A 111,608-nucleotide genomic window follows, 5' to 3' on the forward strand; every position below is an offset into this window, starting at 1 on the left:
TTGTTTTGACCATTTCTCCGCGTCCTTAAGACCCCTGAGCCGTCTTCCAGAGACGCACTCTGTCCGCAACAGCTATGGGTTGACTCGTTTCAAAAATACATCCTCATTGAGGGTGTTTTGGCAGCCGCGACCGCGACCTTGACTCCGATTTTGAGCTGGATCGCCGCCAGTCGAAGTAGCGACGGACGAACGTCCGAGAAAGTTTGAGGAGGGTGGACTCGTATGGACAACATGACGGCCCAGGAAAACACGTCTGCGTTTGAGCCCTATGAATATGGTAGCCTCGCGCTGCCGGTGCACCCACTGCCTGGGGAAGGTTTGGCGGATCTTCTGTTCAGGGCGGTGGAATATAACGGCTTCCACGCGGTTAACATCGTCGACAAACTTATGCGACGGACTGGAAATTCGATCTGGTCTCACTTTTCATTCGCGAAGCATGAGTTTGACGCAGGTCAGGTTGCACACGCACTCGGGATTAACGAGAGTTATATCAGTCCTCTCATCTATCGGAAAAATAACGGCGCGATCAATTTCTTTGGCGCGAATATTTCACCTTCAAACCTGAGCAGCCGCAGGCGTGTATCGCCGCTATATCTCCGCGAACACTGCTATCAAAAGGCTATATGGTCGCTACGCTGTTTCCCCTGTGATCCGGTTAACCGCGAGACGTTGCTCGAAGAGTGCCCAGAATGCCGCTCCCCGTTGATTTTCAAATACACCGCCGGGGTCTCAACCTGCTCACGCTGTGGTGCCAATCTCTGCGATTTCCCACAGACCAAGATCGAGCTACCCGACGAGTTTTCTTTTCAGTTCGTGCAATCCCTGGTCGATCCGGACCAAACAGCTCGCGAAGCACGGGGTTGGCGGCTACACGAGGATTTGCGATCGTTCTCGCGTGGGGCGCTATTCACTCTTATTATTGAGCTCGCAAAATTACTCGACTTTGAACAGAGACCAGAGTGGCAAGGGGCAGACTTTCTGGCGAGCAGGCACTACAGCGTCTCCCTTGAAGCGCTCGTCGAAGCTTCGGGAGCGCTTCTAAATTGGCCGGGTCGGTTTTTCGAGTTGTCCGCAATTACCGAGCACACAAAGAAGTATACGAATAAGCAGTGGGTCCACCCCTTAACGCGTGGGATTCCCAAGTACCACAAAGATCTCAAAGTGTTTCTTCAAAGAGAGCTAACCGAGCACTTTTGCTCCGGCATTCGGAGACATTACAGGTTCTCTTCCGAGAAAGAATTCCAATCCGTGACCTACTTTTTTCCTCCTGCTGTTAGGGCGCAAGCTAACGCAATCGGACTACCGGTGGGTGAAGTACTCGGTTTGTACAAATTAGGTACAATCTGGTGTCCTGATGACAAGTTGCGCCGAGGTTTGGGTGCAACAGGAGTCGCGCCTGTTGTTGACCCGAAGGAGTTCCAAAGCAGTCTGGAGGAATGGGCTGTAGGGAGACCCGTTGTTGAGATCGTTCAAGCATCCAGAACCTCACGTCATCCGTGGGCTATTGTCTTTGATGCAGTTTTCAGAGGAGACGTTCAGGTAACAATTAAGCGCTCAGATCGTAAGCCATTCGCAAAGTGCTTATACACCACTGATGAAACCGCGGTCACTGCCTTGTGTCAGGCACAGACAAATGAAATCGATCCAGAAACGGAAGTGACATGGCGAGACGTATTATTTTATCTGCGCATCACAAATGGCTCAATCCCACCACTGCAAAATGCGGGTCTTCTCCCAGCAGGCAAGTTTCGAATGAGAAATGTTTGGGAGTTACAGGAGCGCTTTATCTCGATTGCTGAAATTAGATCGCGCTTGTTGGTATCCGACCGCCGCTTGGCGACCGCTTCGATTATGAAATCCATTGGCCGCCTGGGGTTGAAACCGATCGTTCCGGGAGTGGGTATCTTCGATCGAAAAGGAGGAGAGGCCTTCGTAAGCGACATGCTTATTTGATGAGATGGAGCCTATCGAATCGGAAAAAATTCCTTACCAGAATCAGCAATATCTTCCGCCCATACCGAAAGCATACGATCCGGGGGCAGGCCGCGGGCGTTGACATCGTCGATCAAATGCGCCGGAAAGCGCGTCGCAATGTCATCGAGCGTGTGCTGCGCCGTGCGCTGAATTTCGCGGGCGCGCAGGAGATTGAACAACCGAGATGCCTCGCGAAGTGTTGTGCCAGCCATGGTAGTTGCTCCTTTTCGGCTGCCGGTATCAATTTCGTTAGGACTAATATGGTGCTTCGTTGACATTCAGACAAATGAAATGATATGGTACTTAGGATCAGAAAAATTGAAGGAAGCCGATATGACCGTACCGTTCCGCCGGCCCATACCGCTGCTCGACAATGAGGTTCTGCGCACCTTTGTCGCCATCGCCGAAACCGGCAATTTTTCAACTGCGGCCGATGCTGTCTTTCGTACGCCGTCTGCCGTCTCGATGCAGATCAAGAAGCTGGAAGAGCAGTTGGGTGTGACACTGTTCCTGCGCGACGCGCGTTCTGTGAGCCTGACGCAGCATGGTGAGATGCTGCTCTCCTATGCCCGCAACATCCTGGCGCTGTCCAACGAGGCCGTGTCGCGTTTCATCATGCCCGAGCTCAGCGGCGTCGTGCGGCTTGGCGCTCCGGACGATATCGGCGAGCGCTTGCTGCCGAGCATTCTCAAGAGCTTTTCGGAGAGCTATCCGGGCATCATGGTCGACGTGACTGTCGATATGAGTCTTCAATTGAAGAAGCGTATCGAGGAGCAGCGGCTGGATCTGGCGCTGATCAACTGTGCGACACGGCCTTTCCCGACCGAGGGCGAGGTCATCTATACCGAACGCCTCGTGTGGGCAGGGGCAAAGTGCGGTACGGCCTATCGCCGTGATCCCTTGCCAATCTCGATCTGGGAAGATGGTTGCATCTGGCGGTCGGAAGCATTGGCCCAGCTGGAACGGCAGAAGCGGCCTTACCGCGTCTCCTATCTCAGCGCCCACACCATGGCGCAGCGCGCGGCTATTGTCTCTGATCTTGCGGTCGCGCCGTTTCCACGTTCCTACATTGGTGAGGATATGGAGATTCTCGGGCCGAATGAGGGGCTGCCGGAACTTACCTCCTTCGACATTCGCCTACTGACGGCATCGCAGATGACGGGACCTATGAAAGCGGTGGCCGACAGCATCCGGCAGGCGTTCATAGAGATCGGGCGGAAAATGGCCGCGTGAGCCGCGTGTGAAGATGTGGACTACTAAGGACGTTGACCCGCACGGTCTCTGGCGAATTTGAAACGGGCCACGTCGCGTACATTGGAAGCACGTTTCATCCAGGTCGCGCGATGCGATACAGCACATGGGGACGTAATACGTGTCCCGGAGGTACGGTCGTGTCGTCGAAATCCGCTCCGATCACTTGAACCATGCCAATCTTCTCCATCACGCGGCGTGACGGCAAGTTGATGCTGGACGTATACCCGATCAGTTGATCAATCTGCAGCTCGTCCCAAGCGAAATCGAAGCAGCGATAGCTTGCCTCGGTCGCGTAGCCCTGACGCCAGTAAGAACGACCCAGAATCCAACCGATCTCAAGGGGAAAGTTGCCGGGAACTTCCGGTCCTGGTCGCGACAGCCCAGCTCCGCCGATCAATGCGCCGTCGGACTTGCGCTCGACGGCAAGAAAGCCAATTCCCTCGCTTATCAATTCCTTCCGGGCTTCATCGATCAAGGCATCCGTTTCTGCGGACGTGAGCAGGCTTGGATAGTAATACTGACGCGTCTCAGGGTCTGCGTTGATAGCGGCGAATGGCACGCGATCCTTATCCCGCCAAGCCCGGAGAAGGAGTCGTGGGGTCTCCAAGCTGAGCATCATCAGCACCCATTGTTCAAAGATTCGTCATCAGATTTCTTCTCGCAGTCAGGCTTGATGACTACGGGCCGATAGTCACTCGCGGCTGCGGCGTCTTCTTCGGCCTCCGCCTTCATCGTCCGCGAGCTGTTTGCGTTCCGGCAACGTGACGACCTTCGACAGTTCCGGGAAAGCATCCACCTTGTTCGGCAGTGCCATGGCATAGACGAAATGCTCCTGAAACTTTGATTCAAGCGCCGTCTCTATCTTCTCGATTTTGCTGACGGTTTCCTCGATCTCGCGGCGATGGCCGCGATTGAGGAGTGCCATGCGTGCGCCGGTGCCGGCGGCATTGCCGACCGCCTTCACCTTGTCGAGGGCGCAGTCCGGTATCAGGCCTAGCACCATTGCGTATTTCGGGTCGATGAAGGTGCCGAAGGCGCCGGCAAGGCCGATGCGGTCGACATGAGTAATGCCCTGTTTGTCCATCAGCAGCTTGACGCCGGCATAAAGGGCGGCCTTGGCGAGCTGGATGGCGCGCACGTCGTTTTGCGTCACCGTAATGCGTGGCTCACCGTCGCGCAGCAAATAGGAGTAGGTGCGGCCGTTCTGGAGGATGCGGGGCGAGCGCGCCATCATGCTGCCATCGACGACGCCGTCTTCGGAGATGATGCCGGTCAGGAACATCTCGGCGACCACTTCAATGATGGCCGAGCCGCAAATACCGGTGACGCCGACGGTGGCTGCTGCCTCGGCAAAACCGGGTTCATTCGACCATGGCTCGATGCCGATGACACGGTAGCGCGGCTCTAGCGTGACGGGATCGATGCGTACGCGCTCGATGGCGCCGGGAGCGGCGCGTTGGCCGCTGGAAATCTCCGCGCCTTCGAAAGCGGGGCCGGTCGGCGAGGAGGCTGCCACAACGCGGTTGCGATTGCCGAGCACGATTTCGGCATTGGTGCCGATATCGACCAGTAGCATCATTTCATCCTGGCGGTGCGGGCCTTCAGCCAGCGTCGCGGCGGCAGCGTCGGCGCCGACATGGCCGGCGATGCAGGGCAACATGTAGATGCGTGTGCCGGCATTCATCGGGAGGCCGACTTCAGCCGATGTCAAATGCACGGCGCCGGAGACAGCGAGCGCGAACGGCGCCCCGCCGAGCTCTGTTGGGTCGATGCCGAGGAAGAGATGATGCATGATCGGATTGCCGACGAAGACTGCGTCGAGAATGTCCTGGCGCGACACGCCGCCGTCGGCGCAGACCTTGTCGATCAGCCCGTTCAGCGCCTCGCGCACGGCGTTGGTCATGGCGCCGCGGCCATCCGGGTTCATCATCACATAGGAGACGCGGCTCATCAGATCTTCGCCGAAGCGGATCTGCGGATTGGATGCACCCGCGGATGCCACCGTGCGGCCCGACAGCAACGAAGAGAGATGCATGGCGATCGTCGTCGAACCGATATCGCAGGCGATACCATAGGCTTCGTTTTTCAGGCCCGGGTAAAGCGCGATCAGGCGCGGACGGTCCTCTTCGTGATCCCGGTGGATTGCGGCGGTGACCTTCCACTCGCCTTTGCGCAGGATCGATTGCACCTGCGGGATCAGATGGAAGTCGACTTCGAGATTGTCATATTTCCAATCGGCTGCGATCGCCGCCTTCAGCCGGTCGAGATCTCCGAGCGGCTTGTGCATGTCCGGCTCGTCGACTTCGACGTAGCACATGTGCACGGCCGTATCGCGGGCGATGACGCGCTCATCGGCAGCTTTGCGCACCACCTGCGCGTTGATCACCGTATCCTGCGGCACGTCGATGACGAGATCGCCTTGGATCAGCGCCGAGCAGGAGAGGCGTCGCCCCTCAGGAAGATCGCGCACCTCGGCATAGCGCCTTTCCTTCGGACCGATGGGCGAAAGATGATCGTTGGCGGAGACGATCTTGTGTTTGGCGAAATTGCCTTCCTGAACGGAGACTTGGCAGCGTCCACATGTCGCGCGGCCGCCGCAGACACTTTCGACATAGACGCCTAGCTGCCGCGCGGCCTCCAGCACCGGTGTGCCGACTGCAAAACGGCCGCGCTTGCCGGAGGGCATGAAAAGGACGAGGGGATTCGTGCTGTCGCTGGCTTGGGCCACGGATCAGCCTTTCTGTCTGGTGAGGCGGCGCACGTTCGAACGAACGCGCTTGCTGTAAGGCTTGACGGTGGCCCTGACGACCGCGTCGGCAGCGCGGTGCGATGAGGTGGTGGTGCCCGTTGCCATCGCCGTTATTGCCTTGATGCTCTGTTGGGTCATGGCAATATTGGCCGCGACGGCACTTTCCGCCGCAGCCATCATCTTTTCCGAGACCATCCGGTTGAGTTCCGCGGCGTTCATGGTTCCGCCGGTCATCGCCGCCATCCACATTTGTTGCGTACGCATCGCGATCACCATCGGCGCCTGAAACCAGAGCGTCGCGAGATCGTTGGAAAGCCGGCTGCTCGGATACATCGCTATTCCCTCGCAGCGCCTGCGCCAGCACGAGCCGCGCGTCCACCACGGCGACCGCCACCAGCGCCGGGAGCGGCAGAAGCGGGTGCTGCTGCGCCGCCTTCGGCCGGCTTGTAGTCGCGATAGGTCATGATCCAGTTGGTGCAATTCGCATCCGTGCCGTTCAGCACGTTGGCGGCGCGCACGGCTTCCATTTCCTGCGGACGGCAGGGATTCATGATCGCCGAGGTCATGCCGGCGCCGATCACCATCGGGATGAAGCCGGCATTGATGCCGTGACGGTGCGGCAAGCCGAAGGAGATGTTGGAAAGGCCGCAGGTGGTATTGACCTTCAGCTCGTTGCGCAGGCGGTGCAGCAGCGCGAAGACCTGGCGGCCGGCATCGCCAAGCGCACCGATCGGCATGACGAGCGGATCAACGACGATATCTTGCGGCTTGATACCGTGATCCATGGCGCGTTCGACGATCTTCTTGGCGACGGCGAAGCGAACGTCGGGGTCCATGGAAATGCCGGTCTCGTCGTTGGAGATGGCGACCACGGGCACATCGTATTTCTTCACCAGAGGCAGGATGGCTTCGAGCTTTTCCTCCTCGCCGGTCACGGAGTTGACCAGCGGCCGGCCCTTGGCGACCTTCAGCGCCGCCTCGATGGCGGCCGTCACCGAGCTGTCGATCGACAGCGGCACGTCGACAAGGCCCTGAACGATTTCCAGCGTCTGCACCAGCAGGCCCGGCTCGGTCTCGTTTGGATTGACCGAGGTGACGCCGGCATTGACGTCCAGCATGGTCGCACCGGCGGCCACCTGTTCCAACGCATCCTTGATGACGGTATCGAAATTGCCCTCGATCATCTCGGCGGCCAGCTTCTTGCGCCCCGTCGGATTGATGCGTTCGCCAATCACGCAAAAGGGCTGGTCGAAACCGATGATGATTTCGCGAGTGGCTGAAGCAACGATGGTGCGCGTCATGTCTGTCTGATCCTCTGGTCTCTAGACTCTGGTCGGCGGGCTCGATGGAGGTGGTCTATCGTGCCGCGATGGGGGTTACAAGCGGTAGGCTCCTCCGCCTATCGCTCTCGATATCAATGCGTCTGATGCGGTGGATGGTGGGCGGCGGCTTCGGCCATTTCCTGCTGGTTCTCTTCTTTGCCTTCGCGAAGATGTTCCAAGCGTTCGGCAATCGCCGCATCGCCCGGGTTGGCTTCGCGCTTCCAAGGCTGGCGGCCGGTCAGAACGCCGGAATCGTGCACCATCTCAGCAACATATTCTTCCTGGCGATAGGCCATGACGTGAATGCCGGACACGCCCTCGATTTCCTTCACCTCGTTGATGATATCGATGCAGAGCTGCTTGCCTTCCTTTTTCTGATCCTCGGCACCTTCGATGCGCTTGATGATCGCATCCGGAATATGGACGCCCGGAACATTCGAGCGCATCCAGCGTGCGGTCCTAGCAGACGCCAAGGGACCGACACCGACGAGGATGAAGCACTTCTCGTGAAAGCCGAGATCGCGGACCTTCTTCATGTATTCGCGAAACATCGGCACGTCATAGCAATATTGGCTCTGCACGAACTGCGCGCCGGCTTCGATCTTCTTGCCCAGGCGATAGGGACGGAAGTCATAAGGCGGTGCAAAGGGATTAATGGCGGCGCCAAGGAAAACCTTCGGCGGGGACGTCAGCTTGCGACCGGAGAGAAATTTGGCGTTGTCGCGCATGATACGCACGGTTTCGAGCAGCGACATGCAGTCGAGATCGAAAACCGGCTTGGCGCCCGGCTGGTCGCCGGCCTGCACGCCGTCGCCGGTCAGGCAGAGGATGTTGCACACGCCCATGGCGGCAGCGCCCAGCACGTCGCCCTGGATGGCGATGCGGTTCTTGTCGCGGCAGGCGATCTGCATGATCGGCGCATAGCCCATGCGCGTCAGCAGCGCGCAAATGCCGACCGAGGACATATGACAATTGGCACCGGAGGCATCGACCGCGTTGATGCCGTCCACCCAGCCGTCGAAGATCGAGGCACGTTCGTAGACATCTTCCGGGTTGGCGCTATCGGGCGGGTTCAGTTCCGCGGTGACGGCGAACTCGCCGCGACGCAGCACGCGCTCCAGCCGCCCGAGTGAGGAATGCCCGGGCAGGGGATCGAGAGGCAGATGCGCACCAAGCGGATTTTCATCGATATGCGCCATCAATCAGGCTTCCTTCTTCGCCGCTTCACGCGCCGCTGCAGCTTCCGCGGTCACACGCAGCCAGGAGGATGTTTCGCGTAGCGACTGGTTCACCGGCTTCTGCACCTTCAAGATCGCGTCGCCATTGACCATATTGCGCGAGCCGTTCCAGGCCTGCACCCAGACGCAGGGCATATCGGGTTCGACTTCGCAATTGCCATTGGCGCGCACGCCGCCGCAGGGGCCGTTGCGCAGTTGCTTCGGACAGTTCATCGGACAGGACATGCCGGTCGACGACAACGCACACTGGCCGCACATGCGGCAATCGAAGAGAAAGCCTTTCACATTGCGCTCGACGAAGGTGATCGGTCGTTCGACGCGCTCGTAGCCGATCGATTTCCAAAGCGGATGCAAAAGCAGGAAGGCATCGGCGAAGCGGCGATAGAACCACTCGAGGAAACGCGAATGGCGCACGGCCCAGAGACGGACAGTGTATTTGCGGCGGGCGCGGCGGTTCGGCGAAACGCCTGATGGCGTGTAGGCGCCGCTGGCTGCCTTCGCACCCGCGGCGGCATTGCCCGGTTTCTGGATGGCGTCAGCCATTGTCGCGGCCCCCGGCCTTTACCAGCGCCACCAGGCGCTCTCGGTCATAGGTGGCTTCGAGCTCGCTTGCGGCCTTGTCCGCCTCTGCCTCGAGATCGTCGGAGACCGGGACAGGATCGGCCTTGCGCCATTCAGCCAGATAGTCGTCCGTCTCGGCGGCACCCGTGCGCATGGCGCACATATCAATCGCTTCGGTGAAGCGGAGCGACAGTTCGCGCTTGGCTGTCTGCCGTCCCTTCTTGATGATGACCTGGGCGGGGATGTCCCGCCAATAGACGACAATGCGATCCGCCATGCAAAAATTCTCCTCTTTGATCAAGAATGCACGTCCGCCGATGCAGAGACTGCGCTCGCCACGACGCGGCCCATGCCGAAAAACGACGCGGCAAAGAAAGCATCTCCGCAACCACCGGCAAACTTCGCCGCTGTGCAAAAAGGATCGGATTTTCCGCCGTGATTCAACACCTTCGAGGCGTATCAACATGGCGACGTCCGACGGGCGCTGCAAGCGGGGATAGGTGTTGGAATGTCGTAATCAGACAGCCAGCAATTCGCGGCCGAGATCGCCATAGCCGGTGAAGCGATATTCGTAGTCAAGGCCAAGATAGGCTGCGGCTGCTTTTGCTTTTTCCTGCAGTGCCGGATCCTCTTCCTGCGAGAGGTAGACGACCTTGCGGTAATTGCCGAAATACATGTCCTTCAGCTCCGGATGCCGGTCGAGGCCGAGCGGCACAATGACGAAGGATTCGAACTGGCGGGCCAGGAAATCGGTGAGAAAGAACGAGGTGACGTCATCCTCGCGAGCGGCAAAGGCGTCGTTGCCGCTGAAGAAGGAATAACAGTGCGGGCCAGAGAGGCGCTCGATGCCTTCGCGCTCACAGATCTTATCGATATCGCCGCCGGTGCCGCAGTCGGCATAGCCGATGAAAATCTTCTCGAAGCCACGCGAACGCGCGTCCGCAATTGCCTCATTGAGGGCAGGTGCGATCTTCTGTGGATAGGAGTGGTAGATGGCGGGAAGACAGTGCAGGTCGACATGATCGAGGCTATTGATTCTGGTGATCGCCAGTATTTCGCGCGCGATTGCGCCGCACGCGATCACATGAACTTTTTGGGCGATTGTGCGTTTATTGGGCGGAATATTTGTCTCTGCCTTTTGTCGATCAATATCCATTCCGAGAGGGCTCCCGATCATGACTGCACCGACACTCACCAAAATCGCCGCCGCCTGCGCAGTTCTTATGGTACTTGCTTCATGCGCCAACACAATTCGCGGCATGGGCAGGGATACAGCCAATGCCGTCAACGCGACCGAGGCTGCAGGTCACTCGGTAAAGAAGGCGGCCAGCAACTGATTTGGGACGCCGCTCCGCCGGCTGCAACCCTTAGAGTTGCCGCCGGCCTGGTGTCCGTCACGATCAGGCGCCAGCAGCCAGGCTATTGTGCTTGCGCTTCATGAAGTCCTTGGCGGTTTCGACCGCCACGGCCGCGTCGCGGCAATAAGCATCGGCACCGACTGCCTTGCCGAACTCCTCGTTGAGCGGCGCACCCCCGACGAGAACGACATAATCGTCCCGCATACCCTTTTCCTTGAGCGTGTCGATGACGACCTTCATGTAAGGCATGGTCGTTGTCAGAAGCGCCGACATGCCGAGAATATCGGGCTGTTCGCGTTCGATGGCGTCGAGATAGTTTTCGACCGGGTTGTTGATGCCGAGATCGATGACGTCGAAGCCGGCGCCCTCCATCATCATGCCGACAAGGTTCTTGCCGATGTCGTGGATATCGCCCTTGACGGTGCCGATGACCATCTTGCCCAGCTTCGGCGCTCCGGTTTCGACCAGCAGCGGCCGCAGGATACTCATGCCGGCCTTCATCGCATTGGCGGAAAGCAGCACTTCGGGAACGAAGAGAATGCCGTCGCGAAAGTCGATGCCGACGATGCGCATGCCTTCGACGAGCGCTTGGGTCAGGACATCATAGGGCGTCCAGCCGCGTTCGAGGAGGATATTGGTCGCTTCCTCGATTTCCTCTTTCAGTCCGTCATAGAGGTCGTCATGCATCTGCTGCACGAGTTCCTCGTCCGAAAGTTCCGCGAGAATGATTTCGTCGTCAGACATGCGCTCCATCCCGTTTTCGTGCGATGCATCAGGGGCTTGTATAAAACACTGCCGCTATTACCGATAGACCCGAAGCATGACAAAACTCTTTTCGAAAGCGACGTCGTGCGGATAATTCGCGACGGATGGAAATGAAGCAATTTCGCGTCCTTCATGTCTGTCCTATGCTAGTCGCTGGCGCATAAAGGAACGTCCGTGCGACGGAATCGGGTAGCATGGGGCAATGATAGACGCATTCATGCGCAGGAGTGAGGAAGCATCATGGACGATATGATTGAGCAACCGGCCGCGGGCGGTGATGGTGGCGGGCGGCGTTCGCGCGGCGAGGGCAGGGGTGCGGCAGCGCGGCGCGCATCGCGCAGCGGCGGCGGACCAGGCCCGTCGCTTCCCTATATCGTCCGAAAGATCGGCGTTTATGAGGTTCTGGACGAGGAAGGCCTGCAGCTCATCGAGCGTAACGCCGACACTGTGCTCGAGGAAATCGGCATCGAGTTTCGCGACGACGCGGAAGCGCTGGCGCTGTGGAAGGAGGCCGGCGCCGACGTTCGGGGGCAGCGGGTGCATTTCCCGAAGGGGCTCTGCCGCGAACTCTTGAAAACCGCGCCGAAGGAATTCACCTGGCATGCGCGCAACAGCGCCCGTAACGCCCATGTCGGCGGCAAGGCGACGATCTTTGCCCCTGTCTACGGCCCGCCCTTCGTCCGCGATCTCGAAGGCAACCGCCGTTATGCGACGATCGAGGATTTTCGCAATTTCGTGAAGCTCGCCTATATGGCGCCGTCGATCCATTCCTCCGGCGGCACCGTCTGCGAGCCGGTCGACATCCCCGTCAACAAGCGACATCTCGATATGGTCTACAGCCATATTAAATATTCCGACAAACCGTTCATGGGCTCGGTCACCGCGCCGGAACGCGCTGAAGACACGATCGCAATGGCGAAGATCGTCTTCGGCGACGATTTCGTCGAAAACAATTGCGTCACGTTGAACCTGATCAACGCCAACTCGCCGATGGTGTTCGACGAGACCATGCTCGGTGCGCTGAAGGTTTATGCACGCCATAATCAAGCCTCCGTCGTCTCCCCCTTCATCCTCGCTGGTGCGATGAGCCCAGTGACCGTCGCCGGCACGCTGGCGCAGATTCTGGCGGAAGTGCTGGCCGGCGCCTCTTTCACGCAGTTGATCCGCAAGGGGTCGCCTGTGCTCTACGGCACATTTGCTGCCTCGATTTCCATGCAGTCGGGTGCGCCGACCTTCGGTACGCCGGAGCCGTCGTTGGTGTCCTACGGTTCAGCCCAGCTTGCCCGGCGTCTCGGCCTGCCGTTCCGTACCGGCGGCTCGCTCTGCGCCTCCAAGGTGCCCGATGCGCAGGCGGCGCACGAATCGGCCAATACGCTGAACATGACGCTGCTTGCCGGCACGAATTTCGTGCTGCATGCGGCCGGCTGGCTCGAAGGCGGTCTCGTCAGCTCCTACGAGAAGTTCATGATCGACCAGGATCAGCTCGGCATGATGCAGAAGATGGCCGAGGGCGTCGATCTTTCGGAAAATGGCCAGGCGCTGGACGCGATTCGCGAAGTCGGCCCCGGTAGCCACTATCTCGGTTGCGGTCATACTCAGGCCAATTTCCAGACGGCTTTCTACCGCTCGGCCCTGGCAGATAACAATTCCTTCGAGCAATGGGAGATCGAAGGCCAGAAGCGCATCGAGGAACGTGCCAATGCGCTTTGCCGCTCCTGGCTCGATCACTACGAAGCGCCGCCGCTCGACCCCGCGATCGATGAGGCGCTGCTGGCCTACATCCAGAAGCGCAAGGATTCGATGCCGGACGCTTTCACCTGAAGAGAGCCCGATGCCGCCAGGGAGCAAGGCGGTGCGGTACGCGTTGCCGATCTGATCCAGAAGGAGGTCTGGCGACCGCACTATCAATATAAGGGGCCGCGATGAGCATCGGCTCCGTCATTGTTGGGGAACTCCGTGCGGCGCTTGCTCCGCACGGAGTTTTTGTTCGCGGGATCGTATCCTTCGGTGAAGGCGAAGGACCGGCACTGGCAGATGGGACACCGGCGCGGAGCGTGATTCTGCTCGGCAATATCGGCGGCTCGATCTGGCAGCCGTTTTCCCGGTGGCGGCAATCGTCCGAAAATGCAGGTCGCAACGATCCGCTTGACGACTGGTCGAAGGCGATCATCCGGCCTGTCGCTGCCGCATTCGACGCGACGGCCTATTTCCCTTCCGATCCGCTGTGGCAGCCGTTTCAGCGATGGGCTATGCAGGCGGAAGGTTTGAAAACATCGCCGCTCGGTATCCTGATCCATCCGGACTATGGCTTATGGCACGGCTATCGCGGTGCGCTCGGGTTTGCTGACGTGATCGAAGACGATGAGCGGGGGATGGTGGTTGCGCATGCCTGCGATCACTGCGCCGAAAAGCCTTGCCTCACCGCCTGTCCGGTCGACGCCATCACGCTCACCGGTTTCGATGTTGCCGGCTGTCGGTCGCATCTCCGCACGGATGCGGGGAAAGCCGGCTGCATGACCGGAGGCTGCCTGGCACGCAATGCCTGTCCGGTGGGAACAGGCTATCGCTATTCGCAGGCGCAGCTCGCTTTTCACATGGCGGCGCTTCGATCCTAAAAAGGTGCGGGATTTCCTTCTTTTGCCGTATTTCCGTTGCGCTCTGACGCTGCGAAATTCGCTCCGGAGTTGTGCGCTTGATTCGATTGCTGACCTTGCTCGCCATCCTTGCCTGCGCCACCACGGCTTTTGCCGACGAGGCCTGCCGCAAAGTCCTGCATCTCGGCGACAGCTATACGGTCTGCACCTTCGATCCCGCCACCGACGGTATCCGGCTCTATGAGAAGGACCGCAGCGGCAAGCCCTACGGTTCGTTCCGGGCGCTGGAAAACGATCTCCGCCAGGATCGCATCTATGTGCGGTTCGCGATGAATGGCGGCATGTACCGGGATGATCAGTCGCCGGTTGGCCTCTATATCGAAGAAGGCAGGCAACAGAGAGCGATCAACACCAACAAAGGATGGGGCAATTTTCATTTGCTGCCGAACGGCGTCTTCTATATTCAGCCCGGCCATGCCGGCATTTTGGAGAGCAAAGCCTTCTTGGCTTCGGGCATCAAGCCGTTCTACGCGACGCAATCCGGGCCGATGCTGGTGATCGACGGCAAGCTGCACCCGTCGTTCCTTGCCGACAGCACCAGTTTCAAGACGCGCAATGGCGTTGGCGTCTCCGCGGACGGCAAGGTGATCTTCGCCCTATCCGATGGTGCCGTTCGCTTCCACGATTTTGCGACCCTGTTTCGCGACGATCTCGGTTGCACCAACGCGCTCTTCCTCGATGGCAGCATCTCCAGCCTCGATATACCGGAATGGCAGAGGCGGGATGGGCTATTCCCGCTCGGCCCGATTATCGCCGTGACCGAGTTGCTGCCGGGCTGAATAGAGCCTCAAACGAACTGTTCGATATAGGTGAGAATATCGAACAACCCGTCCTTCGGACCGGGATTGGCCGGAAAGTTCTGAGTGAAGCGAAGGAAGGCTCTCGGCTTGTCTGACCTGTCGAATTGCGGAATTTCCCGGCTCAAACGCTCCCGAATCGATGGCGACAGAAGATTGATCGTTGCGTCGTCGACGATCGGCTCGACAATGACGGGTTCGCCGTTGAATGCGATCGCTTCCGTTGCGGCGGTCGCGATCCCGGCGAGCTTGCGGATCTGATCGTAGGATTCCGGCGGCAGCGGCGATGGGTGGTAGGCTGCCATGCGATGATACATGATGTAGGCCTCGACCCAATTCTGCGCATTCACATGCAGGCGCATCGCCACGGCCTGGCGCTGCAGCATGAATTGCGTGATGCGGTGCATGAGAGATGCTCTGTAATCGGCGGGAAGCCGGCCGTCGCGAAGTGCTTGCGAGGCGAGATATTCCAGGCCGCCTCTGTAGGTGTCCCACTGGAACATGCACTCCTTGTTGCCCTGCTGCAGGCGCGGGTCATCGGAAACCGCGGTCACACGCGCGAAGGGTTCCGGCATGAAGAGAATATCGGCCTTGTCGAGCGCGCGCGTCGTATAGAGAAATGCCCAGAAGATGAAGGGCGTCGGGCTGGAGATGGCCTTGGCCAGGACATCGCGCCTGATGATCATGAACTCTGGAAAGATGTGCCGTTCCAGAATGAATTCCAGCATCGAATGGAAATCGCCCTTCGCATGACGCGTGGGATAGGACAGGTGATAAAAAGGCTGCATGTCTCCGCCGCCCGGCCGCCCGTCAACCAGCATCCACGGCGCTTGCACCATGCCGATCTGTTTGTCGTTCACCATCAGGCGGATGTATTCGATGACCTTTTCCGGAATGAGCAAATCATCGTCGCCCAGGAAGACCGCGTATTGACCACGGGCGCGCTGCATGGCGAAGGCGTAGTTGCTGAGAAAACCGGCATTGCTTGCGCGGCGGTAGGCGTTGATTTCGGGGTGATGCGAGATGGACTGGATATAAGCGGCGGTATTGTCCGTCGAGCAGTCATCGACGATCACGATCTCAAAGGGAATGCCCAGCCGGCGAAAGGCATCCAGGTGAAAGCTTACATTGCGCTCGAGCATGTACTGGCGATTGTACGTCGGAACGCAGATCGAAAGGACGGGGGGATCAATAGAGGACATCGACTTCTCCAGAGGCATCGGCACGATTCTGAGCGCAAGCTTTGTCGCTAGATAGGAGAGGTTGCTTTCGCGGGGCTGGAGAATTCACGCCCATTCCAGGCGGCCGCGATGCGGCATCCAGGCTCCAGCCCGGTGCAAGCTTTGGTTTCTATCCCTCTGTCAAAGCGGTTCGCCGAACTTGATACGACATGATCGGCAGCGCGGAGCGGTCAATCGAGGCGCGGTTTCATCTATGTCGTCGCCGGTGACTGCTTGTGCCTGGAGATGTCATATGAACTCAATTGTTATCGCCCGCTACGACGAGTCTCTCGATTGGGTCCTGAATATTCCCAGTGATTTCGAGATCTTCATCTACAACAAGGGCAAGCCGGTCAACGATCCGCTTATTGTTGACCGAGCCGAGCACATTGTTGACAGGCCGAATGTCGGCCGGGAATCGGAAACATATATCCACCACATGCTGACGAAGCCGCGGGACGACGATTCGTTCACGGTCTTCACGCGGGGCGACCCTTTCGCCCATAGTCCAGATTTTCTGCCGCTGCTGCAAAACTGGCGGCAATGGGACAGCCTGCAGCCGCTATCCTGGCAATGGAGCTCCGATCAGAATATTCCTCCGGCGCCCTTGCTCGCCGAATATGAACAGCGTCTGCGTGGGCGCCTGCGCGTTCGTCCGGAGCGCTTCTCGCTATCTAGCTGGAGTCCGCCGGATTTCGTCGACGAAGGTGCCCTCGGCACAAGCCGCGATTATTGCGCACTCCACGGCAGCCCGCCGGAAGGAGAAAACGTTGCCAGCGATTTCCTTCGCAAATGCGGGCTCGATGAACTGGCGAATAAAGCTAAGGCGAATTCTTTTGGCGTCTTCTCCTACGGTGCGATCTTTGCCGTTCGCAACGATCTGATCGCCAAATGGCCGCGGAAGAGCCTGGAAATCGCATATCAGGCAACCTTAGGCCGGCCGGTCTACGGATATGTGCTCGAGCGCTTGTGGCTGCATCTCTTCGGCGCGGAATTCGATACGCCAGCAGCTTCGAGAATGACGCCAGAGCAGCCTTTGCCGCAGCAGGCTACCCCAGAGCTTGAATACCCAAAGGCGGAGCCGTCGACGAATGTCGAAGCGGATGACGATCTCGTATCGGTTCAGGTCGAAGAGCTTCGCGACACGGCGGAGAAGCTGCGGATGGAAATTTCGCAGCTCAGAGAAGCTCTCAAAACGCAGGCGGCATTGGACCAGCGCGCCATTCACGACGTTGCCTCAGTGATAAAGAATATTGGCGGCGTTGGTCGCCCCAAACGCCTGTTTATTTCGACCGGCTACTTTGCGACGGCGATTGCTGCAACATTGGCATCGCAACAGGGGTCGGCAACTGACGATTACCTTCTTATCACGATAGATAGGCAAGGTGCCGAAGGTAACACCAGATGGGCCTATCAGATGTACGACAGATGGGCATCTGTCCGCACTGTCGGTCATGATGAGTATTACGAGAATAACGCCGGATTCTCCAATCCATTCAATTGCCACTTCGACGAGGTCTATTCCTCTCATTTCCACATGGCTGGCTTCGTGGGCCAGAAATTTCCTGCCTCGCGATATTCGTTCTACGAGGAAGGCTTAACAACCTACTCTCAGGCATTGAACGTGCGCGTTCAGGACAACAACACGCGATTCTACGCGCTTTCGCCAAAGATATTGCGCACAGCATCAATCGTTTCGCAGCCAATCGACGTCAAACTGCTGACCCAACTGCTTGAGAAGACTATAAATTGTTATAGTATCCCGATCTTCGAAAATCCTCGTAACATTGTCATGTTGGCGATGGGCTTTCCACCGCACATTTCGGGCAGCCGCTCCCATTCTTTCGAAGCCTGCGAGCCTGCTGCGAAGATGCTTCGCGCGGCTGGCTTCGATGTCTGGCTAAAGCCGCATCCGCGCGCGCCCATTGATGATCTGTTTGGCAATTCGAGCCTGGCTGCGGCCGGCGTTCGTTTGCTGGAGACCGATGCTCCGCTGATCGAGCCCGTCATCTTGGCCAATCGTCAGACGATTTCAGCCGTTGTGTCTGTATATTCGAGCTTCCTGGTTCATTCCTATCCATTGTTCGGCATACCGGCTTTTACAATTCGCAGCCCCGTCATCGATCGAATGCAGGCTGCCTGGAAATCCCTACAGGATTCCACCGTGCCCGATGTCGACATGTTGTTGGGCGCCACACCCGACAGCATTCCGTCGATCGCCAGGTCATTTCATAACGCGTCGGTAAATGATGCCGGCAAACTCAGCCGTCGAATGTAAGCGTGCGTTTGTGTGGTGGGGGTATTCCGGAAACCGGTATAATTTAGGGATCGACGATGCAGCATCAAAATGAATTCATACCGGTTTCTGCCGTGGAAGACGCATCCAATGAGCGTCTGCCGCTGGGGCACAAGGGGCAGGCGTTGTTCATGAACAATACCGCCACCGGCTACCACTGGGGGTGCTATGGAACATCCATGGCGATCTATGAAACGGTCATTCACTCCGGCTATTCGATTGCATCTGTCGATGTGGATACGACGCATGAGGGGTTGGGTTATCCGCCGACGAGCGCCAGTCATCAAGCCATGGTGGAATTCGCCGAGCAGCTTCAAGTCGTCAACAGTACTGTCTTTCGGGCTATCCGCGATTCCGACCTGTTGGTCGTCAACGGGGAGGGCACCCTTCACAGGTTTCATCGGGCGCCGCGGACGCTCCTGTCGGTGCTCAAGCTCGCGAAAATGATGGGAAAGCGGGTCCATCTGATCAACCACGCTTGTTTTCCTTCGGGGGGACCTGAACCGGCGAGCCCGGATGTGGAGCGGTTCTATTCCGAATGTCTTCGAGATTTAGACAGGATCGTCGTTCGAGACGAGTGGTCCGCCAAGACCTATGAGCGCATGGGGATCAAGCATTCGGTCGGCTTCGATTGCCTGCCGCTTTATATCAGGATGTACGCGAAACCGGTGCAGATGCCGAGTTCGATCCTTATTGGCGGCGCCTCTCACTGGACGCCGGATATTGCAATGAATTTGGGCCGGATGCTTGCGGCTATCCTTGGTCCGACGAGCGTTCCCGTGGTCTTCCTGGCTGGCGGTTTCAAGCGGGAACCTCGGGAAGATGCTGTTCACTACGAGACATTGAAGAAGGTTATCCCGAATATTCAATTGGCACGTCCAACTTCGTTCTCGGATTGGATCGGCTGGATCCGGTCGGCGGAATTGATGATCACCGGGCGTTTTCACCATTTCGTTGCGGCCGCGACGCTGTCGACACCGATTGTGACGATGCCGGGCAACACCGCCAAGACCAACGCCGTGGCCGCCATGTTGGGTGCTCCGTCTCCATTGGCGCCGACCTCGGGGAACGCTCAGGATGCTTTGAGGGAAAGAATATCCAAGCCGTTTCGGACCTCGCCGGCCCAGGTGCAGTCGATACTGGAAGGCGCCCTGGTCAATTTCGATTTCTGACGGCGATTTCGAGTGGCAACCGCAAACGTGAGGCCTCTGCAAGTTTCGCAAAAGGAATGACTGACAAGGTGCTTATCAATCTAGTTCGATTGTGAGTTGGGAGTCTGATGGCGCTTTGCGGCGTCATTTCTCGCAAACTCGAACGGTCGCTCCAAGGCCAGGAATAGGGGGCAGTCTATGACGTCATTTGCAGCGACAAATCTGCAAACTCTTACGCATGCGGAGCGTGTGGCAATTGCAGAACAATGGTCCGATGCTCCGCCCTTGCAGGCAGAGATGCTTTCGGGAACATCTTGGCAGTTGAGCGATCTGGACGGGCGGCAGTTGTTGCCGTTCCTTGTGCTTGCTCCCGGAGGCCTGGTCGGCAATGTCTTCCACGGATCGCTCGATCACTGGTACGTGGTCAATGGCAAACTTTGCATCCTCGATAGCGAAGGGGTGCCAACGATTGTATTCACCGCGGCTCGTATCGTGAATTCGGTGGTCGTGGCGCTTGCTGGCCACGCCGTCTTGGCTGGCGTTGAGGCTATCTATATTCTGAACCTTGTCGACCATCCGCCTCATCCGGTATCGCCGACGCCATCTCACATGGAGCGTCGAGCCAGATTTATCAAACAGCCGCCAGCGGGCGAGCGCCGGGCAAATCTCGTCGTGGTGCGCGCCAATAGTGCATCGTTGCATCCGCGCTGGTTCGACGGTCTCGATGACAATACGCGCACCTGGGATCTCTGTGTAAGCTGGTACGGAAACGAAATTCCTGACGCATCGGTGTCGCCGGAATATCTCACCCACGCGCCGAACCAACGGAAATTCAAGCCGATCTTCGATCTGTTTTATGAAGATAGCCCGCTTTGGAATTACGATCGCATCTGGTTGCCCGACGACGACCTGCTATGCAGCGGATCGGATTTGAACAAGATGTTCCATCTGTCGCGCAAATACGGGCTCGATCTAGCGCAGCCAGCGCTTCGTCAGGAATCTGGTTGTCACATCAATCATCCGATAACCGCTCAGCGCCAGGGCGGCGACGTGCGCTTCGAACCCTTCGTCGAGATCATGTGCCCGCTCTTTTCGCGCCGCGCTCTCCGCATTTGCGTCGGCAGCATCAAGGATGCGGTTTCGGGGTACGGCCTGGATCATTTGTGGCCCTCATTCCTTGGACGACCCGCAACGCGCATGGGCATCATTGACGCGGTTGGTATAGTTCATACGAGGCCAATTGGCGCGAGCTATGACGTGCGGTCTGCAATTGCCGAGCAAGCCGCGCTCTGGAAGTCCTATGGGTTCAATTACACAAGGATTCCAGGTGTGAACTGATGCGTCGTCTTGCAGATGGCGATGCGTCGCGGTGACTACCCAGCTGGCAAGCTGATTTCTTTTCCAATCCCGGGGACCTGAAAGTTTCATGATCGATTTTTCCAACGTTGACCTGCTTATCGTCGGCGCAGGTTTCTATGGTGCGACGATTGCCGAACGGGTCGCCAACGAACTGCAAAAGAATGTTCTTCTGATCGATCGCCGGAGTCACATCGGTGGCAATGCCTATAGCGAGTTCGATGGCGAAACCGGGATTGAGGTTCACCGCTACGGCGCGCATCTTTTCCACACGCCGAACGAAGTCGTTTGGACCTATCTGAACAGGTTCACGGGATTTACCGATTACAAGCACCGAGTTTATTCGACCTATCGGGATCAGGTCTATTCGATGCCGATCAATCTCGGCACCATCTCCCAGTTTTTCAACCGGCGTCTTTCTCCGGACGAGGCGCGGGCGCTGATCGCGGACCAGGCGGCAGAGATGGCGGGACGCAATCCCGCGAACCTGGAAGAGAAGGCGATTTCGCTGATCGGCCGGCCTTTGTACGAGGCTTTCATCCGTGGCTATACCGCCAAGCAGTGGCAGACCGACCCCCGCGATCTACCGGAGCATATCATCACGCGGCTGCCCGTCCGCTACACGTTCGACAACAGATATTTCAACGACAAATACGAGGGCTTGCCGATCGACGGATACACGGCGATCTTCGAGAGAATGCTGAAGCATCCCAAGATCAATATCGCCCTGGGTGTCGATTTCTTTTCGCTGAAATCGGCTCTGCCGCCAGGGCTGCCCATTGTCTATACAGGTCCGATCGATCGGTATTTCGACTATTCGGAAGGGGAATTAGGCTGGCGTACGATCGATTTTGAAAAAGAGACCCTCAACACCGGCGACTTCCAGGGCATGGCGGTCATGAACTATGCCGATGAGACCATCCCCTATACGCGCATCCTGGAGTTTCGCCACTTCAATCCCGAAAGAAGCTATCAGACCGAAAAGACCATCATCGTAAGGGAATATTCGCGTTCGGCGCAGCGAAAGGACGAGCCTTACTATCCGATCGACACGCGGCAGGACAAGGATGTCTTCCTGCGGTATCGAGCGCGCGCCGAAGCTGAAATGAACGTCCATTTCGGAGGACGGCTCGGTACCTATCGATATCTCGACATGCACCAGGCAATCGGTGCGGCCCTGAAGGCATTCGAGAGCCGCGTCGTGCCGCATTTCACCGAGGGTCGCGTCCTCGGCGGCGAGAAATAGCCTTCTGGGCTGAACTCGGAGAGTCGACCTCCGGCGCCGTTTTGTCGTGGATCGGCCATCAGGATGCAGAACATCTTTAAACGATACCGCGATCCAAAGTATCGGCGGGATGACCGTTCAAGGGCATCCCGCTCGATTGTTTCTAGCTCCGCCGACGGCGCTCACGTACAGGTGCGGTTCCACCTTCGTTGGCGGTCTTGTTGCGCAGCGGGCCGATCCGCTCGATGATCGTTTCCAGCGTCGGGCGCGGGCCGGGCGTGTAGCTGTCGAGCGCCTGGCGCATGGCGGCAAGGTGGCCACAGGAGGTGCCGCAGCAGCCACCGATGATCTTGGCGCCGGCGTCGCGGGCAAGGCGCGCATAGTCTGCCATCAGTGGCGGCGTGCCGGAATAATGGATCTCGGCGCCGCGATATTCAGGAATCCCGCAATTTCCCTTGACGATCACGATGGCGGCCGGATCGGCAGTGGTCATGTCGAGCAGGCTCGAGAGGATATCCGAAGCCCCGACACCGCAATTGGCACCGACGGCGAGTGGACCTTCGCCGACATCCTTGGCAACGCCGTGAATGTCCTTCGGATGCAGACCCATCATCGTCTTGCCGGCGGTGTCGAAGGAGCCCGTATAGGTATAGGGCAGGCCGACTTTGATGGCGGCTTCCGCGGCGGCGCGGATCTCCTCGGACGACGACATGGTCTCGATCCAGGCAACATCGGCGCCGCCGGCTTTCAGACCTTCGATCTGCTCGGCGAAAGCGGAAACTGCGTCTTCATAGGTCAGCGCACCAAGCGGTATCAACAATTCGCCGGTCGGGCCGACAGAGCCGGCGACGATGACCTTGCGGCCAGCCTTGTCGGCGACAGCGCGGGCAATCTCTGCGGCCGTCTTGTTCAAGCTGTGAACTCGGTCCTGCGCATGATGCAGCTTCAACCGGTGGCGAGTACCGCCGAAAGTGTTGGTAAGGATGATGTCGGCGCCGGCATCGACGAAATCCTGGTGCAGCTTGGTGATCCGTTCGGGATGCTGTTCGTTCCAGAGCTCCGGCGCTTCGCCGGCCTCCAGACCCATGGCGAAAAGATTGGTGCCCGTCGCGCCATCAGCGAGCAGCACGCCCCTTTCGGCAAGAAGATCGGTCAAGGGATTGGCTGTGACGGTCATGGCGTCTCCTCGATTGCGTCGGATAATCTCAAGCGAAATGCAGATATAAACATTTCTTTATATGAGAACAATGCCAGGATAAAGGCAGAGGTTGCTCGATAATGTGATGTACAAGAAAAAAGCGCCCGGGGCAGGGCGCTTTCCGCTTTTACGATGGAGATGTGTTTCAGGCCGCCGCCATCTGCGTCGTTTCATGCGTTGTCGGCGTCACCATGGCAGCGATGATGCCTTGCAGATCGATCGTGCCGATCGGGCGGCCACCGGCATCGGTGACGACGGCAGCGGCGTGTCCGCCGTCGGTCATCTGTTTAGCGGCCATTTCCAGCGTCATGTCGCCGGATACGCGGACCCCATGCGCTTCGCCGGCAATCGGTTTCATGATCGTCTGGGTCTGGATAACGCGGCCGCGGTTCACTTCCTTGACGAAGGCGGTGATATAGTCGTCCGCAGGTTTCAGCACGATTTCCTGGCCACTGCCCTGCTGCACGACCTTGCCATCGCGCAGGATGGCGATCTTGTCGCCGAGACGCAACGCTTCGTCGAGATCGTGGGTGATGAAGACGACGGTTTTCTTCAACTCCTTTTGCAGATCGAGAAGAACGCTCTGCATGTCGACACGGATAAGCGGGTCGAGTGCGGAGAAGGCCTCATCCATCAGCAGTATGTCGGCGTCGTTGGTGAGTGCACGAGCGAGGCCGACGCGCTGCTGCATGCCGCCGGAAAGCTGGTTCGGATAGTGATTCTCGAATCCCTTCAGGCCGACGCGTTCGATCCAGTAATGGCCCTTCTTCTCGCTTTCGGCCCGGGCCACGCCTTGGATGTGCAGGCCGTAGATGGTGTTTTCAATCACCGTGCGGTGCGGCAGGAGGGCAAATTTCTGGAACACCATTGCCGTCTTGTGGCGACGGAACTCACGAAGAGCATTCTCGCCCATCTTGCAGACGTCGACGCCATTGTAGAGCACCTCGCCGGTAGTCGGTTCGATAAGCCTGTTGATGTGGCGGATCAACGTCGACTTGCCGGAGCCCGAGAGACCCATGACGACGGTGATTGCGCCAGCCGGCATGTCGATGTTGATGTCCTGCAGCCCGAGGACATGGCCATGCGTTTCGTTGAGTTCGGCCTTGCCGATCCCGTTTTTCACCGCATCCACATAGTCGCGCCCGCGAGGGCCGAAGATTTTGTAAAGGCCTTTGATCTGGATCGCGTGACTAGCCATGGATGACCTCCGAGTGCTTCTGGAGCCGTCTGCCATAGGCCTGGCTCGTTCGGTCGAAGATAATGGCAATCGCCACCAGGGCGAAGCCGTTGAGGAAGCCGACGGTGAAGAACTGGTTGTTGATGGCCTGCAGCGTGTTCTTGCCAAGTCCGCCGACGCCGACCATCGAGGCGACAACGACCATGGCGAGCGACATCATGATGGTCTGGTTGATGCCGGCCATGATGGTAGGCAAGGCGAGCGGAATCTGCACGTTGAACAGTTTCTGCCGGTGCGACGAGCCGAAGGCGTCGGCTGCCTCCAGCACTTCCTTGTCGACGAGGCGGATGCCGAGATTGGTCAGTCGGATCATCGGCGGAACGGCGTAGATGACCACGGCGATCAGGCCGGGGACTTTACCGATGCCGAAAATCACGACGACGGGGATAAGATAGACGAAGCTCGGCATCGTCTGCATCACGTCGAGGGTTGGGTTTATGATCGATTGCAGCCGGTCGGAACGGGCCATCAATATGCCGATTGGCAGGCCGATGACGATGGCGATGAGCGTGCAGACGGTTACCATGGCAAGCGTCACCATCGTGTCGCCCCACAGGCCGCAGACGCCGATTAGGATCATGGAAATGGCGGTGCCGGCGACGATCTTGAGATTGCGGCTGGCGGCATAGACGACGGCCATCATGACGAGGAGTACGACGAACCAGGGCGTATTGGTGAAAAGCCATTCCAGGTAGTTGAGGAACCATTGCAGCGGCTGAACGACTGCGTCGATGACGTTTCCATAGGCGCGTACCATGCCCCTGAAGCCGTCGTCGATGTTCTTGCGCGCGGCGCGAATGAGAGTGTCGTCGATCGCCGGGAAATTACATAGAACATCCGGCAAAAAACTGCATTGAATAGCCATGAACTTCCCCTTCTTGTCCGGTTCTTGCCCAGCCCATGCGTGTGGCTTTCACGCGCGGACGGTATGGCAGCGCTGCGACCGGTTCTTCAGGCTGCTTCTTCCTTATTACACCATTCGCAGGCACCATTCTGCACTTGTTGCGACCTGTGGCCGCGCCGGTCTGTCGGTATGAGCGTCACCGCAGCCGCTGCGAATGTGGAACTGGCGACCGGCAGAATGCCAGCCGCCAGTCCTGACGTCTCATGTCAAAGCGAAGCCTTGACCTTGGTAGCTACGTCCGGAGAAACCCACTTGGTCCACATGTCGGGATAGGTCTTCAGGAAGTATTTTGCACCGTCTTCGTTCGTGCCCTGATTGTCCGTCATCCAGGCCAGAACCTTGCCGACTGTGCCGTTGTCCCATTTGCGGGTCTTGACGTAATCCATGGCAATGCCAGCCTTGGAGGCAAAGGCCTTGGTCACGACAGTGTAGACGTCGGAAACCGGATAGGAATTGACCTTCGGATTGGCGCAATCCTGGATGGCCGTGCAAGCGTCCCATTCCTTCTTGTCGTGCGGGACGTTGAAGCTCAGACGTACCATGTCGTATTTGCCGAGGATCGCGGTCGGAGCCCAGTAGTAGCCGAGCCAGCCGGTCTTCTTTTCGAAGGCGTTAGCGATCGAGCCGTCAAGGCCGGCGGCCGAACCGGTGTCCACTAGCGTGAAGCCGAGCTTTTCGGCGCCAAGCGCCTTATAGAGATTGGCCGTAGAAATCTGGCAGTTCCAGCCCGACGGGCAATTGTAGACGGCGGCCTTCGAGGAATCTTCCGGGGCGGGGAAGAGCTCCGGATGCTTCAACGCGTCCTGGACGGTCTTGATGTCCGGATGAGCATCGGCGAGGAACTTCGGAATCCACCAGCCTTCGACACCACCGTCGCTGAGAAGCGGCGCGGCCTCGATCAGGCGGCCTTCGGAAACGGCCTTGTCGAGCGCGGTGCGCACGGCATTGACCCAGAGTTCGGGCGCGACGTCAGGCTCGCCCTTTTCGTCCATAGAGGTGAAGGTCGGCTGCGTGTCGCCGGTAACGAGCGTGACGTTGCAGCCATAACCGTTCTGCAGGATGATCTTGTCGACCTGCGCGGCGACGCCAGCCGAGGCCCAGTTCATTTCGGCGATCGACACGTCACCGCATTCTGCAGCCTGTGCCGAGCCAGCCAAGGCATAGGCACCGAGTGCGAAGATGGCGGAAGCGATGAGCTTCTTCATTGGATAATGTCTCCCAGTTTCTCGTTAAGTTATGGGAATCGACTCCAGGCAGACATGATGCCCGCCGATCCCCCCGTCAGCGTGGTCAAACCACAACCGTTCACCCGCCGCTGACGACGTCTGCCCGGTCCTCTGTCCTGCTGTCGTGCGTTTGCTCTTTGTGCGGCTACGGAACCCTGTCACAGCCGTGCTCTTTTTACATCGACGGCATGCAGCCTAAGGATTTGAGTGAAGAAATCAACCTGTTGTCGGCTGAACGGACTTACCACGCCTTGTCGAAAAGCTTATATAAGCGCTTGAATTAGCCTATTTTCTGCTATTCGTGGCTGTAAAATGGGCATGGAAGCTGCGGGTCATGCTCTCCGAGTGAGTGGAGATTAATGATTGCTAAAATATCGCGTCCGGCAAAGACTTTTTTTATTCCATTCGCGTCGTTTTCATCCTCGTGAGAAAAACCAGAAAATTTTCGAAAAATTTTCGGATTCATCCTTATTTAAGCTCTTAATAACCCTCCGGTAACGATGTCCGGCTATCAATCAGGGCGTGGCGGGCATACCGCTGCCTCTCCGGGTCAGGTTGTGCGTACCGGAGAAAGCGAGCCTTGCAGTGTGAGATGCAAGCGAGCCGGCGTTTTTTTGGCAAACCGCGTTGATCCTCGGATCGCGCGGTTTTCGCGTTTTAGGGCTTGCTCTAACGGTCTCATGGAGAATCGATATAAGATATCGCTAAAATTCACGCGAGGCGCGCTGTTTGCCTGCATCTGAATGACGGGAAACAGCAAAGCCGCCGATGCGGTCGCATTGGCGGCTGGTTGTGCGATGGGCTGAAGGCTTGACGGCCAATCAACCGGCGCTATAGGTGCGGATCAAGCCGATCAGGCCGAAGCGGGTATCGAGCTGCTGCAGGCGGTTGTCGGGGCGACGCGACGGCAGTTTCGAATTCCAGGCGATCTGGATGGAATTCTTGTTGTTGAAGATGAAGAGCATCGGGGTATCCTCTGGGCCGGATCGACCGGCTTTCGTTGTTTGATTTGGCAGTGGAGATAATCCTCTTCAGCACGGTGAACAATGGATGAAATCGTCATCCGATGTCGCAAACAGAGCGTATATCGAAGTGGTGCGTTTTTGCCTCGGATATCCGGTTTTTTGCCGTTAATTGTCGCGGCGAAATCAAGGCAAAATCCAGTATTTCCAGCGGTAGTGCCATATCGGAGCGATGAGGGATGACGAAGGCGATCATGCTGCAGGGGACCGGCTCTGATGTCGGAAAAACGGTATTGGTGGCTGGGCTTTGCCGCCTGTTCGCCAATAGGGGCGTTCGAGTGCGCCCATTCAAGCCGCAGAACATGTCTAACAATGCAGCGGTCGCCGAGGACGGTGGCGAGATCGGCCGGGCGCAGTGGCTGCAATCGCTTGCCGCGCGCGTGCCGTCATCGGTGCACATGAACCCGGTGCTGCTGAAGCCGCAGTCGGAGACCGGCAGCCAGATTATCGTGCACGGCAAGGTCTGGGGGCAGGCAAAGGGCAGGGACTATCAGGCGCTGAAGCCGCAACTGCTCGGCGCCGTCCTGCAAAGCTTTGCGACCATGCGCGCCGGAACCGATCTGGTGATCGTCGAGGGCGCCGGTTCGCCGGCCGAGATCAACCTCAGACAGGGCGATATCGCCAATATGGGGTTTGCGACCCGTGCCAATGTCCCGGTGGTGCTGGTCGGCGATATCGACCGCGGCGGCGTGATCGCTTCGCTGGTCGGCACGCATCATATCCTGCCGGATCAAGACCGGCGGATGATCCGTGGCTACCTGATCAACAAGTTCCGCGGTGATATCTCGCTATTCGGCGAAGGCGTCGATGCCATCGGGGGTTTCACTGGCTGGCCATGCTATGGCGTCGTACCCTGGTTGAAGGCGGCAAGCCGCTTGCCGGCCGAGGATTCGGTGGTGCTGGAGCGGCTGGCGCGGGGCTCGGACGGCGCGTTGAAGATCGCCGTGCCCGTCCTGCCGCGCATCGCCAATTTCGACGATTTCGATCCGCTTCGCGCCGAGCCGGATGTCGATCTCGTCTTCGTTCGTGCCGGCGAGCGGTTGCCCGCGGATGCGGGGCTCGTGGTCCTGCCGGGCTCGAAGTCGACCATCGGCGATCTCCTGGATCTGCGGGCGCAAGGATGGGATCAGGATATAGTGGCTCACGCCCGCCGCGGCGGGCGTGTCATCGGTATTTGTGGTGGCTACCAGATGCTCGGCCGCATGGTGCATGATCCGCACGGTATCGAGGGATCAGTAACAGAGACGCCAGGGCTCGGCTTGCTCGATGTCGAAACCGAGATGGCGCCGGAAAAGACTCTACGCAACAGCGTGGCTTTTTCCAGGGAGTACGATGCGCCGCTTTCGGGCTATGAAATCCATCTCGGTGTGACGCAAGGCGTCGACTGCGATCGGCCCTCGACCATGATCGACGGCCGGCCGGATGGCGCGCGCTCCGGCGATGGCCTGATCATGGGCACCTACCTGCACGGGCTTTTCACCAGCGATGCCTACCGGGCAAAGCTGCTGGCTAGTTTCGGTTTGACCGGCGAGCGTGTGGATTATCGTGCCGGTGTCGAGGTCGCTCTGGACGAGATTGCGGCGGAGCTGGAAGCGGTGCTCGATCCGGCCTGGCTCGACAGCCTGGTGCACTAGATCGGTTCAGCTTTTCATGGAATCGCAGAACCGCTCTTTTTGTTCTTTCGAAATTCCGGACGGAAAACCGCTTCGCACTTTTCCTGGAATTACACTAAATCTCGCCCGAAACCTCGCGGCGTCGGCGGTCGAGTTCTTCGCTGTAGCGACGCAGCGTATAGCTTTCAGTGAGCAGGCCGATCACCTTGCGCTCGATCAGGTCGTTGATCACCACCAAAGCTTCGCTTTCGGTCTGGTCGAACAGGGCTGCCGCCTGCTTGGCATTCATTTGCGGCTGCAGAAAGTCGTTGCGATGACGGATGAAATCGGCAAGGCCGTGTTCTTGGTCGTCCTTCTCGACCGGGCTCGCATAAATGTCCGGCATCAGTACCATGCCGGCATATTTCTCGTCCTTGTCGATAAGAATGACGCGCTGGGCCGAGCCGATCGGAAAACGGTGGCGAAACTCCTCGATGCTCATGTCGACATCAGCCGTGTGCACATCCGGACGCATCATGCGGGCGACCGTCAGGTTGCGGATCCAGCCGACGTCGTGGGCGCTGCGGATGCTTTCCCCGCGCAGATGGAAGCGCCAGGTGGCGAACGAATAGCCGAAGGTGGTGCGTACCACCAGCGATGAGGTGATCACGGCGGCGAGCACCAGCGCGGTGATCGGAAAATCGCCGGTGATTTCGAGCGCGAGGAAGGTCATGGTCAGCGGCCCGCCGATGATGGCGACGGCAAGCGAGCTCATGCCGACGACGGCATAGACAGCCGGCGTCAGCGTGGCATGATCGAAATAGGGGCCGCAATAAGCGAAGATCTTGCCGAGCAGTGCGCCCATGAACAACGACGCAAAAAACAATCCACCCCTGAAGCCGGAACCGATCGATACGGCAGATGCCAGCGATTTCAGAATGAAGATTCCGGCCAGTGCGCCCAGGGTCACATTTGTCGACAGGTTGAGATGCAGTGCGCCGTGGCCCGCCGACAGAACCTGCGGCGAGATTAGCGCCAACAGGCCGACAACGAGGCCGCCGAGAGCGGGGCGAAGGGGCGGCGCGATGGAGCTCTTGCGCGCGAACTCTTCGACCCAGGCGACGCCTTGCATGATCAGGATGCCTATACCGGCGCAGAAAGCACCAAGCAGGACAGCCGGAAGATAGTCAGCGGGGACGATCTCGCCGAAATGATCGATGTCGATGGCGAAGTCGTCACCGGCGAGCAATCTTGCGATCATAGTCGATATCAGCGCCGAGACGACGACAGGTGTCAGCGTGAGGATGGAATAACTGCCGATGATCAGCTCGAAGGCATAGAAGGCGCCGGTCAGCGGCGCATTGAACGCCGCGGCAATGGCGCCGGCAGCGCCGCAGCCGACGAGCATGCGCAAGTCCGCGCGGCGCATCTGCATCTTATGGCCGAATTTCGACGCAATGCCGGCGGCAAGCTGTGTGTAACCCGCTTCAAGCCCGACCGAGGCGCCGAAACCGTTCGAGATCAGGTTCTGCACCGCGACGAGGATACTGTCGGTGAGCGACATACGGCCGCCGTGCAGCGCATTGGCTTCAATCGGGTCGACCATCGGCTTCTTGCGCGTGCGCGACAATACATAGAGCAGGATGCCAAGGATGATGCCGCCGGCTACGGGCGCGATCAGCAGTACCGACTTGTCGGGTATCGCCACCGCTGCCGAACTAAGGCGCTCGTAGTCGGTTATGCCATAGATGACGCTGTGAAGCTTGCGTGAAATGAAGCTCATCGCTGTTACGGCGCAACCGGAGGCTATGCCCACCAGAGCGCCGGCGAAAACAAGTCCCAATTCGCCACGACGCAGCAATGCCCTGAACCGACCGAGATCGAATAGGGCGGAGAAGACGCCGAGGCGGCGCGGTTGGAATTTCTGCAACATGGGGAACAGACGATAGTTTTGTGCTCAGAGGGATACGCTTAGCTTCTATAAACTCCTAACATCAAAGAAATGCGGCAAAAAGACCGGCGGACGCCGTGACTTTTATGCCTATTTCGCCGTTGGGACAGCCAATGTCGTATCCGCTGCCTTGATTGACTTGCAGGGGCCGAAAGCCTAATCATTGCGGCATAACGAATGGTTCCCGAGCGGCGATCTGCCGCATGGGATGAAAAGGGAATGTGAAGGAGCGGACCCAACTCGGGCGTTCTCATCACAGCCGACCCCGCGACTGTAGAGCGGTCAGGGTCTTCCATCCGGTCTGAGGGTATTTCGCTGATGGTCCGCGTGGTGCGGGCGGGCGAAAGCAACTTCGGGACGGAAAAGCCACTGGCGTGGCATCGTGATCAACCAAGGCTGGACGCCTCTAGTTCTACGAATCGTCCGCTTTTTCATGATGCTAGCCGGGAAGGCGAGGGAGATCCGCTGGTGCAGGATCGGGGGTGACCGATTTCGGTCCGCCCCCGCTTGCTGCGCCTCATCCGCGAGCCAGGAGACCTGCCATGCGTGCCGGGTACAAGGCCCACCCCAGGGACGGATGTCCCGCTGCCAGCACGGAGGTTGTCATGGCGCGAAATGAGTTTTTGGCGTGCAAGCGCCTGCTTTTCGGTTTCAGCACGCGTCGTGCCGACCTTCGCCCTCGTGTGGGGCGGAGATAGCTGATGCCGTCCTCACTGTCCCGTGCCGTCCTTGTTCTCGGCGGCGCACGCTCCGGCAAATCCCGATTCGCCGAATCGCTGATCTCGGACACGGGTCTCGACCGTCACTATGTGGCGACAGGGCAAGCCTGGGACGAGGAAATGCGCGATCGTATTGCCCAGCATCGCGCCGAGCGGGGTGATTTCCTCTGGACGACGCATGAGGAGCCGTTCGATCTGACGGCCCGGCTGGCGGCGATCGACGGAGAGGGCCGCGCTGTTCTCGTTGATTGCCTGACGCTTTGGGTCACCAATCTGATGATGGCGGAGCGCAACATCGCGGCGGAATTTTCCGCTCTCACCGAATTTCTACCACAGGCAAAGTCGCGTCTTGTCCTCGTTTCCAACGAGGTCGGGCTTGGCATCGTGCCTGAAAACCGTATGGCGCGCGAGTTCCGCGATCATGCCGGCCGGTTGCACCAGATGATCGCGGCGGCGAGCGCCGAAGTCTATTTTATCGCGGCGGGGCTGCCGCTGAAAATGAAGGGTTGATCCGCATGAACCAGGAAAAGATTCCCGCCACCGTCATTACCGGCTTCCTTGGTGCCGGCAAGACGACGATGATCCGCAATCTCTTGCAGAACGCGGGTGGCAAGAAGATCGCCCTCATCATCAACGAATTCGGCGATCTCGGCGTCGACGGCGACGTGCTGAAGGGCTGCGGCGCGGAAAACTGCACCGAAGACGATATCATCGAGCTGACCAATGGCTGCATTTGCTGCACCGTGGCCGACGATTTCATCCCGACCATGACTAAGCTTCTGGAGCGCGAAGCACGCCCGGATCACATCGTTATCGAGACCTCCGGCTTGGCTCTGCCACAGCCGCTGGTCGCCGCCTTCAACTGGCCGGATATTCGCACCCAGGTCACCGTCGACGGCGTCATTACCGTGGTCGATAGCGCCGCTGTAGCCGCCGGCCGTTTCGCCGATGATCACGATGCTGTCGAAGCCCGTCGCGTCGAGGACGAATCGCTCGATCACGAAAGCCCGATCGAGGAGCTGTTCGAGGATCAGCTGACCTGCGCGGATCTCATCGTCCTCAACAAGACCGACCTGATCGACGTTGCCGGCCTTAGCCGCGTCCGCACCGAAGTTGCTTCCCGCACCGCCCGTAAGCCTGTCATCATCGAAGCGAAAAATGGTGACGTTCCGGCTGCCATCCTGCTCGGCCTGGGCATTGGCACCGAAGGCGACATTGCCAACCGCAAATCGCATCACCAGCTGGAGCACGAGGACGGCACCCCCCACGATCACGATGAATTCGACAGCTTCGTCGTCGATCTCGGTCCGATTGCCGACCCGGCTGTCTTTGTCGAGAAGTTGAAGGGCGTGATTGCCGAACACGATGTCCTGCGCCTCAAGGGTTTCGTCGATGTGCCCGGCAAGCCTATGCGCCTGCAAATCCAGGCTGTCGGCAGCCGTATCGACCACTATTTCGATCGCGCCTGGACGCCCGGCGAAGCGCGCGCGACGCGGCTGGTGGTGATTGGACTGCATGAGATGGATGAAGGGATCGTACGCAAGGCCATGGAAGCGTTGGTCTAAGGCGAAGCCATGCATCTCCTCCTAGCCCAAAGGGGAACGATCAGCGATGGCGAGGAGGCGATTGATCTCGGCCAGTCGCCGGGCGATATCCTGTTCCTGTCGGCCGCGGATACCGAGCTTGCGGCGATTGCCTCTGCTTATGGGCGGGGGGAGACCGCTCGTTCGTTGCGGCTCGCGAGCCTGATGAGCCTCAAGCATCCTATGTCCGTCGACACCTACATCGAGCGGACGGCGCGGCATGCGAAGCTGATCGTCGTGCGGGCACTTGGTGGCGCCAGCTATTTTCACTATGCGCTCGAGGCACTGCATGCTTGCGCTGTTCGCAACGGCACGTTCATCGCAGTGCTGCCGGGGGATTCGAAGCCTGATCCGGGGCTCACGCCGTTTTCCAACGTTGCGCTCGAGGACCTCAATGCACTTTGGTCCTATCTGATCGAAGGCGGTGACGCCAATTCACGGGCATTTCTCGGCTATGCCGAGGCGATGCTGTCAGGAGCGGAGAAACCGGCTCCGGCGGCGCCGTTGATGAAAGCGGGAATCTGGTGGCCGGGTAGGGGCGTCATCGGCGTTGATGAGTGGAGAAGCATCTCTCTGTCGTCAACAGCAGCGGAGGAGGGATTTGTCCCCCCGACTGCCGCAATCTCTTTCTACCGCGCTCTCGTCCAAAGCGGCGAAACCAAGCCTATTGAAGCCATGATCGAGGCTCTTATTGCCGAAGGCATGCGACCTTTACCGGTGTTTGCCTATAGCCTCAAAGATTCAGTGTCAGTCGGTATTCTCGAAAGTGTTTTCGCTGAGCTGATGCCGGACGTGGTGATCAACACAACCGGCTTTGCCGTTTCGGCGCCAGGGGCTGATCGCCAGCCGACCGTATTGGAGGCGAGTGACGCCGTCGTACTGCAGGCAATCTTCTCGGCGTCCTCCAGGGAGGCTTGGGAAGCCTCATCGCAGGGGCTATCGGCGCGCGATCTCGGCATGAACGTGGCGCTGCCGGAGGTGGACGGGCGTGTGCTGGCCCGCGCTGTCTCGTTCAAGGCAGCGGCACGTTATGATGATCGCGTCGAGGCCAATATCGTTGCGAGCGAGCCGGCCGAGGACCGTATGCGTTATACCGCTCGATTGGCAGCCAATTGGACACGGTTGCGCAGAATATCGCCGCAGGACCGGCGTGTGGCGCTGGTCATGGCCAACTATCCAAACCGAGACGGACGACTCGGCAATGGCGTCGGGCTCGATACGCCGGCGGGTACGATAGAAGTACTAAAGGCGATGCAGGCGGCGGGTTATCCGGTTGCCGATATTCCCGCCGACGGCGATGCATTGATGCGTCATTTGATGGATGGGCCGACCAATTCCGGCCACGATGGCAGGATCGTTCGCGAGACGCTTTCTTTAAGCAAATACAGATATTTCTTCTCGTCTCTTCCCATCCAGATTCAGGATGAGATCACCGCCCGTTGGGGCAATGCGGAGAGCGATCCTTATGTTCGCGACGGCGCCTTTGCCCTGCCTTTTACCCGTTTCGGCGACGTGCTGGTCGGCATCCAGCCTGCGCGCGGCTACAATATCGATCCAAAGGAAAGCTATCATTCTCCGGACCTCGTGCCGCCGCACGGCTACCTCGCTTTCTATGCGTTCCTGCGTCAATCCTTCGGCGCGCATGCCGTCGTCCACATGGGCAAGCATGGAAATCTCGAATGGCTGCCCGGCAAGGCCCTGGCTCTTTCGGAAGCCTGTTATCCCGAAGCGATCCTTGGGCCAATGCCGCATCTCTATCCCTTTATCGTCAATGATCCCGGCGAGGGTACGCAGGCCAAGCGGCGCACGAGCGCCGTCATCATCGATCACCTGACTCCGCCTTTGACCCGCGCTGAAAGCTATGGGCCGCTCAAGGATCTCGAAGCGCTGGTAGACGAATATTACGAGGCCTCCGGCGGCGACCCTCGCCGTATCCGGCTGTTGCGCAAGCAGATCCTCGATCTGGTTGCCGACATCGGGCTCGATCAGGATGCCGGCATTGCCAAAGGCGAAGGCGAGGATGAGGCGTTGAAGAAACTCGACGCCTATCTTTGCGACCTCAAGGAAATGCAGATCCGCGACGGATTGCATGTTTTCGGCGTATCCCCATCCGGAAGGCTGCTGACAGATTTGACGGTGGCTTTGGCGCGTGTGCCGCGGGGGTTGGGTGAGGACGGCGACCAGAGCCTGCAGCGGGCGATTGCTAGGGATGCGTTCGGACCAGAGAGAGCGGAGGGTGCGATACCCCCCTCGGTCGCTCTCGCGACATCTCCCCCACAAGGGGGGAGATCGTTAGCCCGCGGAGCCTCTTCGTATCAAGTAGAGATTGAACCCGTTGACGCTATGCGCAGCGATTTGGGAGAGCGGAGCGGCATACTCCAACCGATCTCCCCCCTTGTGGGGGAGATGTCAGCGAAGCTGACAGAGGGGGGTATTCCTCCGCAGAAGCCATTCGATCCATTGGATTGCGATATGGCGGCGGAATGGATTGGATCGCGTCCCGATATTCTCGCCGACAGGTCCGACACTCCGTGGCGCACACAAGGCGATACCGTCGAGCGTATCGAACTTCTGGCCGCGAGGTTCGTTGCCGGCGAAATTGCCTGTCCCGAAAACTGGCCGCAAACCCTTACCGTCCTTGCCGGAATCGAATCTCGCCTCAAACCTTCGATACTCGCCTGTGGTGACGCCGAAATTGCTGCGCTTATGAAAGGCCTTGACGGCCGGTTTGTGCCGCCCGGCCCCTCCGGTGCGCCGACGCGCGGCAGGCCGGATGTTTTGCCGACGGGTCGGAATTTCTATTCCGTCGACAGCCGCGCCGTCCCGACGCCTGCGGCCTATGAGCTTGGCAAGAAGTCGGCCGAGCTTTTGATCCGCCGCTATGTGCAGGATCACGGAGAGTGGCCGGTTTCCTTCGGGCTGACGGCCTGGGGCACGTCGAATATGCGCACCGGCGGTGACGATATTGCCCAGGCGCTGGCCTTGATCGGCGTCAGGCCAGTTTGGGACATGACCTCGCGGCGGGTTACCGGCTATGAGATCATCCCACCGGCTCTCCTGAACCGGCCACGGGTCGATGTTACCCTTCGCATTTCCGGCTTCTTTCGAGATGCCTTTCCGGAGCAGATCGCGCTGTTCGATAAAGCGATCCGCGCGGTCGGTGCGCTGGATGAGGATCCCGCCGATAATCCGATTGCAGCGCGTATGCGCGGCGAGGTCGAACGATTAAAGGCTGCCGGATTGGATGAGGCTTCGGCTAACCGACGAGCCGGTTACCGCATCTTCGGTTCCAAACCCGGCGCTTACGGAGCCGGCCTGCAGGCGCTGATCGACGAAAAGGGTTGGGAGCGGCGCGCCGATTTGGCAGAAGCCTATCTCGTCTGGGGCAGCTATGCCTATGGCGCCGGCGACGAAGGTCGGGCCGAGCGTGGCGTGTTCGAGGAGCGGCTGCGTTCGATCCAGGCGGTGGTGCAGAACCAGGACAATCGGGAGCATGACCTGCTCGACAGCGACGATTACTACCAGTTCGAAGGCGGCATGGCGGCTGCGGCGGAACAGCTCGCAGGCGCGCGTCCTTCGATCTATCACAACGACCACTCCCGGCCAGAAAAACCGGTCATCCGCTCGCTGGAAGAGGAGATCGGCCGTGTGGTGCGCGGTCGCGTCGTCAATCCGAAGTGGATTGATGGTGTCATGCGCCACGGCTACAAGGGCGCCTTCGAGATATCAGCCACGGTCGACTATCTCTTCGCCTTCGCCGCGACGACGGGTGCTGTACGCAATCACCATTTCGAGGCGGTCTATCAGGCTTTTGTCGCCAATCCGCGGGTGCGTGATTTCATGGCGGAGAAGAATCCGGCGGCTTTGCGGGAGATGAAGGAGCGTCTGTTGGAAGCGATCGATCGTCAGCTCTGGACGCCACGCAGCAATTCGGCACAATTCGATCTGAAGACGCTGGTGAGGGACAAGGAGGTCGTGGCGTGAGCGTGGTCGATGCTCTTCTTCAGGTTTTTCACGGCTACGTCGCTTCGCGAAGCGATCCCGTATTGAGACGTTTCGTCGAAGGTTTCGATTGGCGGATGGCTGAGCGGCCACTTGAGCCTCATAGTCTGCCGGTCTTGGACTATCTAAATGTGCTCCATCCACCAGTCGATGGCGCAGAGGGCGAACTGTTTTCCGGTCTCGCGGCGGCGGCGAGCGCATTGCACTGGGCGCAAACCTATAACATCGCCGATTTTGGCGCTGATTTTCTGCAGAGATACGGTTGGGTCGAGCTTTTTGGTACGCGTGGCCACTTCGTCAGCGACGAAATGGCCGGTGGCTTCCTGATGCTCGGACCGGATGTGCACTATCCGGATCACCATCATATCGCCGAGGAAATCTATATCCCGCTGACCGATGGCTCACAGTGGAGCAAGGACAGCCAAGCCTTCCTGCCACGCTGGACGGGCGAGATCATTCATCACCCCTCGGATATTCGCCACGCGATGCGAACCGAGAGGACACCGTTGGTGGCGCTTTACCTTTGGCGAGGCGGACCGCTGGCGCAGAAATCGATAATTCCAGGGAGAGCAGTATGAGCGAAGAGATGGCCGAAACGGGCGCAGAAGCGCCACGGAACGATGACGCGCGCCATGCCGACAAGATGGCCAAGAAGAAGGCCGCACGCGACAAGATCATGGCGACGAAGACGGATGAGAAGGGGCTGATCATCGTCCACACCGGCAAGGGCAAGGGCAAGTCGTCGGCCGCTTTCGGCATGATCTTTCGTCATATCGCCCACAGGAAGCCGTGCGCGGTGGTTCAGTTCATAAAGGGCGCGATGTGGACCGGCGAGCGGGATCTGATCGAAAAGCATTTCTCCGATATCTGCCAGTTCCACACCATGGGCGAGGGGTTCACCTGGGAGACGCAGGATCGTGCCCGCGACGTGGCAGCCGCTGCTGCGGCCTGGGAGAAGGCCAAGGAGTTGATCCGCGACGAGCGAAATTCGATGGTGCTGCTCGACGAAATCAACATCGCACTTCGCTACGATTATCTTGATATCAATGACGTTCTGACCTTCTTGCGGGAAGGGAAGCCTGTCATGACCCATGTTGTGCTGACCGGCCGCAACGCGAAGGAAGAGCTGATCGAGATCGCCGATCTCGTCACCGAAATGGAGCTGATCAAGCATCCGTTCCGCTCCGGTATCAAGGGGCAGCCGGGCGTCGAATTCTGACTAGAGCATCCCGCTTTCAGGTGGAATCACCGGAAAGCGGATAGGATGCTCTAGATTCCAAAAAACTAGAGCGACCTTTGCGCTTTCGAGTGAACGCACGGCACTCTAGAGAAGCGAGGCGCTTTGATCGGCAGCGGCGATGTAGATCTTCGGATCGCCGACGCGAAAAGTAGTCGATTGCAGTTCGGCCGAGCGGATGCGATCGACACGGAAGGTGCGGATATCGTCGCGCAGGTGATCCCAGGTGATGAGATACCAGACGGGCGCATTCAAATAGAGGAATTGCGGCTCGATCCGGCGGCTTGTCACAACGCCGTCGCGTGCCTCGTAATCGATGATCACTTGCCGCTGCTCGAAGAAGGCTTGTGACACAAGTGCAAGATTGGCCCGGCTCGGCGGGACGTAGCTATTGACGACGTTGAGCGTTGCTGGCCCGCCGACGATGATGCGGCGACGCAAGTCGCGGATGCGGCCTTGGTAGCCTTCGGCAAAGGCAGCGGACACCTTGCGCTTGATCGAAGTCAGATACTGCAACAGCAAAGGCGAGCCGACTTTTTCGGCAATGGTGATGCTGAGCAGCAGGTCGATCGTTTCGAGATGATCGAGATGAAGCCGGCCGAGCGACCAGCTACGATGCAGTTGCATCCCGCCGCCACGGCCACGGTCGGCGTCGATCGGCAGGCCGCTTTGGCGTAGCAGTGCAATGTCGCGGTTGAGGGTGCGCAGGCTGACGCCCATCTCGGCCGCGAGCTCGGCGGCGGTCGCGTGCTCACGTTCGCGAAGCAGCCCTTTCAGCTCTTCCAGCCTGTTCAGCCTTGTTCCATCTGCTTTGCGTGCCATGGCTGAAATATGTCGTTATCTGTCCTATTAAGCAATAAGGAAGGGCGATCTGACTCAACCCGAGGATAAGACGATGACGGGAAAAGTTATGGAATGGGCGCCATTCAGGCTTCGCCGCGACGTATCCGAAGGCGCGCTTCTGGCAGCGGCTGCAAAAATGCAGGATCGCTTTTTGAAGCAACAGCCCGGTTATCTCAATCGCGAATTGGTGCGCGCCAGTGATGGCACCTATGTCGATGTCATTTGGTGGCGCTCTCATGCTGACGCGGCCGCCGCGATGCCGAAGGTACATGCGAGCAAGGACTGTCTCGACTATTTCGATCACATGCAGATCGATGCTGCCAATGCCGGCACCAGCGTGCTGCACTTCGAACAACTGCGGAGCTTTTGAGGGATAGCATGGCGGAACGGCTGAAGGATCGCTTCGGTGCTGAGGTGCCGACCCGTATCGCCGAAATGATCGGCGCGGTGCATCCGGCATTCGACAGGAACAGGTTCGTTGCCGCGACGCTCGACGGGTATGAGCCGCTGGAGCTGATGGATCGCGGGCGGGCGATTGCGCGTAGCCTCAAGGCGTTCTTGCCTGGAGATTATCCCAAGGCGGTCGATATTCTCATTCGCTCGCTGGGTCCGGAAATGGATGGCAGCGACAATTTCGGCATGACGCCGTTTCTTTATCTGCCGCATACGATTTTTGTAGCGGACAACGGCATCGAACACTTCGAACCGTCCATGCGGGCGCAATATGAGCTGACCAAGCGTTTTACCGCCGAATTCTCTATCCGCACCTTTCTCGACAAACGTCAGCACGAGACATTGGAGCGGCTGCGCCTCTGGGCCGGCGACGCCAATGTGCATGTCCGACGGCTGGTCTCGGAAGGCACTCGCCCGCGCCTTCCGTGGGCTCAGCGGCTCCGCGGCTTCCAGGCCGATCCGGCGCCCGTGCTGGAGCTGCTGGAGCTGCTGAAGGACGATCCGGAGCTTTATGTCCGGCGTTCCGTCGCCAACAATCTCAACGATATCGGCAAGGATCATCCCGGCATTCTCATCGACACGGTGCGCCGCTGGGGCGTGGATGCGCCGGAGGAGCGTCGACGGCTGATCCGCCACGCGCTCCGCTCCGCGGTCAAGCGCGGCGAGGCCGATGCGATCGGTGCGATGGGTTATTCCGGCGCGGAAGGCATTCGCGTCGGCAGCGCCGAGATAATGCCGGCGAGGGCGCAGATGGGCGATATCGTCCGCATCGGCTTTTCCCTCGTTAACGACGGAGAAGCCGCGCAATCCCTGCTGGTCGATTTTGCCGTGCACTTCGTCAAGGCCAACGGCTTGGCAAGGCCAAAGGTTTTCAAGCTGACCTCAGTTTCATTGGCGTCCGGCGAAACGGCGCAGTTCTCCAAGGCATTGCGCCTGGATGACCTGACCACGCGCAAACATTATCCGGGGCTGCACCGGGTCGAGGCCATGGTCAACGGCGTGGCGTTGGAAGTGGGAGAGTTTGTGTTGGGTTAGCGACTGAAAAACTTGCCCGAACGTCGGGCCATCGAGATAGAAAGCGCTTGGTCGAGCGGTTTCATCAACTCTCCTGCACGAGTGCGGCCATCTCTTTCAACGCCTCGGCCGTCGCCTGATCCGCAGGAAAAAGGGATTCGATCGCCAGTTCCGCCAGGGTAATATCGACGGGCGTGCCGAAGATAGTGGTTGTCGAAATGAACGAGAGGCGTCCGGCGTCGGTAACGAGTTCGAGCGGTACGGCGATGCCGGCATAATCGCGGCTGGGCGCGCTTGGCTTATGTGTTGCCGACATAGGGTAGGCCGTGAGTTCCTTCAATAAATCGGAAAGCAGCGGGTCGCCAGTCGCTACGATCTGCTGGCGCAGCCTTTCCAGCAGATGCGCGCGCCATTCCTGAAGATTGAAGATGCGCGGCGCAAGGCCGTTCGGATGCAGGCTGAGTCTCAGGACATTCACCGGCGGCTTGATCAGCGTGGCATCGACGACGCCGGAGAGCAGGGGCGCAACAGCGGCGTTTGCGGCGATCAGCGTCCAATGCCGGTCGATCGCCAGTGCCGGAAATGGTTCGTGGCCCTTCAGAATGACGTCGATGGCCCGGCGTGCGGGAGCTAGCGCCGGATCGTCCAGAGAACGCTCCGGGAAGACCGGGGCAAAACCAGCGGCCAGCAGCATCGGATTGCGCTCTCTAAGCGGCACGTCCAGGCGCTCAGCGAGATGCATCAGCATGTCGCGGCTTGGAAGTGAGCGCCCGCTCTCGATGAAGCTGAGATGCCGTTGCGATATCTCGGCTTCGAGGGCGAATTCGAGCTGGCTCAAATGGCGGCGTTGCCGCCATTCGCGCAAGTAGTCGCCGAGAGGGCGGGCGGGCATCATCATATGGCCGCCGGGGCTTGGTCGAGAAAGCCGTGAACCGTTTTCAGCCTTTCGCCGTCGAGAATGGCAAAATCCGTGCCCTTGATCAGAGGCTCATCGCCTTCGGCGCCGAGGCTCCAGGAGAAACGGATGTTCTCGCCGTAGCGATCGGCCGGGCCGGCGAGCTTGAAGCGGAAGCCGGGGAGACGGGTATGCACGGCGGCGACCAGTGCGTCGATCTGCTCATGGCCTTCGCCGCGCATCAGCGGATCGACGTAGGTGCAGGATTCAGTCCAGGCTTCAGTGATGAGGGCGCGTCGGCGCTCCGCATCGGTCTCGTTCCAGACTGCCAGATAGCGTTCGGCAATTGTTGTCGCATCGGTCATAGGGTCAACTCCTTTGGATCACCTGAACCATTCAGGCAAGGCGATCATGGGTGAGCCCTTCAGCACTATCAATTACGTGGCAGGTAATCAAAGCCGCCTGGTATCAAAACCCCAGCCAGCTGCGTACAGGATTGGTCGGGTCGGCAAGCAGCTTGATGGCGAAGGCGATGCAGACGATGACCAGCAGCGGCTTGATCAGCCTCGCGCCGATGCGCATGGCAAGCCGTGAACCGGCTTGAGCGCCGAGGAACTGACCAAGCCCCATGGTGAGGCCGACCTTCCAGAGGATGACGCCTGAGAAGATGAAGACGATCAAACCGCCGAGGTTGGAGCCGAAATTCAATAGCTTCGTATGCGCAGTCGCCTTCAGCATGCCGAAGCCGACGAGTGTGACGAAAGCGAGCATGAAGAACGAGCCCGTTCCGGGACCGAAGGCGCCATCGTAAAAGCCGATCAGCGGCACGAAGGTGAAGCCAAAGAGGGTTGCGCTCATGCGGCCGTGTTTTTCGATATCGTTGAGATTGGGCTTGAAGGCGAAATAAAGCGCTATGGCGATCAAGAGGAATGGCAGGACGATCCGCAGGACGTCACCGGGCATGATCGTCGCCAGCGTCGCGCCCAACATGCCGCCGCCGACGGCCATCAACGCCATCGGTAACTGCGTACGAAGCTGCACATGGCCCTGGCGGGCATAGGCAATGGTCGCGGAAGCCGCGCCGCAGATCGATTGCAGCTTGTTGGTGCCGAGCGTCTGCAACGGCGGGATGCCGACAAGCAGCATGGCAGGCACGGTGATCAACCCGCCGCCACCGGCAATCGAATCAACAAAACCGGCGAAGAAGGCGGCGGCGAAGAGCAGAAGCAGCAGATGAAGGGTGATGTCTTGCAAGGCGAGAAACTCGGAGGCATGGGGTTTCGTGCGCCTTCTTGCATTCGACCGGCGCAACCGCAATTGCAGTTGAGACACAGTCGGTGAAATTGACGGGCAGGAGGATGGTTCTGTAGATGGTCGCGTGAGTGTGCTTTTGACGCGCCCTAGCATGGTGCGCGGCAACGGCAGATTCTCCTGACTTTCCCTGCGAGGCTCTTTTCCCATGACGCCGTCCGATCACTCCCTTGTTTCCACCCGCCGCTATGTTCTCGGCCTGGGTTGCGAGCGCGATACAGACTGGAACGATGTGCGTCTGCTTGCTGAACGGGCTTTGCGGGAGATCGGGATAGAGGTCGATCAGGTCCTTGCGATTGCTTCGATCGATACGCGGAATAACGAACCGGCGATACTGGAGGTGGCGGCCCATCTTCGCCTGCCGCTGCTTTTTTTTGATGCTGCAACACTGGAACGTGAGACGCCGCGCTTGAAGAATCCGTCGGAACTCGTCTTCGCTCACGTCGGCTGCCACGGCGTCGCCGAAGCCGCCGCCCTGGCTGCTGCTGGACCCATCGCGGAGCTTGTTCTTCCAAAAATAAAATCCGGCTTTGCCACTGCTGCGATTGCGAAAATCGGCTGAATTGTCGGCTCGCCGGCATTGTTTTGTCGCACCCTGCGATGAAATTGCATCCGATATTGCAGAAATGGCGGCCGTGGCTATGGTGAGGCATTTCGCCGTTCGCGGTTCGCGCGGGTCCCGGCGACTTCGGAGCTTGATCCCTAAAACTGCGGCGCGGTTTTTGGATAAGGTCAGGCTCATCAAAAGGATAACAAGGAAAAATCATGCACAAGGTCATTTACGACACGGACCCTGGCGTCGACGACGCTATGGCGCTTCTCTTCCTGCACCGTCATCCGGATATCGATCTTCTCGGCGTCACCACGGTGTTCGGCAATGCTTCCGTCGACACGACCACGCGCAATGCGCTGTTTCTGAAGCGCGAGTGGAGCATTCCGTGCCCGGTTGCCCGTGGCGCCAGCGTCACGTTCGATCCGTCGCGGCAGGAGCGGGCTTGGCCCACCTCCGTGCACGGCCACAACGGCCTTGGCGATATTGCGGTTCCGGCAACGATCGAGCTGCCGACCGATCCGCGTCCGGCCTATCAGTTCATCATCGATACTGTCCGTGCCAATCCGGGCGAGGTAACGCTGGTCGCCGTCGGCCGCATGACCAATCTGGCGCTGGCGCTAAAGCACGATCCTGAGATCGCCAGGCTGGTAAAGGATGTCGTCATTATGGGCGGCAATTTCTATGTTCCGGGCAACGTAACGCCGGTGGCGGAAGCCAATATCCATGGCGATCCGGAAGCCGCCGATGCCGTCATGACCGCATCCTGGAAAGTCGTGGTCGTCGGCCTCGACGTGACCGCGATTACCACGATGAGCCGCAGCTATCTTGCCGAGATGGCGAAGGCCGGCGGTCCGTCCGTGCAATTGTTGTCGGACCTGTCGCAATCCTATATCGACTTCTATAGCCATGCAGTGGACGACGGCATGATGGTGCATGATAGCTGCGCCTGCGTCTATGTCGTGGCGCCGGAACTGTTCGATACCATCGAAGGTGCGGTCCGTGTCGTCTGCGGCGGCATTGCCGACGGCCAGACCATCGTCAAACCGAACGGCCGACGTTTTCCGCCGAGCGAATGGGACAATCTGCCGAGCCAGATCGTCTGCACAGGCATCCGCTCCCAAACGGTTATCGATCTGATCCGCGATGTGATTCTCGACAAGGCGAACCACTGAGATCAGATTTGGAGAGGGCGGTTACGCCGTCCTCTCCAAAAGATACTTGTTCGCGCGACTGTCTATTTTCTAATATTATCAAATTGTTGTGCCGGCCCTCTGACAATTCGAATCAAAGAATTTGAGCGATGAAATCGTCTTTTTCCTTGCGGTCTTCGTCGCTTGGGGAAAAGCGAATAGCGCAGCGCCGCTGCCACTGAGATCCGGTCTGTCCTATCATCCCGGGATGGAGATGGGAGTCGAGCCTGGAGCCGCCTTATCCCATTCTCAAGATTGCAATTTTGGCCATCCGAGCATAGGACAGGTGGGATGAACGATACCGCATTTTCCAATCTGCCGGCCCTGGAGCCGGGCTCCGTCTGGCTCGTTGGCGCCGGGCCGGGTGATCCCGGGCTGTTGACCTTGCTCGCGGCCAAAGGATTGGCGGAGGCGGATATCATCGTGCACGATGCGCTCGTCAACGAGGATTGCCTGAAACTCGCCCATCCCGGTGCAATGCTGGAATATGCGGGCAAGCGCGGCGGTAAGCCGTCCGCCAAGCAGCGGGACATTTCGCTGCGCCTTGTCGAGCTGGCGCGTGCGGGCAAGCGTGTGTTGCGGTTGAAGGGCGGCGATCCCTTTGTCTTCGGGCGCGGCGGCGAAGAGGCGTTGATGCTGGTCGAACACGGCATTCCGTTCCGCATCGTGCCGGGCATTACCGCCGGTATCGGCGGTCTTGCTTATGCCGGCATTCCTGTCACCCATCGCGACGTCAATCATGCCGTCACCTTCCTGACGGGCCACGATTCCTCCGGCGTTGTGCCGGACGCGATCAATTGGGAAGCGATCGGCAGGGGCTCGCCCGTCATCGTCATGTACATGGCGATGAAGCATATTGCGCAGATTAGCGCCAATCTCATCGCCGCCGGCCGTTCGGCCGACGAGCCGGTCGCTTTCGTCTGCAATGCGGCCACGCAGGCGCAGCAGGTGTTGGAGACGACGCTGGGGCAGGCTGAGACCGATGTCGCTGCGTCCGGCCTGGAACCGCCGGCGATCGTCGTGGTCGGCGATGTCGTACGGCTGCGGCCCTCCCTCGATTGGCTGGGGGCTCTATCCGGCCGCAAGCTCCTGCCGGAGACGGAAGTGCGGGCGGGTGCCGCTCACAAGGTATCGGCATGAGCGGCCTGCTGATCGCCGCGCCCGCCTCGGGCTCGGGCAAGACCACGGTTACGCTCGGCCTCTTGCGGGCTTTGCGGAAAAGGGGGATCGCAGTGGCGCCGGGCAAAGCCGGCCCTGACTATATCGACCCCGCCTTCCTCGCGGCTGCCAGCGGTTCGCCCTGCCTCAATTTCGATCCCTGGGGCATGCGGCGCGAATTGATCTCCGCCAATTCGGCGCTGCATCGTGCCGGCGGAAGAATGCTGGTCATCGAAGCCATGATGGGGCTGTTCGATGGCGCGGCGGATGGTTCCGGCACGCCGGCTGATCTCGCTGCTTTTCTTGGGCTTTCTGTCGTGCTGGTGGTCGATGCCTCGCGCATGTCCCAATCGGTTGCCGCCCTGGTCAGCGGCTTTGCTAATTTCCGCGCCGATGTCCGCATCGCCGGCGTCGTCCTTAACCGCGTCGGCAGCGACCGGCACGAGGCAATGCTGCGCCGGGCATTGGTGGCCGTGCGTATTCCCGTGGCCGCCGTCATTCGCGGCGACAAGGGGCTCACGCTGCCGGAGCGGCATCTCGGGCTGGTGCAGGCGGGGGAACATGCGGGGCTTGAGGAATTCATCGAACATGCGGCGGAGACGCTGTCCAAGGCATGTGATTTCGGATTGCTGCTGCGCGCTGCCCACCAGAATATCGTCCGGCCATCGGCCGCCAACATTGCCCGGCTGATGCCGTTTGGACAACGCATCGCTGTCGCGCGCGATATCGCTTTCGCCTTCTGTTACGAGCATATGCTGCTTGGCTGGCGCCGGCGCGGGGCGGAGATTTCGTTTTTCTCGCCGCTTGCCAATGAGGCTCCGATGACGGATGCAGACGCTATCTACCTGCCGGGCGGCTACCCGGAACTGCATGCGGGCAAGCTTGCCACCGCGACCCATTTTCATGGGGCGATACAGGCTGCAGCCGCGCGCGGTGTGCGAATCTATGGCGAGTGCGGCGGCTATATGGTGCTTGGCGACGGATTGGTGGATGCGACCGGCGTGCGCCATGAGATGCTCGGCCTGCTACCGGTCGTCACCAGCTATGAGAAGCGCCAGCGGCATCTCGGTTACCGGCGCGTGACACCACTTGCCGGTTCTTTCTTCGAGCGGCCGATGACGGCACATGAATTTCACTATTCGACTATCGTCTCCGAAGGCGCGGCTGATCGGCTGTTTGAAGTCAAGGACGCGCTTGGGGCAGATCTTGGCACGGCCGGCCTGCAACGCGGCAATGTCGCTGGGTCCTACATGCACCTGATCGACCTTGGTGGTGACGCCGCATGACGAACAGGATCGTGCATGGCGGTGGCATCACGGCAGCGGCTCGTCTTTACGGCGGACGACCGGAGGACTGGCTCGATCTGTCGACCGGCATCAATCCCAATCCCGTCGCTTTGCCGGAGATTCCCGTTTCAGCCTGGCACCGGCTGCCGGACCAGCATCTGGTGGAACGGACGAGGGAGGCGGCGAGGATCTATTATCGCAGCGGCGATATCCTGCCGTTGCCGGTCCCGGGTACGCAATCGGTGATCCAGCTTCTGCCGCGGCTTGGATCGGTGAGCGGTGCCGCCATCCTGTCGCCGACCTACGGGGAATATGCCCGCGCCTTTGCGCTGGCCAATCTGCCTGCCCTTAAGATTGCCGAGATCGGTGATCTCAGTCTCGGGCGCAATCTGGTCATCGCCGTCAATCCCAACAATCCGGATGGCCGAACGCTGTCCGTCGACCGGTTGCGGGAATTGCATGATCGGCTGCAGGATCGAGACGGCATGCTCGTAGTCGACGAAGCGTTCGGGGATATGGAGCCGGAAAGCAGCCTTGCGCCGTATGCTTCCTCGATGCCGAACCTCATCATCTTTCGTTCCTTCGGCAAATTTTTTGGGTTAGCCGGTCTGCGCCTCGGTTTCGCCATCGCGGAAGCCTCGATCTCAGAGCGTTTCGAAGACTGGCTCGGCCCTTGGGCCGTTTCCGGACCGGCGCTTTCACTGGCCGCCTCCCTGATGGCGGGTGACACGACCACCATTCGCAACCGCATTCTCGATCGGCGGGCGGCGCTGGACATTGTTCTGAGCGGGGCCAAACTCAAGACGGTCGGAGGCACCGGCCTATTCGCGCTTGTTGCCGACGACCATGCAAGCGACATATATTCGCATCTTTGCCGCCATCATATTCTCGTCCGCAAGTTCGACTATGCGCCGAATTGGCTGCGTATTGGTCTTGCTCCGGACGAGGAGGCCGATCGCAGGCTTGCCGGGGCGCTCGAGGATTATTCGATATGATGACCGACGAACACTTGCTTATCCTCATTCTGGCATTGCTATTGGACCGAATCATCGGCGATCCCGATTGGCTGTGGCAGCGCGTGCCGCATCCCGTCGTACTGTTCGGCAGGGCGATTTCCTTCTTCGACCGCCATTTCAACGCAAAAGAACTGCCGGGTTTGACGCGCCGCCGCAACGGCGTGATGTCGATCGTCGCGCTGCTGTTCGGCGCGGTCATTGCCGGCTGGGCCGTGCATGGACTGCTCGCCTTTTTCGGCTGGCTCGGCATCTTGGTCGAGGCAGGGCTGGTGGCGATCTTCCTGGCGCAGAAGAGCCTGGCCGACCATGTCGGCGAGGTATCAAAGGCGTTGCGCAGCGAGGGATTGGACGGTGGACGCCGCGCCGTATCGCGTATCGTCGGCCGTGATCCAGAAACGTTGGATGAGCCCGGCGTTTGCCGCGCCGCGATCGAGAGCCTTGCCGAGAATTTCTCGGATGGCGTCGTGGCGCCGGCGCTCTGGTATGCCGTTTTCGGCCTGCCGGGCCTGTTTGTCTACAAGATGCTGAATACCGCCGATTCGATGATCGGCCATAAATCCGAGACCTATATCGACTTCGGCTGGGCTGCCGCCCGGCTGGACGACATCGCCAACTGGCCGGCCGCGCGGCTGTCGATTCTGTTGATTGCCGCCGGCGCACTCGCCAAGAAGGGGATTTCGGCGCTCGGCAATACCATTCGCGTTGCGGTCCGTGACGGCGGGCTGCATCGGTCGCCGAATTCGGGCCGGCCGGAAGCGGCGATGGCGGGGGCCCTGGATATCCAGCTTGCCGGGCCGCGCGTCTATGGCGGCCAGGTCGTGCGCGAACCGATGATCAACGGTTCCGGCCGCGATATCGCCACCGTCAGCGATGTCGAGGCCGGCATCTCGATCTTCTATTCGGCATGCACAATGCTGACGCTCGTTGCCTTTATCGCCTTCCTGTTGCTGTTGTAATTGGCCGGTCCGCATTAACGAATTGTTCATTATCTGTATTAATCTAGTATAATTAGAGAGGTGATAGTTTTTCCGTCCGTCGGAATTGTTTCAAAAAGAAGCAAACGATGGAAGGGGACAAGATGAAACGAATACTGGCAGCCGCTGCCGCATGTCTATGCCTGCAGTTTCATGTCGCTTCAGCACAGGCTGCGACTGTTCTTGCCAATATTGATCTCCGATCGCAGACGATGACCGTTTCCGAGGACGGCGTTCTCAAGTATCGCTGGAAGGTATCGACGGCACGCAGGGGCTATGTGACCCCAACCGGTTCCTATACGGCGAAATGGCTGTCGCGCGATCATCGCTCGAAGAAATACGACAATGCGCCTATGCCTTATGCGGTGTTTTTCAATGGCGGCTATGCAGTGCACGGCACCTATGAGCTGAAGCATCTCGGCCGGCCCGCCTCGCATGGCTGCGTCCGTCTCGAGCCGCGAAACGCCGCGACTTTCTTCTCGTTGACATCGGAGGTGGGCCTGAGCAACACGCGTATCGTCATCAACCAATGATCGTCGCTTGCTCTTTGCTCGGGCGATATGGGTGGGATTGCAACTAATTTGCTTTGCTTTGTCGCTAAGCCGCAATACTGCCGCATCTTGCCCGCATGTCGGCCGTTATTCCGGCAATTGTGCATCGGAAGTATCTTTGCTGTTTAGGCAACAGTGCTTCGCCAAATTACGGGGGTCTCGGGTGGAAACCATTGGCTTTTGGAATGGATTTCCCTATGAGGAGGGTTGAATTATCATTTCAAGAGGTATGGGCGTGACTGCTACATTCGACAAAGTTGCCGACATCATCGCTGAGACAAGCGAAATCGACCGTGAAACGATCACCCCAGAGAGCCACACGATCGACGACCTCGGCATCGATAGCCTCGATTTCCTGGACATCGTCTTTGCCATCGACAAGGAATTCGGCATCAAGATTCCGCTGGAACAATGGACGCAGGAAGTCAACGAGGGCAAGGTTTCGACCGAGGAATACTTCGTCCTCAAGAATCTCTGCGCCAAGATCGACGAACTGCGCGCCGCCAAGGGCTGAGCAACGTCTTTGCTTTTTTTGACGCCCAGCCGCTCCTGAATATGGCGGCCGGGCGGTTTCATTCTTAACTATCGTATCCTGCCCGGGCCATAACGTGTCACCGGGTCGGATCGGAGGCGTTGATGCTGCTGGAATATTTCCAGATGATTGACCGGGTCGAATCGGTCGATCTGTCCAAGGGCCTTTTGAAGGCGCATTCGGTTGTCCCGGCGAAGAGCCCTGTTTTCGAAGGCCATTTTCCCGGCATGCCGCTTGTTCCCGGCGTCCTCCTGATCGAAACCATGGCACAGGCGTCGGGCATGCTCGTGCTCGCGGCGACGAAATTTGCCTATATGCCGTTCCTGATGTCAGTCGACGGCGCCAAGATGCGCACCTTCGTCGAGCCGGAAGCCGAACTCGACATCGTTGCGGAACTGGAGCATGACGGTTCGGGCTTTGCGGTGACCAAGGCGCGGATCACCATAGCCGGCAAGAAGATCTGCGATGCGCAGTTGAAGCTGCGCACCATGCCGTTTAATGAGGTGCCGCTCGCCGATATCGTGCGCAAGCGGGCAGGCGAGGTTGGGCTTCTCGATGCCATCGCCGCCAATGGCTGAGGTTTCCGGCTTGCATGGCGCCGCATTCTAAGAGGATTGATGAATGAGCAAGGCTCAGAATGATGTGGTGATCACGGGTATCGGTATCGTTACCTGTCAGGGCGTCGGCAAGGATGCGCATGTCGCCGTGCTGACATCGGACAAGGTGCCGCCGACCATCGTCGAAACCGAGAAATTCAAGCCCTATCCCGTGCATCCGTTGCCGGAGATCGACTGGTCGCAGCAGATCCCGAAGCGCGGCGATCAACGGCAGATGGAAAACTGGCAGCGTATTGGCGTCTTCACTGCTGGCCTGGCGCTGGATGATGCAGGATTCAAGGACGATCTCGAGGCTTGCGGCAGCATGGACATGATCGTTGCGGCCGGTGGTGGCGAGCGCGATCTCAATGTCGATACGCTGATTGTCGACGAGGGCCTGAAGCGCAACGACCGCGAGCTGCTTCTGAACGAGAAGCTGACGACCGAGCTCCGTCCAACGCTGTTCCTGGCACAGCTTTCCAATCTGCTCGCCGGCAATATTTCCATCGTTCACAAAGTCACTGGTTCGTCGCGGACCTTCATGGGCGAGGAGGCTTCGGGCATCTCCGCCGTCGAAACCGCTTTCCATCGTATCAAGTCGGGCGAATCGAGCCATGCATTGGTGGGCGGCGCGTTTTCGGCTGAGCGTCTGGACATGATCCTGTTGATCGAGTCGGTCAATGCACATGCCCTCGGCGATTGGCATCCCATCTGGTCGCGCAAGTCGGAAGACGGCGGCGGCATGATCATGGGATCACTGAGCGCCTTCCTCGTGCTGGAATCGCGTGCCCATGCGGAAGGCCGGGGGGCGCTCATCTATGCGACCATCGATGCAGTCGAGGGCGATCGCGGTCGCCGTGACGACGGCAAGTTCGAGGCGCGGCTGGAGCGCATGCTTACGCCCGCCAAGCAGGGCCAGGAAGAGTCGACCGTTGTCTTTTCAGGCACCACAGCGATCCCCGATCTTGCCAAGCGCGAAAAAGCCGTGCTCGAAGCACAGCTTCCGGCCGCCGCTATTCGCGCCTATTCCGGCATTTCTGGTCATGGGCTGGAGAGCCAGTTTCCGCTCGGAATCGCTTTCGCAGCGCTTGCCGTCGCCAACAAGGCCAAGGTGCCGCCCTTCGATACGACGCACGAAAAGCCGATGGCAGCCGGCGCGCGTAAGGCTGTCGTGACTACCATTGGTCATGCGCGCGGAGAAGGCGTCGCTGTACTTTCAGCCGAAGCGTGAGGAGTTAAGATCATGACCGCATCCGCCTATAAGGATCATCTTGGCCGCCCGATCGTCGCCGTTACCGGCATGGGCATCATCACCTCGCTCGGCCAGGGATTGCAGGATAATTGGAACGCGCTTTCTTCAGGTACGTCTGGCATCCACGGCATCACCCGCTTCCCGACCGACGGGCTTTCGACGCGCATTGCCGGCACGGTGGATTTCATCGACATCCCGGTGCCGAACGCCGTCGAGCGCTCCTATGCCTTCGCCCGCGAGACCACGATCGAGGCGTTGGCCCAAGCCGGCATTTCCGGCGATTTCAATGCGCCGCTTTTCCTTGCCGCACCACCGATCGAACCGGAATGGAGCGCGCGCTTCGATCTGGCCGACCGTTCGCCGCCGGCGGATCATCCCGGCGATGTTTATGAGCGCTTCCTTGCCGCAATGCGTGAGCGCCCCGATCCGGCATTCCACGAGGCAGCCCTGTTCGGTGCCATTTCCGAGCGTCTTGCCGACCGTTTCGGCACGCGCGGCCTGCCTGTAACCCTATCCACCGCCTGTGCATCGGGCGTTACCGCGATCCAGCTCGGCATCGAGGCAATCCGGCAGGGCCGCACGACGCGAGCGCTGACGGTCGCGACTGATGGCTCGCTCAGTGCCGAAGCGCTGATCCGCTTTTCGCTGCTTTCGGCGCTGTCGACGCAAAACGACCCGCCGACCAAGGCATCCAAGCCGTTCAGCAAGGATCGCGACGGCTTTGTCATCGCAGAAGGTGCCGCAACGCTGGTGTTGGAATCACTGGAATCAGCACTGGCCCGCGGTGCGAAGATCCTCGGCATCATGAAGGGTGCCGGCGACAAGGCCGATTCCTTCCACCGTACGCGCTCGTCGCCGGACGGCGGCCCCGCGATCGCAACGATCCGGGCTGCTCTTACCGATGCGGGAATGGCGGAGACCGATATCGGTTATATCAACGCGCACGGCACCTCGACGCCGGAAAACGACAAGATGGAATACGGTTCGATGTCCGCCGTCTTTGGTGAACGGTTGCCGACTATCCCCGTATCGTCCAACAAGTCGATGATCGGCCACACGCTTACGGCAGCCGGCGCGGTCGAAGCCGTGTTCTCGCTGCAGACGATGCTCACTGGTACGCTGCCGCCGACCATCAACTACAACAATCCCGATCCGTCGATCATTCTCGACGTCGTGCCGAACAAGAAGCGCGAAAAGCAGGTAGGCGCCATCCTTTCGAACTCCTTCGGGTTCGGCGGACAGAACGCCAGCCTTGTCATGGCGCTCGAACCGGCTTAATCGGGCCTTCGAAGAAAAAGACATTACTGCGCCCGAGGGGCGGGGGATTTTGCCATGCGCGCTTTGCAATTGATCGACGACCGCAAACTTGAGATCACCGATCTACCAGAGCCCGAGGCTCCTGGTGCGGGTGAGGTGACCCTGCGCGTCAAAGCGGTCGCGCTCAATCATATCGATGTCTGGGGTTGGCGCGGGATGGCGTTCGCCAAGCGCAAGATGCCGCTCGTCATCGGTGCGGAAGCCGCCGGCGTCGTCGAAGCGATCGGACCGGGGGTCGCCAATGTGCTGCCGGGCCAGCTCGTGTCGATCTATGGTGCGCGCACCTGCGGGCTCTGCCGCCATTGCCGTGAAGGCCGCGACAACCTCTGCGAACATGTCGGCGGCGTACATGGTTTCCATCTCGATGGTTTCGCACAGGAGAAGGTCAATCTGCCGGCACGCCTGCTGGTCCCGGCTCCTCCCGGTGTCGATGCGATCGGTGCGGCACTGGCGCCGGTCACCTTCGGCACTGTCGAGCATATGCTGTTCGATAACGCCAAGCTGGAGCCGGGTGAAACTATTCTCGTCCATGCCGGCGGTTCCGGCATCGGCACGGCTGCAATCCAGCTTGCCAAGAAGATCGGCTGCACCGTCATTACGACGGTCGGCTCCGACGACAAGATCGAGAAGGCCAAGGCGCTCGGCGCCGATCACGTCATAAACTATCGCACCGACCGCTTCGAAGGCGTCGTGCGCAAACTGACCAAGAAGAAGGGCGTCGACGTCGTCTTCGAACATGTCGGGAAAGATACGTGGGCCGGTTCGATGCTGTGCATGAAGCGCGGCGGACGTCTCGTTACCTGCGGCTCGACCTCGGGCGTCTCCACCGAGATGAACCTGATGATGTTGTTCCAGCAGCAGTTGAAGCTGCTCGGCTCCTTCGGCTGTCGGATGGAAAACATGGCGAATGCCATGCAAAAGATGGCGCGCGGACTGGTGCATCCGGTGATCGACACCGAAGTGAGCTTTGGCGATATCGACCGGGCGCTGGAGCGGATGGAATCGCGCCAGATTTTCGGCAAGATCATTCTCAAGATGGATTAACCGGCGTGAAGCTCGTCCTTACCCGGATCGTGCTTGCCGTCAGGCATTTCCGTCAATGGCTGATCGCCCAGATCATCTTCGGCTTTCTGAATTTCCTGAAGCTGTTTCCGGCAGACGGCGGCATCAACTTCGCTGATTGGCTGACCCGCAAGATCGGGCCGCGCATGCGCCGGCACAAGCTGATGATGACCAATCTGCGCAACGCTTTTCCTGAGAAGAGCGAGGCAGAAATCGGCCAGATTGCGCTGGCGAGTTGGGGCAATATGGGGCGACTGGCGGCGGAATATGTCTTCCTTGACCGGCTGTTCGATTTCGATCCATTCAGCGAGGAGCCGGGCCGTATCGAGGTATCCGGCATTCCGATCTTTCTCGATCTCAGGGAAAATCCGCGGCCGTTTATCGTCTTTACCGGGCATACCGGCAATTTCGAGCTGCTGCCGGTCGCGGGAGCGTCCTTCGGACTGAAGGTCACCGTGCTTTTTCGCCCCCCGAACAATCCCTACGTGGCACAGAAGGTTTTCGATTTTCGCGCCAAGCGCATGGGTAACCTCGTGCCCTCGCATGCGGGATCGTCTTTCACCCTGGCGCGGCAATTGGAGGCCGGCGGCGGCGTCGGCGTGCTGGTCGACCAGAAATTTCGCAAGGGGTTGAAGACGCTGTTCTTCGGTCGCGACGTCAAGACCAATCCGCTGCTGCCGAAACTGGTCCGTCAGTTCGATTGCGAGGTTTACCCAGCTCGCTGCATCCGGTTGCCCGGCAATCGCTATCGGCTGGAGATCGAACCGAGACTGGAGATGCCCCGCGACGAGCGCGGCAATCTCAATTTGCCCGCGACGGCGCAGTTGCTGAACGACAAGGTAGAAAGCTGGGTGAGGGAGTATCCTGAGCAGTGGCTGTGGTATCACGACCGCTGGAATATCAAAAAGTCTGTTTTTAAGAAATTACTTAAATAAAACCATTCGTAGCAGAATGAACCAATGTAAGGCCGATGAGGTCCCATATTTGACCTTGGGTAAGTCTTGCCTTTCGAAAAATTCGCCTTCCCCGAGAACTTCAATTCACCAGGATTGAATGTGAGGGTAAGTCATGTTATTTCAATCGCAAGAAAGTTTGGCGAGATAGCGGACGCCAGGCTGAAGATTCTTGGTCATGGTCGTGTCGGGATGAGGCCCGATGCTGAACTATGGGCAAGGACAGGAGGGCAACTTTGCTGGCACTCTTTCATGCCTTCTCCATGAAATGCACCCAGATTCAACGGGCGATCAAACTGGGTGATGATGAACTTGTAGGTTCACTTGATCGCGAATTGGAGCCGCTCGTCACAGCGATCCTAGCCTATAAAGCCACCAGTCTTCTCGAAATGTACATGCAGTTGCAATTTATGAGCAATCTCATCCGCGAGGAATCGGATGACCGCTCACGGGTGGTGCGCAATTCTGCGTCTTTGTCTTCGTTGATCGATCGCTATTTCGGCGGCGCCAGCGAGGCTGCGGCCGAAGTGCTGATGGCGTTTTCCACAGAGAAAAACGAGCACGTCGGCGAGGTTGCGGGTTTCGACGAAGACAACGTTTTGAACGATGTCATTCTCGACAGCCTGCCGGACCGTGTCGCCGTCATCACTCGCGATTATCGCTATCTCTACAGCAATGCGGCCAACTCCGAATTCCTGGAGTCGAAACCGATCGAGCTGGTCGGCCGGCACCTCTCAGAGTTCATCGGTCCCGAACGGTTTGAAAACAGCGTCAAGATCAAGCTCGACGCGTGCTTTGCTGGCGAGACGGTTGATTGCCTCTATCCGGCCTATCGCCCGGCAGAGGCAAACAAGACCTTGCATTGCCGGATGACGCCGCTGCGTGCGACCAAGTCGAGAGGCGAAGTGATCGGCGCTCTGTTGGTCGTGCATGAAGTCGGCGTTGTTCCGGCGAACATGCTGGTGGCTTGACCGGTCCATTCAGGCTCCGAACAATAGACGTTCGATCACGCCCGCAAATGTGCGGGCGCTTATGTAGTTGTCCTCTTCCTCTTCGTCATCGAAAGCCGAGGAACCGACCTTCGAGTCTCTTGCTACGAATTCGTTTTCGCTCCCATCCACCTCGCATTCGAAGCAAAGGCAGCGGAAGTCTATGGCGTGGGGTTCGCTCATGCGGCCGACCTGTTCCAGCTCGCAAAGGGGTCTGGCAGATTTCTCCAGCGCTCGGGCGTGAATTCGTTGGCCTCGATCAGGCAGGCGTCCAACTCGGCAGTTATCTTTTGCTGATCCATGGGATCGGCGCCGATGAAAACCAGTTCCTGGCGGCGATCTCCCCAGATTGGATCGAGGTAGGGGCCAATCGCCCGCTTGAAGGCGGGATCGCGTGGCCATTGCTCTTGCGGTACAGAGGCCCACCAGAGGCCCATCTTGCCGGTGCGAACCAGCGCGCCAGCCTGGCTCATCTCGCCGACATAGTGCGGCCGAGTGGCGAGCCAGAAGAAGCCTTTGGCGCGCACGACGCCCGGCCATGAGCGATTGAGGAATGCTTGAAATTTTGTGGGGTCCAAGGGTCTCTTCGCGCGATAGACGAAGGAGCGTATGCCGTATTCCTCCGTTTCGGGAATGTGATCCCTGAAGCCATGCAGCTCCTTGTACCAGAGCGGATGCGTCTCGGCGCGGTCGATATCGAAGCGGCCTGTACCAAGAACGTCGGACAGTTGCACAACGCTGAAATCGGTCTCGATAAGCTGTGCATCCGGATTGAGGCCGACGATGATCTTGCGCGCAGCATCGCGCTGGTCTGCAGTCGCCGTGCCGACCTTGTTGAGGACGACGACATCGGCGAACTCGATCTGTTCGACGAGGAGATCCACCAGGGTCCTGTTGTCGCCGTCGCCGGCGGTCTCGCCACGATCGGCGAGGAAATCGGTCGAACCATAGTCGGCAAGCAGGTTGGCGGCATCGACCACCGTCACCATCGTATCGAGTTTGGCAACGTCCGACAGGCTTGCGCCGTTGTCGTCGCGGAATTCGAAGGTGGTGGCGACCGGTAGGGGCTCGGATATGCCGCTGGATTCGATCAGCAGATAGTCGAAGCGATCCTGCTCGGCGAGCTGGCGCACCTCTTTCAGGAGATCGTCACGCAGCGTGCAGCAGATGCAGCCATTGGTCATTTCAACCAATTGCTCCTCCGTACGCGAGAGATCGGCGCCGCCGTCGCGCACCAGCGCGGCATCGATGTTGACCTCGCTCATGTCGTTGACGATGACCGCCACGCGCAGGCCTTGTCGGTTGTTGAGGATATGGTTGAGCAGCGTCGTCTTGCCGGCGCCGAGAAAACCGGAGAGGACGGTGACCGGGAGTTTCCTGTTCATGGCAACCTCATTTGTAATGTAATATCATTACGTTTCCAATTGTGAAAAAAGCGAGCAAATGGCCCGCTGCTTTCGTCGATATATTGTCTCTCTCAGGAGAGGCAGGTCTTCAGGGAATTGGCGATGTTGCGCATCAGGTCGAAATAGAGATCCGGCCCTTGCGGCAGTGTCGCCGCTTCCGGATCGAGCACCCCGGATTTTGCGGATGTGCCCTCGATGACGACATTGACCAATTTCGGCTCAAATTGCGGCTCGGCAAAGACGCAGGTGGCGCCGAGATCGGCGACCTTGCCGTGGATTTCCGCCACCCGTTCCGCGCCGGGGATGCTTTCCGGGCTTACCGTGATTGAGCCTGCGACATGCACCCCGTAGCGGCGCTCGAAGTACTGATAGGCATCGTGGAAGACGATGAAGGGCTTATTCTTTACGGGCGCGACGGTCGAAGCGATTTCCGTATCGAGCGCGTCCAACTTGTCGTCCAGCGCTTTCTGGTTCGCTTCATAGGTCAGGGCGTTGGCGGGATCGGCTGCGACCAATGTGGTGGTGATTTCAGCCGTCATCGCCTTGGCATTGTGCGGATCGAGCCAAAGATGCGTGTCGAACTGTCCATGACCGTCGTCGTGATCTTGCGAATCGCCCGCGTCGGCCGCCGGTTCGTCGCCATCGTCATCCGCTTCGAATGCGCCGCCCTGACGGAATTTCAGCTTGGCGATGCCCGGCGCCTTATCGAGTTCAACGACGAGCGCGTTCGAGCCGAGGGCCGAGAGGGGCTTTTCCAGGAAAGCCTCCATGCCGGGACCGACCCAGAAGACCACCTTTGCGCCTTCCAGTGCCCGCGCATTCGATGGTTTCAGCGCGTAGGTGTGTGGTGAGGCGGCACCATCGACGATCAAGTCCGGTGTGCCGACGCCTTGCATGATTGCGGCGACGAGGGAGTGAACGGGCTTGATCGATACCACGACTTCCGGCGGATCGCTTGCGAGTGCGGGGGCGGCGAATAGCCCGGAAAACAAAAGCGATGCGGCAAGGGGGAAGATGGCCTTTGGCAGGATCATGCGATATTGCCCTTGAATGGGTTCTGTTATGTTATTACATCAATTGCGTTATGCTATAACGTGTGCGATAGCAAGGCGCAACAGCGCAAATGGAAATTTCATGCTTTCTTCCGTGGACAACAAGAGCCGACCACTAGTGTCGCTCCATGACGTCGGCGTCCGCCGCGGCGGACGTTGGTTGGTGCGCGGCGTCGATTTTTCAGTGAGCCGCGGCGAGATCGTCACCCTGATCGGCCCGAACGGTTCCGGCAAGTCGACGAGCGCTAAGACTGCGATCGGCGTGTTGAAGCCGGATGAGGGCAGCGTCGAGCGCATCGCCGGTCTCAAAGTCGGTTATGTCCCGCAGAAGCTCGCTATCGACTGGACCCTGCCGCTGAGCGTCCATCGTTTGATGACCTTGACCGGGCCGTTGCCCGAACCGGAGCTGAAAGCGGCTTTGGAGGCGGTGGGTATCGCCCATCTCGCCAAGGCGGAAGTGCAGCATCTCTCCGGCGGCGAGTTTCAACGGGCGTTGTTGGCGCGCGCCATTGCCCGCAAACCGGACCTGCTGGTGCTGGACGAACCGGTGCAGGGCGTCGACTTCAATGGCGAGATCGCGCTCTACGATCTCATCAAATCGATCCGCAATTCAGAAGGCTGCGGCATTCTGCTGATCTCGCATGATCTGCACGTCGTCATGGCCGCGACTGACACCGTTGTTTGTCTCAATGGCCATGTCTGCTGCCGTGGCACGCCACAAGCGGTCACTCAGAGCCCGGAATATGTCAGGCTGTTCGGCACGCGGGCGGCGCAATTGCTGGCGATCTACAGCCATCATCACGACCATACGCACCTGCCCGACGGCCGCGTGCAGCATGCTGACGGCTCGATCACCGATAACTGCCGCGCGGATGACGGCCATCACGGCCATGACCATCACGATCATGACCATGCTCACCATGATCATGATCAGCATGCCGCAGGAGAACGCCATGTTTGACGATTTCTTCCTGCGCGCCGTCGTTGCGGGCGTCGGGCTGGCGCTGACCACCGGGCCGCTCGGCTGCTTCATCATCTGGCGGCGCATGGCCTATTTCGGCGACACGATCTCGCATTCGGCGCTGCTCGGTGTGGCGCTGTCGCTGCTCTTCCAGCTCAATCTGACGCTCTCCGTCTTCGCGGTCGCAGCGGCTGTGTCGATCCTGCTCCTGTTCCTTCAGCGCCGGCAGGCACTGTCGGCGGATGCTTTGCTCGGCATTCTGTCGCATGCGACGCTAGCGATCGGCCTCGTCATCGTCGCTTTCATGAGCTGGGTAAGGATCGATCTCATCGCTTTCCTGTTCGGCGATATCCTTGCGGTCAGCCGCTCGGATATCGCGCTGATCTGGGGCGGTGGCATTCTGGTATTGGCGGCGATTGCCTGGCTTTGGCGGCCCTTGCTCGCGTCCACCGTCAATCCGGAGCTGGCCGAAGCAGAGGGCCTGCAGCCGGAGCGAGCGAAGCTGTTCTTCATGCTGCTGATGGCAGTCGTCATTGCCATCGCCATGAAGATCGTCGGCATCCTGCTGATCACCGCGCTGCTGATCATTCCTGCCGCGACCGCTCGCCGCTTTGCCGCGACGCCTGAGATGATGGCGGTTTTCGCCTCATTGATCGGTGCTATTGCCGTCGTCGGCGGGCTGTTCGGCTCATTGCGTTACGACACGCCCTCCGGCCCGTCGATTGTTGTCGCGGCGCTCATTCTGTTTATCATCAGTCTGCTGCCCCTTGCCCGCAGGGCTGGCGCGCCGACGGCGCAACAGGGAGGACAGGAATCATGACCACTCCGATACTCACCAAGAACCAGACGCTTGTTTTCGATGTCCTGACCAAGGCGGAGGCGCCGCTAAGCGCCTATACCATCCTCGACAAGCTGCGAGACCATGGTTTTCGCGCGCCGCTGCAGGTCTATCGGGCGCTGGACAAGTTGCTGGAATATGGTGTCGTCCATCGCCTCGAGAGCATCAACTCCTTCGTCGCCTGCGCCCATCCGGATGAGAATTGCCATAGCCACGGCCTCGTCGCCTTCGCTATCTGCGAGAGTTGCGGCCAGGTAATCGAATTCCACGATCATGAAGTGGATCACCGGCTGATGGACTGGCTGAAATCGCAGAAGTTCAAGGCGGAGAAGTCGACCATCGAAATCCGAGGGCACTGCGCAAGCTGCGCCGCCTGATGGATGCTTCCAGCCCTCGCGATATCCGGCGTCGACGTCGTAGGTCAACGTCTGGTTTTGGTGTCCAAGTTTAGGAAGATGTGGTTTCTAGTTTTAAATTACTATTTGCTAATATATTGACTCCCCTCAGAATTGTGCCATCTAATTTCGGTTACCGGAGGTTATTGTTGGGGGGTAACAATGACACAGTTCACGAACGATCTGGTAGCGGCCTGTAATGCGGAATATGCCCGCTGGGACAATGGAGCGGGAAAAGAAACCTGGGGAAGGCCGCAGCATAGCAAGGATTATTATCTCTTTGTGAAAGACTACTGGAAGAGCGTTGGCAACAACCAGCTCGATGGCAGGACCGTCTCCGATGGCGTAAGACCGGCTTGGTCTTCAGCCTTTGTTTCCTTCTGCGTGAAGACTGGCGGGGCGGGGACAAAATTTCTCTACACCCAGGCGCATTGCCACTATGTCAAGAAAGCAATGGACCAGGCGAGCGGTGCCATCAACAATTTCGGCTACAAGGCGCGAAAGAGCGATGCCTATAAACCGAAGGTCGGCGATATCATCGTCGGGGGGCGCGAATATGCCCTTACCTATAATTACGAAAAAGCGGCGATGATCTATGAGGCAGATAGTTTCTATCCCTCGCACGGCGACATCGTCATTGGGCTGACTGCGACGCACGCGCTGACCATGGGCGGCAACATCAAAGACAATGTCGACCAGAAACGCCTCAAGCTGACTGATACCGGTTACTTGAGAAATCGGGTGACCAGCTCGGGCAGAGAGATTCCGTGGGTCGCCATTCTCGAATGCCTAATGTGATTTTAGTCCGAGCCGATCTGGGGGGACGGACATGCCCAACGCACCACAAGACTGGACCGCGTCAGCCGTAGCGATCACGCCCGGATTCGAAACCTCGGGCGACCCTTTCAAGGGCGTCTCCGGCGATTTCGACGGGATGGGGATTTCCTGTGGCGCCTTGCAATGGAATATCGGCCTTGGCTCGCTCCAGCCGCTCGTAAGGGCGGCGGGCAAACCTGTCGTGTTGGCGGCGATGCCGACATTCGGGGCAGAGATGTGGCAGGCATGTTCGGGTTCGATCAGGGATGGGCTTGCCATCGTTCGCGGCTGGCAAAACGGGACGACTTTGAAAGCCCTGGCGAAATCGGAATTGCGTACGCTGATGGGGACGCCCGAAATGCGCACGCAACAGCAGATCCGCATCGATGCAGTTGCCGACACAGCCTATCGGTGGGCGGATAGGTGGGCAAACACGCGAAATGGCACACAGGCATCCAAGCGCTTGTTTTGCTGGTTTTTCGATGTGGCAACGCAGAACGGTGATCTCGAGGGACTGACGCCGCAGGCCGTGAAGGATTTCATCGCGCTGAACCGGCCCGACAAGGTGGACGACCTTATCTGCGACTTCCTGGCGAGCCGAACGGGCACTAGCGGTCACGTCACGGATGCCAACAAGAATGGGGCTTTATGGAGAAACCCGGCCGGGGCGGAAAGGCTGGAAGTTCTTTGCATGAGCTATCTGCGATCGAAGACGTCAAATCCGAGGTGGCGGCATGTCGTGCTGAACCGCAAGGGCGCGATCGCATTCGGCAAAGGCTGGGTGAACTCGTCGCTCTACGACTTCTCATCGCATGGATTGTAATGTCATCGGCGCGGCGACACGACCGGCGCTACCGTCCTCCAGGGCTTGGGCGATCGATGCAGGAAATCTCTCAATCCAGCCGTTTCAAATCTCGCGCAAAGCGCTGCCAATTGGCGACATAGTTGCGGGCTGAGCGGCGCAGGCCTTCGATGGCAGCCTCGTCCAGAACGCGGATCGCCTTGGCCGGTGCGCCGACGATCAACGAGCCATCCGGAAATTCCTTGCCTTCGGTAACCAGTGCATTGGCACCGACGAGGCAATTGTTTCCGATCTTCGCGCCGTTCAGGACGGTAGCGCCCATGCCGATCAGCGAATTGTCGCCGATGGTGCAGCCGTGGATGATCGCATGGTGGCCGATGGTGCAGCCCTCACCGATCGTGGCCGGGAAACCGGGATCGGTGTGCACTAGCACCCCTTCCTGGATGTTCGTAGCTTTGCCGACGACAACAGGCTCGTTGTCGCCGCGCAGGACCGCGCCGAACCAGATGCCGACATCTTCGCCGAGTTCCACTTTGCCGATCACACTTGCGTCCGGCGCGATCCAATAGCGGCCGGGATCAGGCGTCCTCGGCACCAGACCGGAAAGGGCATAGAGCGGCATCGCATTTCTCCTCGATCAAACGACGTTCAGCACCAGCGTCGCGACGCCATCGACGGCGCAGCTGATCTTGTCGCCGCGCGTAACAGGGCCGACGCCGGCCGGGGTGCCGGTCATGATGACATCGCCGGGCGCCAGCGTGAACAGTTTCGACAGCTCGGCGATGATCTCAGGCACCTTCCAGATCATCTGCGACAGGTCGCCCCTCTGCGCCGACTCGCCGTTGCGTATCAGCCAGATACCGCCCTTGTCGGGATGTCCGACGCGCGTTGCCGGGACGAGAGCGGAAACGGGGGCAGAGTGTTCGAAGGCCTTGCCGATTTCCCAGGGGCGGCCGAGCTTCTTGGCTTCGCCCTGCAGGTCGCGGCGGGTGAAATCGATGCCGACGGCATAGCCGTAAATGCAATCCAGCGCCTGATCGGCCGGAATGTCGGCGCCGCCGCTTTTCAGCGCGATCACCAGCTCGACCTCATGGTGCACATCCGACGACAACGACGGATAGGGGAAATCGCCATTCGGCAAAAGATTGTCCGGGTTCTTCTGGAAGAAGAAGGGCGGTTCGCGGCTGGGGTCGTGGCCCATTTCGATCGCGTGGTCGGCATAATTGCGGCCGACGCAATAGACGCGGCGGACGGGGAAAGATGCGGTTTCGCCTTCAATCGGCAGTAGGACGGGTGCGGGTAGGGGGATGACGGTGGCAAACTGTTCGGTCATGATATTCTCTTCAAATAGTTCGTCTGCTGCCGGAAGATCCATGCCTTCCGACTCCAACGGCAACCTAGCACCAATGGAGTGGGGGGGAAAACCAACCTTCGGAAACGTTTTGGTGTAAAGCGTGGCGCAGAAGGGTTTTGCGTGTCCACTGACACCCTGAGAAACGATGGCTGGACATTTGCCGTAGCCTCTGCGAACCCGCTGATCTGTGCAGACGACGGGAACTGTGGCATAACTAAACCATGGCGATAAATGTCTTGGGGGTTCATACCGATCAGGTTAGGACGGCACAGGCGACGGGCAATTCGCTTTCGGTCGCCTATTCCGTGGCGGTCCTCTGCTGGCTGCTGTCGGCCGGCGTCTATATCGCCGCAAAATGGGTCTCTCACGAAATGCCACCCTGGGCGCTCTGCTTCTGGCGCGTGGCGATCGCCTGGGCCATCCTCTTGCCGATCGTGCGCCGGCATTTTGGCGCCATGGTTGCGCTTGCGAGGGCTCGTCCGCTGGAACTGCTCTGCATTGGCGGAATCGGGCTTGCGATCTGCCAGGGCCTGCTCTTCACCGGCCTGGAACATGCGGATGCCACAACAGCCGGCATTATCATGGCTCTAATTCCAATTATCACGATGATCCTTGCCCGCCTCATTCTGGGCGAGCCGATGGGAATATGGCAGGTGACGGGATCGATCATCGCCTTCCTCGGGATCGTGGTCATCGTCGTCAAGGGCAGCCCGGCGGCATTGATGCGCCTCGATATCAATCCAGGGGAGCTGTGGATCGTCGCCGGCTCTTTCTGCTTCAGTCTCTACACTGTTCTGCTTCGCCGCGCGAAATTCGATATAGAGCGCCTCCCGCTGTTAGTGCTGCTCTTGGGCGCCGCAGTGCTCACGGCGCTGCCTTTCTACCTCTGGGAGCTCGGTTCCGACGAGCGCACGGCGCTCAACGGCAATGGGCTGATCGCGCTCGCCTATGTGGCGATCCCTGGCGGAGCGATAACCTATTACCTCTTCAATCGGAGCGTTGAGGCGCTGGGCGCGGCGCGCGCCGGCGTGCTTCTTTATCTGCAGACAATTTTCGTCGCCATACTCGCCTATCTGATCCTCGGCGAGCAATTGCAAACATATCACCTCGAAGGGGCGGCGATCATCATCGTCGGCCTTCTTCTCGTCACCTTGCTGAAGCCGAAGACCGAACCCGCGGCAGCAAAGCCTTGAGGCTCAGATATTGGCGGCGGCGTTGGTGATCCCACTGCAACACCTTTGCTGGGCGACCATTTGCGGCAGGCTGTGAACTTTGACGCCGTCTCGCTTTATTCCTATCTCTGCTGTATATCGCCTTTCGAAATCGTGCCCATCCTGTTGCTGCACGCCTTTTAAGGTCGCTTCGACGCAGCGATAGAAACTTGGAATGGGCCAAACAAAGTTTATGCGAGCAAACTAGACATGACCAAATCGGCAGAAAAGCCCGGAGTGCAGGCGGATAGCCTTTATGGCCGCAAGCCCGTTTTCGCCGTGGCCCCGATGATCGACTGGACGGATAGGCATTGCCGTTTTTTGCACCGGCAGATCAGCCGCCACGCGTTGCTCTATACCGAGATGGTGGTGGCGGATGCGATCATTCATGGGCCGCGCGACCGGCTGCTGGGTCATGACGTCAGCGAGCATCCGGTGGCGCTGCAGCTCGGCGGCTCGGATCCGGACAAGCTTGCGGAAGCGGTGCGGATCGCCGAAGCCTATGACTATGACGAGATTAACCTCAATGTCGGCTGTCCTTCGGATCGCGTGCAGTCGGGCACCTTCGGCGCCTGCCTGATGCTGACGCCGGAGACGGTGGCGGCTTGTATTGCGGCGATGAAGGCGGTTTCCAAGGCACCGGTGACGGTGAAATGCCGGATCGGCGTCGATGAGCAGGAGCCGGAACAGGCACTGCCGGAGCTGATCACTCGCGTGCTCGACGCTGGCGCCGATGCGATCTGGATCCATGCCCGCAAGGCCTGGTTGAAGGGTCTTTCGCCGAAGGAAAATCGCGAGATCCCGCCGCTGGACTACGATATCGTCTACCGGATGAAACAGCGTTGGCCGGATGTTTTCATCGGCATTAATGGCGGCATTCAGACGCTGGATCAGGCCGAGGCGCATCTTGCCCATGTCGATGGCGTCATGCTCGGCCGCGCCGCCTATCAGAACGCCGCCATCCTCGCAGATGTCGATCACCGCTTCCATGGCGAACCGTCCGTCGAGCCGGATTGGACCGACCTTCGCGACCGGATGATGGCCTATACGGAGCGCCATATTGCCAATGGCGGCCGCCTGCAGCATGTCGCCCGCCACATGGTCGGCCTCTTCACCGGCCTGCCGGGCGCGCGCCGCTATCGCCAAATCCTCTCCACCGATGCCAATAAGCCGGGGGCAGGGCCGGAGGTGATCGCGGCGGCATTTGCGGCGGTGGATTTTATGGGTCAGAGCGAGCGGGTGAGTGCGTAAGGCACGGACCCCTCACTTGCAATTTCTAAACTGGTGAAATTGCTTTCTCGCCCGCCAGGGGCGAGATGGGGTTCCGCATTTGCCGCACGCGCCGGCCCTTCGCTTTGGGCTCCGGGCGTTCGTCGCTGCAATCGACCCACTGGGTCGATTGCTTCGGCTGTGCCGAACCGCTCCTCACCCACAAACGAAAAACGGCGCGGTTTTTGCCGCGCCGTTCAAAACCTTATCCGGGTAATCAACTAAGGCTTAGGAAGCCTTGATGTTGACAGCCTTCGGGCCCTTGCCCATGCGATCCGGCTCGGTGTCGAAGGTGACCTGCTGGCCTTCGCGCAGCGACTGGATGCCGGAAGCCTGGAGAGCGGAAATGTGGACGAATACGTCCTTAGCGCCGCCGTCCGGGGTGATGAAACCAAAACCCTTGTCCTGGTTGAAGAATTTTACGATGCCCTTGGTGGCCATTGGGATAGTCCTTTTCCCTACAGTCTGAGTATTCTGTCCGGGAACCTTCCCGGACGGCTTTGCCCCCGCGCCATGCGAAAGCCAGTCGAGAAGTTCACGTACGGGGAAAGAACGTCTACGCAGAGGATAAACCTCTGTAGGCTGCCTCGCGCAGTCGGCATTGCCAAATCAGTCCAGTCACCGGCATGCAAATGCCCGAGCGGCCATATGGGTGACAGGATTTGCGACAAAAGGCAAGGGGCAAAATTGTGGCGAGGCGGGAACGAGGCGAGATAGAGCGGGGATTTCAACGGGTTGGGGAGGTGGTCCATATCCCTGATGATGGCGTCCTTGTTCCACTTTGATACTACGTTCAGCGGGAGTTATTCGAGCAACGATCGACGGCATGGCTTGGTGAAGATTTGTTCGCCATGAGCTCATTTGAATAACGGCCGAGACTATCCTTGCACAATCATGGTCCGCTTGGCGGCATCAGCCGTCACTAGAGGAGGCGGCCAGAACGAGCCCTATTTGCGAAGGCCTGACTCTCAATCGAGTAGCCTCCTGGCTCGCCGGGACTTCCGGCAAGGTCAAACCGCTCTCAAACATCGGACTTCCACTCGGGAAGCAGATTCTGAGGAACGCAATATGACCCGATCTGATCTTGCGATTTGCCGAATTGAGCAGACGAGAATACTTTACGTCTTGCACATATTAATCGTTAATGGCGAAATATTTCATCCTCAGAGAAGCGAAGCGACTGTATGCGTAGCTGGGTGATAAAGTTCTGGCGCTCGCTTTCTGCCTGCGGCCTCGTCGCGGGTACGCTGTTCTTCGTCGCGTCTCTTACGCCGACCCTCATTCCTCGAACCTATCTGACCCAGGGCGTGCTCTCCGGGGCATGTTTCGCCGTCGGTTACGGCATAGGGGCCGCATGGCACTGGCTGTGGGCTTATATGGAGCTTCCGGAACCGCGTGAGCGGCTTTTGCTTGTTCTCAAGATTGCTGTCACGGCCGCATGTGCCGTCGTCGCCATAATGTTCCTGTGGCAGACTGCAGGATGGCAGAATTCAATCCGTCAGCTGATGCAACTCGAGCCTGTGACGAGCGCACACCCGTTTGAAGTCTGCATCATCGCGATCGTCACGTTCCTGGTGCTCGTCGCGCCAGTACGGCTCTTCAAGCGCATCTCCCGTTTAATTTCAGAAAGGTCGGATCGTTTCGTCCCGCGCAGGGTTTCGAAGGTGATCGGCTTCGCTGTCGCGATACTGTTGTTCTGGACGATCGCGAACGGCGTGCTCGTCCGCTACGCGCTGCACGTGGTCGATTCGTCTTTCGCGACGTTTGATGCTCTAATCGAACCGGATCGAGCGCAGCCGACAGCTCCACTCAAGACGGGCAGCGCGGCTTCCCTCCTCAGCTGGGAAGAACTCGGACGGGCGGGGCGGGAGTTCCTTGCGACGGGGCCTACCGCGGCGGAAATAAGCGCCTTCACTCAGACGGATGCGCTCGAACCCATCCGGGTCTATGTCGGGCTTCGGGCGGCCGATACGGCGGACGAAAGGGCGCAACTCGCCGTCGAAGAATTGAAGCGTGTCGGCGCCTTCGAACGCTCGATACTCGTCATCATCACGCCGACCGGCTCCGGCTGGATCGATCCCGCGTCGATGGACACGCTCGAATATCTTCGCCATGGCGACGTGGCAAGCGTGGCTCTGCAGTACTCCTATCTGTCAAGTCCGCTGTCGTTGCTGGTCGAGCCGGACTACGGCTCGGAGGCGGCAAGGGCTTTGTTTGCTGCCGTCTATGAATACTGGACGACGCTCCCTCGGGATAAGCGGCCAAAGCTCTATCTGCACGGTCTCAGCCTCGGTGCGATGAACTCCGAAAAATCGATGGAGCTTTTCGAGATCCTTGGCGATCCCATTCAAGGGGCGTTGTGGAGCGGCCCGCCCTTCGAGAGCAGAATATGGCGCAACATGACCGAGCATCGCAATGCCGGCTCGCCGGCTTGGTTGCCGCAGGTCCGGGATGGTTCGTTCGTCCGCTTCATGAACCAGAACGGCGACGCCGGTCCGGCAAACGCGCCTTGGGGTCCGATGCGCATCGTCTACCTCCAGTATGCGAGCGATCCGATTACGTTTTTCGATTATCGCGATCTCTATCGTCGTCCCGAGTGGATGGATGCGCCACGCGGCCCGGACGTCTCGCCGGAGCTGCGGTGGTACCCGGTCGTGACGATGCTGCAGCTGGTCATCGACATGGCCGTCGCGACCAATACGCCGATGGGCTACGGTCATGTCTTTGCACCCGAACACTATGTGGACGCATGGCTCGCCGTGACGGATACACAGGGCTGGTCTGCCGACCAGATCACGCGATTGAAGCAATATCTTGCCGCTCGCGGCAGGAAGTGATCGCTGGCCGCGACGAGTGGCCTATGCGAGCGGTTTGGTGATGAAAGTCTACGCATTCAGCATTCGACTTTAGCTTTTCACACGACATAAGGGAGACCCTAGTCATGTCGGACAAACCTAGAAAAGGCCTCGATCGCCGCGATCTGTTAAAGGCCTCCATTGCCACGGTCGGCGCCGCGGCCGCACTGGCGGCCAACGCGGGCTCCGTGAACGCCCAAGCCTCAACGACTTCCTCTGCCGGCCAAGCATCGGGTGCGTCACAAGCGACGGTTTATACCGGCGATGTGATCCAGGGGACGAAAGTCGTCAGCGCGCTCGACGTCAACGACCTGGAGCCCGGCAAGAAGCACCTTTTGTATTTTCAGGGCGTAGAGATGCCGACCGGGCAGCACTGGTATGTGTCTGTCATCGTCGCCAAGGGAGCGAAGCCGGGCAAGCGCGGCGTCCTGACCAGTGGCGTGCATGGCGACGAGATGAGCTCCATACATACGGTCCAGGCCGTGATGAACCAGCTCGATCCGGCGCAGATGTCGGGCACGGTCATGGCGGTCACCGACGTGGCACGCCCGGCCATGGAAAGCATGCAGCGCAGGTGGCCCAATCAGGGCAGGGGCATTGATCTGATCGATATGAACCGGGAATGGCCTGGGAACGAGAATGGTCTCACCGCGACCAGCCGACACGCCGGGCTGCTGTTCAACCGGCTGTTGCGGCCGAACGCCGACTTTGCGATCGACTTCCACACCGGAACAACCGGATTCGAAGTCTCCGCATTCAATATTGCAGAGATGGACGTACCCGAGATCAAGGCGATGGTGGAGCTCTATCCCGTCGGCCAGATCTTCGATAACCCTACATATCCCAGTGTCCTGCATAACGCGTTTATCGCCGTGGGCATCCCGTCCTTCTGCCCGGAGATCGGGGCTGCCCGCCACCTGGACATCGAAATGATCTCGCTCTTCGTGGAAGGCACGATGAACGTCCTTAGGCATCACGGCATCGTTGCCGGGCCGATGGGCCGGACAGGCAAGGACGTTAATGTCTTCATCGGCAACAGCGCGTTCCCGATCCTGGCAACCCAGGGCGGGATCGTCGAGCATTTGGTCAAGCTCAACGACAAGGTCGAACCCGGACAGAAGCTGGCCATCCAGCGCAACAGCTTCGGCGAAGTGGTCGCGGAATATACGAGCGGCGTGGCCGGAGAGATAACGGGCCAGCGCAGCGATGCAATGTCCGAGCCCGGCAACCCCCTGGTATTCATCCTCTTCCACAAGGTGGCGCCAGAGGGCGTTGAGTCCTATCCCGAGTGAGTTCACATCCTGTCGAAGCGGCTTAGGCGAACTGACGAGGCTGCTTGGCGCTGCCGGCATTGGCACATCAGGCCAGTCACCCGGATGCAAATGTCCGAGCGGGCATATGGGCGACAGGACAAAAGGTAAGGGGCAATATTGAGGCGAAGGGGAATGACGCGAAATAGGGTTGGAATTTCAAGTGGTTGGAATGTGATGCATGCCCTCATGATCGCCGCATTTGTTTCGTTTTTGGCACCACGTTGCAGCGGGGAGTTATGCGAGCAGGGATCGACGGTATGGCTTTGGTGACAATTTGCTCACGATGAGCTCAATAGTCGCGGAGGTTATCCCTGCACAATCATTGTCCGCTTGGCGCCATTAGCGGCCGTTCAAAGTAACGAAGTACCACTCTTGAGCCGAACCTGGGACACAGCCATCACGATGTCGATAAAGGTCGGCAACTCAGGGTGGATCGCATGGCTTGCCCGTTGCCGACCTCGACCTCGCATAGCCGCCAAACCCCTATTCGCATATCCTGTTTTGCGCATGCAGCGGTCGTCATGCCGTGTTATATGGTTAAGCTTGCGATCTCAGCCGGGGGGCGGATCATGTCGAGCTTGCTTCTGAGGGAAATCGCGGCCGGGCAGCTCGACGGAGAGCTCCTGACCCCGACGCATTCCAATTACGATCAATATCGGCGGGTCTGGAACGGCATTGCGGACAAGCGTCCGGCCGCGATCGTCCGGGCGCGAACGGTGCGGGATGTACGGGTCGCGGTGCATGCCGCAGCGGCCTCCGGCTCCCTCCTTGCCGTCCGCGGTGGTGGCCATAGCATTCCGGGCCTCTCGACCTGTGACGACGGGCTCGTCCTCGACCTGTCACCTATGCGGGCGATAAAAATGGACGTGGATGGGCGGACCGCCGAAGTTGACGGCGGCTGCCTTCTCGGCGATCTCGACCGGGCCATCGTCCCGCACGGTTTTGTGGTGCCTGCAGGCGTCATTTCTCACACCGGTGTCGCCGGCCTAACGCTCGGCGGCGGCATGGGCTGGGCGAGCCGCAAATACGGCCTCACGATCGACAGCCTGCTCGGTGCGGAGATCGTCACGGCCAAGGGTGACGTCGTGTGGGCCGATGCGGCATCCGATCCGGAGCTCTTCTGGGGCATCCGGGGCGGCGGCGGCAATTTCGGCGTCGTGACCCGCTTTCTCTTCCGAATGCACAACCTCGGTCCCGTTGCCGTCGGACGCTGGACTTACCCGCTGGCCAATGCCGTAGATGGCCTTCGCCGTCTTCGCGACCTGTCGCGCACGGTGCCGCGCGATCTCACCCTGAATTTCACCCTGTCCGGTTCGGAGCTCACCATAACCGTCGTCTGGCTGGGAGATCGTGGGGGTGCGGAACGGGCGCTGGCGCCCTTCGGCTCTCTGGCCGGAACGGGGCACGGCGGCATGACCGCCATGACCTTCCTCGATTTGCAGAGCCGCAATGACGAACTCTTCGCATGGCTGCGGCGCTACTATGTGAAAGGCGGTTTCTGGCGCGACATGAACGAGGCTGCCATTCCGCACATGCTCCGCCAGATCGCAGATGCCCCGACGGACGATTGCGAGATCAGCGTGTTGATGCTCGGCGGTGCGGTGCGCGATGTGGCTGAGGAGGCCACCGCCTATTCCGGACGTGAAGCTAGCTATTACTGGCTGACCGAGCCGGTCTGGGACGACCCGTCCGAAGACCCTTCATGCATCGATTGGGGCCGCCAAACAGCCCGCGACTTGGTCGACCCCTCGATGGAGGGAAACTATGTCAACGAGCAAGGCGATGTCGATTCCGGGATCGCCGTCGAAGCTTATGGCGCGACCAAATATCAGCGTCTGGCGCGGCTTAAGCAACGTTTGGATTCCGGAAACCTTTTCCGGCTGAACCAGAATATCAGCCCCGCAGCCTGACTTTTGGAGTGCATGTACAACAAGCCACGCCGACCGGTCCTGTCGCTTCCACGAGGAAGGGGCTGTGGCGCTGCGACATGATGAGGCGCATAGAAGAACGGACGCTAGGGTCAATAGCAGCCGAGACACCACGGCTGCTTTGCGCCAAAAGCAGACATGCGCTCCCCACGAAGCGGTGACCGATTTGGGGCCGGGAGCGGTCTGTCCGCATTCGAGGACCAAACTGCGATAGCGGCCATTCATCAATCGATCAGAGGAGTTGCTCGGTGGATCGGAAAAGTCGAGATGGGTCGATACCCAAAATTAGAGAATGCTGAACAAAATTCGGGAGCGCGCCAACAAGTAGAAATCGCAGGAGCTTGATTGCTACTATGGAACTTCAGCGTAGCGGATGATGCTCTGATTTTGTACGTTGGCGACTAATTCGTCAGAACGAGACAAAAATCGGCGGAGCAAAGGTGAGGAATTTGAATCGTTGTATCCTAAGGTGAGATCAATTGTCGGAGGCATACCCTCAAGTGCTCTAGCAACGACATTTGGCGTCAGCATATTTTGCGCATAAAGCGGAATAAGCGTTATTCCACCTGTAGACACGACGAGCGACATTGCTGATGGTAAGCCGTCACCTTCGTACTCTGCCTTGAGGGTAATCCCAACCTTCGACGCGTACTCCTGGATCACGGATTGCAATACCGGAGAAATTCTAGCCGAACTGACGTAAGTTTCGCGGGCAAGGTCCTGCGGTCGGATCTTTTTGCGCGACGTCAAGCGATGGTCCGCCGGCAGCACGGCGATCAGTGGCTCCTTGGTTAAAAACTTAAAGGACACACCAACACTCTGCGTCTCGGGGCGAAGGAAAGCGACGTCCAGCTTGCCTCGCATCAGTGCCAGAGCCAGGTCCGGGGAAGACTGACTGGACAATATGATTTCAACCTCCGGCGCTTCCTCACGAATAATGCGCAATGCATGGGGTAGCCACACGACCTCTTGCCCTGCGAGAAAACCGATAACGAACGACTGCTTCTCCGGCCGTTCTGCCCGCCGGGCCCCTTCCGCAGCCGCCTCGACTTGCAATAACGCCAGACGCGCGTGATCAAGAAACACTTTACCGGCGGCGGTGAGCGTCACGCCGCGCGGCTGCCGCTCCAGCAGTTTTACTCCGACTTCGGTTTCCAGATCGCGAATTTGCCTGCTGAGTGAGGGCTGGGAAGTGTTTAGCCGCCGCTCGGCTGCGGTCAGTAAGCTTCCCTCCTCCGCAACAGCAACAAAATAGCGCAAATGCCTCAGTTCCATCGGGTCCTCGCTATACCTTTAAGGCATAGCTCGAACCTACAAGGTATTTGTCTTTCATATAAGGGGGGATTTAGTTGACGTCGCAATTTTGGGATATGATCAAACGCGCCTCACCGGAGGTATTTCCCAATCAACTGTGTCCAATCGGAGAAGGAGCGACTCGATGCCTACAATCACTACCGCGGACGGCGTAAACATCTTCTACAAGGACTGGGGCTCAGGCCAGCCGATCGTTTTCAGCCACGGCTGGCCGCTGTCGGCGGACGACTGGGACGCCCAGATGACCTTCTTCCTTCGCCACGGCTATCGGGTGATCGCCCACGACCGGCGCGGCCACGGCCGGTCCGACCAGCCCGGCACCGGCAACGACATGGACCACTGGGTTGCCGACCTCGCGGCCCTGACCGAGCACCTCAACCTGCGCGACGCGATCCACATCGGCCACTCCACGGGTGGCGGTGAGGTGGCTCGCTATGTCGCCCGCCACCCGGAGCGCGTCGCGAAGGCCGTACTGGTCGCTTCCCTGACTCCGAACATGTACCGGAGCGAGGAAAACCCGTCCGGTCAGTCGCCGGAGTGGTTCGAAGCGATCCGCGCGGGCGTGCTGGGCAACCGGTCGCAGTTCTTCCGGTTCGTCCCTGAGAACCCGTTCTACGGTTACAACCTCGACGGGGCCGAGCCTTCGGAGGCGATCATTGCGAACTGGTGGCGCCAGGGCATGGCCGGTGGTGCCCTGGCTCACTACGCGACTGTCGACTCTTGGCTGGAAGATTATACCGAAGACCTCAAGAAGATCACCGTGCCGGTGCTGGTGATGCATGGCGAGGCCGATCAAGTCGTCCCCTTCGCAAGTTCCGTGCCGCGTGCGGTCGACCTGCTCAAGAACGGGTCGCTTAAGACCTATCCAGGCTACCCCCATGGTATGCTGACCACACATGCGGATGTCCTCAACCCCGACCTGCTCTCGTTCATCAGGTCTTGACGACATCGACCGGACCTCGGCCGGACGTTCTGTCACCCGGCAGTGCCGGGTGACACCTGTTGGTGCTAGTACGTGGAGCGTTCCCGGAGGGTGCTTCCGACAGTGACAATTTGCTTGGTGCGAAGCGAAAGATACGACTTGTCGCGCTTAAATTTTTCGTTGCGGTGGCCGATTACTCCACCGGCCGAAATGGCTCGGCATCTCGGCTTCGACATCTAGGAATTAAGAGCGGGGGGATGTCCGTCGATTTAATGTCGGAAGTACCACCAGCTTCCGAAGTGCTCATTATAGGCTCGTTTTTCGGCTTCCGCCTTTAGGTAACTTCAGGCTGGCGTTGCTTTCGTCTTTGAGTTTTATGGCGCTCAGCTCGATGGCAGCTTTTGGGACACTGACATGGTGTCTGAACGGGTGAAATGGGGGCGCGAAGCTGTCCTTTAATGGCTAGACTGTCAATGTCCGCTATGGGTCCGAAAGCCGCCACAAGAAACTGAAAAGCCCCTACCTCCCAGGCCGCCCCGTCTTCCCCTTGGTCCGGCCCTTCCTCTGCTTCTCATCCACCGCATCCTCATAGGACCCGACGCCCGGCTTCGCTCGGATGATCGGCTTGTCCGGCACCTTGCCGATCACCGGCTTTTCCGTGCGCCCGACGGTCATTTCGTCGAGGGTGTTTTTGCGGAAGAGGGGTGTGCCGGCGTCGCTGCCAGGCCCCATTTCGTCCAGGTTGGGCTTGGCGAAATAGGAGGTCGATTGATCGGCATTTTCGATCGTCGCGCTCGGTCCTCGGCTCGCGCTGCGCTTGGCCGGCGATGACGATCCCTTGCTTTCCAGGCTCTTTGCCTCTTCCCGCGCCATCGGATCGTCCATGACGGCCAGTTCGGCGGCCTTGAGGCGTTTGATTTCGTCGCGCAGGCGGGCGGCCTTTTCGAAGTCGAGGTCGGCGGCGGCGTCGCGCATGGCTTTTTCCAGCGCGTTGAGGTGGGTCTGCAGGTTGTTACCGACGAGGTGGCCGCCATCGGCAAAGCCCTTGCCGGAGGCGCCGCCGATGTCGGCGCGGACATGGTCCTTCTCATAGACGCTGTCGAGAATGTCTGAGATCTTCGCCTTCACCGATTCCGGGGTAATGCCGTGTTCCTCGTTATAGGCCATCTGCTTTTCGCGGCGGCGGCTGGTTTCCTCCATCGCCCGCTTCATCGACCCGGTGATATTGTCGGCATAGAGGATTACCTTGCCGTCGACGTTACGCGCGGCGCGGCCGATCGTCTGGATCAGCGACGTCTCCGAGCGCAGGAAGCCTTCCTTGTCGGCGTCGAGGATGGCGACAAAGCCGCATTCTGGAATGTCGAGACCTTCGCGCAAGAGGTTGATGCCGACGAGCACGTCGAAAGCACCCAGACGAAGATCGCGGATGATCTCGATGCGCTCCAGCGTGTCGATGTCGGAATGCATATAGCGGACACGTACACCCTGTTCATGCAGATATTCGGTCAGGTCCTCGGCCATGCGCTTGGTCAGCACGGTGCAGAGGGTGCGGTAGCCCTTGGCGGCGGTTTCGCGGATTTCGCCGACGACGTCGTCGACCTGGGTGCGGGCAGAGCGGACCTCGACCGGCGGGTCGATCAGGCCGGTCGGGCGAATGACCTGTTCGGCAAAGACGCCGCCGGATTGCTCCATCTCCCAGCCGCCCGGCGTTGCCGACACGGCGATCGTATCCGGGCGCATGGCGTCCCATTCCTCGAAGCGCAAGGGACGGTTGTCCATGCAGGAGGGCAAGCGGAAGCCGTATTCGGCCAGCGTCGCCTTGCGCCTGAAGTCGCCGCGATACATGCCGCCGATCTGGCTGACGGAGACGTGGCTCTCGTCGATGAACAGCAGAGCGTTATCGGGGATATATTCGAACAGGGTCGGCGGCGGCTCGCCGGGGTTGCGGCCGGTGAGATAGCGCGAATAGTTTTCGATGCCGGCGCAGGAGCCGGTCGCTTCCAGCATTTCGACGTCGTAGCGGGTGCGCTGCTCCAGGCGCTGCGCCTCCAGCAGACGGCCGGCCTTTTCCAGCTCGGCGAGCCGGATCTTCAGCTCTTCCTTGATATGGCGGATAGCGCCGTTCAGTGTCGGGCGCGGGGTGACATAGTGCGAATTGGCGTAGATCTTCACCGATTTCAGGTCGCCGGTCTTCTGCCCGGTCAAGGGATCGAATTCGGTGATGGCGTCGATCTCGTCGCCGAACATGGAGATGCGCCAGGCGGCATCCTCCAAGTGGGCCGGGAAGATTTCGATCGTGTCGCCGCGGACGCGGAAGGAACCACGAATGAAATCCATGTCGCGGCGCTTGTATTGCTGCGCCACGAGGTCGGCCAGCAATTGCCGCTGGTCCAGCCGGTCGCCGACATTCATCTGAAAGGTCATGGCCGTATAGGTCTCGACCGAACCGATACCGTAGATGCAGGAGACCGAGGCGACGATGATGCAATCGTCGCGTTCCAGCAGCGAACGTGTCGCCGAGTGGCGCATGCGGTCGATCTGTTCGTTGATCGAGGATTCCTTCTCGATGAAGGTATCCGAGCGCGGCACATAGGCTTCTGGCTGGTAATAATCGTAATAGGAGACGAAATATTCGACCGCGTTGTCCGGGAAGAAATTCTTGAATTCGGAATAGAGCTGAGCGGCCAGCGTCTTGTTCGGCGCCAGGATGACGGCGGGGCGCTGCGTCGCCTCGATCACCTTCGCCATAGTGAAGGTCTTGCCGGAGCCGGTAACGCCGAGAAGCACCTGGCTGCGGTCGCCATTTTCCAATCCTTCGACGAGGTCGCGGATCGCGGTCGGCTGGTCGCCGGCGGGCTCATAGTCCGAGACCATGCGGATCGGGATGCCGCCTTCGGATTTGTCCGGCCGGGCAGGGCGATGCGGCGTCCAGATCTTGCCGTTCTTATGCAGCGGATTGCCGCTCTCGATCAGTGCCGACAGCGCCTCGACCGTCGCGGTGACTGCGGTACCGGCATTGGCGGCATTCTCCAGTGACGTATCCATACCCGCGACCGGATTAAGACCTGCCGCAGCGCGCGTCTTCGGATCGGTTGAGCCGCCCATGGAGGTGCCGCGCGCCGACTTGGAGGCGGCGATTTCCACCTTCTTGCGGTGCTTGCCGGCTTTCGAGGCGATCTGCCGCTGTGTTTCCACGCCGGCCGCCTCGGCGTCCGCTTCGAGCTGCTTGACCCAATCGGCGACGCTGCCGCTGAGCGGCGCGCCTTCAAACGAGGCTTGCGGCGCCTCTTCGAAACCAGTCGGGGCGGGGAAATGTTTCGGTGATTTTGCCATGGGCGGAATATGGAGGGAGTCAGTGCGGATGTGAAGGGGGGAAGAGTACAAAAGGGAAACAGACAGTCGATTTTTCCGCTGGTCGATCACGCGAAATGTGATGGAACCCTCGCTTTGCAAAGGCGTTGGCGTAGGCTGCCCCAGCCATCCGCCGCACTCATTCCGCGAGGGCGGGAGGAGGAGCCCGCCGCAGCGTCGAACCCGCCTGGCGAGAGTGCCGGGCTCCCACCTTGCTTCGACGGCATCCGGAATTGCCCGCCTCGCCGCCGCCATCCGGTCGGAGGACCATGATGTCAGCATTGGATAGTTTACGCTCTTTATCCCCGCAACAACGCAATACCGTCATCGCGGCCTATCTCGGCTGGACGCTTGATGCTTTCGATTTCTTCATATTGGTCTTCGTTCTCAAACATATCGCCGACGAGTTTCATACCGATGTCCCCGCTGTCTCGGTGGCGATCTTCCTGACGCTTGCCATGCGGGCGGTGGGTGCGCTGATCTTTGGCCTCGCCGCCGATCGCTTCGGCCGGCGGATAACGCTGATGGCGAATGTACTGCTTTATTCTATCTTCGAGTTCTTAACCGGTTTCTCGACAGGGCTGACGATGTTCCTGATACTACGGGCGCTCTTCGGCATCGCCATGGGCGGCGAATGGGGTGTTGGCGCCTCGCTGACGATGGAAACCGTGCCGGAGGACTCGCGCGGCATCGTGTCGGGCATTCTGCAAGCCGGCTATCCTTCCGGCTATCTGCTGGCTTCGATCGTGTTCTTCCTGCTGTTCCCGATCATCGGCTGGCGCGGCATGTTCATGGTCGGCGCTGTGCCGGCGCTGCTGGTGCTCTACATCCGCCGCAGCGTGCAGGAATCACCATCCTTTCTTGCGCGGCAGGCGAAGCCCCAGCGGCCGTTCCTTACTGTCCTGCGAGAAAACATTCCGCTATTCCTGTGGGCAGTCCTACTGATGACCGCCTTCAATTTTTTCAGCCATGGCACACAGGATCTCTACCCGACCTTTCTCGAGGCCCAACGGCAGTATGACAGCTACACGGTCGGCGCCATCGCCATCGTCTACAATATCGGCGCGATGATCGGCGGCTTGTTCTTCGGAGCGCTGTCGCAACGCATCGGCCGGCGGCGGGCGATCGTCATCGCTTCGGTGCTGGCAATCCCGGTCGCCCCGCTCTGGGTTTATGCGCATGGGCCGGTGCTGCTCGCTGTCGGCGCCTTCCTGATGCAGTTCTTCGTGCAGGGCGCCTGGGGCATCGTGCCGGTACATCTCAATGAGCTGTCGCCGGACGAGGTGCGCGGCACATTCCCCGGTTTCGCCTATCAGCTCGGCAACCTGCTCGCATCCGGCAATGCCACGATTCAGGCGGGCCTGGCGGCGCATTGGAACGGCGACTATGCCTTCGCGCTGTTGATCGTATTGATCATCGTTGCCGTCGTCGTGGCATTGTTTTCCGGTTTTGGCTTCGAGAAGAAGGGCATCCGCTTCGGCGGGAAGGGGATGGAGGAGTCCCGAGGCGCGATGCCGATCTGATCGCCGCCCCCGTCGAAGCATGGCCGGCGGCTCCGCGCCGCCGGCCTCCAGCCTTACTTGCCGCAGATCTCGGAAATCTTTGCCTGCGCAAAGCCGCGGGCCAGTTCCTGTAATCCGCCCACTTGAGAGATCAGGTCGCCAATCGGGCCGCTGACGCCGACATGGGAATCGGTGATCCTGCAGGCGCCGGCATCGACGGTCACTGAAGCCTCGAGCTGCCCTTTGACCGTCGCCTGGACGATACCGTGCGATTTGCAGGCGAGATCGGCGCGGGCGTTGATCTGCACACCACCGGGGGCGCTGCAGACATCGAGCGATTTGACCTCAAATTTTTCCTTGTGGTCTAGTCCCGGCAGTTTCTTGCAGGGGTCGGCCTCGTTGACCGATTTCTCGATCTGCGGACCGAACTTGCTCTGCAGCACCGACCAGCAAGAGCCGGGCGCGGCCTGAGCCTGCGCGGACGTTGTGGGCAAAGGCGAGAGCGGCAGGGCGAAGGCGATAGCCAGCAATCCCATGCGAAGCGACGGAAAGAGTGAGGAGGGCAGTGCAGCGGATGTTTTGATCACGACGGTCGATTCCTGGCGGCTAAGATAGGACGCTATTTGCGGTGGTACTCTTCCATGTCTCCGGCCGATGTAGCAATCCCGTATCTGCGGCAAAGGTGAGGCGCGGCGGTTCAGCCCTCATCACTTTGCAGTCGCTGAAACGGTCATAGAGCGCTTGGTCGCGCCAGACGATTAGGAGATATATCCACCAGACGAAGCCAAAGAGAAGGAAGCGCTAGGCAGCGAAATCCATTCGTCTTATGATTCGGACGATGTGTCGGCCCAGCCTTTGAGGAGAGGCGCCGGCGAATGGTGCATTCCGGGAGGGTTGAGATGTCGGGTTCGTTGCGTTCTGTGCTGGATGAAACAGTGTCCGGGTTGGCACCGCTTGAGGCTGATGGCAAGATCCTGTCGGTGGCGCAGAACCGCTTCGGCTATCTCGAACCTACAGATGCCGCGACCGATGTAGCGACGCTTCGCGAGCAATATCATGAGCATGGCTATCTCTGGCTCAAGGGATTTCTGAAGCGACAGGATGTGCTCGATTTCCGCGCCTGGGTGTTTGCGCATCTGATGGAAACCGGGCTTCTTCAACCTGACTCCGATCCCATGACCGGGCTCGCCGCCATGGGAGAAGCCGACAAGGCGCTGGCCGACCGGCGGCTGATGTCGCTGGTGCGTTCGGTGGCCTATGAGGGCTTCTGCACGCAGCCGCGGCTCGCTTGCTTCATGGACGAATTCCTGCAGGGCATCTCCTATCTGCACAAGCGCAAGATCATGCGCTTCACCCGGCCGAATACCAGCGCCGTCACCCCCGCGCATTACGATCTCGTCTATCTGCGCGGCGGCACGAGCCGCATCGTCACAGCCTGGATTCCGATTGGCGACATTCCGATCGACATGGGCGGCCTCGTCTATCTCGAGGGATCGCATAGGATCGGCGCTGACATGGAGAAGGAGTTCGCGATCAAGGGCGCATCGCTCACGCCGGAGGAACGCGTCAGCGCCTTCAACAAGAACATGACCGAAGGCGGCTGGGTCTCCAAGGATCTGCCCGATATGGCTGAGCGCTTCAATACGCGCTGGCTCGCCGCCGATTACGAGGCCGGCGATATCATGCTGCACAGTCCCTACATGATCCATGCGTCCACGACCAACCGCGACCCGCTCGGACGCCTGCGCCTGTCGACAGATATCCGCTACCAGAATGTCGAGGACGAAATCGACGCCCGCTGGAGCAACCATTGGAGCCTGGGGGACATGCTCTAGACGCGAGCGTTCTTACTCAATTCATTTGATCGAGAATACTCTGCGCCGGCGCATAACCTTGAGCAGCGGCTTTCCGGAACCAGCCTATCGCCGTATTGCGGTCTCTCGTGACGCCATCGCCGCGGAGATAAGCGAAGCCGAGATGGAATTGCGCCTTGGGCAGACCTTGATCGGCCGCCTTGGCAAACCAGGCAATGGCCTGGGCATAATCCTGCGGGACGCCTTTTCCGAGCGCATAAAGGCTGCCGAGCCCATCTTGCGACACCGCATCGCCTTTGTCTGCCAAAGGCTGCCAATAGGCGAGGGCACTGGCATAGTCGCCCTTGTCATAGGCGGCTTGCCCTTCGTCCGCGTGTGCATGGAAGGCGACTGAGAGCGCTAGCGTCAGTCCGAGGCCTATCTGTCTGAGCCGCATCCGGCGATCTCCCATCCATGATTCCTGTTCGGGCAAGACCTAAGCGTAGCGGAGTGTCGGCGCAAGGCTGGGAGCGGCTTCGTCCATCCCGTCATCTCAAATCGGGATGCCCTTCTGCAACGGCCTGTCCTTGTTGTCATCGGGCTCATTGTCGTTTCGGCCCATCGTCTTGGCTTTACGGAACCATTCGAAGGATTTTGCCCAATCGACCGGTACTCCGTCGCCATCGCGGTACATGACGCCAAGGTTGAAGGCTGCGTCGGCATAGTTTTGTGCGGCCGCCTTCTCGAACCAGTCGACCGCCTGGGGGCCGTTCTTGGCAACGCCTTCGCCATCGCGATACATCACGCCGAGATTGTATTCAGCGTCGACGTCATTTTGATCCGCCGCCTTGCGGAACCATATGATCGCCTGGGCATCGTCTTCGGCAACTCCGTCGCCATCGGCATACATGGCGCCGAGATCATATTGCGCATCGGCATCACCTTGATCGGCTGCCTTGCGGAACCATGAGATAGCTTGATTGCCGTCCTTGGCCACACCTTCTCCGTCGCGATACATGATGGCGAGATTATATTCCGCTTCGATCTTGCCCTGATCTGCCGCCTTGCGGTACCAGGCTACAGCCTCTGCATTGTCCTGAGGCACGCCGTCGCCTTCGTCATACATGATAGCGAGATTGTATTGCGCGTCGGCATTGCCCTGGTCGGCGGATTTGCGATACCAGCCGACGGCTTCGCTCTTGTCCTGAGTCACACCATCCCCATTGTCGTACATGACTCCGACATTGAACTGCGCATCCGCGTCGCCCTGCTTGGCTGCCTTGCTGTACCAGAGGAAGGCTTGCGCCTTATCCTGGGTCACGCCTTCGCCGTTGTCGTACATCAAAGCGAGGTTGTATTGCGCGTCGCGATAGCCTTGCTCCGCGGCCTTGCGGTACCAGACGATGGCCTGAGCGTCATCGGTTGCGACACCTTCGCCTTCGTCATACATGGTTCCGACGTCGAACTGCGCCTCGGCACTGCCCTGGTCGGCCGCCTTACGGTACCAGTTGAGCGCCTGCGTGAGATCCTTCTCGACGCCATCACCCTCCTCGTACATTTCGCCGAGTTTCAGTTGTGCCGCGGCGTCGCCCCTATTCGCAAGGGGGCGCCAATAATCCAGCGCCGCTTTGTAATCGCCCCGGTCATAGGCGTCCTGCCCAAGATCCGCATGCGCAATGCCAATGGATGACAGAGCAAAAAGCAGTCCGATGGCCATCCTCTTGAAATGCACGACCTACCCCTCAGCTCGTAATCTCTTCATATGAATAGTAAAAGCGGCAATGGGCGCGGGCGAAAAACGTCCGCGCATCGTTGTCTTCCTATGGCAACAGCGTCGTCAGCAATTGGAGAACCACCCAGCCCGGTGCTTCGCCTTTGCCGTTCGTCTTGACGGGTTCTTCGCTCTCCGGGCCGATGTCCTTGAGCGGACCGTCGCTATTGGCGGCCATATAGCTCAGGTTATATTGCGCTTCCGACAGTCCTTGGTCTGCTGCCTTGTGGAACCAATCGGAAGCCAGGTTCGTATCCTTGGGCGCGCCGTAGCCATTGTAGTACATGTATCCCAAGCGGTATTGGGCGAGGGCATCACCTTGCTCGGCCGCCTTGCGAAAGAGGTCGGCGGCCCGGGTATAGTCCTTAGGAACGCCGTTGCCGCTGTAGTAGAGATAGCCGAGGGCGCATTGGCCCTCCGAATTGCCCTGGTCGGCGGATTTGCGATACCACGCAGCCGCTTCGGCCTTGTCCGACAATGTACCCTGACCATTGCCATACATCTGGCCCAGCGCATATTGCGCATCCGAGCGGCCCTGGTCGGCCGACTTGCGGTACCATTCCAGCGCCTTGCCGTAATTCTCGGGAAGGCCGCGGCCGCTGGCGTACATGAAGGCGAGGGCGTATTCGCCTTGCGCGTCTCCTTGCTTGGCAGCCTTGCGATACCATTCGACCGCAACATCATTATTTACCGGTACGCCCTGACCATTGGCATAGAAGTAGCCGACGGCATATTGGGCATCCGCGCGGCCCTGCTCGGCCGATTTGCGGTACCATTGCAGCGCCTGCTTATAGTCCTGCGGAACGCCGAGGCCGCTCGCGAAGCTGTAACCAAGCGCATATTGCGCGTCGGGGCGGCCCTGCTCCGCAGATTTCGTATACCAGGAGTAAGCCTGTCCATCGTCCCGATCCACGCCTCGGCCGTTGGCATAGGCGTAGCCCAGCGCATATTCGCCCTGTGCATCGCCCTGGTCGGCCGATTTTTGATACCATTCTACAGCCTGGCTTTGATCCACGGCTGAGCCAAGGCCGTTATCAAACATATAGCCTAGCGCATATTGCGCATCGCTGCGCCCTTGGTCGGCCGACTTGCGATACCAGCCGAGCGCGATCGTATCGTCCTCGCGCACGCCGAAGCCATGCGAATACATGTAGCCAAGGGCATACTGCGCCTGCGGTTGGCCGTGGGCGGCGGATTTCTGATACCAGCCGACCGCCTGCTCGTTGTCGACATCCATAGCGCGGCCATTGGCATAGGAATAGCCGATAGCATATTGCGCATCGGCATTGCCCTGCTCGGCGGCCTTGCGGTACCAGGCATTCGCTTGTTCCTGGTCCTTATCGATGCCGCGGCCGTTGGAATACATGTAGGCGAGGGCGTATTCGGCCTGGGCGTTCCCCTGTGCTGCCGCCTTTTGGTACCATTCGAAAGCCTGCGTATCGTCATGTTCGACGCCCTGGCCGTTGGCATAGCGATAGCCGAGGCCATATTGGGCAGCCGCATTGCCCTCTTTTGCGAACTGCACCCAATATTTCAGCGCGATCGAGGTATCGCCCGGTCCTGGCGCGGGATCATCGGCATAAGCAAACGGAGCCAGTGAAAGAGCAAGTGCCAATCCAAAAGCAAAGCTGTTGAGCTTCAAAGGTACGTCCTCCCGCCTGCAAGCTGATATTCAAGGGTTGTAGAACATGGAGATGGCAGTAGTTTTACCGACATCATTCGGTGCGCCGCCGCCGTTCCCTTACATGGAATGCAACAAAACATGGGCGTCGCTCCCTGTATGGCCGGATTTCTCAACCGGGAAGAACATCATAGAGACGGAAAATCCAGGTAAATTGGTAGATCAGCCCGATCGTCACGAACGCCGCCTGGAAGCGGCGATTGGCGGTGATGGCGGCAATGATACAGAGGACGATGTAAACGACGTTGCGCGTCGGGTATTCCCAGCCCAGCGACCGGAAATAGGTCTCACCCTTCAGCAGCGTATCGATGAGGTCGACGGCGTAGGTGACGGCGAGGAGGCCGAAGAACCAGCGGCGACGCGAGATGAAATATTCCTCGAAGCCGCCATAATCCTCGATCGAGGGAGGATTCAGCAGCACGCAGAGGAAATAGAACAGGCAGCAGAAGCAGATGAGGAAAAGATAGACGCCGAAATTGATTTCCGCCACGGATTGCAGCCTATATTCCCACCACCAGAAATGGATGATGAACAGGAACATCGACAGCACCCAGCCGAGATGCACCAGATAGACGCGGTTCTTGCCAGGCGATTGCACGAAACCGGCGAGGCGCATCAGGAGCTGGGCGAGGGCAAGGCCGATGACCATGCTCATCACCGTCCTGATATAGACGTAGACCTCGGGCGTCCGTGCGGCTTCCATCCTATCAGCTCTCCGAAGGAACGGGCTTCGGCGCGCCATTTTCGTCGAGTGCCACCATGATGAATGTGCCGGCTGTGACCTTCTCCAATTTGTTGTAACGCGAACGGTGAGCCCAAGCTTCGACGTTGAGCGTGATCGACGTGCGGCCGACACGTTCGATATGTGTATAGACACTCAAGGTATCGCCGATCTTCACCGGCAGCTCGAAAGCCATTTCCTTAACGGCGGCGGTGACGACGCGGCCACGGGCCCGCTCGGCAGCGCGAATGCCGCTTGCCAAGTCCATCTGCGCCATAACCCAGCCGCCGAAGATGTCGCCGGCGGGATTGGCATCGGCAGGCATGGCCAGCGTGCGCAGGGTCAACTCGCCTCTTGGCTTGACGCTGTCGTTCATTCAGTCGCTCCTATCGACAAAGCCTTTGATTCCGGCGTTCAACCTACGCAATCGAGCTGCGATGGGAAAGACTTCGTCTACGTTCGACAACAGGTCTCTCGATTGAAGATGATCTTTTTTCGGAACGCTTCACGCCTTTCGGAGCTGTCCGTGACGTCCATCTTCCATTAGGCGGTAAGCATTCATTCACCGTTTTTATTTAAGATTCGTAATAGTTGCCGACCGTGGCTGGGGCAGCAGGAGCGGATCTAAAGTATGGCGTATTTGTCCTTTCTGCGGCGGGCTGCTCTGCCGTTGCTAGTATCGTCGGCGCTGGTCGCCTGTACGGCCGACAGCCTCGTACCACCGTCGAACATCGATAGCAGCGCCCGTGTCGGCTCGATCAAGCCACACCGCAGCGTGTCGCAAAGGCAGTTCACCTATCAAGGCGATCAGGCCCCCGTAAATTCCGCTTCCGCCAACTACACCAACACCTACAATCTTTCCGGCAACAGGCAGAGCGCCGCTTCGATGCCCGCCTCGGCTGCCGCCAAACAGGGCCGCCTGCCGATGGGCAGCGGCGATGAAGCCGTGACCACCACGGACGTTGAGCAGGGCCTGGCGCAGCAGTCGGACCTGCCCTCCCAAGGTGTCAACATGGACGCCGAGCTTGGTGTCGGACCGAGTGAGGAAGATCAGTCCGGACCGGTCGTCGGGTTGGCGCAGGAGGAAGGCCAGAATATTGCCGAGGGCGAGACCGATCAGCCTGTCGTCGACGGTATCGGCTCCGACACGCCGGTGCAGGCCAACCGCTCCATCATTCAACGGCCAGCCGCGCAGGCCGAACTCAATCAGTCGCCAATCCGACGCCAACAGCCGAACACACAAGTCGCGATGCTGCCACGCGTCGACAATCCGATGCCGCGGATCGAACAGCAGGAGGAGGCGCCGCAATCGACACCAGGCGTGATGCCTGCATCGGAAATCGCTTGCCGGCAGGAATTGCAACGCATGGGCGTCGTCTATAACGACAAGCCGGCAATTTCCAGTGGCCCGGCCTGCCAGGTTCCTTATCCGGTTTCGTTGAGTGGGCTTTCCGGCAACATCGCCGTCAGGCCGGCAGTAACGTTGAATTGTCAGGTGACGCTTGCCTTTGCCAAATGGGTGAAGAACGAATTGGCGCCGGCGGCCCGCACGCGTTATTGGACGGGTATCGGCACCATCGTGCCGCTCGGCGGCTATTCCTGCCGCCGGATGAACAATAGCCATCAACGCTACAACCCGATGTCGGAACACGCCCATGGCAATGCCATCGACGTCGGCACCTTCATTCTGAAAAACGGCCATGTGATCGATGTCCGTAGGAAGGGCCTGTTCTCCTTCCGCGAGGGCCGGCTGCTGAAAGCGGTGCGCAGCGACAGTTGCCGCTATTTCGACACCGTGCTCGGTCCGGGCAGCAACGCCGAGCACTGGAACCATTTCCACTTCGATCTCAGGGATCGCCGGGGCGGGCGGCGTTACTGCAGCCTGTAGTACCCGGCTCGCCGAGGTCAGCAGCGGATTTGCCGGGGGCGAAACCTGGTTTACCTGCGGATGGAATCGCAGTTTACTGCGGCCGCCGAGACGGGAGAACTATTGGATGGTAGAGGCACCAAGAAGGAAGAGAGGCCTGGGGAAGGCGCTGGTCGCCGCTCTCGTGGCGATCATTCTCGTGATCGGCGGGCGCTGGTATGCCTATGTCGCCTATGCCGATAATCCTTTTGACGAAGTTGGCATCGGTCTCAACACGATGATGCCGGACTCGATCCGCGAAAAGGGTTGCTCGATGTTGAAGGCGCGCTTCGAAAACAAAACGCTGCCCCCGGCAGGTTGCGGCGTCAACGGCAATTGGTAAATTGCCAATCGGTAGCCGGCAAAAGAAAAAGCCGGCACGAGGCCGGCTGGAGTGGCGCACAGCAACGACAGGGGATCTTTGCTGGCTCCGGAAAAAGAATTTCATGTTGCAATGACGCATGCAGTATGGATGCGAGGGCAATCAATCTTGAAATATCATCGGCGCCGACGCTGTCGCCAAGAGGCGTTGGGCGGAGTGCGACAGTCGTTGCTCACCTAAGGCAAGATATGCCCGACGAAGGTCACGATTTGATGACAGACAGTGGTTTGTTTCTTTTCCTTGAGCGAACGCACTGTTCCATTCTGGCGGGATGGTAAAAGCCGCTTGGCGACTATATAGCGGGCAAACGCCGCAAAACTAATCAGAAAAGCCGGACTTCGCCTGCATCATGGCCCCGATCATTTCTATTCGTAACCTCACCAAAACCTATTCCAACGGGTTTCAGGCACTGAAGGGCATTGATCTCGATGTCGAGCAGGGCGAGATTCTGGCGCTGCTCGGGCCGAACGGCGCGGGCAAAACGACGATGATTTCAATCGTTTGCGGAATCACCAATCCCAGCGGCGGTACAGTGACCGTCGGCGGTCATGATGTCGTCAGGGAGTTTCGCGCCACGCGCGCGATGATCGGCCTGGTGCCGCAGGAGCTGACGACCGACCAGTTCGAGACGGTATGGAACACCGTCAGCTTTTCACGTGGCCTGCATGGCAAGAAGCCGAATCCGGCACATATCGAGCGGGTGCTGCGCGATCTGTCGCTCTGGGAAAAGCGAGACAATACGCTACGCCAGCTATCCGGAGGCATGAAGCGGCGCGTCCTGATCGCCAAGGCACTGTCGCACGAGCCGCAGATCCTCTTCCTGGACGAGCCGACGGCGGGCGTCGACGTGACGCTGCGCAAAGATATGTGGCATGTGGTCGAGCGACTGCGAGCGTCCGGCGTCACCATCATCCTGACGACTCATTATATCGAGGAGGCTGAGGAGATCGCTGATCGCGTCGGCGTTATCAATGACGGTAAGCTGCTGCTTGTAGAGGAGAAGAAGGCGCTGATGGCCAAGCTCGGTCGCAAACAGCTAATCCTCGACCTTTTGGAGCCGCTGGACGCCGTTCCGCATTGCCTTGATGGCAATGGTTTATCGCTGGGGCCGAATGGCACGACGTTGATCTACGATTACGACTCCGAGCACGAGCAGTCGAGCATCGCGGCGCTGCTGTCGCGTTTGGCGGCCGAGGGCATTCATTTCAAGGACCTGTCGACGCAGCAGAGCTCGCTCGAAGACATCTTCGTATCGCTGGTGGGAGAAGACAAATGAACTTCGAGGCGGTCAAATCCATCTATGCCTTCGAGATGGCGCGTACGCGCCGCACGCTGCTGCAGAGCGTCGTCTCACCTGTCATTTCCACCTCGCTGTATTTCATCGTCTTCGGTGCTGCGATCGGCTCGCGCATCCAGTTGGTGGAGGGCGTCTCTTATGGTGCTTTCATCACGCCGGGCCTGATCATGCTGACGCTGCTCGGCCAGTGCATCAGCAACGGTTCCTTCGGCATCTATTTTCCGAAGTTCACCGGCACGATCTATGAGGTTCTTTCCGCACCCGTCGCCATGGCGGAAATCGTCCTCGGCTATGTCGGCGCTGCTGCGACCAAGGGCATGCTGATCGGGCTGATCATCCTGCTGACGGCGAATTTTTTCGTGCATATCACCATCGAGCATCCTTTCATGATGATCCTGTTCTTCGTGCTGACGGCGGTGACTTTCAGCCTGTTCGGCTTCATGATCGGCATCTGGGCCGGGAATTTCGAGCAGCTCAACCTCATTCCCATGCTGGTCGTGCCGCCGCTGACCTTCCTCGGCGGCAGCTTCTATTCCATCAATATGTTGCCACCCTTCTGGCAAGCAGTCAGTCACTTGAATCCGGTCCTTTATCTTGTCAGCGGTTTCCGCTGGAGCTTCTTTGGCATCGCCGACGTCAATCCGGTGCTGAGCCTCAGCATGATCACGCTTTTCCTCATCATCTGCCTCGCGACTTTGGGCTGGATTTTCAAGACGGGCTATCGGTTAAGGAACTGATTGACAGGCGCTTTCCTGCAAACACGCCGGTTGCCATTGCTGTCTTTGCAGTTCATAAATTCGATGCCCACGTCACTGGCGAAGCAAGATGGCAAACCATCGGGGAGCGTGGGTGAGATGATAAACAAGCCGCGCGCCTGGGCATCCAACTCGAGCCTTGTTGCAGGTGTACCATGCCCACAATCCCTCAGCGCCATTCATTGACCGATGTTCTCTCGCGCCTCGATCTGCTGACCAATTGGGAGCGCAAGCCACGCGGAGAGATGCGTGTCGGCCTCGATCCGATGCTCGATCTCATGCAGAGGCTCGGCAATCCCCATCGAAGCTTCCGTGCCATCCATGTTGCCGGTACCAAGGGCAAGGGTTCCGTTTCTGCGCTCATCGAGGCCGCCTTGCTGCATGCGGGATGGCGGGTCGGCCGTTATGCCTCGCCGCATGTCGACCGTGTGAATGAGCGGATCAGCGTGTCAGGCCGCGCGGTCGAAGACGACGCACTGGCAAGGGCATTGGAACAGACGCTGGACAGCTACGAGCCTGCAAAGCGGGAAGCGACGGCCGGTGAGGATGCCACCTGGTTCGACGTGATAACCGCCGCCGCCTTTCTTGTATTCAAAGATGCCGGTCTGGACTGGGTGATTGTTGAAGTCGGCCTTGGCGGTCGGCTGGATTCCACCAACGTCGTCTTTGGCGAGGTCGCGGTCGTCACCAATATCGAGCTCGAGCATACGGAAATTCTCGGCAGCACACGTGAAGCGATTGCGAGCGAGAAGGTTGGCATATTAAAGCCCGGTGCGGTCCTCGCAACGACACTTCCCATTAGCGACGCTGCGGGCCAGGTTTTGCAGCAACGCGCAGACGAACTCGGTTGTCGCGTATTGCGCACCAATTTTTCAGATGATGCAACGATTGCCGACAGAAATGCAGCGCTTGTTGGCATCGTTCTCGATTATTTGGGACAGCACGGCGAACGCGTGCGCGAGGGTGGTAAGGTAGGAATTCCAATCGGCGCGTGGCTGCTTGACCAGGCGGTCAAGGATAGCGCGCGTCTACCGGGACGGATGGAGCGGCTTGCCTTCAAACTGCCCGGAGCCCCAAACACGGCCCCACGTGTGGTGCCAGTAGTGATGGATGGCGCGCATGTTCCGTTCAATATCGAGGCTGTTTTGCGGGATATTAGCCGCTCTCAAGAGTTCGACAGCAGATGCGTCGCTATTGTTGCGCTGGCGTCCGATAAGGATGCACGGGGATTCCTGACGGTCCTGTCTCGCTACGTTGCCCACGTACTGTTTACAGAGGCGTCAGGGTCCGGCCGGTTTTATCCGGCCAGCGAGCTGGAGGCGTTGGCAACATCCATGGGAATCGCCTGTGAATCTGAGCCGGATGTGCGAAAGGCATTGGAAAGCGCCGCGACGATGGCGTCAGAAAATGGTGGCTGGGTCCTCGTTACCGGGTCGCTCTATCTTGTAGGAGCGCTGCGAGGCGTAGTGTTAAAAAGCGGCTGATTGACGATGGATATCAATATTCGATCGGCTTCTCCCAATGACGCTGCGGCCATCGCCAACCTGCACGTCGCTGTCTGGCGCGAGACCTATCGAGGGCTTGCACCCACAGAAGTTTTTCGCACACTCGACGAAGGCTATCGGCAAGCTCGGTGGGCATTGACATTGGCCGAGCCTGGTCGTCATCAACTCGTGCTTCTTGCCGAGCAAGACAATCGGTTGGTCGGCATAGGCGCGGTCGGCGCGCCGTCGCAGCCCGTTTTCGAAGGGCGAGGGGAGATACGGTCTCTCTATGTAGATCCTGCCACAAAACGCCAGGGTCTCGGCCGTCGCCTGATGCGGGAACTGGCGCGGCATCTTGCCGGCCTCCATTATCCCGGCGCCGCTCTGAGCGTCGTTGCCGGCAACGATCCGGCAATCGCATTTTACCGGTCGTTGGGCGGACGGATGGCAGGACGTTATATCGATCCCGGCCCGATTTGGCGATCGGACAACATCATCTTCGTGTGGGACGATTTGTCGTCGTTGATCTAGCGTCGAGCGGGCCTCTTTATCCTTGGGCGGCTTTCCTCCGAGGTGCCATCGTCATGGCCATCACGCCGATAATGACGCAGACGAGGCCAATGCCGGCTGTCGGAGTCAGGGGCTCGCCGAGAAAGACAGCGCCGATGGCGACGCCGATCGGGACGCGCAAATAGGCTTGCGCAGTAGTGCCGATCGAGCCAAGGGTCTGGATCAGCCGGAAATAGATCGAGAAGGCAAGGGCAGTCGACAGGATTGCAAGCGCGAAGAGGGCGCCGACCGATGCCGTCGAAGGCGCAAGTGTCCATGGCTGATCCACAACCAGGCTGACAGGGATGAGGATGACGGCGCCGCAGAGAAGCGAGCCGACTGCCGGCATCATCGGATCGAGACCCTTGAAATTGCGGCCAAACAGGGAGGCTCCGGCATAGCAGATCGATGCCGCGACGACGGCAAGCTGTGCCGGCAATTGCCGGCCGAAACCGTTCAAGGCGTCGACGCCGATGATGAAGCAGATGCCCGTCAATCCGATCGCGATACCAAAAAGCTTGTGTATCGTGACGCGCTCGTTGCGCAGCAGGGTCGCCGCCAGCACGAAGGTGAAGATCGGTGTGGTGGAATTCAGTATGGTCGCCAGACCGGCATCCACCGTTCGCTCGGCCCAGGCGATCAAGGTGAACGGAATGACGCTGTTCAAGCAAGCCTGAACGAGGAAGCGACGCCATGTGGCGGGATCCCGCGGCAGCGTCAGCCCGCGCCAGAGGAGGATCGCAAACAGTACGCCGCCAGCGATGAGAGTGCGGGAGGCGATCAGGGTGATCGGCGGAATCGTCGTCACGCCGATCCTGATGAAGGTGTAGGAGGCGCCCCACAAGGTCGCGAGCATGAGCAGGAGCATAAGCTCCGTCGTCGTGTTGGTTTTGGTCGGCGACATGACGGCTGAACTTTCGAGATCTATGATGGCGTATGCATCGTGCCTAGCGTTTAATTGGCTCGTGATGCTTCGAGTCTCATCGAAGTATGCTGCTCAATCCCGTAACCGCAGCTCATCCGTCTGCATCTGCATCGATCCCAGCGTTTCGAGGAAGCTCATGCCAAGCAGGCTCTGGTCGAGCTTGCCTTCTTCGGCGACGGTCGCTTTGACGTCGCGGCGCAGGATCGGGCCGATGGCGACGGAGCCGAGTTCAACCGGGGCAGCCCTGGCCCGGCCGTTGGCGGTGATGACCGTCATGGAATAGGTGAGATTTTCCGGGATGATGCCGACGCGCTCGGCATCTTTCTGCGATAAAGCAATGACACTGGCTCCGGTGTCGACGAGCATGTCGATCGGCTGGCCGTTGATCATCACTTGCGCCTCGAAATGGCCGTTCAACAGCTTGTGTAGAATGACTTCCTGGCCGCCTTCGCTGGTCGTGACGACAACAGCGTGTCCGGGCAGCAGGCCGGCCATTAGCCGATCGCCGACTTGCTGGGCATCGCGGCGGTAAATATAGGCCGTCGCCAGCGCCATGATGATGACCAGCCAGATCAGCAGATTGCGGAGAGACTGGCTGGCGGTATGGCGGCTAGCCCAGATGCCGGCGCTCATGATCAGGGCGAGCGGTACCAGATAGACGACGCCGGCAAAGTCGTCGTTGTCCATGCCGAAAGTCGTACCGCCGTTATTGTTGAATACGAGGAGCGCGAGACCGATGCCAATGATGGCGAGCGCGACGTTCAGGCGGTTCATACGGCGCTGCGCTCCCGCGCCAGCCGCTGGCGGCGGGTCTCCCGGCGCGGCTTGCGTTCGACGGTGGCAAGGCGCTCAGGCAGGACCTGCATGATCTCACTGCGCTCACCGTCGCTGTAGGTCATCCACGCGCCGATTTCTTCGCGCGTACGCCCACAGCCGAAGCAATAGCCGGTGTTGATGTCGATGGAGCAGACAAGGATGCAGGGTGTGAGCATAAGGCCATATATCGATGCTTCAAACGCACATGGCAAGGGTACAGAAGGCGGCGATCTCGCAAATCTGCTGCGTTGCACCGATGGTGTCGCCGGTGTGACCGGAAAGCCTTTGGCGCACCCGCCGCGTAAAGAGAAGTGCCGCGGCTGCGGTGACCAAAAGGCATAGGATAAAGGCGGGAAGCCTGAGGCTCGGCCAGAGCAGAAAAGCAGAAAATACCAGCGCGGTGATAAGCGCCATCTGCGTTGCGCCGTAATCCGGTTTCCCGGCTGAGGCGGCAATTCCGTCCGGCTTGGCGGCAGGCAGAACATACCAATGCCAGACCATGGCACCGCGGCTAAGCGCTGCAGCAGCCGGTAAAGCAAGGGCTGCGGCAAAGTGCGGGAGACCGCGAGCGATGACGGCAAGCGCTGCGGCACGAAGTCCGAAAGAGAGGATCAGTGCTATCGCACCATAGGTGCCGATGCGGCTATCCTTCATGATGGCGAGTGCTCTATCGCGATCCTTGCCGCCCCCAAGGCCATCCGCCGTGTCGCTGAGACCGTCCTCGTGCAGGGCGCCTGTTGTTATGGTCTGGACTGCAAGTGCCAACAGTGACGCCATCAACGGGTCGGCGTGGAAGGCAAGCAGCACGGCGAACACGATCGCGGCGGGCAGGGCAATCAGCAAGCCGGCGAGCGGGAAAGTACGGGAGATGCGGTCGAGCTTACCGTCGTAGCCTTCGAAGAAGGAAGGCGGCACGGGAATGCGGCTTAAGAAGGCGACGGCGCGCGCAACGTTGCTTGTGTATTCCCGAATATTCATCCTCTCCCCGTTATCCCTGCGACAGCATCGGGCGTTTTTGGAGTTGTTCGCACCCGTGCCGACGACTAATAGAGTCGCACGCAAAAAACCTGATTTGACATCAAAAGACAAGGAACGGCATTCATGAGCGTTACCGGCCTGCCATTCGATGATTTCCGCACGCTGCTACGCGACCTTCCGGGTCCGGATTCCCGAGCGCTGGTGGCGGCGCGCGAGCGTGACGCGCAGCTCACGAAGCCGCCGGGTGCCCTCGGCCGCCTCGAAGAGATTGCCTTCTGGCTTGCCGCCTGGACCGGCCGACCGCCTGCCGTCAACCGGCCGTTGGTGGCGATTTTTGCCGGCAATCACGGCGTCACCAAGCAGGGCATCACGCCGTTTCCTCCCGCGGTAACGCAGCAGATGGTAGAGAATTTCGCGGCCGGCGGTGCTGCGATCAATCAGATCTGTGTCGCCTATGATCTCGGCCTGAAGGTGTTTGATCTGGCGCTGGATTTCCCGACTGCCGACATTACCGAAGAGCCGGCACTCACGGAGCGCGATTGCGCTGCAACCATGGCCTTCGGCATGGAAGCGATTGCCGGCGGCACGGATCTGCTCTGCGTCGGCGAAATGGGCATCGGCAACACCACGATCGCCGCCGCCATCCACTATGCGCTCTATGGCGGCACGGCTGCAGAATGGGTTGGTCCCGGAACTGGTTCGGAAGGCGAGATGCTGAAGCGCAAGATCGCCGCCGTCGAAAAGGCGGTGGCGCTGCATCGTGATCATCTTTCCGATCCGCTGGAAGTACTGCGCCGCCTGGGCGGCCGTGAGATCGCCGCCATGGCCGGCGCCATCCTCGCTGCCCGCATGGAGCGTATCCCGGTCATTATCGACGGCTACGTGGCAACCGCCGCTGCCTCGATCCTCAAGGCCGCCAATCCGTCCGCCCTTGACCATTGCCTGATCGGTCACGTTTCGGCTGAGCCGGGGCATCTCAAGGCCATCGACAAGGTCGGCAAGACGCCGCTATTGGCGCTCGGCATGCGGCTTGGCGAAGGCACGGGTGCTGCGCTTGCCGCCGGTATCGTCAAGGCCGCTGCCGCCTGCCACTCCGGCATGGCGACCTTTGAGAGCGCCGGGGTTGCCAACAAACATTGATGATGAAACGGCTGGGCGGCGGCAATAAAGTGTTCCGCCTCCAAAATTCCGACCGACTTTCGATTTATGTCATAAATCTGTAATGATTTTTTTGGTCGACTCAGTTGTCGGCTTGCCTTGAGAACAGCGAGACGGTATTCGCAAGGCTGCTAAATTGCGGTTAGGACATTGCAAGCGGGGCAGGGATGGTCGAATTTTCGAAATCAGCGGTAACCAAGGAAACGGGTATCCGGCATTTCTTTGCCGCTGCCGGCTATTCCTGGGGCGGCTTTCAGCGCCTGCTGCAGGAATCGGCTTTCCGGCAGGAGCTTTTGTTTGCAGCCGTTGGATTGATCCTGCTTGTCATCGTCGGAGCAACGCTTGCAGAAATCATGATCGCCGTCGTGCTGTTTCTCGGCGTGTTTGCCGTGGAAGCGATGAATACGGCGGTCGAGGAAGTTATCGATCGGATTTCGCCCGAGATTTCCAACGTCGGCAAGCATGCCAAGGATCTCGGCTCCTTCGCGGTTCTCTGCATGCTGGTCGCTTCCGGTCTCTTTCTCCTCTACACGATCGCCAGCCATCTGTTTTTCCGCTGAGCGCCGTGCGTTCATTCGAACGCAAAAAGGTCGCTCTAATCTTTGAATCTAGAGCGTCTTAATCGCTTGCAGGCGATTCCGCCTGAACGTGGGATGCTCTGGCCGTTTCATGGCGTGAGCGTCAGGCGAAGCTCTTCTTCCGGCGCTCGACCAAAGGCGCGTCTTCGATGGCCGGCAGGCTTTGCAACACGCGCTTGGCCGGCAGGATAGCGATGACTTCCGTACCTTCACGCAGCTTGGACTTCAGCATGAATTGACCGTCATGCTTGGCGAGGATCGCCTGAACGATCGGCAGACCGAGACCGGTACCCTGTTCGGCGCTCTTGATGGCGATCGAACCCTGGCCGAAGGCGGAAAGGACCACCGGTATCTCCTCCTCGGGAATGCCGGGACCATTGTCCTTGATCGCCACATATTGCCCGCCTCCCGCGGTCCAGCCGACCTTGACAGTAATTTCACCATTTTGCGGCGTGAACTTCACGGCATTCGAGAGAAGATTGAGGATCACCTGGCGCATGGATTTCTCATCGGCCCAGACCGAGGGAAGCTTTGGCTCGAATTGCGGCGAGATGGAGATGTTCTTGCCACGCGCGCGCAATTGCACCATGCCGATGCAATCCTCCGCCACATCCAGCAGCGAGATTGCCTCCTCGTTCAGCTCATACTTGCCGGCCTCAATGCGCGAAAGATCAAGGATCTCATTGATCAGGTTGAGCAGATGCTGCCCGGAGCGATGGATATCGGTGGTGTATTCGCGATAGGTGGCATTGTTCAGCGGCCCCATGACCTCCGCCGACATGACCTCGGAGAAGCCGAGGATGGCGTTGAGCGGCGTTCTGAGCTCATGCGACATCGAGGCTAGGAAACGGGATTTGGCGAGGTTGGCCTCTTCAGCGCGGCGGCGTGCTTCATCCGACATGGACTTCGCGACTTCCAGTTCGGCGATCAGATCATCCTTTTCCGACTGGAAGGAAAGGATTTTCAAGTTCGATTGAAACATCCGATTGGTAATGAAAGTGAAGAAGATGACGGCGACGGCGACGGCGGCGGTGAGCGCAATGTCGGAAGGGTTGCGCGTCAGCGCCGCTTTGACCGCAAGCGCGACTGTTGCGGGCGCGAAGGAGAAGGGCACGGCACCCGGCAACATGAAATTCGCCATCGCAGTGACACAAATCGCCACCAGCAGTGTCGCGCCGTTGTAGAGAAGGAAGCTGTCGCCACCACAGGTCGAACAACTGTGCATGGCGAAGAACGCCCAGCAAAAGCCGATGAGCAACTGGCCAAGCAACAGCATCTGGCGCCATTTCCTGGCACTTTCGGCAGTCATCTCCCGTTTCTTCGCGCGGCGGCCGAGCAGCATGTTGATGGCATGTGCCGAAAGGGTCGGGATGGCCCAAATGAAAATCTGCGCGTCGCGCGTCAGATAGACGCCGAGGGCCGCGACGATGACGACGAAGATCGGCATGACCGAAGCACCCTGCAGGAGGGTGTCGACGTGCATCATCATAACTTCGCGGTCGAAGCTCCGGCTGTGACCGGATTGCAAGCGCTCGCGCGTCTGCCGCACCGCCTTCGATACAGCCCGGTTACGGTGACTGCGCGATCGGTCGACGATGATCTTATCTGTCGATGTGCTGACGCCGGTGCTCATGGATACGTTGAAACTTGGCTTGCCGAGGGTTACAGACTAGCGGCCAAACCTTAAGAAGATACTGCTCGGAAATGGTTTGTTTGCCATCTTTGCCAAGGGTTTGTTCTTTAAGGAGGCAAAAGCGTGACGCGGTCCGGCCGCCTGTTTCGTGACGGCGTAACCACATTCGCGCTGCTGGGGCTGATCGGCTTGCTGGCGCTGAAGATGAACAATCGCCCAGAACTCGTTCAAACGGGAAGCTTTTATGTCGTTGACGGCGATACGCTCGGTCGGGACGGTGACCGTCTGCGGCTGCTCGGCATCGACGCGCCGGAATATCGGCAGCAATGTCAGCGCGGTCATGTGGTCTGGGCCTGCGGCGAAGAGGCGCGCAAAGCACTTGAGAGACTAATGAAGACGGGTGCGGCTGAATGTCGGGGGAGCGAACATGACCGCTACGGCCGGCTGCTGGTGACCTGCAGAGCGGGAGACGTCGACATCAATGGCGCGATGGTGCGCAGCGGCATGGCCGTGTCTTATGGCGGCTACGCCGCCGAGGAGGCTGCGGCGCGGCAGGCAAAGGCTGGGCTTTGGGCCGGCGATTTCGAGCGGCCGCGCGACTATCGGCGCGAGGAGCAGGTAGAGCATGCTCGCGGCAATGATCCGCTAGCCGGGTTGGGCGACTATTTGCGACGGTTTGTGGGATGGGATCGATGATGGCGTCGGAAGATGAGTTGCAGGCACTGCGCAGAGCCATTGCGGTCTGTCGCGTCTGCCGGGACGCGCCGATGCGCGGGGAGGCGGACAGGCTACCGCATGAACCGAGGCCGGTCGCCGTGTTATCGGCGACGGCGCGCATCCTGATCGCCGGGCAGGCGCCGGGGCTGCGCGTGCACGAAAGCGGCGTGCCGTTCGATGATGCCTCCGGCGACCGGCTGCGGCAATGGCTCGGCGTGGACCGCGACAGTTTTTACAACGCCGATCATTTCGCCATTCTAGGAATCGGTTTCTGCTTCCCCGGTTATAGCGCTAACGGGAGCGACCTGCCGCCGCGCAGGGAATGCGCGCCGCTTTGGCGGCAAAGAGCCATGGATGTGATGCCGCAAATCGAACTCGTCCTGACCATCGGTCAATATGCTCAGGCTTGGCATCTCGGCTCGGCGCGAATGGCATCGATGACGGAAACCGTTTCGGAATGGCGGCGTTATCTCCTTACCAACCGGTCACCCGCGATTTTGCCCCTACCGCATCCCAGTTGGCGCAACAGCGGGTGGCTGAAGCGCAATCCTTGGTTCGAGGTGGAGTTGCTGCCCGTATTGCGGGAGCGCGTGAAAATCCTCGTTTCTTGAAACAAGTTTCTTTTCCTCCGGCAAAAATGCGCTATAGAGAGAATATAATTCGAAAGGGCACTCGAAATGGACCGTCTTGACCGCAAAATCCTGCGTCTGCTGCAGGAGGATTCCACCCTGGCCGTGGCCGACCTTGCAAAGAAAGTCGGGCTGTCGACGACACCGTGCTGGCGCCGCATCCAGAAGATGGAAGAGGATGGCGTCATTCGCCGCCGCGTGGCGTTGCTCGATCCTGAAAAGGTCAACACCAAGGTCACCGTTTTCGTATCGATCCGCACCAACACACACTCGATCGAATGGCTGAAGCGCTTTTCCGAGGTGATCGCGGATTTCCCGGAGGTGGTGGAATTCTATCGCATGAGCGGCGACGTCGATTACCTTCTGCGCGTCGTAGTCCCGGATATTGCCTCCTATGACGCTTTCTACAAGCGCATGATCGCCAAGATCGAAATCCGCGACGTTTCCTCGGCATTTGCAATGGAACAGATCAAGTATTCGACGGAACTGCCGCTGGACTACATGATGCTGGAGAATGCGAAGTCGAGCGACGATTGAGCGTCATTTTCGACAATGACGCTCAATAAAGAATCATCTTTGGGGCAGGCTGCTTTACATTACTTCTTATCCAACCGCGCCAGCAGCGACGACGTGTCCCAGCGGTTGCCGCCCATCGCCTGGACGTCGCCGTAGAATTGGTCCACGAGGGCAGTCATCGGGAGTTTGGCCTTGTTGCGGCGGGCTTCCGACAACACGATGTCGAGGTCCTTGCGCATCCAGTCGACGGCAAAGCCGAAGTCGTATTTGCCGATATTCATGGTCTTGTGGCGGTTTTCCATCTGCCAGGAACCGGCCGCACCCTTGGAAATGACTTCCACCACCTTTTCGATGTCGAGGCCGGCCTGCTTGCCGAAATGGATACCTTCGGCTAGGCCCTGGACGACGCCTGCGATGCAGATCTGGTTGATCATCTTGGTGAGCTGGCCCGCGCCGACAGCACCCATCAGGCCGACCATGCGGGCATAGGCATCGATGACGGGTTTTGTTTTTTCAAAGACCGCCTCATCGCCGCCGCACATGACTGTCAGCACGCCGTTTTCCGCGCCCGCCTGGCCACCGGAAACGGGGGCGTCGATGAAGTCGATGCCTTTTTCCTTGGCCGCGGCATGGAGTTCACGGGCGACCTCCGCGCTTGCCGTTGTGTTGTCGATCAGGACCGCGCCTGCCTTCATGCCGGAGAGCACGCCATCCTTGCCGATCGTTACCGAGCGCAAATCATCGTCATTGCCGACGCAGGTAAAGACGAAATCGGCACCTTCGGCCGCAGCGGCGGGGGTGGGGGCAAACTTGCCGTCAAATTGTCTAGCCCAGGCTTCTGCCTTGGCGACGGTGCGGTTGTAGACGGTGACGTCGTGACCGCCCTTGACCTTCAGATGCCCTGCCATGGGATAACCCATGACGCCCATGCCGATAAAAGCGACCTTTGCCATTCGCGAGACTCCTTCCGATAATTTTGCCTGAAGGCTTAGCGGAAAGGTGAGGGGGGCGGAAGACCGATTTGTCGGCAAACTTGTCGCGGTCTCATATGTCTTGGAAGATAATTCCGCGTTTCATTTGTTTGTCGAAATCGAATTTCGTCTCAATTGCAGAAATTCACAATATCAGTTGTCGATATAATCTATGGATTTGCAATTCTTGGATATCGACAACAGAGCCGGTGTTCGCAGGAAGCGTCCCGGCCCGGTGGGGAAAGGGACTTTCGATGATCTCGCGCAGACAGACACTCAGCCTTCTTGGTGCCATGGCAGCCGCCTTAGCACTGCCTTCCATCCGGCCGGTACGTGCTGCCGCCGCAACAACCTTCCGCATAGGTTGGCAGAAGAACGGCGTGTTGGCGCTCGCCAATCGCAAGGGCTCGCTCGAAAAGCGTCTTTCCGACCGCGGCATCTCCGTCGAATGGTCGGAGTTCACCTCTGGCCCGCCGCTGCTGGAAGCGCTTGGCGCCGGTGCGCTCGATTTCGGCGCCACGGGCGATGTGCCGCCGCTTTTCGCACAGGCCGCCAACGGCAACCTGCTTTATGTCGGGCAATACAAGGGAAGCCCGGAGGGTTCGGCCATCCTGGTGCGCAAGGATTCGCCGATTCAGACGCTTTCCGACCTCAAGGGCAAGAAAGTGGCATTCAAGCGCGGATCGAGCGCTCACAACGTCACCGTAAAAGCACTGCGCAAGGGCGGTCTGACGGTGGACGACATCCAGGCGCTGGATCTTGCGCCGCCAGATGCTTCCGCCGCTTTCAAGACCGGCGCAATCGATGCCTGGTCGATCTGGGATCCCTACCTCGCCATCGCAGAGGCCGATCCGGATACCCGCATCCTGGCGACGGCGCGGGGCATCGTCGATTCCTTCAGCTATTTCCTGGCAAACGGAGATTTCACCAAGGACAATCCGCAGGTGATCGTGGACGTAATCGATGAATTGGCAAAGGTTGGTACCGCGGCGCAGGCTAATCTTGACGATACCGTCGCGGCGCTTGCGGCCATCACGGGCGTGTCTGCCGACATCACTCGAGTGACGCTGACGCGCCCCGATTTCGATCTTGGCGGTGTTTCGACGATCAGCGATGACGCGATCACCTATCAGCAGGGGCTGGCGGACGAGTTTTACGGGCTCGGCATCGTACCGAAAAAGCTCGCCATTGCCGATATCGTCTGGAGACCGAAGGCGAGCTGACCACAAGAGCTTGCTTTCTGACAGCCAATGTGGCCCGCGCTCGAAACATGATGAGCGCGGGGCGCATCGGGGAAAAATATTTCGCTACATGGGCTACAATAGAAAATCGATATTGTCGATATAATCGGTGGTCTATGCCACTCTCCCAGTAGAGACCTCTGAGAGATCGGCTCCCGATCAAACGCGTCCAGGAGACAGGAAAACACCATGACCGAGACTGCCAATCCCATCGACTTCCTGTGGTTCATTCCGACCTCCGGCGACGGCACCTATCTCGGCTCGACCGATCTCAATCGCGGGCCGGAAATTGGCTATCTCACGCAGATTGCCCAGGCGGTCGACCGGCTCGGCTATTCCGGCGTGTTGCTGCCGACAGGCGTCTCCTGCGAGGAGTCCTTCATCACCGCCGCCGCTTTGTCGGCGCACACACAGAAGCTGAAGTTTCTGGTGGCCATCCGTCCAGGCACGGCATCACCGGCCTATTACGCCCGTCTCGCCTCGACGCTCGATCGCGTTTCGAACGGCCGCGTGCTGCTCAACATCGTGGTTGGCGGCAGTCCCGCCGAATTGGCCGGTGACGGCATTCATCTCGAGCATGACGAGCGCTATGCCCATGCCGATGAGTTCTTCACCGTCTGGGAAGAGCTTATGGAGAAGGGCTCCTCGACATTCGAGGGCAAGTATATCACGGCGACCAACGCAAGGCTTGGCCTGCCGCCGGTGCAGGCGCCACGCCCGCCGCTTTATTTCGGCGGCTCTTCCGATGCTGGTATCGAATTTTCCGTCGGTCGCGTCGACAAATATCTAACCTGGGGCGAGCCGCCGGCACAGGTGGCGGAGAAGGTCGAGAAGGTCCGCGCCGCTGCCGCCAAGAAGGGCCGCGAAGTCAGCTTCGGCATCCGCCTGCATTTCATTGTCCGCGAGACGGACGAAGAGGCATGGGCCGCCGCCGACCGGCTGATCTCCAAGCTTGACGACGAGACGATCCGCGAAGCGCAGGAGCAATTTGTCAATCAATCCGACTCCGTCGGTCAGAAGCGCATGGCGGCTCTTCATGGTGGCCGCCGCGACAGACTGGAGGTTTCGCCGAACCTCTGGGCGGGCGTAGGCCTCGTGCGCGCCGGTGCAGGCACGGCGTTGGTCGGGTCGCCCAAGACAGTGGCTGCGCGGCTGCGCGAATATCAGGACATCGGCATCGAAACGGTGATTGGTTCGGGCTACCCGCATCTGGAAGAGGCCTATCGCGTCGCGGAACTGCTGTTCCCCGAACTTGGGCTAACGCGCGATCAGCAGAGAGCCGGCTTCCGCAACGAATTCGGGGCAAAGCAGATCTTCGCCGGCGGCAGCCATGGCGGCAATCTGAAAGTCGTTTCCGGCTCTTAACGCGATCCTTCCAGGGAGATCCCAATGTCGGCATTCGATACATCTTTCGTACGCGCCGGCGCGGAGAGCCGGGTTCGCCCGGTCAAGTCGGCGAGGCCAGTCGTCTCCCCGGAGCGGTTTCTGCCCTTTCTGCTGCCTCTTGTCGTTATAGCGATCTGGCAGCTCGGATCATCGGTTGGGTGGATCTCCACACGCATCATGCCGTCGCCGGCCGCTGTTGTTGTCGCCTTCTGGCAGACGACGGTTTCCGGGCAGTTGCCACATAATATCCTGGTCAGCGCCGGCCGGGCTTTCGCGGGACTGCTCGTTGGCGGCTCGGTCGGCTTCCTGCTCGGCATTGCTAACGGCGTGTCGCGGCTGTCGGAGCAACTGACCGATACGACGCTGCAGATGCTGCGCACCATTCCGCATCTGGCGATGGTGCCGCTGGTCATCCTCTGGTTCGGGATAGGTGAGGAATCGAAGCTGTTCCTGACGGCGCTCGGCGTGCTCTTCCCGATCTACCTCAACACCTATCATGGCGTTCGCAACGTCGACCGCGGATTGATCGAGATGGGCCGGGTCTACGGCATGAGTGGCTGGACCCTGTTCAAGAAGGTGATCTTCCCCGGCGCTTTGCCGTCTATCCTTGTCGGTCTGCGCTTCGCGCTCGGCATCATGTGGCTAACGCTTATCGTGGCGGAATCGATCGCTGCGTCGTCGGGCATCGGCTACATGGCCAACAATGCCCGTGAGTTCGGCATGACCGATGTCGTGGTGCTGACGCTGGTCATCTATGCCGTGCTCGGCAAGCTCGCCGACGTCGTTGCCCGGACGCTGGAGCGCAGGGCGTTGCGCTGGAACCCGGCCTATCAGAACTGAGGAGCATCCCATGACCGCTGTCGCGTATCTGGCCCCCTCCGAAGACATTCGACAGGAGACGGGTGCGGCTGCCATCCGCATCAAGGGCCTGGAAAAGAGCTTCGGCAACAATCGCGTGCTGCGGGGCATCGATCTCGATATTCCCGCCGGCCAGTTCGTTGCCATCATCGGCAAAAGCGGTTGCGGCAAGAGCACGTTGTTGCGCATCCTAATGGGGCTGGATGAGCCCACGGCGGGCCATCTGCGTTTCGCGGCCGCTAACGAAAGTGAAGCGGCGCCGAATGCCCGCATCGTCTTTCAGGAGCCGCGGTTGCTGCCCTGGCTTTCTGTCGCCGACAATGTCGCCGTCGGTCTCGGCGAGGGTGTTCCGCAGCAAGTTGTGCGGTCCGAGACTGCGGCTGTGCTTTCTGAGGTGCAACTGGCGGAAAAGGCTGGCGAATGGCCGTCACGGCTCTCCGGCGGCCAGCGGCAGCGCGTGGCGCTCGCCCGTGCGCTGGTCAGCAAACCGGGCGTCCTGGCGCTGGACGAACCGCTTGGCGCATTGGATGCACTGACCCGCATCAGTATGCAGGAGCTGTTGAACCGCGTCTGGCGGGAACTCGGTTTCACTGCCGTGCTCGTCACCCATGATGTCAGCGAAGCCGTGCATCTGGCGGATCGCGTCGTGGTCCTGGATGAGGGGCGGATCGTGCTCGATCTCGCCGTTCCCTATCCGCATCCTCGCCGCCACGGCAATCCGGCGCTGGCCGAACTCGAAGGTCAGTTGCTGGCGGCGATTCTCGGTGATGCGAGAGCCAACTAGTTCGGCCTGGTCTCATTGCCCTCAACATAGAGCCGCAGATTGTCGAAGCCTATTTCCGTGCCCATCAGCCGTGAGCCATTGTCGCCATAGCCGTCGAGGAAAACCACCTGTTCGGTAAAGAGCATCGCCGTGCCTGTTGGCTCCGATGCGAAGGTGACGGTGGCCAACGACACCGAGATGCGCTCGTCGCCGAGTGCCATATCGAAGGCGTAGATGATGCGTTCGTTCGGCACGATGTCGATGTAGCGGGCCTGATAGGCGTGTATCACGCCATCCGTCGAGGCGACGCGGTTGCTCTCGCTGCCGCCGGGACGAAAGTCGAGCTGAAAGTCCAGCGGCGTCCAATCGCCGTGGCAGGCGAACCACTGGCGTTTGTTCTCGGCTACTGCCCAGGCGCCGAAGACGCGCGGCAATGGCGCCTTGAAATGGCGCTCTATGGTGAGTGTCGTGTGTTCCGTCGATCTCTCAGTCATTTCACCGTTGTCTCCTCGGAATTGTCGGCCAGAAACTGGTCCAGCCGGTCGAAGGTGCTGTTCCAGCCGGCTTTGCGTTCGGCAATCCAGCGCTCGAGCGATGCCAGCGCTTCCTTCCGCAGATGATAGGTTCGCACCCGTCCGGCCTTTTCCGAAAGCACCAGACCGCTGGTCTCCAGGACATGTAGATGTTTCATCACGGTCGGCAGTGCCATGGCGAGCGGCTGTGCCAATTCCGTCACCGAGGCGGGGCCGTGCCCGAGGCGGTCGATCATGCCGCGTCGGCTGTGATCCGACAAAGCCTGGAACATCCGGTCGAGTGCCAAGGGTTCCTCAAGCATGCGGGCGTTCCGGCCGGAACTGGGTGGGCAGCTTTTCATGATAGGGGTAGAGATGGAAGTAGGGCATCGCCTCCTTGAGCACACGGGCGAAGGACGGACGAGCGAGCAGTCGCTGGTAATATTGCTTCAGCCGGACGTGCTGTTCGCCGAAAGGGACCAGTGTTTCGGCGTAGAACAGTGCCGGAGCTGCGGCGCAATCCGCCATCGTCAGCGCGTCGCCGGCGATCCAGAGTTTTTCGCCTAGCTGTTGCTCGATCATGCCGTAGGCAGTGCACAACAGCGACTGCGCCTGCGCGACGCTTTGAGGATCATGCGCGCCTTCGGGGCGAAGTTTGTCGGCAACGATCGCCTGCATCGGTTCCTGAACATAGAGATCGAAGAAGCGATCCCAGAGGCGGACGCATAGCGCATCCGTTGGATCGAGCGGCAACAGAGGCGTCAGGCCGGGATAATGTCGGTCGAGATATTCGATGATGATGCTGGTTTCCGGAACCGTGCTGTCGAGCGCCTCGTCGCGCAGGACAGGGAACTTGCCAATTGGCCAGAGGCGCAGCAGCGATGCGCGCGACACTTCGTTGCCGAGATCGATGACGCGACTTTCGAACGGTGTGCCGTTCTCATAAAGCGCGATCAGGACCTTGTGACAGAAGGAGGCAAGGGGGTGCTGAAAGAGAATAAGGGACATGCAAAGACCTTTCCCATAACGAGGCTTCGTGCTGAAACTTACCTAAATGGCTAAGTAACAGATCCGAGGCAATCGAGCAAGGAATAGTTACCCAATTGGATAACTATTTTGGATATCCTGCATGGGGAGTCTTATTCCGCGACGAGACGCGCGATGACGAGGTGGCCCGGTGTCGGTTGGCCGTCTTCCATACGAACATTAATGTCGGTGATTTCGATCAGCTCAAAACCGGTCGCGGTCAACCGCTCGCGCACATAGCTTTCCGCATGGGCGAAACGCTGGTGTGGACCGACCATATAGGGACGGCCGGCGAGGGCAGTGTCGGGTAGGGTTTCCGAGGAGAAGACGAAGAGGCCGCCTGGTGTCATGTTTTCGGCAGCGCCGAAGAACAACGGCTCCAATGCGCCGAGATAAGGCAGGACGTCGGTGGCGGTGATCAGGTCGAATGGCTCTTCGTCATTGTCGTCGAGGAAATCCTCGACTTCGGCAACGAACAGCGTTTCATAGATGTCCTTCTCATGGGCGGCTTCGACCATGTTTTCCGAAATGTCGATGCCCGTAATATCCTCGACGATGTCACGCAGCGTGCCGCCCGTCAGGCCCGTGCCGCAGCCGAGATCGAGCATGCGCTTGAAGGGGCCGAGGCCGAGTGCCTGCAGCCGCTGACGCACGAGAACCGGAACGTGATAGCCGAGCTGTTCGACGAGCACGTCCTCGAAAACTTCGGCATGCTGATCGAACAGGGTCTCGACATAGGCGTCCGGCGCCTTTACCGGCGTTTCACCGCGGCCCATCGAGGCGATGCGTACCGCTGCACCGCCATGGTCGTCGGGATCGATCGCCAGCACATCCTCATAGGCCTTGACCGCAGCGTCGATATCGCCGGCTCTTTCGAGCGCAAGGGCGCGGTTGTAGGCTTCCGCCAGCGCGTCTTCGTCGATCTTTTTCTTCGCCATGAGTGACCAGCCTTTCCATTCGTCAAGCAGGCCTTAAGGCGCTTGAATGGCTTTTGCAATGGTTGCGTTGAAGGAGCAAAATATTCGTCTGCAGCAGCGGCTGGCCATAGGGCCGTTGCGCGAAAGAAGAAAAAGGGAGGAAGAAACGATGGCCACCGAGCTCACCACGTCTCACCTCATGGATAGCGCCACGGATCGCAAACGGCCGCCGCTACCTACGACGGCAGGGGAAATCACCAACACGTTGAACCATTATTACCGCGGCGAGCTCGCGCGGATGACGAGTTGGCGCGACCGTATCGACCGGACGTCAAACTGGGCGATCACGGTCGTTGCGGCGCTGCTCTCCGTATCGCTGTCGACGCCGACGTCGCATCATGGCGTATTGCTGTTCGGCATGATGCTGATCACATTGCTGCTGATGATCGAGGCGCGGCGGTATCGCTTCTTCGATGTCTACCGGGCGCGGGTGCGGCAACTGGAGCGCAGCTATTTTGCGCAGATCCTGGCGCCCGAAGCCGAGCTCAATCCCGATTGGGCGCTGTCGATTGCCAAGAGCCTGCGTGCACCGCGGTTTCTGCTCAGCTATTTCGAGGCGATGCAGAGGCGGCTGCGGCGGAATTATTGCTGGATGTATGTGATCCTGCTGCTGGCGTGGATCTTGAAGATCTCGACGCCAAAGCTGCAAACAGAAGGCGCCCCGCAAGAGCTGGCGCATTCGTGGAGCTATATCGCCGACAATGCCGCGCTCGGACCGATCCCCGGCTGGCCGGTAATCACGGTCGTCGTTGTGTTCTACGCCGTCGTTCTCTATGGCGCGCTGCGCCGCGGGCCGGACGACGGCGATTTTACCCATGGCGAAGCGCATGTCTGATCGTTTGATAGAGCCAGACTAGTGCAGGATGAACTCTCCCTTCACCGCCCGCCATTCGGTCGCCGAAATCAGCCGGCGGTGGACATAACGCACCGAATGTAGCGGTCCGTCCAGCTTCTCCTGCCAGAATTTCAGGAAGCCGCGCATCTCTGGAAAATTCGGGGCGAGATCATAGTCCTGCCAGATATAGGTCTGCAGAAATTGCGGATGATCGGGCAGGCGGTAGAGTATCTGCGCCGTGGTCAACCCATAGCCCTGCAACTGCTTTTGCATGTCGTTGTGCATGAGGTCTCTCTTTCTGTTCCCATTGTTTTTCGTGACTCTGATGTCACAAAAAATGGAAACACCTCATGTTAAACCCAAGCTTTGCAAAAGTGTTGCGAAAAATAATTTTCGCTACGAAAATCAATGTGATAGCAGCGTTGTGGGATGAGTGCTGCCAAGGCCGCGGACGGCGTAACGAGCCGCCGGCCGCGGCAAGGTCAACGCTTCAGATGGCGCGTCAGATAGGCTTCTATGCGCGCCCAACCGTTGCGCATAAGCTCGACGATGGAAAGATAGAAAATCGCCGCCCAGAGATAGGTCTGGTAGTCGTAGGTTTGCGAGAAGGCATAGCGCGTCTCGCCCATCAGATCGTAGACGGTGATGATCGAGACCGTCGCCGAACTCTTGATCAGGAGAATGATCTCGTTGCCGTAAGGGCGCAACGCCACGATCAACGCCTGCGGCAAGATGACCTTGTAGAAGGTGACGAGCTTATGAAGGCCGAGCGACGCGGCAGCCTCGCTTTGGCCGTGATGGACGCTCTGGATGGCGCCGCGAACAATCTCGGTCTGATAGGCTGCCGTGTTCAGTGTCATGGCAAACAGACCGCAATTGAAGGGATCGCGGAAGAACCACCAGAGGCCGATACTGTCAATGAAGCCGCGCGCCTGCGGAAAGCCGTAATAGACCATGAAGATCTGCGCCAGCAGCGGCGTGCCGCGGAAGAGATAGACATAGCAATAGGTCAGGCCGTTCAAAATTCTGTTCTTCGACATTCTGGCGAAGGCGAGCGGAACAGAGAGTATTACGCCGAGAATGAAGGAAAGTCCGACCAGCTTCACCGTGATCCAGAGGCCGTGCAGAAAACGCGGGCCGAACTTAAAGAATTTCGCGTTGTCCCAATTGGTGATCATCATCGCGATGAGCGCGATGCCAAGCAGAGCCCAGAGGGCCAGGAAGAAATAACCGGCAATGCGGGCCTTGGAGAAGCGCTTCATCGTCTCCGGTGGCGCCGGCTGCGCCGGGATCAATGCTTCAGCGTAGCTCATCGGCGAAACTCCGCGCGTTTGGCCCAGCGATCAAGGTAAAACAAGCCAGCCGAGGAGATGACGGCGAGCGTCAGATAGAGGGCGCAGGCAACCAGATAGAAGAAGAATGGTTCCTTGGTCGCGCGTACGGCAAGGCCCGTCTGACGGATGATATCAGCAAGCCCGATGACGGAAACGTAGGACGTGTCCTTCAGCAGGTTCATCCAGAGGTTCCCGAGATTGGGGAGAGAAATTCGGATCAACTGCGGCAGGATGATGAGGCGCATGGTGCGGGCGCGATGAAAGCCAAGAGCATCACCCGCTTCATACTGCCCCTTGGGAATCGCTCTGAAGGCTGACAGCAAAACTTCCGAGCAATAGGCGGAAAAAACGATCGAAAGGGCGATCATGCCTGCGGCGAAGGCATTGATCTCGACCTGACCCGTGTAGCCCACGTAGGCAAGGGCCGTCTGCAGCAGGATCTGTATGCCGTAATAGATGATGAATAGGGTCAGGAGCTCCGGCAGGCCGCGAAAGATGGTGGTGAATACGCCGGCTGCGAGCCGCAGCGGCTTCTCCTCGGATTGTTGTGCCAGCGCCACGAGGAAGCCGATGACCAAGCCGAGCGGCAATGTCAGGACGGCCACTGTTATTGTAATTTTGAGGCCGCCGGCAATCTCATCGCCCCAGCCGGTATCGCCGCAGGCAATAACGGTGTTCTGACCGAATAGGGTGAAGAGCCCGACCGGGCCGCACAGTGGATCGAAGACGTTATTCACCCAGGCCCACAAGGAACCAAACGCGGAAAACAATCCGCCCATACCGCAATTCCCCCAGCGGCTTTTGCCGCGTTTCTCTTATATAGTCGTTGTCAAACATAAACGGCGGAAGAGCAAGCTTCCGCCGTCGTCTTTTCCCAAGGAATCGACGGCGATCACTCGCCGTAGACGTCGAAGTCGAAGTACTTGTCCTGGATCTTCTTGTAGGTGCCGTCGGCGCGGATGGCAGCGATAGCGGCGTTGAACTTGTCCTTGAGCGCGGTGTCACCCTTGCGAAGGCCGATGCCGGCGCCGACGCCATTGATTTCCGGATCGATCTTCAGCGTGCCGAGCATCTTGCAGCAGTTGCCGGCATCCGATTTGACCCACTCGGAGAGAACCACGACGTCGTCGATGACGGCGTCGATACGGCCGTTGGCGAGGTCGAGCTTGTATTCGTCTGGCGACGGGTAGAGCTTCAGCTCGGCGTCCTTCAGATGCGCGCTGGCGTAGTTGGCATGCGTGGTCGAGGACTGCGCGCCGATGGTCTTGCCCTTCAGGGCCTCATCGGTTGCTTCGGCCACGGTCGAATCCTTCGGCACGGCGATGGCCGGCGGAGTGTTGTAGTATTTGTTGGTGAAGTCGATGGTCTTTTCACGCTCTGGCGTGATCGACATGGACGAGACGATGGCGTCGAACTTCTTGGCTTGCAGGGCCGGAATGATGCCATCGAAATCCTGGTTCACGAAGGTACATTTGACCTTCATCTGATCGCAAAGCGCATTGGCGATATCGATGTCGAAGCCGACGAATTTGCCGGCGGCGTCGAGCGATTCGAACGGCGGGTAGGTGGCGTCGGTACCGATGACGATCGA

General features: G+C 59.4%; 110 protein-coding genes and 2 riboswitches (1 of these 112 running past the window's edge). Of the genes, 61 read left to right on the forward strand and 49 right to left on the reverse strand.

The annotated features are described in order from the left end of the window. Window positions 1–222 precede the first annotated feature (222 nt). Window positions 223–1,953, forward strand: coding sequence for a hypothetical protein (locus FHT86_RS05135; RefSeq protein ID WP_133705803.1), 1,731 nt, complete (start codon window positions 223–225; stop codon window positions 1,951–1,953). An 11-nt stretch (window positions 1,954–1,964) separates the two neighbouring features. On the opposite strand, the gene FHT86_RS05140 is transcribed toward FHT86_RS05135, so the two are convergent. Next, complete coding sequence (locus FHT86_RS05140) at window positions 1,965–2,153, reverse strand: hypothetical protein (protein ID WP_246779395.1); 189 nt, start codon at window positions 2,151–2,153, stop codon at window positions 1,965–1,967. 112 nt (window positions 2,154–2,265) lie between these two features. Between FHT86_RS05140 and FHT86_RS05145 the strand changes: the two genes are divergently transcribed. Next, window positions 2,266–3,207, forward strand: a complete 942-nt coding sequence (locus FHT86_RS05145; RefSeq protein WP_183868537.1) for a LysR family transcriptional regulator — start codon at window positions 2,266–2,268, stop codon at window positions 3,205–3,207. A 94-nt stretch (window positions 3,208–3,301) separates the two neighbouring features. Here the strand turns inward: FHT86_RS05145 and FHT86_RS05150 are convergent, their stop codons facing one another. From FHT86_RS05150 to FHT86_RS05185, 8 genes are all read right to left on the reverse strand, one after another. After that, window positions 3,302–3,847: a GNAT family N-acetyltransferase gene (locus tag FHT86_RS05150; RefSeq protein ID WP_312862298.1), complete on the reverse strand. Its 546-nt coding sequence runs from the start codon at window positions 3,845–3,847 to the stop codon at window positions 3,302–3,304. 72 nt (window positions 3,848–3,919) lie between these two features. After that, window positions 3,920–5,914: an ASKHA domain-containing protein gene (locus FHT86_RS05155; RefSeq protein WP_166656793.1), complete on the reverse strand. Its 1,995-nt coding sequence runs from the start codon at window positions 5,912–5,914 to the stop codon at window positions 3,920–3,922. Between the two features lie 45 nt (window positions 5,915–5,959). Beyond that, on the reverse strand, window positions 5,960–6,310 hold the full coding sequence (locus tag FHT86_RS05160; protein WP_133705807.1) for a hypothetical protein: 351 nt from the start codon (window positions 6,308–6,310) through the stop codon (window positions 5,960–5,962). A 2-nt stretch (window positions 6,311–6,312) separates the two neighbouring features. Beyond that, window positions 6,313–7,278 carry a methyltetrahydrofolate cobalamin methyltransferase gene (locus FHT86_RS05165; protein WP_133705808.1) on the reverse strand — a complete coding sequence of 322 codons (966 nt, stop codon included), beginning with the start codon at window positions 7,276–7,278 and terminating at the stop codon, window positions 6,313–6,315. A gap of 113 nt (window positions 7,279–7,391) precedes the next feature. Further along, window positions 7,392–8,498, reverse strand: coding sequence for a methylenetetrahydrofolate reductase (locus FHT86_RS05170; RefSeq protein ID WP_133705809.1), 1,107 nt, complete (start codon window positions 8,496–8,498; stop codon window positions 7,392–7,394). Window positions 8,499–8,501: 3 nt separating this feature from the next. Continuing rightward, window positions 8,502–9,080, reverse strand: coding sequence for a methylenetetrahydrofolate reductase C-terminal domain-containing protein (locus FHT86_RS05175; RefSeq protein ID WP_133705810.1), 579 nt, complete (start codon window positions 9,078–9,080; stop codon window positions 8,502–8,504). Beyond that, window positions 9,073–9,375, reverse strand: coding sequence for a virulence factor (locus FHT86_RS05180; protein WP_133705811.1), 303 nt, complete (start codon window positions 9,373–9,375; stop codon window positions 9,073–9,075). Before FHT86_RS05180 ends, FHT86_RS05175 begins: the two co-directional genes overlap by 8 nt. Window positions 9,376–9,615: 240 nt before the next feature. Further along, entirely contained in the window at window positions 9,616–10,254 is a 639-nt protein-coding gene (locus FHT86_RS05185) for a DUF1638 domain-containing protein (RefSeq protein ID WP_133705812.1), read from the reverse strand. A gap of 19 nt (window positions 10,255–10,273) precedes the next feature. On the opposite strand from FHT86_RS05185, the gene FHT86_RS05190 reads away from it, so the two are divergent. Beyond that, window positions 10,274–10,435: an entericidin gene (locus FHT86_RS05190; protein WP_133705813.1), complete on the forward strand. Its 162-nt coding sequence runs from the start codon at window positions 10,274–10,276 to the stop codon at window positions 10,433–10,435. Window positions 10,436–10,498: 63 nt separating this feature from the next. Here the strand turns inward: FHT86_RS05190 and FHT86_RS05195 are convergent, their stop codons facing one another. Further along, window positions 10,499–11,200 carry a B12-binding domain-containing protein gene (locus FHT86_RS05195; RefSeq protein ID WP_133705814.1) on the reverse strand — a complete coding sequence of 234 codons (702 nt, stop codon included), beginning with the start codon at window positions 11,198–11,200 and terminating at the stop codon, window positions 10,499–10,501. A 261-nt stretch (window positions 11,201–11,461) separates the two neighbouring features. Between FHT86_RS05195 and FHT86_RS05200 the strand changes: the two genes are divergently transcribed. The 3 genes from FHT86_RS05200 (at window position 11,462) to FHT86_RS05210 (ending at window position 14,654) form a co-directional block, all read left to right on the forward strand. Continuing rightward, window positions 11,462–13,042: a trimethylamine methyltransferase family protein gene (locus tag FHT86_RS05200; protein WP_133705815.1), complete on the forward strand. Its 1,581-nt coding sequence runs from the start codon at window positions 11,462–11,464 to the stop codon at window positions 13,040–13,042. A gap of 101 nt (window positions 13,043–13,143) precedes the next feature. Beyond that, entirely contained in the window at window positions 13,144–13,836 is a 693-nt protein-coding gene (locus tag FHT86_RS05205) for a 4Fe-4S dicluster domain-containing protein (RefSeq protein WP_133705816.1), read from the forward strand. A 77-nt stretch (window positions 13,837–13,913) separates the two neighbouring features. Beyond that, window positions 13,914–14,654 carry a phosphodiester glycosidase family protein gene (locus FHT86_RS05210; RefSeq protein WP_133705817.1) on the forward strand — a complete coding sequence of 247 codons (741 nt, stop codon included), beginning with the start codon at window positions 13,914–13,916 and terminating at the stop codon, window positions 14,652–14,654. Window positions 14,655–14,662: 8 nt separating this feature from the next. Here the strand turns inward: FHT86_RS05210 and FHT86_RS05215 are convergent, their stop codons facing one another. After that, window positions 14,663–15,874 (reverse strand): glycosyltransferase family 2 protein, encoded by a 1,212-nt coding sequence (locus FHT86_RS05215; protein ID WP_166656759.1) that lies wholly within the window; start codon window positions 15,872–15,874, stop codon window positions 14,663–14,665. Window positions 15,875–16,145: 271 nt separating this feature from the next. On the opposite strand from FHT86_RS05215, the gene FHT86_RS05220 reads away from it, so the two are divergent. The 4 genes from FHT86_RS05220 (at window position 16,146) to glf (ending at window position 21,941) form a co-directional block, all read left to right on the forward strand. Beyond that, window positions 16,146–18,170, forward strand: coding sequence for a polysialyltransferase family glycosyltransferase (locus FHT86_RS05220; RefSeq protein WP_133705819.1), 2,025 nt, complete (start codon window positions 16,146–16,148; stop codon window positions 18,168–18,170). Between the two features lie 56 nt (window positions 18,171–18,226). Next, window positions 18,227–19,360, forward strand: coding sequence for a polysaccharide pyruvyl transferase family protein (locus FHT86_RS05225; protein WP_133705820.1), 1,134 nt, complete (start codon window positions 18,227–18,229; stop codon window positions 19,358–19,360). Window positions 19,361–19,537: 177 nt separating this feature from the next. Then, entirely contained in the window at window positions 19,538–20,677 is a 1,140-nt protein-coding gene (locus tag FHT86_RS05230) for a DUF707 domain-containing protein (RefSeq protein ID WP_133705821.1), read from the forward strand. 88 nt (window positions 20,678–20,765) lie between these two features. Continuing rightward, complete coding sequence (glf, locus tag FHT86_RS05235) at window positions 20,766–21,941, forward strand: UDP-galactopyranose mutase (protein ID WP_183868540.1); 1,176 nt, start codon at window positions 20,766–20,768, stop codon at window positions 21,939–21,941. Between the two features lie 142 nt (window positions 21,942–22,083). Here the strand turns inward: glf and bmt are convergent, their stop codons facing one another. From bmt to FHT86_RS05260, 5 genes are all read right to left on the reverse strand, one after another. Next, window positions 22,084–23,097 carry a betaine--homocysteine S-methyltransferase gene (bmt, locus tag FHT86_RS05240; protein WP_133705822.1) on the reverse strand — a complete coding sequence of 338 codons (1,014 nt, stop codon included), beginning with the start codon at window positions 23,095–23,097 and terminating at the stop codon, window positions 22,084–22,086. Window positions 23,098–23,263: 166 nt separating this feature from the next. After that, entirely contained in the window at window positions 23,264–24,316 is a 1,053-nt protein-coding gene (locus FHT86_RS05245) for a glycine betaine/L-proline ABC transporter ATP-binding protein (protein ID WP_133705823.1), read from the reverse strand. Beyond that, window positions 24,309–25,220, reverse strand: coding sequence for an ABC transporter permease (locus FHT86_RS05250; RefSeq protein ID WP_133705824.1), 912 nt, complete (start codon window positions 25,218–25,220; stop codon window positions 24,309–24,311). Before FHT86_RS05250 ends, FHT86_RS05245 begins: the two co-directional genes overlap by 8 nt. Before the next feature lie 245 nt (window positions 25,221–25,465). Continuing rightward, window positions 25,466–26,464 (reverse strand): ABC transporter substrate-binding protein, encoded by a 999-nt coding sequence (locus FHT86_RS05255; RefSeq protein ID WP_133705825.1) that lies wholly within the window; start codon window positions 26,462–26,464, stop codon window positions 25,466–25,468. An 842-nt stretch (window positions 26,465–27,306) separates the two neighbouring features. Continuing rightward, window positions 27,307–27,450 (reverse strand): hypothetical protein, encoded by a 144-nt coding sequence (locus FHT86_RS05260; RefSeq protein WP_166656760.1) that lies wholly within the window; start codon window positions 27,448–27,450, stop codon window positions 27,307–27,309. Window positions 27,451–27,686: 236 nt separating this feature from the next. Here FHT86_RS05260 and FHT86_RS05265 point away from each other — a divergent pair, with 236 nt between their 5' ends. Next, window positions 27,687–29,141 (forward strand): cobyric acid synthase, encoded by a 1,455-nt coding sequence (locus FHT86_RS05265; RefSeq protein ID WP_133705826.1) that lies wholly within the window; start codon window positions 27,687–27,689, stop codon window positions 29,139–29,141. Between the two features lie 94 nt (window positions 29,142–29,235). On the opposite strand, the gene FHT86_RS05270 is transcribed toward FHT86_RS05265, so the two are convergent. Continuing rightward, window positions 29,236–31,032: a chloride channel protein gene (locus FHT86_RS05270; protein ID WP_133705827.1), complete on the reverse strand. Its 1,797-nt coding sequence runs from the start codon at window positions 31,030–31,032 to the stop codon at window positions 29,236–29,238. A 179-nt stretch (window positions 31,033–31,211) separates the two neighbouring features. After that, window positions 31,212–31,610: riboswitch (cobalamin riboswitch) on the forward strand. A gap of 141 nt (window positions 31,611–31,751) precedes the next feature. On the opposite strand from FHT86_RS05270, the gene cobU reads away from it, so the two are divergent. From cobU to cobO, 5 genes are read left to right on the forward strand one after another with little or no spacing between them, the layout of a single operon-like run. After that, window positions 31,752–32,279, forward strand: a complete 528-nt coding sequence (gene cobU, locus FHT86_RS05275) for a bifunctional adenosylcobinamide kinase/adenosylcobinamide-phosphate guanylyltransferase (protein ID WP_133705828.1) — start codon at window positions 31,752–31,754, stop codon at window positions 32,277–32,279. A gap of 5 nt (window positions 32,280–32,284) precedes the next feature. Next, window positions 32,285–33,334, forward strand: a complete 1,050-nt coding sequence (gene cobW, locus FHT86_RS05280) for a cobalamin biosynthesis protein CobW (RefSeq protein WP_133705829.1) — start codon at window positions 32,285–32,287, stop codon at window positions 33,332–33,334. A gap of 9 nt (window positions 33,335–33,343) precedes the next feature. Then, window positions 33,344–37,336, forward strand: coding sequence for a cobaltochelatase subunit CobN (gene cobN / locus FHT86_RS05285; protein WP_133705830.1), 3,993 nt, complete (start codon window positions 33,344–33,346; stop codon window positions 37,334–37,336). Next, window positions 37,333–37,932, forward strand: coding sequence for a dimethylsulfonioproprionate lyase family protein (locus FHT86_RS05290; RefSeq protein ID WP_133705831.1), 600 nt, complete (start codon window positions 37,333–37,335; stop codon window positions 37,930–37,932). The genes cobN and FHT86_RS05290 overlap by 4 nt, the downstream gene beginning before the upstream one ends. Further along, entirely contained in the window at window positions 37,929–38,573 is a 645-nt protein-coding gene (gene cobO / locus FHT86_RS05295; protein ID WP_133705832.1) for a cob(I)yrinic acid a,c-diamide adenosyltransferase, read from the forward strand. The genes FHT86_RS05290 and cobO overlap by 4 nt, the downstream gene beginning before the upstream one ends. A 105-nt stretch (window positions 38,574–38,678) precedes the next feature. Here cobO and FHT86_RS05300 read toward each other — a convergent pair whose 3' ends face one another. Next, window positions 38,679–39,413, reverse strand: coding sequence for a helix-turn-helix transcriptional regulator (locus FHT86_RS05300; RefSeq protein WP_133705833.1), 735 nt, complete (start codon window positions 39,411–39,413; stop codon window positions 38,679–38,681). 73 nt (window positions 39,414–39,486) lie between these two features. Between FHT86_RS05300 and FHT86_RS05305 the strand changes: the two genes are divergently transcribed. Both FHT86_RS05305 and FHT86_RS05310 read left to right on the forward strand, forming a co-directional pair. Next, window positions 39,487–39,804: an antibiotic biosynthesis monooxygenase family protein gene (locus tag FHT86_RS05305; protein WP_133705834.1), complete on the forward strand. Its 318-nt coding sequence runs from the start codon at window positions 39,487–39,489 to the stop codon at window positions 39,802–39,804. A gap of 8 nt (window positions 39,805–39,812) precedes the next feature. Further along, entirely contained in the window at window positions 39,813–40,922 is a 1,110-nt protein-coding gene (locus FHT86_RS05310) for a DNA alkylation repair protein (protein WP_133705835.1), read from the forward strand. Window positions 40,923–40,986: 64 nt separating this feature from the next. Here FHT86_RS05310 and FHT86_RS05315 read toward each other — a convergent pair whose 3' ends face one another. The 3 genes from FHT86_RS05315 to FHT86_RS05325 all read right to left on the reverse strand — a co-directional run bounded on the left by FHT86_RS05315 (window position 40,987) and on the right by FHT86_RS05325 (window position 43,050). Continuing rightward, window positions 40,987–41,799: a helix-turn-helix domain-containing protein gene (locus FHT86_RS05315; protein ID WP_133705836.1), complete on the reverse strand. Its 813-nt coding sequence runs from the start codon at window positions 41,797–41,799 to the stop codon at window positions 40,987–40,989. After that, the gene (locus tag FHT86_RS05320; RefSeq protein WP_133705837.1) at window positions 41,796–42,161 is read right to left on the reverse strand and encodes a nuclear transport factor 2 family protein; all 366 of its coding nucleotides are present in this window, start codon (window positions 42,159–42,161) and stop codon (window positions 41,796–41,798) included. Before FHT86_RS05320 ends, FHT86_RS05315 begins: the two co-directional genes overlap by 4 nt. Window positions 42,162–42,264: 103 nt before the next feature. Beyond that, window positions 42,265–43,050, reverse strand: a complete 786-nt coding sequence (locus FHT86_RS05325; protein ID WP_133705838.1) for a TSUP family transporter — start codon at window positions 43,048–43,050, stop codon at window positions 42,265–42,267. Between the two features lie 205 nt (window positions 43,051–43,255). Here FHT86_RS05325 and FHT86_RS05330 point away from each other — a divergent pair, with 205 nt between their 5' ends. The 14 genes from FHT86_RS05330 (at window position 43,256) to FHT86_RS05395 (ending at window position 56,518) form a co-directional block, all read left to right on the forward strand. Then, a complete protein-coding gene (locus FHT86_RS05330; RefSeq protein ID WP_133705839.1) occupies window positions 43,256–43,669 on the forward strand; it encodes a cobalamin biosynthesis protein in 414 nt (137 codons plus the stop codon). 203 nt (window positions 43,670–43,872) lie between these two features. After that, window positions 43,873–44,832: a nucleoside hydrolase gene (locus tag FHT86_RS05335; RefSeq protein WP_133705840.1), complete on the forward strand. Its 960-nt coding sequence runs from the start codon at window positions 43,873–43,875 to the stop codon at window positions 44,830–44,832. Window positions 44,833–45,141: 309 nt separating this feature from the next. Continuing rightward, window positions 45,142–45,990, forward strand: coding sequence for a uroporphyrinogen-III C-methyltransferase (cobA, locus tag FHT86_RS05340; RefSeq protein ID WP_133705841.1), 849 nt, complete (start codon window positions 45,142–45,144; stop codon window positions 45,988–45,990). Further along, window positions 45,987–47,294 carry a cobyrinate a,c-diamide synthase gene (locus FHT86_RS05345; RefSeq protein ID WP_133705842.1) on the forward strand — a complete coding sequence of 436 codons (1,308 nt, stop codon included), beginning with the start codon at window positions 45,987–45,989 and terminating at the stop codon, window positions 47,292–47,294. The genes cobA and FHT86_RS05345 overlap by 4 nt, the downstream gene beginning before the upstream one ends. Further along, window positions 47,291–48,289 carry a threonine-phosphate decarboxylase CobD gene (gene cobD / locus FHT86_RS05350; RefSeq protein ID WP_133705843.1) on the forward strand — a complete coding sequence of 333 codons (999 nt, stop codon included), beginning with the start codon at window positions 47,291–47,293 and terminating at the stop codon, window positions 48,287–48,289. The genes FHT86_RS05345 and cobD overlap by 4 nt, the downstream gene beginning before the upstream one ends. Next, complete coding sequence (cbiB, locus tag FHT86_RS05355) at window positions 48,286–49,266, forward strand: adenosylcobinamide-phosphate synthase CbiB (RefSeq protein ID WP_133705844.1); 981 nt, start codon at window positions 48,286–48,288, stop codon at window positions 49,264–49,266. Before cobD ends, cbiB begins: the two co-directional genes overlap by 4 nt. A 122-nt stretch (window positions 49,267–49,388) precedes the next feature. Further along, window positions 49,389–49,817, forward strand: coding sequence for a L,D-transpeptidase (locus tag FHT86_RS05360; protein WP_133705845.1), 429 nt, complete (start codon window positions 49,389–49,391; stop codon window positions 49,815–49,817). Between the two features lie 247 nt (window positions 49,818–50,064). Next, window positions 50,065–50,349, forward strand: a complete 285-nt coding sequence (locus tag FHT86_RS05365; protein WP_003495848.1) for an acyl carrier protein — start codon at window positions 50,065–50,067, stop codon at window positions 50,347–50,349. A 122-nt stretch (window positions 50,350–50,471) separates the two neighbouring features. Beyond that, window positions 50,472–50,945, forward strand: a complete 474-nt coding sequence (locus FHT86_RS05370) for a 3-hydroxyacyl-ACP dehydratase FabZ family protein (RefSeq protein ID WP_133705846.1) — start codon at window positions 50,472–50,474, stop codon at window positions 50,943–50,945. A 43-nt stretch (window positions 50,946–50,988) separates the two neighbouring features. After that, window positions 50,989–52,194: a beta-ketoacyl-ACP synthase gene (locus FHT86_RS05375; protein ID WP_133705847.1), complete on the forward strand. Its 1,206-nt coding sequence runs from the start codon at window positions 50,989–50,991 to the stop codon at window positions 52,192–52,194. Between the two features lie 12 nt (window positions 52,195–52,206). Further along, complete coding sequence (locus tag FHT86_RS05380) at window positions 52,207–53,493, forward strand: beta-ketoacyl-ACP synthase (RefSeq protein WP_133705848.1); 1,287 nt, start codon at window positions 52,207–52,209, stop codon at window positions 53,491–53,493. 54 nt (window positions 53,494–53,547) lie between these two features. After that, window positions 53,548–54,576 (forward strand): zinc-binding dehydrogenase, encoded by a 1,029-nt coding sequence (locus FHT86_RS05385; protein WP_133705849.1) that lies wholly within the window; start codon window positions 53,548–53,550, stop codon window positions 54,574–54,576. A gap of 5 nt (window positions 54,577–54,581) precedes the next feature. After that, window positions 54,582–55,529 (forward strand): lipid A biosynthesis lauroyl acyltransferase, encoded by a 948-nt coding sequence (locus tag FHT86_RS05390; RefSeq protein WP_133705850.1) that lies wholly within the window; start codon window positions 54,582–54,584, stop codon window positions 55,527–55,529. 254 nt (window positions 55,530–55,783) lie between these two features. Next, window positions 55,784–56,518, forward strand: a complete 735-nt coding sequence (locus FHT86_RS05395; protein WP_133705851.1) for a PAS domain-containing protein — start codon at window positions 55,784–55,786, stop codon at window positions 56,516–56,518. A 9-nt stretch (window positions 56,519–56,527) separates the two neighbouring features. On the opposite strand, the gene FHT86_RS05400 is transcribed toward FHT86_RS05395, so the two are convergent. The 3 genes from FHT86_RS05400 to FHT86_RS05410 form a co-directional block, all read right to left on the reverse strand. Next, window positions 56,528–56,719, reverse strand: a complete 192-nt coding sequence (locus FHT86_RS05400) for a hypothetical protein (RefSeq protein WP_133705852.1) — start codon at window positions 56,717–56,719, stop codon at window positions 56,528–56,530. Further along, window positions 56,716–57,921 (reverse strand): zinc metallochaperone GTPase ZigA, encoded by a 1,206-nt coding sequence (zigA, locus tag FHT86_RS05405; protein ID WP_133705853.1) that lies wholly within the window; start codon window positions 57,919–57,921, stop codon window positions 56,716–56,718. Before zigA ends, FHT86_RS05400 begins: the two co-directional genes overlap by 4 nt. A gap of 92 nt (window positions 57,922–58,013) precedes the next feature. Continuing rightward, window positions 58,014–58,976, reverse strand: coding sequence for a metal ABC transporter solute-binding protein, Zn/Mn family (locus FHT86_RS05410; protein ID WP_133705854.1), 963 nt, complete (start codon window positions 58,974–58,976; stop codon window positions 58,014–58,016). A 100-nt stretch (window positions 58,977–59,076) separates the two neighbouring features. Here FHT86_RS05410 and FHT86_RS05415 point away from each other — a divergent pair, with 100 nt between their 5' ends. The 5 genes from FHT86_RS05415 (at window position 59,077) to FHT86_RS05435 (ending at window position 62,827) form a co-directional block, all read left to right on the forward strand. Next, window positions 59,077–59,955, forward strand: coding sequence for a metal ABC transporter ATP-binding protein (locus FHT86_RS05415; protein WP_133705855.1), 879 nt, complete (start codon window positions 59,077–59,079; stop codon window positions 59,953–59,955). After that, complete coding sequence (gene znuB / locus FHT86_RS05420; protein WP_133707082.1) at window positions 59,948–60,775, forward strand: zinc ABC transporter permease subunit ZnuB; 828 nt, start codon at window positions 59,948–59,950, stop codon at window positions 60,773–60,775. Before FHT86_RS05415 ends, znuB begins: the two co-directional genes overlap by 8 nt. Continuing rightward, entirely contained in the window at window positions 60,772–61,170 is a 399-nt protein-coding gene (locus FHT86_RS05425) for a Fur family transcriptional regulator (RefSeq protein ID WP_133705856.1), read from the forward strand. The genes znuB and FHT86_RS05425 overlap by 4 nt, the downstream gene beginning before the upstream one ends. Before the next feature lie 180 nt (window positions 61,171–61,350). Further along, window positions 61,351–61,986, forward strand: a complete 636-nt coding sequence (locus tag FHT86_RS05430) for a DUF2272 domain-containing protein (RefSeq protein ID WP_133705857.1) — start codon at window positions 61,351–61,353, stop codon at window positions 61,984–61,986. A gap of 31 nt (window positions 61,987–62,017) precedes the next feature. Next, window positions 62,018–62,827, forward strand: coding sequence for a peptidoglycan-binding domain 1 protein (locus FHT86_RS05435; protein WP_133705858.1), 810 nt, complete (start codon window positions 62,018–62,020; stop codon window positions 62,825–62,827). Between the two features lie 70 nt (window positions 62,828–62,897). Here FHT86_RS05435 and FHT86_RS05440 read toward each other — a convergent pair whose 3' ends face one another. Next, window positions 62,898–63,428, reverse strand: coding sequence for a gamma carbonic anhydrase family protein (locus FHT86_RS05440; RefSeq protein WP_133705859.1), 531 nt, complete (start codon window positions 63,426–63,428; stop codon window positions 62,898–62,900). 15 nt (window positions 63,429–63,443) lie between these two features. Beyond that, window positions 63,444–64,139: a fumarylacetoacetate hydrolase family protein gene (locus FHT86_RS05445; RefSeq protein ID WP_133705860.1), complete on the reverse strand. Its 696-nt coding sequence runs from the start codon at window positions 64,137–64,139 to the stop codon at window positions 63,444–63,446. 242 nt (window positions 64,140–64,381) lie between these two features. Between FHT86_RS05445 and FHT86_RS05450 the strand changes: the two genes are divergently transcribed. Next, window positions 64,382–65,353 (forward strand): DMT family transporter, encoded by a 972-nt coding sequence (locus tag FHT86_RS05450; protein WP_133705861.1) that lies wholly within the window; start codon window positions 64,382–64,384, stop codon window positions 65,351–65,353. A 228-nt stretch (window positions 65,354–65,581) separates the two neighbouring features. Next, complete coding sequence (dusA, locus tag FHT86_RS05455) at window positions 65,582–66,622, forward strand: tRNA dihydrouridine(20/20a) synthase DusA (protein ID WP_133705862.1); 1,041 nt, start codon at window positions 65,582–65,584, stop codon at window positions 66,620–66,622. A gap of 246 nt (window positions 66,623–66,868) precedes the next feature. Here dusA and FHT86_RS05460 read toward each other — a convergent pair whose 3' ends face one another. After that, complete coding sequence (locus FHT86_RS05460; protein WP_028752932.1) at window positions 66,869–67,081, reverse strand: cold-shock protein; 213 nt, start codon at window positions 67,079–67,081, stop codon at window positions 66,869–66,871. A gap of 743 nt (window positions 67,082–67,824) precedes the next feature. Between FHT86_RS05460 and FHT86_RS05465 the strand changes: the two genes are divergently transcribed. The 3 genes from FHT86_RS05465 (at window position 67,825) to FHT86_RS05475 (ending at window position 72,718) form a co-directional block, all read left to right on the forward strand. Continuing rightward, window positions 67,825–69,477 carry an alpha/beta hydrolase gene (locus tag FHT86_RS05465; protein ID WP_133705863.1) on the forward strand — a complete coding sequence of 551 codons (1,653 nt, stop codon included), beginning with the start codon at window positions 67,825–67,827 and terminating at the stop codon, window positions 69,475–69,477. 104 nt (window positions 69,478–69,581) lie between these two features. Beyond that, the gene (locus tag FHT86_RS05470) at window positions 69,582–70,787 is read left to right on the forward strand and encodes a succinylglutamate desuccinylase/aspartoacylase family protein (protein ID WP_133705864.1); all 1,206 of its coding nucleotides are present in this window, start codon (window positions 69,582–69,584) and stop codon (window positions 70,785–70,787) included. Window positions 70,788–71,377: 590 nt separating this feature from the next. Beyond that, a complete protein-coding gene (locus FHT86_RS05475) occupies window positions 71,378–72,718 on the forward strand; it encodes an FAD-binding oxidoreductase (protein ID WP_133705865.1) in 1,341 nt (446 codons plus the stop codon). Window positions 72,719–73,087: 369 nt separating this feature from the next. Here FHT86_RS05475 and FHT86_RS05480 read toward each other — a convergent pair whose 3' ends face one another. After that, entirely contained in the window at window positions 73,088–74,011 is a 924-nt protein-coding gene (locus FHT86_RS05480; protein ID WP_133705866.1) for a LysR family transcriptional regulator, read from the reverse strand. A gap of 163 nt (window positions 74,012–74,174) precedes the next feature. Between FHT86_RS05480 and FHT86_RS05485 the strand changes: the two genes are divergently transcribed. Further along, window positions 74,175–74,993, forward strand: coding sequence for an alpha/beta fold hydrolase (locus FHT86_RS05485; protein ID WP_133705867.1), 819 nt, complete (start codon window positions 74,175–74,177; stop codon window positions 74,991–74,993). Between the two features lie 498 nt (window positions 74,994–75,491). Here FHT86_RS05485 and uvrB read toward each other — a convergent pair whose 3' ends face one another. Then, entirely contained in the window at window positions 75,492–78,305 is a 2,814-nt protein-coding gene (gene uvrB, locus FHT86_RS05490) for an excinuclease ABC subunit UvrB (protein ID WP_133705868.1), read from the reverse strand. Between the two features lie 290 nt (window positions 78,306–78,595). On the opposite strand from uvrB, the gene FHT86_RS05495 reads away from it, so the two are divergent. Then, the gene (locus FHT86_RS05495) at window positions 78,596–79,846 is read left to right on the forward strand and encodes an MFS transporter (RefSeq protein WP_133705869.1); all 1,251 of its coding nucleotides are present in this window, start codon (window positions 78,596–78,598) and stop codon (window positions 79,844–79,846) included. A gap of 53 nt (window positions 79,847–79,899) precedes the next feature. Here the strand turns inward: FHT86_RS05495 and FHT86_RS05500 are convergent, their stop codons facing one another. Further along, window positions 79,900–80,412, reverse strand: coding sequence for a hypothetical protein (locus FHT86_RS05500; protein WP_312862262.1), 513 nt, complete (start codon window positions 80,410–80,412; stop codon window positions 79,900–79,902). A gap of 312 nt (window positions 80,413–80,724) precedes the next feature. Between FHT86_RS05500 and FHT86_RS05505 the strand changes: the two genes are divergently transcribed. Further along, entirely contained in the window at window positions 80,725–81,660 is a 936-nt protein-coding gene (locus FHT86_RS05505; RefSeq protein ID WP_133705870.1) for a phytanoyl-CoA dioxygenase family protein, read from the forward strand. Between the two features lie 16 nt (window positions 81,661–81,676). Here FHT86_RS05505 and FHT86_RS05510 read toward each other — a convergent pair whose 3' ends face one another. The 5 genes from FHT86_RS05510 to FHT86_RS05530 all read right to left on the reverse strand — a co-directional run bounded on the left by FHT86_RS05510 (window position 81,677) and on the right by FHT86_RS05530 (window position 86,167). Further along, the gene (locus tag FHT86_RS05510) at window positions 81,677–82,075 is read right to left on the reverse strand and encodes a tetratricopeptide repeat protein (protein WP_133705871.1); all 399 of its coding nucleotides are present in this window, start codon (window positions 82,073–82,075) and stop codon (window positions 81,677–81,679) included. A 96-nt stretch (window positions 82,076–82,171) separates the two neighbouring features. Continuing rightward, complete coding sequence (locus FHT86_RS05515; RefSeq protein WP_133705872.1) at window positions 82,172–83,350, reverse strand: SEL1-like repeat protein; 1,179 nt, start codon at window positions 83,348–83,350, stop codon at window positions 82,172–82,174. An 88-nt stretch (window positions 83,351–83,438) separates the two neighbouring features. Next, window positions 83,439–85,031, reverse strand: a complete 1,593-nt coding sequence (locus tag FHT86_RS05520; protein ID WP_133705873.1) for an SEL1-like repeat protein — start codon at window positions 85,029–85,031, stop codon at window positions 83,439–83,441. Window positions 85,032–85,182: 151 nt separating this feature from the next. After that, window positions 85,183–85,773: a hypothetical protein gene (locus tag FHT86_RS05525; protein WP_133705874.1), complete on the reverse strand. Its 591-nt coding sequence runs from the start codon at window positions 85,771–85,773 to the stop codon at window positions 85,183–85,185. 4 nt (window positions 85,774–85,777) lie between these two features. Beyond that, window positions 85,778–86,167, reverse strand: coding sequence for an acyl-CoA thioesterase (locus FHT86_RS05530; RefSeq protein ID WP_133705875.1), 390 nt, complete (start codon window positions 86,165–86,167; stop codon window positions 85,778–85,780). 255 nt (window positions 86,168–86,422) lie between these two features. Here FHT86_RS05530 and FHT86_RS05535 point away from each other — a divergent pair, with 255 nt between their 5' ends. The 6 genes from FHT86_RS05535 (at window position 86,423) to FHT86_RS05560 (ending at window position 92,146) form a co-directional block, all read left to right on the forward strand. Continuing rightward, complete coding sequence (locus FHT86_RS05535) at window positions 86,423–87,679, forward strand: extensin family protein (protein WP_133705876.1); 1,257 nt, start codon at window positions 86,423–86,425, stop codon at window positions 87,677–87,679. 106 nt (window positions 87,680–87,785) lie between these two features. Next, entirely contained in the window at window positions 87,786–88,040 is a 255-nt protein-coding gene (locus tag FHT86_RS05540; RefSeq protein ID WP_133705877.1) for a hypothetical protein, read from the forward strand. 388 nt (window positions 88,041–88,428) lie between these two features. Continuing rightward, window positions 88,429–89,355: an ABC transporter ATP-binding protein gene (locus FHT86_RS05545; RefSeq protein ID WP_133705878.1), complete on the forward strand. Its 927-nt coding sequence runs from the start codon at window positions 88,429–88,431 to the stop codon at window positions 89,353–89,355. Next, a complete protein-coding gene (locus tag FHT86_RS05550; RefSeq protein WP_133705879.1) occupies window positions 89,352–90,113 on the forward strand; it encodes an ABC transporter permease in 762 nt (253 codons plus the stop codon). Before FHT86_RS05545 ends, FHT86_RS05550 begins: the two co-directional genes overlap by 4 nt. Window positions 90,114–90,174: 61 nt before the next feature. Then, a riboswitch (ZMP/ZTP riboswitch) is annotated at window positions 90,175–90,263 on the forward strand. 23 nt (window positions 90,264–90,286) lie between these two features. Then, window positions 90,287–91,615 carry a folylpolyglutamate synthase/dihydrofolate synthase family protein gene (locus tag FHT86_RS05555; protein ID WP_133705880.1) on the forward strand — a complete coding sequence of 443 codons (1,329 nt, stop codon included), beginning with the start codon at window positions 90,287–90,289 and terminating at the stop codon, window positions 91,613–91,615. Between the two features lie 6 nt (window positions 91,616–91,621). Then, window positions 91,622–92,146 carry a GNAT family N-acetyltransferase gene (locus tag FHT86_RS05560; protein WP_133705881.1) on the forward strand — a complete coding sequence of 175 codons (525 nt, stop codon included), beginning with the start codon at window positions 91,622–91,624 and terminating at the stop codon, window positions 92,144–92,146. A gap of 16 nt (window positions 92,147–92,162) precedes the next feature. On the opposite strand, the gene FHT86_RS05565 is transcribed toward FHT86_RS05560, so the two are convergent. The 4 genes from FHT86_RS05565 to FHT86_RS05580 form a co-directional block, all read right to left on the reverse strand. After that, on the reverse strand, window positions 92,163–93,068 hold the full coding sequence (locus FHT86_RS05565; RefSeq protein ID WP_133705882.1) for a DMT family transporter: 906 nt from the start codon (window positions 93,066–93,068) through the stop codon (window positions 92,163–92,165). A gap of 93 nt (window positions 93,069–93,161) precedes the next feature. Then, a complete protein-coding gene (locus tag FHT86_RS05570; protein WP_133705883.1) occupies window positions 93,162–93,863 on the reverse strand; it encodes a TIGR02281 family clan AA aspartic protease in 702 nt (233 codons plus the stop codon). Continuing rightward, on the reverse strand, window positions 93,860–94,081 hold the full coding sequence (locus tag FHT86_RS05575; protein ID WP_133705884.1) for a DUF1289 domain-containing protein: 222 nt from the start codon (window positions 94,079–94,081) through the stop codon (window positions 93,860–93,862). The genes FHT86_RS05570 and FHT86_RS05575 overlap by 4 nt, the downstream gene beginning before the upstream one ends. 19 nt (window positions 94,082–94,100) lie before the next feature. Continuing rightward, complete coding sequence (locus FHT86_RS05580; RefSeq protein WP_133705885.1) at window positions 94,101–94,883, reverse strand: adenosylcobinamide-GDP ribazoletransferase; 783 nt, start codon at window positions 94,881–94,883, stop codon at window positions 94,101–94,103. Window positions 94,884–95,006: 123 nt separating this feature from the next. On the opposite strand from FHT86_RS05580, the gene cobT reads away from it, so the two are divergent. Then, complete coding sequence (gene cobT / locus FHT86_RS05585) at window positions 95,007–96,023, forward strand: nicotinate-nucleotide--dimethylbenzimidazole phosphoribosyltransferase (RefSeq protein ID WP_133705886.1); 1,017 nt, start codon at window positions 95,007–95,009, stop codon at window positions 96,021–96,023. A 185-nt stretch (window positions 96,024–96,208) separates the two neighbouring features. Continuing rightward, window positions 96,209–96,601 (forward strand): diacylglycerol kinase, encoded by a 393-nt coding sequence (locus FHT86_RS05590; RefSeq protein ID WP_133705887.1) that lies wholly within the window; start codon window positions 96,209–96,211, stop codon window positions 96,599–96,601. Between the two features lie 121 nt (window positions 96,602–96,722). On the opposite strand, the gene FHT86_RS05595 is transcribed toward FHT86_RS05590, so the two are convergent. After that, a complete protein-coding gene (locus FHT86_RS05595; RefSeq protein WP_133705888.1) occupies window positions 96,723–98,252 on the reverse strand; it encodes a sensor histidine kinase KdpD in 1,530 nt (509 codons plus the stop codon). Window positions 98,253–98,375: 123 nt separating this feature from the next. Here FHT86_RS05595 and FHT86_RS05600 point away from each other — a divergent pair, with 123 nt between their 5' ends. From FHT86_RS05600 to FHT86_RS05610, 3 genes are all read left to right on the forward strand, one after another. Further along, window positions 98,376–98,948, forward strand: coding sequence for a thermonuclease family protein (locus FHT86_RS05600; protein ID WP_133705889.1), 573 nt, complete (start codon window positions 98,376–98,378; stop codon window positions 98,946–98,948). After that, entirely contained in the window at window positions 98,948–99,580 is a 633-nt protein-coding gene (locus tag FHT86_RS05605) for a uracil-DNA glycosylase family protein (protein WP_133707084.1), read from the forward strand. Before FHT86_RS05600 ends, FHT86_RS05605 begins: the two co-directional genes overlap by 1 nt. Before the next feature lie 66 nt (window positions 99,581–99,646). Beyond that, complete coding sequence (locus tag FHT86_RS05610; protein ID WP_133705890.1) at window positions 99,647–100,135, forward strand: Lrp/AsnC family transcriptional regulator; 489 nt, start codon at window positions 99,647–99,649, stop codon at window positions 100,133–100,135. 59 nt (window positions 100,136–100,194) lie between these two features. Here the strand turns inward: FHT86_RS05610 and FHT86_RS05615 are convergent, their stop codons facing one another. Then, a complete protein-coding gene (locus FHT86_RS05615; protein ID WP_133705891.1) occupies window positions 100,195–101,067 on the reverse strand; it encodes an NAD(P)-dependent oxidoreductase in 873 nt (290 codons plus the stop codon). Window positions 101,068–101,339: 272 nt separating this feature from the next. On the opposite strand from FHT86_RS05615, the gene FHT86_RS05620 reads away from it, so the two are divergent. The 4 genes from FHT86_RS05620 to FHT86_RS05635 all read left to right on the forward strand — a co-directional run bounded on the left by FHT86_RS05620 (window position 101,340) and on the right by FHT86_RS05635 (window position 105,354). After that, window positions 101,340–102,308 carry an aliphatic sulfonate ABC transporter substrate-binding protein gene (locus FHT86_RS05620; protein WP_133705892.1) on the forward strand — a complete coding sequence of 323 codons (969 nt, stop codon included), beginning with the start codon at window positions 101,340–101,342 and terminating at the stop codon, window positions 102,306–102,308. Between the two features lie 207 nt (window positions 102,309–102,515). Then, window positions 102,516–103,691 carry an FMNH2-dependent alkanesulfonate monooxygenase gene (ssuD, locus tag FHT86_RS05625; protein ID WP_133705893.1) on the forward strand — a complete coding sequence of 392 codons (1,176 nt, stop codon included), beginning with the start codon at window positions 102,516–102,518 and terminating at the stop codon, window positions 103,689–103,691. A 24-nt stretch (window positions 103,692–103,715) separates the two neighbouring features. Beyond that, entirely contained in the window at window positions 103,716–104,552 is an 837-nt protein-coding gene (gene ssuC, locus FHT86_RS05630; protein WP_133705894.1) for an aliphatic sulfonate ABC transporter permease SsuC, read from the forward strand. Between the two features lie 10 nt (window positions 104,553–104,562). Continuing rightward, complete coding sequence (locus tag FHT86_RS05635; protein WP_133705895.1) at window positions 104,563–105,354, forward strand: ABC transporter ATP-binding protein; 792 nt, start codon at window positions 104,563–104,565, stop codon at window positions 105,352–105,354. On the opposite strand, the gene FHT86_RS05640 is transcribed toward FHT86_RS05635, so the two are convergent. The 4 genes from FHT86_RS05640 to FHT86_RS05655 form a co-directional block, all read right to left on the reverse strand. Continuing rightward, window positions 105,351–105,827 carry an SRPBCC family protein gene (locus FHT86_RS05640; RefSeq protein WP_133705896.1) on the reverse strand — a complete coding sequence of 159 codons (477 nt, stop codon included), beginning with the start codon at window positions 105,825–105,827 and terminating at the stop codon, window positions 105,351–105,353. The two genes, FHT86_RS05635 and FHT86_RS05640, sit on opposite strands and share 4 nt — an antisense overlap. Next, window positions 105,824–106,168, reverse strand: a complete 345-nt coding sequence (locus FHT86_RS05645) for an ArsR/SmtB family transcription factor (protein ID WP_133705897.1) — start codon at window positions 106,166–106,168, stop codon at window positions 105,824–105,826. The genes FHT86_RS05640 and FHT86_RS05645 overlap by 4 nt, the downstream gene beginning before the upstream one ends. Further along, on the reverse strand, window positions 106,161–106,853 hold the full coding sequence (locus FHT86_RS05650) for a glutathione S-transferase family protein (protein ID WP_133705898.1): 693 nt from the start codon (window positions 106,851–106,853) through the stop codon (window positions 106,161–106,163). The genes FHT86_RS05645 and FHT86_RS05650 overlap by 8 nt, the downstream gene beginning before the upstream one ends. Before the next feature lie 131 nt (window positions 106,854–106,984). Then, window positions 106,985–107,809 (reverse strand): methyltransferase, encoded by an 825-nt coding sequence (locus FHT86_RS05655; RefSeq protein WP_133705899.1) that lies wholly within the window; start codon window positions 107,807–107,809, stop codon window positions 106,985–106,987. 178 nt (window positions 107,810–107,987) lie between these two features. On the opposite strand from FHT86_RS05655, the gene FHT86_RS05660 reads away from it, so the two are divergent. Then, a complete protein-coding gene (locus FHT86_RS05660; RefSeq protein WP_246779454.1) occupies window positions 107,988–108,683 on the forward strand; it encodes a DUF2270 domain-containing protein in 696 nt (231 codons plus the stop codon). Window positions 108,684–108,701: 18 nt separating this feature from the next. Here the strand turns inward: FHT86_RS05660 and FHT86_RS05665 are convergent, their stop codons facing one another. From FHT86_RS05665 to FHT86_RS05680, 4 genes are all read right to left on the reverse strand, one after another. Next, window positions 108,702–108,968, reverse strand: coding sequence for an usg protein (locus FHT86_RS05665; protein ID WP_104823311.1), 267 nt, complete (start codon window positions 108,966–108,968; stop codon window positions 108,702–108,704). Between the two features lie 197 nt (window positions 108,969–109,165). Beyond that, window positions 109,166–109,996, reverse strand: a complete 831-nt coding sequence (locus FHT86_RS05670) for an ABC transporter permease (protein WP_133705901.1) — start codon at window positions 109,994–109,996, stop codon at window positions 109,166–109,168. Beyond that, entirely contained in the window at window positions 109,993–110,796 is an 804-nt protein-coding gene (locus FHT86_RS05675) for an ABC transporter permease (protein ID WP_133705902.1), read from the reverse strand. The genes FHT86_RS05670 and FHT86_RS05675 overlap by 4 nt, the downstream gene beginning before the upstream one ends. A 113-nt stretch (window positions 110,797–110,909) precedes the next feature. Beyond that, window positions 110,910–111,608 carry the 3' portion of an ABC transporter substrate-binding protein gene (locus FHT86_RS05680; protein ID WP_133705903.1) on the reverse strand. The gene runs 84 nt beyond the window's last position, so 699 of the gene's 783 nt are visible here — the last part of the coding sequence; the start codon falls outside the window, past its right edge — the gene reads right to left on this strand; the stop codon is at window positions 110,910–110,912.

It is taken from the genome of Rhizobium sp. BK313 (assembly GCF_014193655.1).
Lineage (GTDB): Bacteria > Pseudomonadota > Alphaproteobacteria > Rhizobiales > Rhizobiaceae > Rhizobium.

Excerpts from the sequence above, each read along its gene's own strand:
- FHT86_RS05135 (WP_133705803.1), top strand. The coding sequence starts at position 223 with ATGGACAACATGACGGCCCAGGAAAACACGTCTGCGTTTGAGCCCTAT.
- FHT86_RS05145 (WP_183868537.1), top strand. The coding sequence starts at position 2,266 with ATGATATGGTACTTAGGATCAGAAAAATTGAAGGAAGCCGATATGACC.
- FHT86_RS05150 (WP_312862298.1), bottom strand. The coding sequence starts at position 3,847 with ATGATGCTCAGCTTGGAGACCCCACGACTCCTTCTCCGGGCTTGGCGG.
- FHT86_RS05155 (WP_166656793.1), bottom strand. The coding sequence starts at position 5,914 with ATGCCCTCCGGCAAGCGCGGCCGTTTTGCAGTCGGCACACCGGTGCTG.
- FHT86_RS05160 (WP_133705807.1), bottom strand. The coding sequence starts at position 6,310 with ATGTATCCGAGCAGCCGGCTTTCCAACGATCTCGCGACGCTCTGGTTT.
- FHT86_RS05165 (WP_133705808.1), bottom strand. The coding sequence starts at position 7,278 with ATGACGCGCACCATCGTTGCTTCAGCCACTCGCGAAATCATCATCGGT.
- FHT86_RS05170 (WP_133705809.1), bottom strand. The coding sequence starts at position 8,498 with ATGGCGCATATCGATGAAAATCCGCTTGGTGCGCATCTGCCTCTCGAT.
- FHT86_RS05175 (WP_133705810.1), bottom strand. The coding sequence starts at position 9,080 with ATGGCTGACGCCATCCAGAAACCGGGCAATGCCGCCGCGGGTGCGAAG.
- FHT86_RS05180 (WP_133705811.1), bottom strand. The coding sequence starts at position 9,375 with ATGGCGGATCGCATTGTCGTCTATTGGCGGGACATCCCCGCCCAGGTC.
- FHT86_RS05185 (WP_133705812.1), bottom strand. The coding sequence starts at position 10,254 with ATGGATATTGATCGACAAAAGGCAGAGACAAATATTCCGCCCAATAAA.
- FHT86_RS05190 (WP_133705813.1), top strand. The coding sequence starts at position 10,274 with ATGACTGCACCGACACTCACCAAAATCGCCGCCGCCTGCGCAGTTCTT.
- FHT86_RS05195 (WP_133705814.1), bottom strand. The coding sequence starts at position 11,200 with ATGTCTGACGACGAAATCATTCTCGCGGAACTTTCGGACGAGGAACTC.
- FHT86_RS05200 (WP_133705815.1), top strand. The coding sequence starts at position 11,462 with ATGGACGATATGATTGAGCAACCGGCCGCGGGCGGTGATGGTGGCGGG.
- FHT86_RS05205 (WP_133705816.1), top strand. The coding sequence starts at position 13,144 with ATGAGCATCGGCTCCGTCATTGTTGGGGAACTCCGTGCGGCGCTTGCT.
- FHT86_RS05215 (WP_166656759.1), bottom strand. The coding sequence starts at position 15,874 with ATGTCCTCTATTGATCCCCCCGTCCTTTCGATCTGCGTTCCGACGTAC.
- FHT86_RS05220 (WP_133705819.1), top strand. The coding sequence starts at position 16,146 with ATGAACTCAATTGTTATCGCCCGCTACGACGAGTCTCTCGATTGGGTC.
- FHT86_RS05225 (WP_133705820.1), top strand. The coding sequence starts at position 18,227 with ATGCAGCATCAAAATGAATTCATACCGGTTTCTGCCGTGGAAGACGCA.
- FHT86_RS05230 (WP_133705821.1), top strand. The coding sequence starts at position 19,538 with ATGACGTCATTTGCAGCGACAAATCTGCAAACTCTTACGCATGCGGAG.
- glf (WP_183868540.1), top strand. The coding sequence starts at position 20,766 with ATGATCGATTTTTCCAACGTTGACCTGCTTATCGTCGGCGCAGGTTTC.
- bmt (WP_133705822.1), bottom strand. The coding sequence starts at position 23,097 with ATGACCGTCACAGCCAATCCCTTGACCGATCTTCTTGCCGAAAGGGGC.
- FHT86_RS05245 (WP_133705823.1), bottom strand. The coding sequence starts at position 24,316 with ATGGCTAGTCACGCGATCCAGATCAAAGGCCTTTACAAAATCTTCGGC.
- FHT86_RS05250 (WP_133705824.1), bottom strand. The coding sequence starts at position 25,220 with ATGGCTATTCAATGCAGTTTTTTGCCGGATGTTCTATGTAATTTCCCG.
- FHT86_RS05255 (WP_133705825.1), bottom strand. The coding sequence starts at position 26,464 with ATGAAGAAGCTCATCGCTTCCGCCATCTTCGCACTCGGTGCCTATGCC.
- FHT86_RS05260 (WP_166656760.1), bottom strand. The coding sequence starts at position 27,450 with ATGCTCTTCATCTTCAACAACAAGAATTCCATCCAGATCGCCTGGAAT.
- FHT86_RS05265 (WP_133705826.1), top strand. The coding sequence starts at position 27,687 with ATGACGAAGGCGATCATGCTGCAGGGGACCGGCTCTGATGTCGGAAAA.
- FHT86_RS05270 (WP_133705827.1), bottom strand. The coding sequence starts at position 31,032 with ATGTTGCAGAAATTCCAACCGCGCCGCCTCGGCGTCTTCTCCGCCCTA.
- cobU (WP_133705828.1), top strand. The coding sequence starts at position 31,752 with ATGCCGTCCTCACTGTCCCGTGCCGTCCTTGTTCTCGGCGGCGCACGC.
- cobW (WP_133705829.1), top strand. The coding sequence starts at position 32,285 with ATGAACCAGGAAAAGATTCCCGCCACCGTCATTACCGGCTTCCTTGGT.
- cobN (WP_133705830.1), top strand. The coding sequence starts at position 33,344 with ATGCATCTCCTCCTAGCCCAAAGGGGAACGATCAGCGATGGCGAGGAG.
- cobO (WP_133705832.1), top strand. The coding sequence starts at position 37,929 with ATGAGCGAAGAGATGGCCGAAACGGGCGCAGAAGCGCCACGGAACGAT.
- FHT86_RS05300 (WP_133705833.1), bottom strand. The coding sequence starts at position 39,413 with ATGGCACGCAAAGCAGATGGAACAAGGCTGAACAGGCTGGAAGAGCTG.
- FHT86_RS05305 (WP_133705834.1), top strand. The coding sequence starts at position 39,487 with ATGACGGGAAAAGTTATGGAATGGGCGCCATTCAGGCTTCGCCGCGAC.
- FHT86_RS05310 (WP_133705835.1), top strand. The coding sequence starts at position 39,813 with ATGGCGGAACGGCTGAAGGATCGCTTCGGTGCTGAGGTGCCGACCCGT.
- FHT86_RS05315 (WP_133705836.1), bottom strand. The coding sequence starts at position 41,799 with ATGATGATGCCCGCCCGCCCTCTCGGCGACTACTTGCGCGAATGGCGG.
- FHT86_RS05320 (WP_133705837.1), bottom strand. The coding sequence starts at position 42,161 with ATGACCGATGCGACAACAATTGCCGAACGCTATCTGGCAGTCTGGAAC.
- FHT86_RS05330 (WP_133705839.1), top strand. The coding sequence starts at position 43,256 with ATGACGCCGTCCGATCACTCCCTTGTTTCCACCCGCCGCTATGTTCTC.
- FHT86_RS05335 (WP_133705840.1), top strand. The coding sequence starts at position 43,873 with ATGCACAAGGTCATTTACGACACGGACCCTGGCGTCGACGACGCTATG.
- cobA (WP_133705841.1), top strand. The coding sequence starts at position 45,142 with ATGAACGATACCGCATTTTCCAATCTGCCGGCCCTGGAGCCGGGCTCC.
- FHT86_RS05345 (WP_133705842.1), top strand. The coding sequence starts at position 45,987 with ATGAGCGGCCTGCTGATCGCCGCGCCCGCCTCGGGCTCGGGCAAGACC.
- cobD (WP_133705843.1), top strand. The coding sequence starts at position 47,291 with ATGACGAACAGGATCGTGCATGGCGGTGGCATCACGGCAGCGGCTCGT.
- cbiB (WP_133705844.1), top strand. The coding sequence starts at position 48,286 with ATGATGACCGACGAACACTTGCTTATCCTCATTCTGGCATTGCTATTG.
- FHT86_RS05360 (WP_133705845.1), top strand. The coding sequence starts at position 49,389 with ATGAAACGAATACTGGCAGCCGCTGCCGCATGTCTATGCCTGCAGTTT.
- FHT86_RS05365 (WP_003495848.1), top strand. The coding sequence starts at position 50,065 with ATGGGCGTGACTGCTACATTCGACAAAGTTGCCGACATCATCGCTGAG.
- FHT86_RS05370 (WP_133705846.1), top strand. The coding sequence starts at position 50,472 with ATGCTGCTGGAATATTTCCAGATGATTGACCGGGTCGAATCGGTCGAT.
- FHT86_RS05375 (WP_133705847.1), top strand. The coding sequence starts at position 50,989 with ATGAGCAAGGCTCAGAATGATGTGGTGATCACGGGTATCGGTATCGTT.
- FHT86_RS05380 (WP_133705848.1), top strand. The coding sequence starts at position 52,207 with ATGACCGCATCCGCCTATAAGGATCATCTTGGCCGCCCGATCGTCGCC.
- FHT86_RS05385 (WP_133705849.1), top strand. The coding sequence starts at position 53,548 with ATGCGCGCTTTGCAATTGATCGACGACCGCAAACTTGAGATCACCGAT.
- FHT86_RS05400 (WP_133705852.1), bottom strand. The coding sequence starts at position 56,719 with ATGAGCGAACCCCACGCCATAGACTTCCGCTGCCTTTGCTTCGAATGC.
- zigA (WP_133705853.1), bottom strand. The coding sequence starts at position 57,921 with ATGAACAGGAAACTCCCGGTCACCGTCCTCTCCGGTTTTCTCGGCGCC.
- FHT86_RS05410 (WP_133705854.1), bottom strand. The coding sequence starts at position 58,976 with ATGATCCTGCCAAAGGCCATCTTCCCCCTTGCCGCATCGCTTTTGTTT.
- FHT86_RS05415 (WP_133705855.1), top strand. The coding sequence starts at position 59,077 with ATGCTTTCTTCCGTGGACAACAAGAGCCGACCACTAGTGTCGCTCCAT.
- znuB (WP_133707082.1), top strand. The coding sequence starts at position 59,948 with ATGTTTGACGATTTCTTCCTGCGCGCCGTCGTTGCGGGCGTCGGGCTG.
- FHT86_RS05425 (WP_133705856.1), top strand. The coding sequence starts at position 60,772 with ATGACCACTCCGATACTCACCAAGAACCAGACGCTTGTTTTCGATGTC.
- FHT86_RS05430 (WP_133705857.1), top strand. The coding sequence starts at position 61,351 with ATGACACAGTTCACGAACGATCTGGTAGCGGCCTGTAATGCGGAATAT.
- FHT86_RS05435 (WP_133705858.1), top strand. The coding sequence starts at position 62,018 with ATGCCCAACGCACCACAAGACTGGACCGCGTCAGCCGTAGCGATCACG.
- FHT86_RS05440 (WP_133705859.1), bottom strand. The coding sequence starts at position 63,428 with ATGCCGCTCTATGCCCTTTCCGGTCTGGTGCCGAGGACGCCTGATCCC.
- FHT86_RS05445 (WP_133705860.1), bottom strand. The coding sequence starts at position 64,139 with ATGACCGAACAGTTTGCCACCGTCATCCCCCTACCCGCACCCGTCCTA.
- FHT86_RS05450 (WP_133705861.1), top strand. The coding sequence starts at position 64,382 with ATGGCGATAAATGTCTTGGGGGTTCATACCGATCAGGTTAGGACGGCA.
- dusA (WP_133705862.1), top strand. The coding sequence starts at position 65,582 with ATGACCAAATCGGCAGAAAAGCCCGGAGTGCAGGCGGATAGCCTTTAT.
- FHT86_RS05460 (WP_028752932.1), bottom strand. The coding sequence starts at position 67,081 with ATGGCCACCAAGGGCATCGTAAAATTCTTCAACCAGGACAAGGGTTTT.
- FHT86_RS05465 (WP_133705863.1), top strand. The coding sequence starts at position 67,825 with ATGCGTAGCTGGGTGATAAAGTTCTGGCGCTCGCTTTCTGCCTGCGGC.
- FHT86_RS05470 (WP_133705864.1), top strand. The coding sequence starts at position 69,582 with ATGTCGGACAAACCTAGAAAAGGCCTCGATCGCCGCGATCTGTTAAAG.
- FHT86_RS05475 (WP_133705865.1), top strand. The coding sequence starts at position 71,378 with ATGTCGAGCTTGCTTCTGAGGGAAATCGCGGCCGGGCAGCTCGACGGA.
- FHT86_RS05480 (WP_133705866.1), bottom strand. The coding sequence starts at position 74,011 with ATGGAACTGAGGCATTTGCGCTATTTTGTTGCTGTTGCGGAGGAGGGA.
- FHT86_RS05485 (WP_133705867.1), top strand. The coding sequence starts at position 74,175 with ATGCCTACAATCACTACCGCGGACGGCGTAAACATCTTCTACAAGGAC.
- uvrB (WP_133705868.1), bottom strand. The coding sequence starts at position 78,305 with ATGGCAAAATCACCGAAACATTTCCCCGCCCCGACTGGTTTCGAAGAG.
- FHT86_RS05495 (WP_133705869.1), top strand. The coding sequence starts at position 78,596 with ATGTCAGCATTGGATAGTTTACGCTCTTTATCCCCGCAACAACGCAAT.
- FHT86_RS05505 (WP_133705870.1), top strand. The coding sequence starts at position 80,725 with ATGTCGGGTTCGTTGCGTTCTGTGCTGGATGAAACAGTGTCCGGGTTG.
- FHT86_RS05510 (WP_133705871.1), bottom strand. The coding sequence starts at position 82,075 with ATGCGGCTCAGACAGATAGGCCTCGGACTGACGCTAGCGCTCTCAGTC.
- FHT86_RS05525 (WP_133705874.1), bottom strand. The coding sequence starts at position 85,773 with ATGGAAGCCGCACGGACGCCCGAGGTCTACGTCTATATCAGGACGGTG.
- FHT86_RS05530 (WP_133705875.1), bottom strand. The coding sequence starts at position 86,167 with ATGAACGACAGCGTCAAGCCAAGAGGCGAGTTGACCCTGCGCACGCTG.
- FHT86_RS05535 (WP_133705876.1), top strand. The coding sequence starts at position 86,423 with ATGGCGTATTTGTCCTTTCTGCGGCGGGCTGCTCTGCCGTTGCTAGTA.
- FHT86_RS05540 (WP_133705877.1), top strand. The coding sequence starts at position 87,786 with ATGGTAGAGGCACCAAGAAGGAAGAGAGGCCTGGGGAAGGCGCTGGTC.
- FHT86_RS05545 (WP_133705878.1), top strand. The coding sequence starts at position 88,429 with ATGGCCCCGATCATTTCTATTCGTAACCTCACCAAAACCTATTCCAAC.
- FHT86_RS05550 (WP_133705879.1), top strand. The coding sequence starts at position 89,352 with ATGAACTTCGAGGCGGTCAAATCCATCTATGCCTTCGAGATGGCGCGT.
- FHT86_RS05555 (WP_133705880.1), top strand. The coding sequence starts at position 90,287 with ATGCCCACAATCCCTCAGCGCCATTCATTGACCGATGTTCTCTCGCGC.
- FHT86_RS05560 (WP_133705881.1), top strand. The coding sequence starts at position 91,622 with ATGGATATCAATATTCGATCGGCTTCTCCCAATGACGCTGCGGCCATC.
- FHT86_RS05565 (WP_133705882.1), bottom strand. The coding sequence starts at position 93,068 with ATGTCGCCGACCAAAACCAACACGACGACGGAGCTTATGCTCCTGCTC.
- FHT86_RS05570 (WP_133705883.1), bottom strand. The coding sequence starts at position 93,863 with ATGAACCGCCTGAACGTCGCGCTCGCCATCATTGGCATCGGTCTCGCG.
- FHT86_RS05575 (WP_133705884.1), bottom strand. The coding sequence starts at position 94,081 with ATGCTCACACCCTGCATCCTTGTCTGCTCCATCGACATCAACACCGGC.
- FHT86_RS05580 (WP_133705885.1), bottom strand. The coding sequence starts at position 94,883 with ATGAATATTCGGGAATACACAAGCAACGTTGCGCGCGCCGTCGCCTTC.
- cobT (WP_133705886.1), top strand. The coding sequence starts at position 95,007 with ATGAGCGTTACCGGCCTGCCATTCGATGATTTCCGCACGCTGCTACGC.
- FHT86_RS05590 (WP_133705887.1), top strand. The coding sequence starts at position 96,209 with ATGGTCGAATTTTCGAAATCAGCGGTAACCAAGGAAACGGGTATCCGG.
- FHT86_RS05595 (WP_133705888.1), bottom strand. The coding sequence starts at position 98,252 with ATGAGCACCGGCGTCAGCACATCGACAGATAAGATCATCGTCGACCGA.
- FHT86_RS05605 (WP_133707084.1), top strand. The coding sequence starts at position 98,948 with ATGGCGTCGGAAGATGAGTTGCAGGCACTGCGCAGAGCCATTGCGGTC.
- FHT86_RS05610 (WP_133705890.1), top strand. The coding sequence starts at position 99,647 with ATGGACCGTCTTGACCGCAAAATCCTGCGTCTGCTGCAGGAGGATTCC.
- FHT86_RS05615 (WP_133705891.1), bottom strand. The coding sequence starts at position 101,067 with ATGGCAAAGGTCGCTTTTATCGGCATGGGCGTCATGGGTTATCCCATG.
- FHT86_RS05620 (WP_133705892.1), top strand. The coding sequence starts at position 101,340 with ATGATCTCGCGCAGACAGACACTCAGCCTTCTTGGTGCCATGGCAGCC.
- ssuD (WP_133705893.1), top strand. The coding sequence starts at position 102,516 with ATGACCGAGACTGCCAATCCCATCGACTTCCTGTGGTTCATTCCGACC.
- ssuC (WP_133705894.1), top strand. The coding sequence starts at position 103,716 with ATGTCGGCATTCGATACATCTTTCGTACGCGCCGGCGCGGAGAGCCGG.
- FHT86_RS05635 (WP_133705895.1), top strand. The coding sequence starts at position 104,563 with ATGACCGCTGTCGCGTATCTGGCCCCCTCCGAAGACATTCGACAGGAG.
- FHT86_RS05640 (WP_133705896.1), bottom strand. The coding sequence starts at position 105,827 with ATGACTGAGAGATCGACGGAACACACGACACTCACCATAGAGCGCCAT.
- FHT86_RS05645 (WP_133705897.1), bottom strand. The coding sequence starts at position 106,168 with ATGCTTGAGGAACCCTTGGCACTCGACCGGATGTTCCAGGCTTTGTCG.
- FHT86_RS05650 (WP_133705898.1), bottom strand. The coding sequence starts at position 106,853 with ATGTCCCTTATTCTCTTTCAGCACCCCCTTGCCTCCTTCTGTCACAAG.
- FHT86_RS05655 (WP_133705899.1), bottom strand. The coding sequence starts at position 107,809 with ATGGCGAAGAAAAAGATCGACGAAGACGCGCTGGCGGAAGCCTACAAC.
- FHT86_RS05660 (WP_246779454.1), top strand. The coding sequence starts at position 107,988 with ATGGATAGCGCCACGGATCGCAAACGGCCGCCGCTACCTACGACGGCA.
- FHT86_RS05665 (WP_104823311.1), bottom strand. The coding sequence starts at position 108,968 with ATGCACAACGACATGCAAAAGCAGTTGCAGGGCTATGGGTTGACCACG.
- FHT86_RS05670 (WP_133705901.1), bottom strand. The coding sequence starts at position 109,996 with ATGAGCTACGCTGAAGCATTGATCCCGGCGCAGCCGGCGCCACCGGAG.
- FHT86_RS05675 (WP_133705902.1), bottom strand. The coding sequence starts at position 110,796 with ATGGGCGGATTGTTTTCCGCGTTTGGTTCCTTGTGGGCCTGGGTGAAT.